The organism is Micromonospora sp. NPDC047670 (genome assembly GCF_043204915.1).
GTDB lineage: Bacteria > Actinomycetota > Actinomycetes > Mycobacteriales > Micromonosporaceae > Micromonospora.
In genome coordinates this window covers 55,283-168,992 of the sequence record NZ_JBIDDA010000004.1, presented here as the reverse complement: position 1 = coordinate 168,992, position 113,710 = coordinate 55,283, and the positions used below count along the sequence as shown (strand labels likewise).

The 113,710-nt window shown below is 74.1% G+C and carries 105 protein-coding genes and 1 riboswitch (1 of these 106 only partly in view); of the genes, 71 read left to right on the top strand and 34 right to left on the bottom strand.

Annotated elements, in window-relative coordinates; genetic code table 11:
• From rpsM to truA, 6 genes are all read left to right on the top strand, one after another.
• Positions 1-169, top strand: partial view of a 30S ribosomal protein S13 gene (gene rpsM, locus ACGF7U_RS11855; protein ID WP_007073012.1) — the end only. Its footprint begins 212 nt before the window's first position; the window shows 169 of its 381 coding nt (coding positions 213-381); its start codon lies beyond the left edge, outside the window; the stop codon is at positions 167-169.
• Positions 170-187: 18 nt separating this feature from the next.
• Positions 188-595 (top strand): 30S ribosomal protein S11, encoded by a 408-nt coding sequence (rpsK, locus tag ACGF7U_RS11850; protein ID WP_007073011.1) that lies wholly within the window; start codon positions 188-190, stop codon positions 593-595.
• Positions 596-609: 14 nt separating this feature from the next.
• On the top strand, positions 610-1,236 hold the full coding sequence (gene rpsD, locus ACGF7U_RS11845) for a 30S ribosomal protein S4 (RefSeq protein WP_393105593.1): 627 nt from the start codon (positions 610-612) through the stop codon (positions 1,234-1,236).
• Positions 1,237-1,335: 99 nt separating this feature from the next.
• Positions 1,336-2,358 carry a DNA-directed RNA polymerase subunit alpha gene (locus tag ACGF7U_RS11840; protein WP_013735931.1) on the top strand — a complete coding sequence of 341 codons (1,023 nt, stop codon included), beginning with the start codon at positions 1,336-1,338 and terminating at the stop codon, positions 2,356-2,358.
• 34 nt (positions 2,359-2,392) lie between these two features.
• A complete protein-coding gene (gene rplQ / locus ACGF7U_RS11835; RefSeq protein WP_091102603.1) occupies positions 2,393-2,953 on the top strand; it encodes a 50S ribosomal protein L17 in 561 nt (186 codons plus the stop codon).
• Positions 2,954-3,021: 68 nt separating this feature from the next.
• Entirely contained in the window at positions 3,022-3,852 is an 831-nt protein-coding gene (gene truA, locus ACGF7U_RS11830) for a tRNA pseudouridine(38-40) synthase TruA (RefSeq protein WP_393105591.1), read from the top strand.
• Between the two features lie 129 nt (positions 3,853-3,981).
• Here the strand turns inward: truA and ACGF7U_RS11825 are convergent, their stop codons facing one another.
• Positions 3,982-5,109 (bottom strand): hypothetical protein, encoded by a 1,128-nt coding sequence (locus ACGF7U_RS11825; protein ID WP_393105589.1) that lies wholly within the window; start codon positions 5,107-5,109, stop codon positions 3,982-3,984.
• Between the two features lie 135 nt (positions 5,110-5,244).
• Between ACGF7U_RS11825 and ACGF7U_RS11820 the strand changes: the two genes are divergently transcribed.
• From ACGF7U_RS11820 to thiC, 10 genes are all read left to right on the top strand, one after another.
• Positions 5,245-5,850 carry a class I SAM-dependent methyltransferase gene (locus tag ACGF7U_RS11820; protein ID WP_393105587.1) on the top strand — a complete coding sequence of 202 codons (606 nt, stop codon included), beginning with the start codon at positions 5,245-5,247 and terminating at the stop codon, positions 5,848-5,850.
• 41 nt (positions 5,851-5,891) lie between these two features.
• Positions 5,892-7,571: an ABC-F family ATP-binding cassette domain-containing protein gene (locus tag ACGF7U_RS11815; protein WP_393105585.1), complete on the top strand. Its 1,680-nt coding sequence runs from the start codon at positions 5,892-5,894 to the stop codon at positions 7,569-7,571.
• Positions 7,572-7,852: 281 nt separating this feature from the next.
• Positions 7,853-8,797 carry an aldo/keto reductase gene (locus ACGF7U_RS11810; protein WP_393106247.1) on the top strand — a complete coding sequence of 315 codons (945 nt, stop codon included), beginning with the start codon at positions 7,853-7,855 and terminating at the stop codon, positions 8,795-8,797.
• A gap of 242 nt (positions 8,798-9,039) precedes the next feature.
• Positions 9,040-9,148: riboswitch (TPP riboswitch) on the top strand.
• Complete coding sequence (gene thiE / locus ACGF7U_RS11805) at positions 9,143-9,769, top strand: thiamine phosphate synthase (protein ID WP_393105583.1); 627 nt, start codon at positions 9,143-9,145, stop codon at positions 9,767-9,769. It overlaps the preceding riboswitch by 6 nt.
• Positions 9,763-10,923, top strand: a complete 1,161-nt coding sequence (gene thiO, locus ACGF7U_RS11800) for a glycine oxidase ThiO (RefSeq protein WP_393105581.1) — start codon at positions 9,763-9,765, stop codon at positions 10,921-10,923. Before thiE ends, thiO begins: the two co-directional genes overlap by 7 nt.
• A complete protein-coding gene (gene thiS / locus ACGF7U_RS11795; protein WP_393105579.1) occupies positions 10,914-11,114 on the top strand; it encodes a sulfur carrier protein ThiS in 201 nt (66 codons plus the stop codon). The genes thiO and thiS overlap by 10 nt, the downstream gene beginning before the upstream one ends.
• Before the next feature lie 4 nt (positions 11,115-11,118).
• Positions 11,119-11,889, top strand: coding sequence for a thiazole synthase (locus tag ACGF7U_RS11790; RefSeq protein ID WP_393105577.1), 771 nt, complete (start codon positions 11,119-11,121; stop codon positions 11,887-11,889).
• Positions 11,890-11,978: 89 nt separating this feature from the next.
• Positions 11,979-12,677: a thiamine phosphate synthase gene (locus tag ACGF7U_RS11785; RefSeq protein ID WP_393105575.1), complete on the top strand. Its 699-nt coding sequence runs from the start codon at positions 11,979-11,981 to the stop codon at positions 12,675-12,677.
• Positions 12,674-13,462 (top strand): bifunctional hydroxymethylpyrimidine kinase/phosphomethylpyrimidine kinase, encoded by a 789-nt coding sequence (thiD, locus tag ACGF7U_RS11780; protein WP_393105573.1) that lies wholly within the window; start codon positions 12,674-12,676, stop codon positions 13,460-13,462. Before ACGF7U_RS11785 ends, thiD begins: the two co-directional genes overlap by 4 nt.
• 17 nt (positions 13,463-13,479) lie before the next feature.
• Positions 13,480-15,072, top strand: coding sequence for a phosphomethylpyrimidine synthase ThiC (gene thiC, locus ACGF7U_RS11775; protein ID WP_393105571.1), 1,593 nt, complete (start codon positions 13,480-13,482; stop codon positions 15,070-15,072).
• A 72-nt stretch (positions 15,073-15,144) separates the two neighbouring features.
• Here thiC and ACGF7U_RS11770 read toward each other — a convergent pair whose 3' ends face one another.
• From ACGF7U_RS11770 to ACGF7U_RS11755, 4 genes are all read right to left on the bottom strand, one after another.
• A complete protein-coding gene (locus ACGF7U_RS11770; RefSeq protein WP_393105569.1) occupies positions 15,145-17,823 on the bottom strand; it encodes a hypothetical protein in 2,679 nt (892 codons plus the stop codon).
• Positions 17,824-17,899: 76 nt separating this feature from the next.
• The gene (locus ACGF7U_RS11765; RefSeq protein ID WP_393105567.1) at positions 17,900-18,202 is read right to left on the bottom strand and encodes a cupin; all 303 of its coding nucleotides are present in this window, start codon (positions 18,200-18,202) and stop codon (positions 17,900-17,902) included.
• Positions 18,199-19,149 (bottom strand): LLM class F420-dependent oxidoreductase, encoded by a 951-nt coding sequence (locus ACGF7U_RS11760; RefSeq protein ID WP_393106245.1) that lies wholly within the window; start codon positions 19,147-19,149, stop codon positions 18,199-18,201. Before ACGF7U_RS11760 ends, ACGF7U_RS11765 begins: the two co-directional genes overlap by 4 nt.
• 2 nt (positions 19,150-19,151) lie before the next feature.
• Complete coding sequence (locus tag ACGF7U_RS11755) at positions 19,152-19,937, bottom strand: ABC transporter ATP-binding protein (RefSeq protein ID WP_393105565.1); 786 nt, start codon at positions 19,935-19,937, stop codon at positions 19,152-19,154.
• Between the two features lie 311 nt (positions 19,938-20,248).
• Here ACGF7U_RS11755 and ACGF7U_RS11750 point away from each other — a divergent pair, with 311 nt between their 5' ends.
• Together ACGF7U_RS11750 and ACGF7U_RS11745 are read left to right on the top strand one after the other, a co-directional pair.
• Positions 20,249-21,280: an ABC transporter substrate-binding protein gene (locus ACGF7U_RS11750; RefSeq protein WP_393105563.1), complete on the top strand. Its 1,032-nt coding sequence runs from the start codon at positions 20,249-20,251 to the stop codon at positions 21,278-21,280.
• A 163-nt stretch (positions 21,281-21,443) separates the two neighbouring features.
• Complete coding sequence (locus ACGF7U_RS11745; protein WP_393106243.1) at positions 21,444-22,259, top strand: ABC transporter permease; 816 nt, start codon at positions 21,444-21,446, stop codon at positions 22,257-22,259.
• Positions 22,260-22,393: 134 nt separating this feature from the next.
• Here the strand turns inward: ACGF7U_RS11745 and ACGF7U_RS11740 are convergent, their stop codons facing one another.
• On the bottom strand, positions 22,394-23,575 hold the full coding sequence (locus tag ACGF7U_RS11740) for an ABC transporter substrate-binding protein (protein WP_393105561.1): 1,182 nt from the start codon (positions 23,573-23,575) through the stop codon (positions 22,394-22,396).
• A gap of 446 nt (positions 23,576-24,021) precedes the next feature.
• On the opposite strand from ACGF7U_RS11740, the gene ACGF7U_RS11735 reads away from it, so the two are divergent.
• The 4 genes from ACGF7U_RS11735 to ACGF7U_RS11720 all read left to right on the top strand — a co-directional run bounded on the left by ACGF7U_RS11735 (position 24,022) and on the right by ACGF7U_RS11720 (position 28,620).
• The gene (locus tag ACGF7U_RS11735; RefSeq protein WP_393105559.1) at positions 24,022-27,162 is read left to right on the top strand and encodes a nitrate- and nitrite sensing domain-containing protein; all 3,141 of its coding nucleotides are present in this window, start codon (positions 24,022-24,024) and stop codon (positions 27,160-27,162) included.
• Positions 27,159-27,566, top strand: a complete 408-nt coding sequence (locus tag ACGF7U_RS11730) for a roadblock/LC7 domain-containing protein (protein ID WP_067359650.1) — start codon at positions 27,159-27,161, stop codon at positions 27,564-27,566. The genes ACGF7U_RS11735 and ACGF7U_RS11730 overlap by 4 nt, the downstream gene beginning before the upstream one ends.
• Before the next feature lie 84 nt (positions 27,567-27,650).
• Positions 27,651-28,016, top strand: a complete 366-nt coding sequence (locus ACGF7U_RS11725; RefSeq protein ID WP_393105557.1) for a DUF742 domain-containing protein — start codon at positions 27,651-27,653, stop codon at positions 28,014-28,016.
• The gene (locus ACGF7U_RS11720; protein ID WP_393105555.1) at positions 27,997-28,620 is read left to right on the top strand and encodes an ATP/GTP-binding protein; all 624 of its coding nucleotides are present in this window, start codon (positions 27,997-27,999) and stop codon (positions 28,618-28,620) included. Before ACGF7U_RS11725 ends, ACGF7U_RS11720 begins: the two co-directional genes overlap by 20 nt.
• A gap of 62 nt (positions 28,621-28,682) precedes the next feature.
• Here ACGF7U_RS11720 and ACGF7U_RS11715 read toward each other — a convergent pair whose 3' ends face one another.
• From ACGF7U_RS11715 to ACGF7U_RS11695, 5 genes are all read right to left on the bottom strand, one after another.
• Positions 28,683-29,771 (bottom strand): uroporphyrinogen-III synthase, encoded by a 1,089-nt coding sequence (locus ACGF7U_RS11715; RefSeq protein WP_393105553.1) that lies wholly within the window; start codon positions 29,769-29,771, stop codon positions 28,683-28,685.
• Positions 29,772-30,134 (bottom strand): nitrite reductase small subunit NirD, encoded by a 363-nt coding sequence (nirD, locus tag ACGF7U_RS11710; RefSeq protein ID WP_393105552.1) that lies wholly within the window; start codon positions 30,132-30,134, stop codon positions 29,772-29,774.
• 34 nt (positions 30,135-30,168) lie between these two features.
• Entirely contained in the window at positions 30,169-32,688 is a 2,520-nt protein-coding gene (nirB, locus tag ACGF7U_RS11705; protein ID WP_393105550.1) for a nitrite reductase large subunit NirB, read from the bottom strand.
• Between the two features lie 67 nt (positions 32,689-32,755).
• Positions 32,756-34,195, bottom strand: coding sequence for an FAD-dependent oxidoreductase (locus tag ACGF7U_RS11700; protein ID WP_393105548.1), 1,440 nt, complete (start codon positions 34,193-34,195; stop codon positions 32,756-32,758).
• Positions 34,192-36,246, bottom strand: coding sequence for a molybdopterin oxidoreductase family protein (locus ACGF7U_RS11695; protein WP_393106241.1), 2,055 nt, complete (start codon positions 36,244-36,246; stop codon positions 34,192-34,194). The genes ACGF7U_RS11700 and ACGF7U_RS11695 overlap by 4 nt, the downstream gene beginning before the upstream one ends.
• 237 nt (positions 36,247-36,483) lie before the next feature.
• Between ACGF7U_RS11695 and ACGF7U_RS11690 the strand changes: the two genes are divergently transcribed.
• The 7 genes from ACGF7U_RS11690 to glmM all read left to right on the top strand — a co-directional run bounded on the left by ACGF7U_RS11690 (position 36,484) and on the right by glmM (position 41,863).
• On the top strand, positions 36,484-37,179 hold the full coding sequence (locus ACGF7U_RS11690; protein ID WP_393105546.1) for a class I SAM-dependent methyltransferase: 696 nt from the start codon (positions 36,484-36,486) through the stop codon (positions 37,177-37,179).
• Positions 37,180-37,230: 51 nt separating this feature from the next.
• Positions 37,231-37,488, top strand: a complete 258-nt coding sequence (locus ACGF7U_RS11685; protein WP_208417965.1) for a DUF6364 family protein — start codon at positions 37,231-37,233, stop codon at positions 37,486-37,488.
• Positions 37,478-37,771, top strand: a complete 294-nt coding sequence (locus ACGF7U_RS11680) for a hypothetical protein (RefSeq protein ID WP_393105544.1) — start codon at positions 37,478-37,480, stop codon at positions 37,769-37,771. The genes ACGF7U_RS11685 and ACGF7U_RS11680 overlap by 11 nt, the downstream gene beginning before the upstream one ends.
• Positions 37,772-37,895: 124 nt before the next feature.
• Positions 37,896-39,281, top strand: a complete 1,386-nt coding sequence (locus ACGF7U_RS11675; protein ID WP_393105542.1) for an MFS transporter — start codon at positions 37,896-37,898, stop codon at positions 39,279-39,281.
• Positions 39,282-39,471: 190 nt separating this feature from the next.
• On the top strand, positions 39,472-39,915 hold the full coding sequence (gene rplM / locus ACGF7U_RS11670; RefSeq protein ID WP_393105540.1) for a 50S ribosomal protein L13: 444 nt from the start codon (positions 39,472-39,474) through the stop codon (positions 39,913-39,915).
• A gap of 20 nt (positions 39,916-39,935) precedes the next feature.
• Entirely contained in the window at positions 39,936-40,400 is a 465-nt protein-coding gene (rpsI, locus tag ACGF7U_RS11665) for a 30S ribosomal protein S9 (RefSeq protein WP_018784602.1), read from the top strand.
• Positions 40,401-40,510: 110 nt separating this feature from the next.
• A complete protein-coding gene (gene glmM / locus ACGF7U_RS11660) occupies positions 40,511-41,863 on the top strand; it encodes a phosphoglucosamine mutase (protein WP_393105538.1) in 1,353 nt (450 codons plus the stop codon).
• 408 nt (positions 41,864-42,271) lie between these two features.
• On the opposite strand, the gene ACGF7U_RS11655 is transcribed toward glmM, so the two are convergent.
• Positions 42,272-43,465, bottom strand: coding sequence for a pyridoxal phosphate-dependent aminotransferase (locus ACGF7U_RS11655; protein ID WP_393105536.1), 1,194 nt, complete (start codon positions 43,463-43,465; stop codon positions 42,272-42,274).
• A 199-nt stretch (positions 43,466-43,664) separates the two neighbouring features.
• Between ACGF7U_RS11655 and glmS the strand changes: the two genes are divergently transcribed.
• Positions 43,665-45,578, top strand: a complete 1,914-nt coding sequence (glmS, locus tag ACGF7U_RS11650; protein ID WP_393105534.1) for a glutamine--fructose-6-phosphate transaminase (isomerizing) — start codon at positions 43,665-43,667, stop codon at positions 45,576-45,578.
• Between the two features lie 104 nt (positions 45,579-45,682).
• Here the strand turns inward: glmS and ACGF7U_RS11645 are convergent, their stop codons facing one another.
• Together ACGF7U_RS11645 and ACGF7U_RS11640 are read right to left on the bottom strand one after the other, a co-directional pair.
• The gene (locus ACGF7U_RS11645; RefSeq protein ID WP_393105532.1) at positions 45,683-47,251 is read right to left on the bottom strand and encodes an alpha/beta hydrolase; all 1,569 of its coding nucleotides are present in this window, start codon (positions 47,249-47,251) and stop codon (positions 45,683-45,685) included.
• A gap of 218 nt (positions 47,252-47,469) precedes the next feature.
• Positions 47,470-47,766, bottom strand: a complete 297-nt coding sequence (locus ACGF7U_RS11640; protein ID WP_393105530.1) for a type VII secretion target — start codon at positions 47,764-47,766, stop codon at positions 47,470-47,472.
• Between the two features lie 175 nt (positions 47,767-47,941).
• Between ACGF7U_RS11640 and ACGF7U_RS11635 the strand changes: the two genes are divergently transcribed.
• The 14 genes from ACGF7U_RS11635 (at position 47,942) to ACGF7U_RS11570 (ending at position 62,142) form a co-directional block, all read left to right on the top strand.
• Positions 47,942-48,310, top strand: coding sequence for a holo-ACP synthase (locus ACGF7U_RS11635; RefSeq protein ID WP_350704088.1), 369 nt, complete (start codon positions 47,942-47,944; stop codon positions 48,308-48,310).
• Positions 48,311-48,359: 49 nt separating this feature from the next.
• Positions 48,360-49,829 (top strand): NAD(P)H-hydrate dehydratase, encoded by a 1,470-nt coding sequence (locus tag ACGF7U_RS11630; protein WP_393105528.1) that lies wholly within the window; start codon positions 48,360-48,362, stop codon positions 49,827-49,829.
• 79 nt (positions 49,830-49,908) lie between these two features.
• Complete coding sequence (gene alr / locus ACGF7U_RS11625; protein ID WP_393105526.1) at positions 49,909-51,027, top strand: alanine racemase; 1,119 nt, start codon at positions 49,909-49,911, stop codon at positions 51,025-51,027.
• Entirely contained in the window at positions 51,024-52,115 is a 1,092-nt protein-coding gene (locus ACGF7U_RS11620) for an alpha/beta fold hydrolase (RefSeq protein WP_393105524.1), read from the top strand. Before alr ends, ACGF7U_RS11620 begins: the two co-directional genes overlap by 4 nt.
• Positions 52,112-52,594: a tRNA (adenosine(37)-N6)-threonylcarbamoyltransferase complex ATPase subunit type 1 TsaE gene (tsaE, locus tag ACGF7U_RS11615; RefSeq protein WP_393105522.1), complete on the top strand. Its 483-nt coding sequence runs from the start codon at positions 52,112-52,114 to the stop codon at positions 52,592-52,594. The genes ACGF7U_RS11620 and tsaE overlap by 4 nt, the downstream gene beginning before the upstream one ends.
• A gap of 60 nt (positions 52,595-52,654) precedes the next feature.
• Positions 52,655-53,356, top strand: a complete 702-nt coding sequence (ung, locus tag ACGF7U_RS11610; RefSeq protein ID WP_393105520.1) for a uracil-DNA glycosylase — start codon at positions 52,655-52,657, stop codon at positions 53,354-53,356.
• A gap of 87 nt (positions 53,357-53,443) precedes the next feature.
• Positions 53,444-54,295 carry a maleylpyruvate isomerase family mycothiol-dependent enzyme gene (locus tag ACGF7U_RS11605; RefSeq protein ID WP_393105518.1) on the top strand — a complete coding sequence of 284 codons (852 nt, stop codon included), beginning with the start codon at positions 53,444-53,446 and terminating at the stop codon, positions 54,293-54,295.
• Positions 54,296-54,341: 46 nt separating this feature from the next.
• Positions 54,342-55,019 carry a tRNA (adenosine(37)-N6)-threonylcarbamoyltransferase complex dimerization subunit type 1 TsaB gene (gene tsaB / locus ACGF7U_RS11600; RefSeq protein ID WP_393105516.1) on the top strand — a complete coding sequence of 226 codons (678 nt, stop codon included), beginning with the start codon at positions 54,342-54,344 and terminating at the stop codon, positions 55,017-55,019.
• The gene (gene rimI, locus ACGF7U_RS11595) at positions 55,016-55,477 is read left to right on the top strand and encodes a ribosomal protein S18-alanine N-acetyltransferase (protein WP_393105514.1); all 462 of its coding nucleotides are present in this window, start codon (positions 55,016-55,018) and stop codon (positions 55,475-55,477) included. The genes tsaB and rimI overlap by 4 nt, the downstream gene beginning before the upstream one ends.
• Positions 55,474-56,520, top strand: coding sequence for a tRNA (adenosine(37)-N6)-threonylcarbamoyltransferase complex transferase subunit TsaD (gene tsaD, locus ACGF7U_RS11590; RefSeq protein ID WP_393105512.1), 1,047 nt, complete (start codon positions 55,474-55,476; stop codon positions 56,518-56,520). Before rimI ends, tsaD begins: the two co-directional genes overlap by 4 nt.
• Before the next feature lie 17 nt (positions 56,521-56,537).
• Entirely contained in the window at positions 56,538-56,792 is a 255-nt protein-coding gene (locus tag ACGF7U_RS11585; RefSeq protein ID WP_393105510.1) for a hypothetical protein, read from the top strand.
• A 100-nt stretch (positions 56,793-56,892) separates the two neighbouring features.
• On the top strand, positions 56,893-58,593 hold the full coding sequence (locus ACGF7U_RS11580; protein ID WP_393105508.1) for an ABC transporter transmembrane domain-containing protein: 1,701 nt from the start codon (positions 56,893-56,895) through the stop codon (positions 58,591-58,593).
• Positions 58,593-60,347 carry an ABC transporter ATP-binding protein gene (locus tag ACGF7U_RS11575; RefSeq protein ID WP_393105506.1) on the top strand — a complete coding sequence of 585 codons (1,755 nt, stop codon included), beginning with the start codon at positions 58,593-58,595 and terminating at the stop codon, positions 60,345-60,347. The genes ACGF7U_RS11580 and ACGF7U_RS11575 overlap by 1 nt, the downstream gene beginning before the upstream one ends.
• Before the next feature lie 217 nt (positions 60,348-60,564).
• Positions 60,565-62,142 (top strand): Na+/H+ antiporter, encoded by a 1,578-nt coding sequence (locus ACGF7U_RS11570; RefSeq protein WP_393105504.1) that lies wholly within the window; start codon positions 60,565-60,567, stop codon positions 62,140-62,142.
• A gap of 126 nt (positions 62,143-62,268) precedes the next feature.
• Here ACGF7U_RS11570 and ACGF7U_RS11565 read toward each other — a convergent pair whose 3' ends face one another.
• The 5 genes from ACGF7U_RS11565 to ACGF7U_RS11545 form a co-directional block, all read right to left on the bottom strand.
• Positions 62,269-63,000, bottom strand: a complete 732-nt coding sequence (locus ACGF7U_RS11565; protein WP_393105502.1) for a DUF4142 domain-containing protein — start codon at positions 62,998-63,000, stop codon at positions 62,269-62,271.
• A gap of 152 nt (positions 63,001-63,152) precedes the next feature.
• Complete coding sequence (locus ACGF7U_RS11560) at positions 63,153-64,334, bottom strand: ROK family protein (RefSeq protein WP_393105500.1); 1,182 nt, start codon at positions 64,332-64,334, stop codon at positions 63,153-63,155.
• A gap of 27 nt (positions 64,335-64,361) precedes the next feature.
• The gene (locus ACGF7U_RS11555) at positions 64,362-65,621 is read right to left on the bottom strand and encodes a sugar ABC transporter permease (protein ID WP_393105498.1); all 1,260 of its coding nucleotides are present in this window, start codon (positions 65,619-65,621) and stop codon (positions 64,362-64,364) included.
• Complete coding sequence (locus ACGF7U_RS11550) at positions 65,618-66,427, bottom strand: ATP-binding cassette domain-containing protein (protein WP_393105496.1); 810 nt, start codon at positions 66,425-66,427, stop codon at positions 65,618-65,620. The genes ACGF7U_RS11555 and ACGF7U_RS11550 overlap by 4 nt, the downstream gene beginning before the upstream one ends.
• A 111-nt stretch (positions 66,428-66,538) precedes the next feature.
• Positions 66,539-67,633, bottom strand: coding sequence for a sugar ABC transporter substrate-binding protein (locus tag ACGF7U_RS11545; RefSeq protein WP_393105494.1), 1,095 nt, complete (start codon positions 67,631-67,633; stop codon positions 66,539-66,541).
• Positions 67,634-68,031: 398 nt separating this feature from the next.
• Here ACGF7U_RS11545 and ACGF7U_RS11540 point away from each other — a divergent pair, with 398 nt between their 5' ends.
• The 6 genes from ACGF7U_RS11540 (at position 68,032) to ACGF7U_RS11515 (ending at position 70,790) form a co-directional block, all read left to right on the top strand.
• Positions 68,032-68,589, top strand: coding sequence for a MauE/DoxX family redox-associated membrane protein (locus tag ACGF7U_RS11540; protein WP_393105492.1), 558 nt, complete (start codon positions 68,032-68,034; stop codon positions 68,587-68,589).
• Entirely contained in the window at positions 68,586-69,137 is a 552-nt protein-coding gene (locus ACGF7U_RS11535; RefSeq protein ID WP_393105490.1) for a hypothetical protein, read from the top strand. The genes ACGF7U_RS11540 and ACGF7U_RS11535 overlap by 4 nt, the downstream gene beginning before the upstream one ends.
• Positions 69,130-69,444: a hypothetical protein gene (locus ACGF7U_RS11530; protein WP_393105488.1), complete on the top strand. Its 315-nt coding sequence runs from the start codon at positions 69,130-69,132 to the stop codon at positions 69,442-69,444. The genes ACGF7U_RS11535 and ACGF7U_RS11530 overlap by 8 nt, the downstream gene beginning before the upstream one ends.
• A gap of 170 nt (positions 69,445-69,614) precedes the next feature.
• A complete protein-coding gene (locus ACGF7U_RS11525; protein WP_393105486.1) occupies positions 69,615-70,097 on the top strand; it encodes a hypothetical protein in 483 nt (160 codons plus the stop codon).
• Positions 70,094-70,480 carry a hypothetical protein gene (locus tag ACGF7U_RS11520; RefSeq protein WP_393105484.1) on the top strand — a complete coding sequence of 129 codons (387 nt, stop codon included), beginning with the start codon at positions 70,094-70,096 and terminating at the stop codon, positions 70,478-70,480. Before ACGF7U_RS11525 ends, ACGF7U_RS11520 begins: the two co-directional genes overlap by 4 nt.
• Before the next feature lie 52 nt (positions 70,481-70,532).
• Entirely contained in the window at positions 70,533-70,790 is a 258-nt protein-coding gene (locus ACGF7U_RS11515) for a hypothetical protein (protein ID WP_393105482.1), read from the top strand.
• A 93-nt stretch (positions 70,791-70,883) separates the two neighbouring features.
• Here ACGF7U_RS11515 and ybaK read toward each other — a convergent pair whose 3' ends face one another.
• Complete coding sequence (gene ybaK, locus ACGF7U_RS11510) at positions 70,884-71,363, bottom strand: Cys-tRNA(Pro) deacylase (RefSeq protein ID WP_393105480.1); 480 nt, start codon at positions 71,361-71,363, stop codon at positions 70,884-70,886.
• A 136-nt stretch (positions 71,364-71,499) separates the two neighbouring features.
• Positions 71,500-72,684 (bottom strand): methyltransferase domain-containing protein, encoded by a 1,185-nt coding sequence (locus ACGF7U_RS11505; protein ID WP_393105478.1) that lies wholly within the window; start codon positions 72,682-72,684, stop codon positions 71,500-71,502.
• Positions 72,685-72,932: 248 nt separating this feature from the next.
• On the opposite strand from ACGF7U_RS11505, the gene groES reads away from it, so the two are divergent.
• Entirely contained in the window at positions 72,933-73,247 is a 315-nt protein-coding gene (gene groES / locus ACGF7U_RS11500) for a co-chaperone GroES (RefSeq protein WP_088998427.1), read from the top strand.
• A 70-nt stretch (positions 73,248-73,317) separates the two neighbouring features.
• Entirely contained in the window at positions 73,318-74,958 is a 1,641-nt protein-coding gene (gene groL / locus ACGF7U_RS11495; protein WP_393105476.1) for a chaperonin GroEL, read from the top strand.
• A 312-nt stretch (positions 74,959-75,270) separates the two neighbouring features.
• Here groL and ACGF7U_RS11490 read toward each other — a convergent pair whose 3' ends face one another.
• Positions 75,271-75,654 carry a WhiB family transcriptional regulator gene (locus ACGF7U_RS11490; RefSeq protein WP_393105474.1) on the bottom strand — a complete coding sequence of 128 codons (384 nt, stop codon included), beginning with the start codon at positions 75,652-75,654 and terminating at the stop codon, positions 75,271-75,273.
• A 253-nt stretch (positions 75,655-75,907) separates the two neighbouring features.
• Between ACGF7U_RS11490 and ACGF7U_RS11485 the strand changes: the two genes are divergently transcribed.
• Entirely contained in the window at positions 75,908-76,735 is an 828-nt protein-coding gene (locus ACGF7U_RS11485) for a LuxR C-terminal-related transcriptional regulator (RefSeq protein WP_393105472.1), read from the top strand.
• 20 nt (positions 76,736-76,755) lie between these two features.
• On the opposite strand, the gene ACGF7U_RS11480 is transcribed toward ACGF7U_RS11485, so the two are convergent.
• Positions 76,756-77,166: a DUF5319 domain-containing protein gene (locus ACGF7U_RS11480; protein ID WP_393105470.1), complete on the bottom strand. Its 411-nt coding sequence runs from the start codon at positions 77,164-77,166 to the stop codon at positions 76,756-76,758.
• Positions 77,167-77,350: 184 nt separating this feature from the next.
• On the opposite strand from ACGF7U_RS11480, the gene guaB reads away from it, so the two are divergent.
• The 4 genes from guaB to ACGF7U_RS11460 all read left to right on the top strand — a co-directional run bounded on the left by guaB (position 77,351) and on the right by ACGF7U_RS11460 (position 83,085).
• Positions 77,351-78,913: an IMP dehydrogenase gene (guaB, locus tag ACGF7U_RS11475; RefSeq protein ID WP_393105468.1), complete on the top strand. Its 1,563-nt coding sequence runs from the start codon at positions 77,351-77,353 to the stop codon at positions 78,911-78,913.
• Positions 78,914-78,944: 31 nt separating this feature from the next.
• Positions 78,945-80,063 (top strand): GuaB3 family IMP dehydrogenase-related protein, encoded by a 1,119-nt coding sequence (locus ACGF7U_RS11470; protein WP_393105466.1) that lies wholly within the window; start codon positions 78,945-78,947, stop codon positions 80,061-80,063.
• Positions 80,064-80,112: 49 nt separating this feature from the next.
• The gene (locus ACGF7U_RS11465) at positions 80,113-81,522 is read left to right on the top strand and encodes a M1 family metallopeptidase (protein ID WP_393105464.1); all 1,410 of its coding nucleotides are present in this window, start codon (positions 80,113-80,115) and stop codon (positions 81,520-81,522) included.
• 105 nt (positions 81,523-81,627) lie between these two features.
• Positions 81,628-83,085 (top strand): M1 family metallopeptidase, encoded by a 1,458-nt coding sequence (locus ACGF7U_RS11460; protein WP_393105462.1) that lies wholly within the window; start codon positions 81,628-81,630, stop codon positions 83,083-83,085.
• Positions 83,086-83,091: 6 nt separating this feature from the next.
• Here ACGF7U_RS11460 and ACGF7U_RS11455 read toward each other — a convergent pair whose 3' ends face one another.
• Positions 83,092-84,219, bottom strand: coding sequence for an LCP family protein (locus ACGF7U_RS11455; RefSeq protein ID WP_393105460.1), 1,128 nt, complete (start codon positions 84,217-84,219; stop codon positions 83,092-83,094).
• A 135-nt stretch (positions 84,220-84,354) separates the two neighbouring features.
• Between ACGF7U_RS11455 and ACGF7U_RS11450 the strand changes: the two genes are divergently transcribed.
• On the top strand, positions 84,355-86,052 hold the full coding sequence (locus ACGF7U_RS11450; RefSeq protein ID WP_393105458.1) for an FAD-dependent oxidoreductase: 1,698 nt from the start codon (positions 84,355-84,357) through the stop codon (positions 86,050-86,052).
• Positions 86,053-86,068: 16 nt separating this feature from the next.
• Here the strand turns inward: ACGF7U_RS11450 and ACGF7U_RS11445 are convergent, their stop codons facing one another.
• Both ACGF7U_RS11445 and ACGF7U_RS11440 read right to left on the bottom strand, forming a co-directional pair.
• The gene (locus ACGF7U_RS11445) at positions 86,069-87,094 is read right to left on the bottom strand and encodes a Brp/Blh family beta-carotene 15,15'-dioxygenase (RefSeq protein ID WP_393105456.1); all 1,026 of its coding nucleotides are present in this window, start codon (positions 87,092-87,094) and stop codon (positions 86,069-86,071) included.
• Positions 87,095-87,125: 31 nt separating this feature from the next.
• Entirely contained in the window at positions 87,126-87,824 is a 699-nt protein-coding gene (locus tag ACGF7U_RS11440; RefSeq protein WP_393105454.1) for a bacteriorhodopsin, read from the bottom strand.
• Between the two features lie 403 nt (positions 87,825-88,227).
• Here ACGF7U_RS11440 and guaA point away from each other — a divergent pair, with 403 nt between their 5' ends.
• Positions 88,228-89,781, top strand: coding sequence for a glutamine-hydrolyzing GMP synthase (guaA, locus tag ACGF7U_RS11435; protein ID WP_393105452.1), 1,554 nt, complete (start codon positions 88,228-88,230; stop codon positions 89,779-89,781).
• 7 nt (positions 89,782-89,788) lie between these two features.
• Here the strand turns inward: guaA and ACGF7U_RS11430 are convergent, their stop codons facing one another.
• Positions 89,789-90,121, bottom strand: a complete 333-nt coding sequence (locus tag ACGF7U_RS11430; RefSeq protein WP_393105450.1) for a PspC domain-containing protein — start codon at positions 90,119-90,121, stop codon at positions 89,789-89,791.
• Positions 90,122-90,265: 144 nt separating this feature from the next.
• Here ACGF7U_RS11430 and ACGF7U_RS11425 point away from each other — a divergent pair, with 144 nt between their 5' ends.
• The 3 genes from ACGF7U_RS11425 (at position 90,266) to ACGF7U_RS11415 (ending at position 93,590) form a co-directional block, all read left to right on the top strand.
• Positions 90,266-91,213, top strand: coding sequence for an NUDIX domain-containing protein (locus ACGF7U_RS11425; protein ID WP_393105448.1), 948 nt, complete (start codon positions 90,266-90,268; stop codon positions 91,211-91,213).
• 135 nt (positions 91,214-91,348) lie between these two features.
• On the top strand, positions 91,349-92,263 hold the full coding sequence (locus ACGF7U_RS11420; protein WP_393106239.1) for an NUDIX hydrolase: 915 nt from the start codon (positions 91,349-91,351) through the stop codon (positions 92,261-92,263).
• A gap of 409 nt (positions 92,264-92,672) precedes the next feature.
• On the top strand, positions 92,673-93,590 hold the full coding sequence (locus tag ACGF7U_RS11415; protein ID WP_393105446.1) for a CDP-alcohol phosphatidyltransferase family protein: 918 nt from the start codon (positions 92,673-92,675) through the stop codon (positions 93,588-93,590).
• Between the two features lie 59 nt (positions 93,591-93,649).
• Here ACGF7U_RS11415 and ACGF7U_RS11410 read toward each other — a convergent pair whose 3' ends face one another.
• The 3 genes from ACGF7U_RS11410 to ACGF7U_RS11400 all read right to left on the bottom strand — a co-directional run bounded on the left by ACGF7U_RS11410 (position 93,650) and on the right by ACGF7U_RS11400 (position 97,320).
• Positions 93,650-94,903, bottom strand: a complete 1,254-nt coding sequence (locus ACGF7U_RS11410; RefSeq protein WP_393105444.1) for a phosphatidylserine decarboxylase — start codon at positions 94,901-94,903, stop codon at positions 93,650-93,652.
• A 162-nt stretch (positions 94,904-95,065) separates the two neighbouring features.
• Positions 95,066-95,644, bottom strand: coding sequence for a hypothetical protein (locus ACGF7U_RS11405; protein WP_393105442.1), 579 nt, complete (start codon positions 95,642-95,644; stop codon positions 95,066-95,068).
• Entirely contained in the window at positions 95,641-97,320 is a 1,680-nt protein-coding gene (locus ACGF7U_RS11400) for a PspC domain-containing protein (protein ID WP_393105440.1), read from the bottom strand. The genes ACGF7U_RS11405 and ACGF7U_RS11400 overlap by 4 nt, the downstream gene beginning before the upstream one ends.
• A gap of 171 nt (positions 97,321-97,491) precedes the next feature.
• On the opposite strand from ACGF7U_RS11400, the gene ACGF7U_RS11395 reads away from it, so the two are divergent.
• From ACGF7U_RS11395 to ACGF7U_RS11385, 3 genes are all read left to right on the top strand, one after another.
• Entirely contained in the window at positions 97,492-98,757 is a 1,266-nt protein-coding gene (locus ACGF7U_RS11395) for a PspC domain-containing protein (protein WP_393105438.1), read from the top strand.
• The gene (locus ACGF7U_RS11390; RefSeq protein ID WP_393105436.1) at positions 98,757-99,443 is read left to right on the top strand and encodes a response regulator; all 687 of its coding nucleotides are present in this window, start codon (positions 98,757-98,759) and stop codon (positions 99,441-99,443) included. The genes ACGF7U_RS11395 and ACGF7U_RS11390 overlap by 1 nt, the downstream gene beginning before the upstream one ends.
• Before the next feature lie 194 nt (positions 99,444-99,637).
• On the top strand, positions 99,638-100,798 hold the full coding sequence (locus ACGF7U_RS11385; protein WP_393105434.1) for a Cys-Gln thioester bond-forming surface protein: 1,161 nt from the start codon (positions 99,638-99,640) through the stop codon (positions 100,796-100,798).
• Between the two features lie 244 nt (positions 100,799-101,042).
• Here the strand turns inward: ACGF7U_RS11385 and ACGF7U_RS11380 are convergent, their stop codons facing one another.
• Positions 101,043-101,777: a PIG-L deacetylase family protein gene (locus ACGF7U_RS11380; protein ID WP_393105432.1), complete on the bottom strand. Its 735-nt coding sequence runs from the start codon at positions 101,775-101,777 to the stop codon at positions 101,043-101,045.
• A 430-nt stretch (positions 101,778-102,207) separates the two neighbouring features.
• Here ACGF7U_RS11380 and ACGF7U_RS11375 point away from each other — a divergent pair, with 430 nt between their 5' ends.
• From ACGF7U_RS11375 to ACGF7U_RS11355, 5 genes are all read left to right on the top strand, one after another.
• Positions 102,208-103,851: an ABC transporter substrate-binding protein gene (locus ACGF7U_RS11375; protein WP_393105430.1), complete on the top strand. Its 1,644-nt coding sequence runs from the start codon at positions 102,208-102,210 to the stop codon at positions 103,849-103,851.
• A 344-nt stretch (positions 103,852-104,195) separates the two neighbouring features.
• Positions 104,196-105,122 carry an ABC transporter permease gene (locus ACGF7U_RS11370; RefSeq protein WP_393105428.1) on the top strand — a complete coding sequence of 309 codons (927 nt, stop codon included), beginning with the start codon at positions 104,196-104,198 and terminating at the stop codon, positions 105,120-105,122.
• Entirely contained in the window at positions 105,115-106,092 is a 978-nt protein-coding gene (locus ACGF7U_RS11365; protein WP_393105426.1) for an ABC transporter permease, read from the top strand. Before ACGF7U_RS11370 ends, ACGF7U_RS11365 begins: the two co-directional genes overlap by 8 nt.
• A gap of 26 nt (positions 106,093-106,118) precedes the next feature.
• A complete protein-coding gene (locus tag ACGF7U_RS11360; RefSeq protein ID WP_393106237.1) occupies positions 106,119-107,141 on the top strand; it encodes an ABC transporter ATP-binding protein in 1,023 nt (340 codons plus the stop codon).
• Complete coding sequence (locus tag ACGF7U_RS11355; RefSeq protein ID WP_393105424.1) at positions 107,134-108,147, top strand: ABC transporter ATP-binding protein; 1,014 nt, start codon at positions 107,134-107,136, stop codon at positions 108,145-108,147. Before ACGF7U_RS11360 ends, ACGF7U_RS11355 begins: the two co-directional genes overlap by 8 nt.
• Before the next feature lie 104 nt (positions 108,148-108,251).
• On the opposite strand, the gene ACGF7U_RS11350 is transcribed toward ACGF7U_RS11355, so the two are convergent.
• Positions 108,252-108,641 (bottom strand): chorismate mutase, encoded by a 390-nt coding sequence (locus tag ACGF7U_RS11350; protein WP_393105422.1) that lies wholly within the window; start codon positions 108,639-108,641, stop codon positions 108,252-108,254.
• Between the two features lie 570 nt (positions 108,642-109,211).
• On the opposite strand from ACGF7U_RS11350, the gene pcrA reads away from it, so the two are divergent.
• On the top strand, positions 109,212-111,617 hold the full coding sequence (gene pcrA, locus ACGF7U_RS11345; protein ID WP_393105420.1) for a DNA helicase PcrA: 2,406 nt from the start codon (positions 109,212-109,214) through the stop codon (positions 111,615-111,617).
• A 57-nt stretch (positions 111,618-111,674) separates the two neighbouring features.
• On the opposite strand, the gene ACGF7U_RS11340 is transcribed toward pcrA, so the two are convergent.
• A complete protein-coding gene (locus tag ACGF7U_RS11340) occupies positions 111,675-112,436 on the bottom strand; it encodes a M23 family metallopeptidase (protein ID WP_393105418.1) in 762 nt (253 codons plus the stop codon).
• Positions 112,437-112,708: 272 nt separating this feature from the next.
• Positions 112,709-113,428: a M23 family metallopeptidase gene (locus ACGF7U_RS11335; RefSeq protein WP_393105416.1), complete on the bottom strand. Its 720-nt coding sequence runs from the start codon at positions 113,426-113,428 to the stop codon at positions 112,709-112,711.
• Positions 113,429-113,710: the final 282 nt, after the last annotated feature.

The following is a 113,710-nucleotide window of genomic DNA, read 5'->3' as shown; positions in this document are numbered from 1 at the left end:
CCGCGAGGTCGCCGCTGACATCCGCCGCAAGGTCGAGATCGGCTGCTACGCCGGTATCCGGCACCGCCGGGGCCTCCCCGTGCGTGGCCAGCGGACGCGGACCAACGCCCGCACCCGCAAGGGCCCGAAGCGGACCGTCGCCGGCAAGAAGAAGCCCGGCAAGAAGTAACTAGGAGCGCACAGACTTATGCCACCGAAGGCTCGTGCCGGAGCCGCCGTCAAGAAGGTCCGGCGCAAGGAACGCAAGAACGTCGCCCACGGGCAGGCGCACATCAAGAGCACCTTCAACAACACCATCGTGTCCATCACGGACCCGACCGGTGCGGTCATCTCCTGGGCCTCCGCGGGCCAGGTGGGCTTCAAGGGCTCCCGCAAGTCGACCCCGTTCGCCGCGCAGCTCGCCGCCGAGGCCGCCGCGCGCCGGGCGATGGAGCACGGCATGCGCAAGGTCGACGTGTTCGTCAAGGGCCCCGGCTCCGGCCGGGAGACCGCCATCCGTTCGCTGCAGGCCGTGGGCCTGGAGGTCGGTCAGATCTCCGACGTGACGCCGCAGCCGCACAACGGGTGCCGTCCGCCGAAGCGTCGCCGGGTCTGAGAGGTTAGAGAGAGATGGCTCGTTACACCGGTGCTGACTGCCGCCGTTGCCGGCGGGAGAAGATGAAGCTGTTCCTCAAGGGCAGCAAGTGCGATGGTCCGAAGTGCCCGTTCGAGTCCCGGCCGTTCCCGCCCGGGCAGCACGGCCGCGGCCGCACGAAGGAGACGGAGTACCTGCTCCAGCTCCGTGAGAAGCAGAAGGCCCGCCGCGTCTACGGCGTGCTGGAGAAGCAGTTCCGCGGTTACTACGAGGAGGCCGTGGCCAAGCAGGCCAAGACCGGTGAGGTCCTCCTGCAGATCCTCGAGTCGCGGCTGGACAACGTGGTCTACCGGGCCGGCTACGCCAGCTCGCGTGACCAGGCCCGGCAGCTTGTCAAGCACGGTCACTTCACCGTGAACGGCAAGAAGGTCGACATCCCGTCGTACCGGGTCAAGGAGCACGACATCATCGAGGTGCGGGCCAAGAGCAAGGAGCTCACCCCGTTCCTGGTGGCGCAGGCCCAGGCCGGTTCGCGGTCGGTGCCGGCGTGGCTGGAGGCGATCCCCAGCCAGATGAAGATCCTCGTGCACTCGCTCCCGGCCCGCCAGGTCATCGACACGCAGGTCCAGGAGCAGCTGATCGTCGAGCTCTACTCCAAGTAGTCGGAGCTCGTTGCGGTGGCCCGCCCTCACGGGGGCGGGCCACCGGAACAGTTTGTCGTGGGCGTCATATGGCGGGCGCCCCGGAAGAGAAGAGAAGACATGCTCATCAGCCAGCGACCGACCCTCTCCGAGGAGTCGATCAACGAGACCCGGTCCCGGTTCACCATCGAGCCCCTGGAGCCGGGCTTCGGCTACACCCTGGGCAACTCGCTGCGGCGTACGCTGCTGTCGTCGATCCCGGGTGCGGCGGTCACCTCGATCAAGATCGACGGCGTGCTGCACGAGTTCACCACGATCCCCGGTGTCAAGGAGGACGTGGTCGAGCTCGTCATGAACATCAAGGAGCTCTGCGTCAGCTCCGAGCACGACGAGCCGGTCAGCATGTACCTGCGCAAGCAGGGCCCGGGCGACGTGACCGCGGGCGACATCCAGCCGCCGGCCGGCGTCTCGGTGCACAACCCGGACCTCAAGCTCGCCACCCTCAACGGCAAGGGCCGGCTCGACATGGAGCTGACCGTCGAGCGGGGCCGCGGCTACGTCACGGCGGCGCAGAACAAGCAGGCGGGCGCCGAGATCGGCCGCATCCCGGTCGACTCGATCTACTCGCCGGTGCTCAAGGTGACCTACCGCGTCGAGGCGACCCGTGTCGAGCAGCGGACCGACTTCGACCGGCTGATCATCGACGTCGAGACCAAGCCGTCGATGGGTCCGCGTACGGCGCTGGCCTCGGCCGGTTCGACGCTGGTGGAGCTGTTCGGTCTGGCCCGGGAGCTGGACGAGACCGCCGAGGGCATCGACATCGGGCCGTCCCCGCAGGACGCCCAGCTCGCGGCGGACCTGGCGCTGCCGATCGAGGAGCTGGACCTGACCGTCCGCTCCTACAACTGCCTCAAGCGCGAGGGCATCAACTCCGTTGGTGAGCTCATCGGGCGTACCGAGGCCGACCTCCTCGACATCCGCAACTTCGGCCAGAAGTCGATCGACGAGGTCAAGATGAAGCTCGCCGGGATGGGTCTCGGGCTGAAGGACTCGGCTCCGAACTTCGACCCGGCGCACGTCGTGGACGCCTTCGGCGAGGCCGACTACGACACCGACGACTACCGCGAGACCGAGCAGCTCTAGTCCGCGCTGCCGCCACACCTGAGGAGCACCAAGCATGCCCACGCCCACCAAGGGCCCCCGCCTCGGCGGCAGCCCCGCGCACGAACGGCTCATGCTGGCCAACCTGGCCACCGCGCTGTTCCAGCACGGCAAGATCCAGACCACCGAGACGAAGGCCCGGCGGCTGCGTCCGCTGGCCGAGCAGCTCATCACCAAGGCCAAGCGCGGCGACCTGGCGTCCCGCCGGCGGGTGCTGGGCGTCGTCAAGGACAAGGACGTGGTCTACGCCCTGTTCGACCAGATCGCGCCCCGGTACGCCAACCGCAACGGTGGCTACACCCGGATCGTGAAGACCGGTCCGCGCAAGGGTGACGCCGCGCCGATGGCGATCATCGAGCTGGTCGAGGAGCTTCAGGTCGCCGAGCCGAAGGCGAACAAGAAGACCGCGGCCCGCAAGGCCGCGCAGCAGGACAAGGTCGAGGCGCTCGCCCCGGCGGAGGAGACCCCGAAGTCGAACTCGGGCGACCAGGACGCCGAGCCGCCCGTGTCGGCGTCCGGCGACACGGCCGCCGCCCGCGAGGACAGCGACGAGGCCGGCGAGAACGACAAGGCCTGATCCAGGCCACCGTCGGGCCCGGTACCCCTCACGGGGTGCCGGGCCCGACCCATGAGGCGGAGGTACGAGTGGACGAGCGCACCCGGCTCCGACTGGACGTCGCGTACGACGGGTCCGGCTTCTCCGGCTGGGCCGCCCAGCCGACCCGGCGCACGGTCGCCGGGGTGCTCGTGGAGACCCTCGACCTGGTGCTCGGCGCGGGTACGGCGACCGGGTTGACCGTGGCGGGTCGCACCGACGCCGGGGTGCACGCCACCGGGCAGGTGTGCCACGTCGACCTGCCCACCGCCGTGTGGCGGGAGCACGACGGGCGGCTGCTGCGCCGGCTGGCCCGGCTGCTCCCCACCGACGTGCGGGTGCGGGCGATGGCCGAGGTGCCCGCCGACTTCGACGCCCGGTTCTCGGCCACCTTCCGCCGCTACGAGTACCGGGTGACCGACGCGCCGTACGGCGCCGAGCCGTTGCGCCGGCACGAGGTGCTGGCCTGGCCGAAGCCGCTCGACCTGGACGCGCTGAACGCCGCCGCGGCGGGACTGGTGGGGGAGCACGACTTCGCCGCGTACTGCCGGCGCAAGGAGAACGCCACCACGCTGCGGGAGGTGACCCGGCTGGACTGGCGGCGGGACCCGGACGGCATCCTCGTCGCGACCGTGCAGGCCGACGCGTTCTGCCAGGCGATGGTGCGCAGCCTGGTCGGCGCGATGCTGGTCGCCGGGGACGGGCGCCGGCCCGTCGAGTGGCCGGGCAGCCTGCTCACCCGCCGGGAACGGGCCAGCGAGGTGACCGTGGCGCCGGCGCACGGGCTGACCCTGGTCGCCGTGGGCTACCCGGACGACCCGGCCGAGTACGCCCGCCGCGCCGAGGCGACCCGCCGGCTGCGCGTACCCCTGGAGGGCTGACCGCCGGGACGGCGCACGACCTGCTGCGGGCACGCCGGGTCGACCCGGGCGGGTGCCGTCGTCGGTGGGGCCGCGCGGAACGGGTGCGCGGCCCCGTGGCCCGCGCACCCGTCCACACCGGAGGTGCCGTCACTCGCCCGGCAGTTCGCCGCCGTCCTGTGTGCCGGTGCGGTCCGCGCCCTCGTCGGTCGGCTGGCCGGCCGTCCCGCCGTCGGCGCGGCGCTCCAGCACACCCCGGTTCAGGTGCAGCTCGATCATGTCGAAGAGCACCTCGCGGGCCTTCGTGTCGCCGGACCGGATGGTCTCGCCGTCGCTGCGGGCGACCACCGCGTACGCGAGGTAGTGGCCGCGCACCTGCCAGCCGACCCGGGCCGGCGCGGTGGCGATCGCCTCGGTGCCGTTGTCGGCGGCCATGCCCCGGAACCGGCCCTCCCGCTCGTCGAGCAGCTGCCGGATCCGGTCCCGGGCGCGTTCGGCGTTGGCCCGGTCGGTGAGGTTGAACAGGCCGGTGGTGACCAGGAGGTCGCCGTCGGGCGCCCGCAGCGTGGCGCGGACCACCTGGCTGCAGCCGAGGCGGTTCAGCAGGTCGGCGACCTCCCCGGTGGCCGCCACCGCGCAGCTGGCGCTGGAGTGGGTCTTGAGCACCTGGTAGGCGGGCTGCCCGTCGGCGACGACGAGCTGCTTGCCCGGGAAGAGTTCCTTGGCCGTCAGCGGCGCCTGGTCGGTGTCCCGGGAGTCCAGGTCGTGCGCCTCGGCCTCGGCCGACTCGGCGACCTCCGGCTGCCCGGTGGGCGTGGCCTGCGGCGTCTTGTTGCGCTCGTCGAGCAGGGCGGCGGCGCCGAGGCCGCAGAGCGCGAGCAGCACGAGCACGGCCGCGCCGCCGACCAGTACCTGCCACAGCCGGCCGCCGCCGCGCTGGGGCACGGGCCGTCCGGCCGGCGCGGGTGTCTCGGCCACCAGGGGCGGCTCGGCCGGTGGCGGCGGCAGCTGCGCGGCCGGTGCCGGCGGCACCTGTTCGTACGGCGTGGGGGACGCCTGCGCGTGCGGCGGGGACGGCACCGGGGCGGCGGCGCGGACCGGTTCCGGCCCGGCTGAAGGCAGCGCGACCTGGTTGGCCCGGGGCAGCGACGGCGTCGGGAAGCGGGACGGGGAGGGGCCGGCCGGGGGCGGCGGACCGGCACCGAGCACCGAGCGGTCGGACCCGGGCTCCGGGTACTCCATGTATGCGTCCTCATCGGACTCGTACCGATACACCATGACGCCCAGAGTAGGAGCCATTGCCCCTTTAGGGGGTAATAATGGAAAATTGTGGGCTTAGCTGTTCCGTGTCGTGCTGGGCCGTCCCCCGGACCCCGACCGGACGGCGGCGACGGCGGTGCGAGAATTGCCGGCGTGACCGGCGACCACTACTTCACCGCTGAGCCCGCGACGGCCGCCCACCCGCGCGAGGTCGAGTTCTCCGTCGCCGGCCGCGACTACACCCTCTCCTCGTCCGGCGGCGTCTTCTCCGCCGCGCGCCTCGACCCCGGCACGGCGGTCCTGCTGCGCAAGGCGGAGCTGCCGCCCGCCGGCACCACCGGCGCCCTGCTCGACCTCGGCTGCGGCTTCGGGCCGATCACCTGCGTGCTGGCCACCTCGGCGCCCACGGCGACCGTCTGGGCCGTCGACGTCAACGAGCGGGCCCGCGAGCTGACCGCGGCCAACGCGGCACGGGTCGGCGCGGCCGACCGGGTGCGGGTCGCCGCACCGGACGACGTGCCCGCCGACGTGACGTTCGCCCAGCTCTGGTCCAACCCGCCGATCCGGGTCGGCAAGGACGAGCTGCACCGGATGCTGCTGCGCTGGCTCCCCCGGCTCGCCCCGGACGGGGTCGCCTGGCTCGTCGTCGCCCGCCACCTGGGCGGCGACTCGCTGCACCGCTGGCTGGTCGAGCAGGGTTGGCAGGTCGGGCGGCACGCCAGCCAGAAGGGCTACCGGGTGCTGCGCGTGACCCGGTAAATGGTTGGGCCACCGGGCAGGTGCTCGGGCAGGATGCCCGCGTGGGATACGTGGACGTGGCAGGGGTCGGGCACATCCTCCCCGACGGCCGGGAACTCTTCACCGACGTGTCGTTCCGGGTCGGGGAGGGCGCCAAGGTGGCCCTGGTCGGGCCCAACGGCGCCGGCAAGACGACACTGCTGCGGATGGTCGCCGGCGACCTGCCGGTGAAGACCGGCGCGATCGCCCGGGCCGGAGGGCTGGGCGTGATGCGCCAGTTCATCGGCATGATCGGCGACGAGTCCACGCTGGCGGACCTGGCGCTGTCGCTGGCCCCGCCGGCGCTGCGCGACGCCGGGCGCCGGCTCGCCGAGACCGAGGCGGCCATGCGGGCGGCCGAGGTGCGCGGCAAGTACAGCACCGCCGCCGGCAAGGCCCAGCTGGCGTACGCGGACGCGCTCGCGGCCTGGGGCGAGACCGGCGGGTACGACGCGGAGGTGCTCTTCGACACCGTCGCCACCATCGTGCTCGACCTGCCCTGGGACGCCGCCCGGGAACGCCCCGTCCGGACCCTCTCCGGCGGTCAGCAGAAACGCTTCGCCCTCGAACTGCTGCTGCGCGGCCCCGACGAGGTGCTGCTCCTCGACGAGCCGGACAACTTCCTCGACGTGCCCGGCAAGCGCTGGCTGGAGGGCCGGCTGCGCGAGTCCGGCAAGTCGGTGCTCTACGTCTCGCACGACCGGGAGCTGCTGGCGCACACCGCCGACCGGGTGGTCGCCGTGGAGGGCGGCAGCGCCTGGGTGCATCCCGGCGGCTTCGCGAGCTGGCACGAGGCGCGGGTGGCCCGGCACGCCCGCCTCGACGAGCTGCGCCGGCGCTGGGACGAGGAGCACCAGAAGCTGCGCGAGCTGATGCTGATGTACAAGCAGAAGGCGGCGTACAACGACGGGATGGCGTCGCGCTACCAGGCCGCGCAGACCCGGCTGCGCAAGTTCGAGGAGGCCGGGCCGCCGCCCGTACCTCCGAAGGACCAGGACATCCGGATGCGGCTGACCGGCGGGCGGACCGGCAAGCGCGCGGTCGTCTGCGAGCAACTGGAGCTCGACGGCCTGACCTACCCGTTCGACCTGGAGATCTGGTACGGCGACCGGGTGGCGGTGCTCGGCGCCAACGGGACGGGCAAGTCGCACTTCCTCCGGCTGCTGGCCCGGGGCGGCACCGACCCGGACCCGGCCAACGGCCCGGTCGACGGCGCGGCGGCGCTCGCGCCGGTCGCGCACGGCGGGGTGGCCCGGCTCGGCGCGCGGGTGCGGCCGGGACACTTCTCGCAGACCCACGACCGGCCGGAGCTGATGGCGAAGACGCTCGTCGAGATCCTCTGGCGGGGCGACGAACACCGGGCCGGCATGGACCGGCACGCGGCGATGGCGGCGCTGAGCCGCTACGAGCTGGCCGGGCAGGGCGACCAGCGCTTCGGCACGCTCTCCGGCGGGCAGCAGGCGCGCTTCCTGGTGCTGCTGCTGGAGCTGTCCGGCGCGACGCTGCTGCTGCTCGACGAGCCCACCGACAACCTCGACCTCGCCTCGGCCGAGGCGTTGGAGGCCGGGCTGACCGCGTTCGAGGGCACCGTGGTGGCGGTGACCCACGACCGCTGGTTCACCCGCTCCTTCGACCGGTTCGTGCTCTTCCGCGGCGACAACGAGGTGGTGGAGACCCCGGAGCCGGTCTGGGACGTGGCGTGATCCCCGCCGACCTGGCCGACCGCCTCTGCGCGGTCGGCGGGGGTCGTCGCGGTGGCTGGTCGACGAGGAGGGCATTATCGCTTCCGCCGGGCGGCTGCCGGGCGCCCCGCCCGACTTCGCCCGGCGGTCACACGCGCTGCTCGGCGCTGTCGGGCACACCCCGGACGAACCCGCCGCCACGCTCTCCGCCGCCCGTCGACTCGTCGCCGACGTGCTCGACTGAACCCGAGGTACGCGGCGCGGGCCGGGCCGGCCGGCATAGGGTTGATCTCGTGACTGAGATGACCTATCGCCGGCTGGGCGACTCCGGGCTCGTGGTGTCCGTGGTCGGCATCGGCTGCAACAACTTCGGCCGCAAGCTCGACCTCGACGGCACCCGGGCGGTGGTCGACGCCGCGCTCGACGCCGGGATCAACTTCTTCGACACCGCCGACATCTACGGCGAGCCGCAGGGCGGCTCCGAGGAACTGCTGGGCCAGGCGCTCAAGGGCCGGCGCGACGACGTGGTCGTGGCCACCAAGTTCGGCATGGACATGCACGGGCTCAACGGCCCGGACTTCGGCGCCCGGGGCGCGCGGCGCTACATCGCCCGGGCCGTGGAGGCGTCGCTGCGCCGGCTCGGCACCGACCACATCGACCTGTACCAGATGCACGAGCCCGATCCCGGCACCCCGATCGACGAGACGCTCGCCGCGCTCGACGATCTGGTCCGCGCCGGCAAGGTGCGCTACCTGGGCAACTCCAACTTCGCCGGCTGGCAGATCGCCGACGCGGACTGGGTGGCGTCGTCCAACGGCCGGTCCCGGTTCATCAGCGCGCAGAACCACTACAGCCTGCTGGAACGCTCGGTGGAGACCGAGGTCATCCCCGCCTGCGAGCGGTTCGGCCTCGGCATGCTGCCGTTCTTCCCGCTGGCCAACGGGCTGCTCACCGGCAAGTACAGGCGCGACCAGGCCCCGCCGGCCGGCAGCCGGCTCGCCGGTGGCGGCCGCTACGCCCAGCGCCTCGCCGCCGCCGACTGGGACACCATCGAGGCGATCGAGGCGTACGCGGCCGAGCGAGCGCTGTCGATGCTCCAGGTGGCGATCGGCGGGCTGGCCGCCCAGCCGGCGGTGACGTCGGTGATCGCTGGCGCCACCACGCCCGAGCAGGTGCGGGCCAACGCGGAGGCGGGCGCCTGGCAGCCCACCGACGAGGACCTCGACGCCCTGCGCGCCATCCTCTGAGCCACGCCGGCAGGGCCTCGACACCGCGGCCCGGTGTCGAGGCCCTTCCGCCGCCCGCACGTCGCCGCCGCGGAAGGGGCGGAACGCCGGACGGCGCGGAACCCGTGCGGCGGAGGGTATCCCGACAGCATGGCGTAACCGAACCCTCACCCGCCGCCCCGATCGTCGGGATCGGACGCTCGATGTGAAATCCGCGTTCCGCCCTTGGCGGATCCGGCGATCCGTCGTACGGTGACACGCGCAAGTGACCCACGGGAGCCCGGTGCACCGGGCTGAGAGGGGGGCTGAGAGCCCCCGACCGTCGAACCTGATCCGGGTAATGCCGGCGCAGGGAGGAGTGTTGCCGTGCCGTCCCTGGGGCGACTGCATCTCATCACCGACACCCGACCCGGGCGGGATCCGCTGACCGTGCTGCGGGCCGCCCTGCCGGTGGCCCGCGCCGAGCTGGTCGTACAGGTCCGCGTCACCGACGACGCGACCGACCGGGAGGCGTACGACCTGGCCCGCCGGGCGCTCGCGCTCTGCGCCCGGTACGACGCCACCTGCCTGGTCAACGACCGGCTGCACGTGGCGCTGGCGGTGGGCGCCGCCGGCGGGCACGTCGGCGCGGACGACCTGCCGGTCGGGGCCGCCCGCCGGGTGCTCGGCCCCGCCGCCGTGCTCGGGGCCACCGCCCGCGAACCGGGGGCGGCCGCCGAGGCGGTCGCCGCCGGGGCCAGCTACCTGGGCGTGGGCCCCTGCCACGCCACCGACACCAAGACCGGCCTGCCGGCGCCGATCGGCCCGGCCGGGGTACGCGCCGTCGCCGAGGCGGTGGCCGTGCCGGTCATCGCGATCGGTGGGGTGACCGCCGCGAACGCACCCGCGCTGCTGGCCGCCGGGGCGTACGGGGTGGCGGTGGTGGGGGCGCTGTCCGGGGCGGCCGATCCGGCCCGGGCAACAGCGGAGCTGCTGGGAGCGCTGGGGTGCTGAGCCGACCGGACGTCGCCGTGGTGGGGGCGGGACCGGTCGGGTTGGGCATCGCCTGGCGCTGCGCGGCGCGCGGGCTCCGCGTCGTCGTACACGACCCCGCCCCGGGTTCCGGCGCGTCCCACGTCGCCGCAGGGATGCTCGCCCCGGTCGCCGAGGCGTACTTCGGTGAGCACGAGCTGACCGGACTGCTGACCGCTTCCGCCGCCCGCTGGCCGGCCTTCGCCGCCGAGCTGACCGCCGCCACCGGCGCGGACATCGGCTACCGGAGCGAGGGCACCCTGATGGTCGGGCTCACCGCCGACGACCTGGCCGAGGCGCGGCGGCTGTGGGCGTACCAGCAGGGGCTCGGACTGCCGGTGACGCCGCTGCGCCCCTCGGCGCTGCGGGACCGCGAGCCGGCGCTGGCGCCCCGGGTGCGCGGCGGCGCGTTCGCCGCCACCGACCACCAGGTCGACCCGCGTCGGCTGGTGCCGGCGCTGCGGGTGGCCGCCGAGCGGGCCGGCGCCGCGCTGGTGCCGACGGCCGTGCGCCGACTGTCCGACGTGGACGCCCGCGTCACGGTGGTCGCGGCCGGCTGCGGCGCGGCGGCCCTGACCGGGTTGCCGGTGCGGCCGGTGAAGGGCCAGGTGCTGCGGCTCCGCGCGCCCGGCGGCGTCGCGCCGGGCTTCCGGCACGTCATCCGGGGGTACGCCGACGGCGAGCACGTCTACCTCGTCCCTCGCCACGACGGGGAGGTGGTGGTGGGCGCGACCGTGGAGGAGCGCGCCGACACCGACGTCTCCGCCGGGGCGGTGCTGCGCCTGCTCCGCGCCGCCGTCGACCTGCTGCCGGAGTTGGCGGAGTACGACCTCATCGAGGCGATCGCCGGCCTGCGCCCGGGCACCCCGGACAACGCCCCGATCCTCGGCCCGCTGCCGGACCGGCCGGGCGTGCTCGCCGCGACCGGGCACCACCGGCACGGCATCGTGCTCACTCCCGTCACCGCCGACCTGATCGCCGACCTGGTCGTCACGGGGGCGGCGGACCCGCTGCTCGCCCCCTTCACCCCGGACCGGTTCGCGCCGGCAGCCACCGTCGCGACGGCGGCCCCGGCCGTCGACGGTCGGACCGGGCCCGGAGCGTCCGCACCCGAGGAGGAGCACACGTGGAACTGACGGTGAACGGCGTCGGGCGCAGCCTGCCCGGCGGCTCGACGGTGGCGGACCTGGTCCGCGCGGTCACCGACCAGCAGCGCGGCCTCGCCGTCGCGGTCAACGGGGAGGTCGTGCCGCGTACGGGCTGGCCGGCGACGGTGCTGCGCGACGGCGACCGGGTCGAGGTGCTCAGCGCCGCCCAGGGCGGGTGACGCGGTGAGCTTCGACCTGGGCGGCGTGAGCTTCACGTCCCGACTGATCCTCGGCACCGGCGGCGCGGCGAACCTGCGCGTGCTGGAGGACGCGATCCGCGCCTCCGGCACCGAGCTGGTCACCCTGGCCCTGCGCCGGGTCGACACCGCCCCCGGCACGGCGGGCGGCCTGCTGGACCTGCTCGACCGCTGCGGGGTGCGGCTGCTGCCGAACACCGCCGGCTGCTACACGGCGGGCGAGGCCGTCAAGGTCGCCCACCTGGCGCGGGAGGCGTTCGACACCGACTGGGTGAAGCTGGAGGTGATCGGCGACGAGCGCACGCTGCTGCCCGACGGGGTGGAGCTGCTGCGCGCCGCCGAGGAACTCGTCGCGGACGGGTTCGTGGTGCTGCCGTACACGTCGGACGACCCGATCCTGGCGCGGCGGCTCGCCGACGTGGGCTGCGCCGCGGTGATGCCGGCGGGCGCGCCCATCGGCTCCGGCCTGGGCGTGTCGAACCCGCACCACATCCGGCTGATCCGGCAGAGCGTCGACGTGCCGGTGATCCTGGACGCCGGTATCGGCACCGCCTCGGACGCGGCGCTGGCCATGGAGCTGGGCTGCGACGCGGTGCTGCTGGCCAGCGCGGTCACCCGCGCCGCCGATCCGGTGGCGATGGCCACCGCGATGCGGCACGCGGTCGAGGCGGGGCGGCTCGCGTACGGGGCGGGCCGGATCGCCCGCCGCTTCCACGCCCTCGCCTCCACCCCGGACGAGGGGCGGCCCGACCTGTGAACCGCCCCGCCCCCACCAGCCCCCCGCCCCCGGTTGCCGCCGCCTCGGCCCCTGCGGATCTTGGCAGGAAACGGCCCCTGGAGGGGCCCGTGGCCACCAAGATCTCGGGCGGTGTGCCGCCGGTCGCCGACGACGCGCCGCGTCCGTCCGGTGTCGTGCTGCTGACCGACCGGTGGCAGGCGCGGCGGCCGTTGGTCGAGGTGGTGGCCGGGGCGGTGGCCGGCGGTGTGCGCTGGGTGGTGCTGCGGGAGAAGGACCTGCCCCGTGCCGAGCGCGTCGCCCTCGCCGCCGACCTGTGCCCGATCCTGGCCGAGGCGGGCGGCACCCTGATCGTCGCCGGTCCCGACCCCCTCGGCGGGGACGCGGTGCACCTGCCGTCGGCAGGGCCGTACCCGCCGCCGCGCCTGCGCCTGGTCGGCCGCTCCTGCCATGACCGGGGAGACCTGGCGAGGCTCACCACGGAGGACTACGCCACCCTCTCACCCGTCTATCCGACCAGCACCAAACCCGGCTACGGCCCGCCGCTGGGCCCGGACGGGCTCGGCGAGCTGATCCTGCACAGCCCCGTGCCGGTCCTGGCGCTCGGCGGAGTGCAGAGCCCGGAGCAGCTGGTCTCCTGCGTCGAGGCGGGAGCCGTGGGCGTGGCGGTGCTCGGCGCGATCATGCGCGCGGACGACCCCGAGGCGGCGGCAGCCACCCTCACGGCAGCCGCCGACGCGGCACTCGCCGCCACGACCGCGCAGGCCAGGCCCGAGCTCCCGTCCGCCACCACGGGAGAGGAACGATGACCCCGACGACCGTCCTCACCATCGCCGGGTCGGACTCCGGCGCGGGCGCCGGCATCCAGGCCGACCTCAAGGTCTTCGCGGCCCTCGGCGCGTACGGCACCAGCGTCATCACCGCGATCACCGCGCAGAACACGAGGGGCGTCGACGCCGTCCTGCCGCTGCCGCCCCGGACGGTCACCGAGCAGCTCGACAGCGTGCTCGCCGACTTCAGCGTCCGGGCCGTCAAGACGGGCATGCTCGGCACCCCGGCGGTCGCCGACGCGGTCGCCGACGCGGCGCGGGACGGCCGGCTGCCGCACCTCGTCGTCGACCCGGTGCTCGTCGCCACCAGCGGGCACCGGCTCGGCGTGGTGGCGGCGGTCGAGCGGCTGCTGCCGTACGCCCGCGTGGCGACGCCGAACCGCGCGGAGGCCGCGGCCATCACCGGACGCCCGGTGACCACGGTCGAGGAGATGGTGGCCGCGGCGGAGGCGCTGGCCGCCGGCGGGCCGGAGCACGTGGTGGTGACCGGCGGCGACGTGGACTCCGACGGCGAGGCGGTCGACGTGCTGCACGGCGACGGGGTCACCACGCTGCTCCGCGCGCCCCGGGTCGCCACCCGGCACAACCACGGCACGGGGTGCTCGTTCTCGGCGGCGATCGCCGTCCGGCTGGCGCTGGGCGACCCGGTGCCGACGGCGGTCGCCGCCGCCAAGGAGTACGTCTTCCGCGCGCTGACCGGCGCGCGGGACTGGGAGCTGGGCGCGGGACGCGGCCCGCTGGACCACTTCGGCTGGTCCGCTTGATCACCAGGGAGGCTGTCATGCAGGCACGTCGAAAGGTCTACGTGGAGGGGGCCCGGCCGGACGTCCGGGTGCCCTTCGCCGAGGTGGAGCTGACCGGGGACAACCCGCCGCTCCGGCTCTACGACACCTCCGGACCCGGCTCCGATCCCGAGGTCGGGCTGCCGCCGCTGCGGGGACCGTGGATCGCCGAGCGCGGCGACGTGGCCCCGGTGCGCGGCGCGGGCACCCCGCTCGCCGGCGCCGACGGGCGGCGGCCCACCCAGCTCGCGTACGCGCGGGCGGGCGTCGTCACGCCGGAGATGGAGTTCGTGGCGATCCGGGAGGGGATGGCACCGGAGTTCGTCCGGGACGAGATCGCCGCCGGGCGCGCGGTGCTGCCGCTCAACGTCAACCACCCCGAGTGCGAGCCGGCGATCATCGGTAAGGCGTTCCTCGTGAAGGTGAACGCCAACATCGGCACCTCCGCGGTCACCTCGTCGGTCGCCGAGGAGGTGGAGAAGCTGACCTGGGCGACCCGGTGGGGCGCGGACACGGTGATGGACCTGTCGACGGGCAAGCGGATCCACGAGACCCGCGAGGCGATCGTGCGGAACTCGCCCGTGCCGATCGGCACCGTGCCGATCTACCAGGCGCTGGAGAAGGTCGGCGGCGACCCGGTGAAGCTGAGCTGGGAGGTGTTCCGGGAGACCGTCATCGAGCAGGCCGAGCAGGGCGTCGACTACATGACGGTGCACGCCGGGGTGCTGCTGCCGTACGTGCCGCTGGCGGTGGACCGGGTGACCGGGATCGTGTCGCGGGGCGGCTCCATCATGGCTGCCTGGTGCCTGGCGCACCACGAGGAGAACTTCCTCTACACCAACTTCCGCGAGTTGTGCGAGATCCTGGCCCGCTACGACGTGACGTTCTCGCTCGGCGACGGGCTGCGCCCCGGCTCGATCGCGGACGCCAACGACGAGGCGCAGTTCGCCGAGCTGCGCACCCTGGGCGAGCTGACGAAGGTCGCCTGGGAGTACGACGTGCAGGTGATGATCGAGGGCCCGGGCCACGTGCCGATGCACAAGATCAAGGAGAACGTGGACCTCCAGCAGGAGTGGTGCCACGAGGCGCCCTTCTACACGCTCGGCCCGCTGACCACGGACATCGCCCCGGCGTACGACCACATCACCTCGGCGATCGGCGCCGCGATGATCGGGATGTTCGGCACCGCGATGCTCTGCTACGTGACCCCGAAGGAACACCTGGGGTTGCCGGACCGGGACGACGTGAAGGCCGGCGTGATCGCGTACAAGATCGCGGCGCACGCCGCCGACCTGGCCAAGGGGCACCCCGGCGCACAGGCGTGGGACGACGCGCTGTCCAAGGCGCGGTTCGAGTTCCGCTGGGAGGACCAGTTCAACCTCTCGCTGGACCCGGAGACCGCGCGGTCGTACCACGACGCGACGCTGCCGGCGGAGCCGGCGAAGACGGCCCACTTCTGCTCGATGTGCGGACCGAAGTTCTGCTCCATGAAGATCACCCAGGAGCTCAAGGAGTACGCGGCACGCGGCATGCAGGACAAGTCGGAGGAGTTCGTCTCCTCCGGTGGCCGGGTCTACCTGCCGCTGGCGTGATCCCGCACGGCGGTCCGCCCCGCCGGGGCCGGGGTGGGCCGCCCCGTCGGCCGGTGACGGGGGTCGCCGGGGTCAGTCGCGGTGGTGGCGGCCGGTGGAACGCAACGACCGCCGGCCGCTCTCCTGTTCGGGCTCGTTGTCGGGGATCGGCCTGCTGAGGCCGGTGACCCAGTCCACGTACTCCTCGTCCTGCGCCGGCAGCGGCTCCGGCTCCCGGTCGCCGGTGGCGTCCTCGGCCCGGGACCGGTTGCGCCGGAACAGCCCCAGCCGTCCCCGGACCCGTCCGCCGGGCTGCTCCGTCGGGGAGGCGTCGTCAGCCTCCGGCGCCTCGGTGACCGGCGTGCCGTTCCCGGAGGCGGCCTCGACCGGTGCGGGGCTGCCGCGCCGGGCGGTGGCGAGGGCGTCCCAGTTCGCCGCCCGGGTCTGGTCGGGCATCGGGGCCAGGTGCCGGGGCCGGGGCGCCGGCTCGGGTGTGGGCTCCCCGGCGGCCGGGCGCGGCGCATCGGCGGCATCCTCGGGCCCGACCCGGGGCGGTGCCGGCCACGCGGGAGCGGGTCGCCAGGCCGGCCGGAGCGCGGATGCCGGCTCGCCGGCCCGGCCGGGTCCCGCCCCGTCAGCCGGGAAGAGCGGCGCCCGGCGCGGACCCGCGCCGTCCCGCTCCGGCACCCCGGCGCCGTCCCCGAAGGTCGTGCCGGTGCCGTCCCCGGTCGTCGTGCCGGCACCCTCGATCGTCGTGCTGGCGCCGCCCCCGGTCGTCGTGCCGGTGCCGTTCCCGGGACTCGTGCCGGGGCCGCCCGGCACCACCGGTGCGGGGGCCGGGTCGCGGGACGGGCGTGGGGTGGGCGCCCCTGCGGTGGGCGACGGCGGGCCGGGTACGGCCGGGACGACCGGTGCGCCTACCTGCGGCGGCACCGGCACATCGGCGGTCGGGCCGCCGGCCGGGAGATCGGGCGGAGCGCCGGCCGGTGCCGCGGCCGGGGTCGCCGGCGTGGCCGGAGCGCCGGACGGATCCGGAGCGTCCGGCGAGGCCGCCCCGGCGGCCGCCGGGGGAGCAGTCGCCGGCACGGCGGGGGAGTCGTTCGCCGCCGGAGAGTCGGTGGTGGACGGCGCCGGGCCGGCGCCCTCCGCCGCCGCGGTCGCCGGCTGTCGCGTCGCACGGGGCTTGCGGGTGCGGCGGGGCTTGGCAGCGGCCGGGGCGGCGGGGGTGGCTGGGGCGGCAGGCTGCTCGGCGGGCACGGCAACCCCGGCGGCCGGGGGCTGCGCGGCGGTCGGGACCACCGCCGTGGCCGGTTGCCGCTCGCCGTCGTCCGGCGCGGCCCGGAACCGCTCGCCGGCGTCCGGCCGGGTCGCGGCGCCTTCGCCAGCGTCCGGCCGGGTCGCGGCGCCTTCACCGGCGTCCGGCCGGGTCACGGCGCCCTCGCCGGCGTCCGGCCGGGTCACGGTGCCCTCGCCGGCGTCCGGCCGGGTCGCGGTGCCCTCGTCGGCGTCGTTCCGCGCGGCTGCGGCCTCGGCCGGTGATCCCGCCGGGCGCGCCGCGTCCGTGGTCGCCAGCGAACCGGCCGGCTGTGGCGCGCCCTCGTCCGGCAGGGGTGGCGATCCGGCGGTCCGGTCCGGCTCGGCGGCCGTCGGGGCCGCAGCGGCGGGCGTCGTCGAGGCGGTGGCGCCGCCGACCCGCCAGTCCCAGTGTGCCGGGGCGGTCCGGGGCGACGGGGCGTCGGCGGTCCTGCCGGAGGTCGTACCCCCGGGTCGGGCGGCGGCCCGGAGCCCGGCGTCGGCCAGGTCGACCGTCGCCGGCTCGTCGGCGTCGGCGGCGGGCGTCGGGGCGTGCGGCAGCGCGGGGCCGGCCGGCAGCGGGCGCAGGATGTCGGTCGGCTCGATGGCGCTGGTGGGGGCGGTGCGCGCGACGAGCGGCCAGCGCAGCAGTGCGGCGGCGGCCGAGCCGAGCGCGCCGGCGGCCACCGCGAGCAACGCCGCGTAGTACGGCGTGAGCTGGTAGCGGTCGGCCGCGTCGCCGGGGCCGGCGGTCAGGTAGGCGAACGCCACCAGCACCGGACCCGCCACCCCCGTCGCGCCGCTGACCAGCGGCGGTTGGCCGCGCCACCGGGCCAGCCCGCCGGTCGCCGCGCCCGAGAGCAGCGCCACCAGGGGCAGGATCACCAGGGCCAGCCGCTGGGCCGCGCCGGCGTCGAGCCAGGCCGGCTCCAGCACCCCCAGCCGTACGGTGGGCAGCTGGCCGGTCGAGGCGAGCGACGGCGCCGCCGACAGCAGCGCCAGCAGCCAGACCACGCCCGCGACAACCGCCATGTTCCACCCCACCGGCGGCTGGAGCAGGACGGCGAGCGCGGCGCCCGCGCCGGCCAGCGCGCCGAGGACCGCGCAGATGCCGACGGCCCAGACCGGGTCCACCGAGACGAGTTCGGCGGCCCGGGCGGGCTGCATGCAGAGCGGCGCCACGACGGTGGCGCCCAGCGCGGCCGCGCCGGCGACGGCGAGATGGCGCCCGGTGCCGGTCGCCAACCCGTCCCGGCGGGCCAGGCGCTCGGTGAGCACCGCGCCGACCACGGCGGCGTTCGCCGCGAACCAACCCGCCCAGACGAGCTGGGCCGGCCACTGGTTGACGGTGGCGCCGGTGAAGGTGCCGGTGAGCCGGACGATGCCGAGGCCGAACGCGACGCCGAGCTGACCGGCCCCGGCCAGCAGGCTCACCGCGAGCGCCGTGAGCAGCAGTCTGCCCCAGGTCCGAAAGGCCATGTCCGGCACGTTACGCACCTGCTGGGCAGGTCGCCACCGGCGCGCCGCGAGCGGGTCCGGCCCGCCCGGCCAGCGATTACTTCAACTCGACCAGACGCGCCAGGTACGTCGTGTCGCCGACGTTGGTGAGCATGTGCACGGCACCCGGGTCCCGGTAGACCACCCCACCGGTCGGTTCGTCGGCGTCGATCCTGGTTCCGTCGATCGTCTGCACGACGTTCTTCGCGCCCTGGACCGCCACCACCAGGTACGGGTGGTCGTGCCGGTGCAGCGGCTGCTGCTCGCCCGGCTCGAGCCGGATGTGCCACACCCGGACCCGGTCGTTCTCGTACACGATCTCCTGGCCCACCGGGCCGAGTTCGAGCTGCGCGTCGGTCATCGGGTTCCGTCCAGTCGGGGGAGCACCTCGGCGGCGATGAGCTCCAGGTGGTCGAGGTCTGCGAGGTCGATCAGCCGCAGGTGCACCCGGGTGGCGCCGATCGCGGCGAACTCGCCGATCCGGTCGACGAGCTGCGCGGGCGAGCCGACCACCGGGTCCTCCGGGGGCAGCGCGCTCTTCACGTGCAGCGGGGCAGCCCGGCGCTGCGCCTCGGCGTCGGTGCGGCCGATCGCGACCACGATCCCGGCGGAGAGCGTCAGCGGGGCGCGCCCCGACTCCACCCGGCCGGTCCGGTCGCAGGCCTCCCGCACCCGCTCGTACGCCTCGGCGGTCTCCTCGACGGTCTTGAACGGCATGTTGAACTCGTCGGCGTACCGGGCGGCGAGCTCGGGGGTGCGCTTCGGGCCGCGTCCACCCACGATGATCGGTGGGCCGGGCACCTGCACCGGCTTCGGCAGGGCGGGGGCGTCCACCAGCCGGTAGTGGTCACCGGTGAAGCTGTACGTCTCGCCCGGTGGGGTCCGCCACAGCCCGGTGACGACCTCCAGCTGCTCGGCCAGCCGGTCGAAGCGCTCGCCGACGCCCGGGAACGGGATGCCGTAGGAGGTGTGCTCCCGTTCGTACCAGCCGGCGCCGATGCCCAGCTCGACCCGGCCACCGCTCATCTGGTCGACCTGGGCCACCATCACCGCCAGCGGGCCGGGCAGCCGGAAGGTGGCCGAGGTGACCAGGGTGCCGAGCCGGATCCGGGTGGTCTCCCGGGCCAGCGCGGCCAGCGTCAGCCACGCGTCGGTCGGGCCGGGCAGCCCCGGCTCGTCGCCCATCGCCTGGTAGTGGTCGGCGCGGAGGAAACCCTCGAAACCGCCGGCCTCGACCAGCCGGGCGAAGCGGAGCTGGTCGTCGTAGCTGGCGCCCCGGTGCGGCTCCGTGAAGACGGAAACCCGCATGCTCATCGTCCCTCCGCGCCGGCCGTCGCCGGCAGGTCCCGCTCCATGAGGAGTTCGTGCAGGTCGGCGCTGACCCGGGCGACGTCCGCCAGGTGCGCGTTGCGGCCGAGGGTGCGCGGCCGGGGGATGTCGACGTCGACCACCTTGCGGATCCGGCCGGGCCGGGGGCTGAGCACGACCACCCGGTCGGCCAGCAGCACCGCCTCGTCGATCGAGTGGGTGACGAAGACGACGGTGGCCCGGGACTCCATGTGCACCCGCTGGAGCTCGCCGGAGAGCTCCTCGCGGGTGAGCGCGTCGAGCGCGGAGAACGGCTCGTCCATCAGCATCACCCGGGGCTCGCCGATCAGCGACCGGCACAGCGAGACCCGCTGCTGCATGCCGCCGGAGAGCTCGTGCGGCAGCCGCTTCTCGAAGCCGCTCAGCCCCGCGAGGTCCAGCAGCTGCCGGGCGCGCTCGCGGTGCTTCGCCCGCTTCCAGCCGAAGATCTCCACCGGGAGCAGGACGTTGTCCAGCACGGTGCGCCAGGGGAGCAGGGCCGGCCGCTGGAAGAGCATGGCGATGTCGCGGCGGGGCTTGGTGATCGGCGTACCGGCCACGGTGATCTCGCCGTCGGACACCGGCAGGAGACCGGCGATCAGGCGCAGCAGGGTGGACTTGCCGCACCCGGAGCGGCCGAGCACCGCCACGAACTCGCCGTCGGCGACGTGCAGGTCGATGCCGCGCAGCGCCTCCACCCGGCCGCTGCGGCCGTCGAAGGTGCGGGACACCCCGGACAGGCGGATCATCTCCGGCGGCCTCCCTGAGTCGGCGATCAGTAGTCGCGGCACAGGGTAGCCCTCGTCGGTCGCCGTCTGGCCGTCCGGGGTGGACCGAGGCCCGTCCCGAGTGGATTTGGGCGCATCAGGCCAGGCCGGCGCGAGTTTGTTTCCGTACCGCAACCCGATACGTCTCGCAACACGAAGGGTCTTTTCTCGTACGCTGTGCCCGCGATGAGTCCCCTCACGACGGTGGCGCCGGCCTCACCCCTCGGCCGGCCCGCCAGACAACCCCTCCGGCGGCGGTGCGCCGCTCCGGTCGGAAAGGACATGGTGCACTGATGAGAAGGCTGACCCGTACGGTCGCCGCAGCCGCGCTGGCCACCGCCCTCGCCCTGGTCTCCGCGTGCAGCGGCGGCTCGGACTCCGGCGACGACGCCAAGGGCGGCAAGGGCGGGGCGCTGGAGAAGGTGACCTACCTCACCTCGTTCGGCAACTTCGGCCGTGACTCGTACGCCTGGGTCGCGAAGGAGAAGGGCTTCTTCAAGGAGGCCGGGTTCGACGTCGAGATCAAGCCGGGCCAGGGCACCGGCATGGTGATCCAGACGATCGTCGGCGGGAAGGCCGACTTCGGCCCGATCGACCTCACGGGTGGGCTGCTCCAGCTCGGCAACGGCCAGGCCAAGGACTTCATCGCGGTCGCCGCCATCCAGCAGCGCACCATGGCCGCCATCGCCACCGTCGAGGGCAAGGGCATCGCGTCGCCGAAGGACCTGGAGGGCAAGAAGCTGGCCGACACCCCCACCTCCGTCGTCCGCAACCTCTTCCCGACGTACGCCCGGTTGGCCGGCGTGGACGCCACCAAGGTGACCTGGGTCAACGGCGAGGCGCAGGCCCTGATGGGCACGCTCGCCGCCGGCACGGTGGACGGCATCGGCCAGTTCGTCGTCGGCCAGCCGACCATCGAGACGGTGACCAAGAAGAAGGCCGTCCTGCTGCCGTACAGCAACGTGATGCAGGACCTTTACGGCAACGTGCTGATCACCTCCTCGAAGATCGCCAAGGAGAAGCCCGAGATGGTCAAGCGGTTCACGCAGGCCCTGATGAAGGGCCTCGAGTACTCGCTGACCAACCCGCAGGAGGCGGGCGAGATCCTGAAGAAGAACGTGCCCGCCGCTGACGTGGCCTCGGCCGCCGCCGAGCTCCAGCTGATGGCCGCCTACGTGCGGTCCAGCAACTCCGGCACCCAGCTGGGCGCCCTGGACAGCGGCCGGGTGGCCAAGAGCATCGCGATCCTGCAGGGCGCCGGCCAGCTCAAGCAGAACCTCACCCCCGACCAGATCATCGACTTCAGCCTCGCGCCGAAGGCCTGATCGACGCCGACCAGCCGCGGGGGTGCGGCCGACCGGGACGACCGGTGGGCCGCACCCCCGCCGCGTGCCGGCCCCGGCCGGCAGGAGAGGAGAACTTGTGACGGAGACGACCGGTACCCGCACCGGCGGCACCGGGGCGGAGCGCGAGACCGTCGCCCCAGCGGTGGCGACGCCCACCACGGCGCCGGCTGCCGCGACCATCCGCCGGGCCGCCGGCTCCCCGATGGCCGTCGGCCTGCCGCTGTTCGGTGCGGTGATCACGCTGGCCGTCTGGTGGCTGGTCACGTCCGTGCTGGAGCTGGTGCACCCGGCGTCCCTGCCGCCGCCGCAGGCGGTGTGGACTTCGCTGACCGCCTCGGCCGACGTGCTGCTGCCGGCGCTGGGGATGACCACCGTGCTGACGTTGGTCGGCTTCCTGCTGTCGGCGGTCACCGGAGTGCTCATCGGGATGGCCCTGGCCGCGTCCCGCCACGTCGAGCGGATGTTCTCGCCGCTGCTGGTGGCGGTGAACGCGGTGCCGAAGATCGCCCTCGGCCCGCTGCTGGTGGTCTCGGTCGGCTGGGGGGAGAAGCCCATCCTGACCATGGTGTTCCTGCTCTGTTTCTTCCCGATCGTGCTCTCCACCGCGACCGGTCTCACCACCACCCCGGCGGACCTGGCCGAGCTGGCCAGGTCGCTGAACGCGTCGTGGTGGCAGTCGTTCCGCAAGGTGCGCTTCCCGGCCGCGCTGCCGCAGGTCTTCGTGGGCCTGAAGGTGGCGATGCCGCTGGCCGCGATCGGTGCGGTGATCGGGGAGTTCTACTCCGACAAGCCGGGGCTGGGCTATCAGATCCTGCAGTACAACGGCGTCGGGGACACCGCGACCGCCTGGGCGGCGATCGTGCTGATCGCGGTGATGAGCATCGCGCTCTACAGCGCCCTGTCCCTGGTCGAGCGGCTCGCACTGCCCTGGGTCCGGGCCACCACGTCGGCTCGGTGACCGCCGGTCGACCGGTCACCCGGCGTCGACCGGGGGACCGCCGGACCGGCCCGAGGTGTGGCCGCCGTACCCGGCGCGGGGATCAAGCCTGACCGCCCGCAGCCGGGTACGGCGGCCCACACCGCCGACCACCGTCAGCCCGCGAGGCGCCACCGGCCGTTGCGGGCGACCAGGGTGGTGAGGGCCTGGGGCATCAGGCCGGAGTGGTTGTCGGGCGTCATCCGGATCGGCCCGGACAGCCCGTCCATCTGGGACGTCTCCAGCACGTCGCGGATGCCGTCGCGGTCGACCCGGCCGGGCTCGCCGCCGGCGCGCAGTTCGGCGTCGGCGATGAGCTGCACCGCGTCGGCGGCGAACGAGGAGGAGCCGTTGTAGCCGCCGAACCGGGCCGTGTAGTCCTGGAACCACTGCCGGCGGGCGGCCTTGGCCGGGGTGGTCGCGATGACGTCGTCGATCACCATGGTCTGGGTGAAGACCAGCGTCGCGCGCTCGGTCGCCCGGGCGGCGGCGCCGAGGAAGAGGTCGCCGGCGGCCGCCGCGTCGAAGAAGAGCGAGCCCTTGAACTTGGCCTGCTGCGCCGCGGTGGCGGCGAGCGCGGCCTGCTCCGGCGGGGTCCACACCACCAGCGCGTCCGGCTTGTCCTCGGTCAGCGCCTTGACCTGCTCGCCGACCTCGGTGTCGGTGGTCTTGACCGACTCCTCGCGCGGCGGCTTGATGCCCCTCTTGGCGAACTCGGCGCGCAGCGCGGCCAGCCCCTCGCGGCCGTAGTCGTCGTCGCTGTACAACACGGCGGCCTTGGTGACACCCTTCCGCCGCATCTCGATGGCGAGGGCGGCGGCGCTGTCGGCCGCGTTCGGGGCGAGCTTGAACACGTAGCGCCGTTCGGCGACCGGACTGGACACCGCGCTGGACGAGGCGAGCGCAATGGTGGGAATTCGCTTCTCGTTGATGGTCCGCGCGGCGCCGACCGCGCATTCGTTGCAGCCGCCCATGATGATCGCGCTGACTCGGGAATCGTCGGAGAAGTCACCGATGTTCCGCAGCGACTCGGCCGCGTCGGACCGGTTGTCCTTCACCTTGAGTTCGATCCTCCGGCCGTTCAGGGCGCCCGAGGAGTTAAGTTGTTCGATCTTCAGTTCCAGAGCCCGCTGGTACGCCTTCCCGACGGGCGCCGCCGCGCCGGAGAGTTCGAGGTCCGCCGCGATGACGATGGGACTGGTGTCCTGCTCGTCGGCGCCGAACTGGCAGCCGGTGAGCGTGGTGGCCAGTACGGCCGATGCGAGCGCCGCGGCGGTCGCGGAGCGGATGGGGCTCAACTCAGTCCTCCAGATGCGGCCCGGGCGCTGCCCGGTCACCGCCGGGTTGTCCGTCCTCAGTGGAGGAACGGGATCGGTCTGCCGTACGGTGTGCGCGAAGCCTGCAAAACCTTGCCAACGCCGGGCTCTGCGGTCAAGCGCGGGGGTCGGAGGCGTTTCGGGACGCGCATCCCACATGGTGGGGTCACGAGAACTTTGCAAGCGCTTACTAATCCGACATGGACGACCACTCTGGAGTTACATGCCCTGTTCACGGGCATGGGGAAATGAAGGTATTAGTTGACCGGATCACGGGATGCGTGCCGTCCGACCGTTTCCTACCCCACTGCGGCTTCCCAAACAGGATCGCTTCTGATGAAATCGCGGCCGTGCCGCGTGTGGCGCAGTCCGCTGCACCGGGCGCGAGTCGGCGGGGCAGGCGTGGAAGAAACGACGGAGGCGATGTCGTGAGCACCGGACCGACGACCCTGCCCGACAGCGGCGAAACCGGGGGGCCGAAGCGTCGCCGCCTGTTCCGGCTGCGCGACGCGCGGATCCGGTCGAAGCTGGCGCTGATCCTGGTGGTGCCGGTCGCCGCGGTGCTCGCGCTGGCCGCCGTCCGGCTCGTCTCCATCGGCGAGGGCGCCCTCGACGCCACCAGGGCCCGGGCGCTCACCGCGCTCTCCATCGACATCTCCGCGCTGACCCAGGACCTGCACGCCGAGCGGATGGCGGCGTCCGCCTTCCTGGCCACGCCGCAGAAGGCCGACACGTACAACCTGCGGGTGCGCAGCACCGACGCGCGGATCGACGCCTACCGGGCCGAGCGCGGGCGGATCGGCGAGGTCCCGGCGGCCGTCCGGGACCGGCTGGCGGCCATCGACGAGCACCTGGAGACGCTCGACGGCACCCGGCAGAAGGTGCTGGACCGCCAGCAGATGGCGGTCGCCGAGGCGGCGCTGCGCTACGGGGTCATCATCACCGACCTGGTCGCGTACGGCGACGGGCTCGCCCAACTGCCCGGCGAGGAGCGGCTGGCCGACGCCCGGCGCGCGGTCGCCGCGTTCGCCCGCGCCAAGGCGGCCGTCGCCGAGGAGCAGTCGGTCGCCTTCACCGCGCTGACCGCCGGCCAGCTCGACGAGGAGCAGTTCTCCTCGTTCGTCGCCACCCTGACCGGCCAGCAGGAGGCGCTGCTCGCCTTCTCCCTGGCCGCCGACCCGGCCCAGCGCGCCCTGGTCGACAGCACCGTCTCCGGCGACGCGGTCACCCTCGCCGACCGGGTCGCCGCCGACATCACCCGCTCGGTCGGGCAGCGCCCGCTGGTGACCGCCCAGGACGCCTCCGCCGCCGTCGGCGCGGTCAACGACCTCATGCGGTGGGCCGAGATCCGGCTCCAGGACCAGCTGCTCGCCCAGGCCGACCAGGCCCGCTCGGACGTCATCCAGCAGGCCGTCATCGAGTCGGTGCTGGTGCTGCTCACGCTCGTCATCGCGGTGACCCTCGCCGTGGTGCTGGCCCGCTCGCTCAACCACTCGCTGCGCCGGCTGCGGGAGGGCGCCCTCTCGGTGGCCAACCACGACCTGCCGGACGCCGTGCAGCGGCTGCAGAACGTCGGCAACGTCGGCGACGGCGGCGTCGACGAGATCGTCCGCCAGGTGCGCGACCCGATCCAGCTCAACACCCGCGACGAGGTCGGCCAGGTGGCGCTCGCCTTTAACGTCGTACACCGCGAGGCGGTCCGCGTGGCGGCCGAGCAGGCCGCGCTGCGCACCAGCGTCTCGGCGATGTTCCTCAACCTGGCCCGGCGCAGTCAGACTCTGGTCGACCGGATGATCGGCGAGCTGGACGCGATCGAGCGCGGCGAGGAGGACCCGAAGCGGCTGGCGCAGCTCTTCGAGCTGGACCACCTGGCCACCCGGATGCGCCGCAACGACGAGAACCTGCTCGTCCTGGCCGGCGCCGACTCCGCCGTGCCGCGCCGCGACGACGCCCTCCTGGTGGACGTGCTGCGCGCCGCGCAGTCCGAGGTGGAACTCTACAACCGCATCGAGTTCGGCACCGTCGACACAGACATCTCGGTGGCCGCGCACGCAGTCAACGACGTCGTGCGGCTCGTCGCCGAGCTGCTGGACAACGCCACCCGCTTCTCGCCGCCGACCACGACCGTGGTCGCCGACGGCCGGCGGATCCGGGACTACGTGCTCATCCAGGTGGAGGACCGGGGCCTGGGCCTCACCGACGAGCAGCTGGACTCGCTCAACCGGCGGCTGGCCGCCCCGCCGAGCGTCGACGTCGCGGCGTTCCGGCTGATGGGTCTGGCCGTGGTCAGCCGGCTCGCCTCCCGCTACGGCATCCGGGTGGAGCTGCGCCGCAACGTGGAGGGCGGCACCGTCGCCCAGGTGACGCTCCCCGCCGCGACGGTGGTGCTGCCCCCGGTCCACAGCCGGGACCAGCAGATCACCCGGCCCCGGCAGCCGCTCGCGGTCGAGCAGACGCCGCTCACCCCCGTCGGCCTCGGCGAGCCGCTCGCCGGGGCGGGACGGGCCGCCTCGGCCACCCTGACGGACCAGTGGCGGTCCGCCCCGGCGCCGTGGCAGGCGCCGGAGCAGGCACGGGACACCACGTCCCCGGTGCAGGCCGGCGGCCTGACCGGAACGCCGTCGACCGCCCCGGCGGCGCCGGCCAAGCCGGCCTTCGCCGCCGGCGGCGGTGGCAGCTCGGTCGGCACGCCGACCGTCGCCTACCCCACGGTCGAGCCGCTGCCCAAGCGCGTCCCCGGCGAGAAGGCCGGCGCGCCGGCCGCGCCGGTCCTGCCGGTCGGCCCGGTCGCCGGATCCTCGGCCAGCACCCCGATGCCGGCCGCCGGCACGCCCGCCACGGCCGGCGGATTCGGCGCCGACCCGGGCGTGGGCCGGGGACTCGGCGCCAACCTGGCCGCCACCGCCCCGCTCGCCCCGGCCGCGCCGATCACCCCGCGTGCCGAGCTGCCGGCCGAGGCGCCGATCTTCCGGGAGATGGAGGCGGTGTGGTTCCGGTCGCACGGCAACGACGCCACCGCGATCTTCACCCGTCCGGACTTCAGCCAGTCGCCACAGGCCCAGCAGTCCGCCGGGGCGCCGGCCACGGCACAGCCGCCGACCGCCGAGGCGCGCCCGCCGCGGCTGCCCACGCGTACGCCGGGCAGCACGGCCACCCCGCCGCCCGCGCAGCCGCCACCGCCGTCGTACACCCCGCCGGCCCCGGCGCGGCCCGCGGCGGCGGACGCCGCCCCCGCGACGCCGGCCCCGGCGCCGGTCGCGGAGCCGGCGCCGGCGGCCGCCGCCACCGACGCGAACGCCTGGCGGACGGCGGCCGACGAGGGCTGGTCCCGGGCCAGCCGGGCCGCGGAGCCGCCCGCCGCCGGCACCACCCGCTCCGGGCTGCCCAAGCGGGTGCCGCAGGCGCAGCTCGTACCCGGCGGTATCGAGCCCCGGGGCGGCCGCGACCGCAGCCGGCGCACCCCGGACGAAGTACGGGGCCTGTTGTCGGCCTACCACCGCGGCGTGCAGCGCGGCCGGGCGGCCGGAACGGACCAGAACAGCACCTCGACCAAGGAGACGAGTCGATGAACAGGCCAGCGGCCATGCAGGACATGAGTTGGCTGCTCACCAACTTCGCCGACAGCGTGGCGGGCATCGCCCACGTGGTGGCGGTGTCGGCCGACGGGCTGCTGCTCGCCTCCTCGCGGGACCTGCCCGCGGACCGGGCGGACCAGCTCGCGGCGATCACCTCGGGCGTGGTCAGCCTGACCGAGGGCGCCGCCCGGATGTTCAGCGCCGGCGGCGTGCTGCAGACCGTCATCGAGATGGACAGCGGCTACCTCTTCCTGATGTCGATCAGCGACGGCTCGTCGATGGCCGTGCTGGCGGCCCGCAGCTGCGACGTCGGGCAGGTGGGTTACGAGATGGCGCTCCTGGTGGAGCGCGTCGGCGCGGCCCTGGTGCCGTTGCCCCGGGACGCCGTGCGGTCGTAGCCGGGGCGCGACGCGGGCTGCGCGTCGGCCAGGGACGAGAAGACCGGTGCCCGCGGGCCCGGCCGGGAGAGGAGGTGATCGCGGATGGACCAACGGCGCGTGGACCCGCGCGGCGCGCTCGTGCGGCCGTACGCGGTCACCCGCGGTCGGACCGAGGCCCAGATGGACATCGCCCTGGAGGCGGTCCTGTCGGCCAGCCCGACCCAGGTCGCGGAGTCCCGCTTCGCGGGGCACGACAAGCACCGCATCGCCACCGTCTGTGAGGGGCGGGCACAGTCGCTGGCCGAGATCGCCGCGTACACCCGGATGCCGCTGGGCGTCACCCGGGTGCTGGTCGCCGACATGGTGGCCGAGAGCCTGCTGACGCTACACACTGCCGCTCCCGCCGAGGGGTTCGAGGAGCGGATGGAAATCCTTGGAAGGGTGCTAAGTGGACTTCGCAGGCTATGACCCCGCCGGGGCCCGCCAGAACCGGGGAATCATCTCCGCGAAGATCGTGGTCGCGGGCGGCTTCGGCGTGGGCAAGACGACCCTGGTCGGCGCGATCTCGGAGATCACCCCGCTGAGAACCGAGGCGGTGATGACCGCGGCCGGCGTCGGCATCGACGACCCGTCCAAGGTGCCCGGCAAGGAGACCACCACGGTCGCCATGGACTTCGGCCGGATCACCATGGCCCAGGACCTGATCCTCTACCTCTTCGGCACGCCGGGCCAGACCCGGTTCTGGTTCATGTGGGACGAGATCATCCGGGGCGCCGTGGGCGCGGCCGTCCTCGTCGACACCCGCCGGATCACCGACGCCTTCGCGCCGCTGGACTACTTCGAGAACCGCAAGCTGCCGTACGTGGTGGCGTTGAACCGGTTCGACGGCGCGCCGCAGTACGAGCTGGAGGAGGTCCGCGAGGCGCTGGCCATCTCGCCGGACGTGCCGCTGGTGATGACCGACGCACGGCACCGGGAGTCGGTCAAGCAGGTGCTGGTGACCGTCGTGGAGCACGCCATGATCCGCCTCCAGGCCGAGCACGGCCGGGGATACCCGGCGCCGGTCGGCTGAGCGGACGGCGGGGGCCGCCCTCGGCGTGAGCCCGGGCCGGGGCGCGCCCGGCGGCCCCCGCGTCAGTCCACCCGGAGCCGGTAGCCGCGCTTGACGACGGTCTGCACCACGCGGGGTGCGCGCAGTCCGGCGCGCAGCCGGGCCACCGCCATCTCCACGGCGTGCTCGTCGGCGCCGCGCGGCAGCGTCCGCAGCAGCGCGGTGCGGGACAGCACCCGGCCCGGGGAGAGGGCCAGCGCCCGGAGCACCGCCATCGGCGCCGGGGCGAGCGGACGCAGCTCGCCGTCGACCACGGCGGCGTGCCCGCGCAGGGTGAGCAGGTGGCCGGCCGCCTTCAGGGTGACCGTGCGGCGCGGCAGCTCGTCGACGATGGTCCGGACCAGGGCGCCCAGCCGGGCCCGGGTCGGCGCGCTGACCGGCACGCCGCGCCGCAGCAGCGGTTCCGCGGTGACCGCCCCCACGCAGCTGGCGAGCACGTCGTGCCGGAACGCGTCCAGCACCGCGTCGGCGCGGTCACCGGCGGCGCGCAGCAGCGCCTCCGCCGCCGGGGCCGAGGTGAACGTGACGGCGTCGACCAGCCGGCCGGCGACCAGGTCGATCAGGCGGTGCAGCGGAGCCGGGTCGGTCGGTGGCGCCCACCGGTAGACCGGCACCTCGATCACGGTGGCCCCGGCTGCCTCCAGCGCCATCGTGCACTCCGGCTGCCGCTCGCCGTGCAGCTGCATGGCGATCACCTGCCCGGCCACGCCGCGCCGGCAGAGGTGGTCGACCACCTCGTCGCAGCTCTCCGAGTCCGGTGACCACTGGTCGTGCAGGCCGGCGGCCCGGATCGCCCCGCGCGCCTTGGGGCCGCGGGCCACCACGTACGCGTCGGCGAGGACGCTGCGCAGCGGCTCGGCCAGCCCCCAGCCCTCGGCGGCCTCCAGCCAACCGCGCATCCCGATGCCGGTGTTGGCCATCAGGATGTCCGGCGGCCGGTCCAGGCAGGCGCGGGTGGCCTCGCGCAGGTCGGTGTCGTCGGCCAGCGGCACGATCCGCAGGGCCGGGGCGATCACCACCCGGGCACCACGCCGCTGGAGCAGCGCGGCGAGTTCGTCCCGCCGACGGTCGGCGGTCACCCCGATGGTGAAGCCGGCCAGTTCGTCGCGCATTCACCCCTCCTGTCGCAGCCGCACCTCGACCAGTCCGTCCCGGCAGCGCACCTCGTGCCGGGGCACGGCGACCCCGGGCAGGTCCAGACAGATCCCGGTGCGCAGGTCGTACACCTGCTTGTGCAGCGGCGAGGCGACCGTGGGCACCCCGCCCCGGCTGCCGACGATCCCCCTCGACAGCACGTACGCCCCGCCGACCGGGTCGAGGTTGTCGAGGGCGAACAGCCCGTCGGCGGTGCGGAAGAGGGCCACCTGCACGCCGTCGATGAGCGCCGCGACGCCCCGGTCGGGCTCCAGCCGGTCGAGCGGGCAGACGGGCGTCCAGGAGCGCGTGGCGGCGGGCGTCGTCACCGTGATGGTCATCGCCGTACCTCCGGCAGTGCGGGTGTCGTGATGGTCATCGCCGTACCTCCGGCATCCCGAGCGCGACCGGCTGCCGGCCCTCGGCGGCGGGCGCGCGGACCACCGGGACCGGCTGGCCCCGTTCGAGCGCGAAGGCGATCGACGGGTCGGGCACCTCGGGGGCGTTGACGAAGGAGGCGAACCGGCGCAGCCGGACCGGGTCCTCCAGCACGTCCCGCCACTCGTCCGAGTACGAGTCGACGTGCCGGGCCATGGCGGCGTCGAGTTCGGCGCAGAGGCCGAGCGAGTCGTCCACGACGACCGCGCGGAGGTGGTCCAGCCCGCCGTCCATCGCCTCGATCCAGGCGGCGGTGCGTTGCAGCCGGTCGGCGGTGCGGATGTAGTACATCAGGAACCTGTCGATCAGCCGGATCAGCTCCTCGGTGGACAGGTCGGTGGCGAAGAGGTCGGCGTGGCGGGGCCGGAAGCCGCCGTTGCCGCCGACGTAGAGGTTCCAGCCGGTCTCGGTGGCGATGACGCCGAAGTCCTTGCTGCGGGCCTCGGCGCACTCGCGGGCGCAGCCCGACACCGCCGACTTGATCTTGTGTGGCGCGCGCAGCCCCCGGTAGCGCAGCTCCAGGGCGATGGCCAGCCCGACCGAGTCCTGCACCCCGTACCGGCACCAGGTCTCGCCGACGCAGGACTTCACCGTGCGCAGCGCCTTGCCATACGCGTGGCCGGACTCGAAGCCGGCGTCGACCAGCCGGCGCCAGATCTGCGGCAACTGCTCGACCCGGGCCCCGAACAGGTCGATCCGCTGCCCACCGGTGATCTTCGTGTAGAGCCGGAAGTCCCGGGCCACCTCGCCGATCACGATCAGCTTCTCCGGGGTGATCTCGCCGCCGGGGATCCGGGGCACCACCGAGTAGCTGCCGTCGCGTTGCAGGTTGGCCAGGAAGTGGTCGTTGGTGTCCTGCAGCGACGCCTGCTCCCCGTCGAGCACGTGCCCGGTGCCGAGCGAGGCGAGGATCGAGGCCACCACCGGCTTGCAGATGTCGCAGCCGCGCCCCCGGCCGTGCTCGGCGACGAGCTGCGAGAAGGTGCGGATGCCGCGCACCCGGACGATGTCGAACAGCTCCTGCCGGCTGGCGTCGAAGTGCTCGCACAGCGCGGTGGACTGCCTCACCCCGGCCGCGTCGAGGAGCTGCTTGAGCATCGGCACGCAGGAGCCGCAGCTGGTGCCCGCCCGGGTGCACGCCTTCAGCCCCGGCACGTCCGCGCAGCCGCCGGCGATCGCCTCGTCGATGTCGGCGCGGGTCACCGCGTTGCACGAGCAGACCTGGGCGGTGGCGGGCAGGGCGCCGGCCCCCGCGCCCGCCGCGCCGGAGGGGGCCAGCAGCGCCAGCGGGGGACCCGGCAGCGGCCCGCCGACGCTGGCCCGCAGCGTCGGGTAGGCGCTCGCGTCGCCGACCAGCACCCCACCGAGCAGGGTCTTCGCGTCGTCGGAGAGGACCAGCTTGGCGTACACCCGGGTGGCCGGGTCGGTGAACGTGACGTCCAGGCAGCCTGGGGTGGTGCCGTGCGCGTCGCCGAACGAGGCCACGTCCACGCCGAGCAGCTTGAGCTTGGTGGCGGTGTCCGCGCCGGGGAAGGTGGCCGCCCCGCCGACCAGCCGGTCGGCGACCACCTCGGCCATCGCGTAGCCGGGGGCGACCAGGCCGTGGCAGGTGCCGTCGACCGCCGCGCACTCGCCGACCGCCCAGATCCGCTCGTCGGCCGTCCGGCAGGCGCCGTCGACCAGCACCCCGCCGCGCGGGCCGAGCGCCAGTCCGGCCGCCCGGGCCAGCTCGTCGCGGGGCCGGATGCCGGCCGCCACCACCACCAGGTCGGCGTCGACCACCGTGCCGTCGGCCAGCTCCAGGCCGGCGACGGCGCCGTCCGGGCCGGGCCGCACGGCGGTGGTGGCCACGCCCAGGTGGGTGGTCACGCCCAGCTCGTCGACGTACCGGCGGAGCATCGCGCCGCCGGCCGTGTCCACCTGCACCGGCATCAGCCGGGGCGCGAACTCCACCACGCTGGTGTCCAGCCCGAGCAGCCGCAGCGCGTTCGCCGCCTCCAGCCCGAGCAGCCCGCCGCCGATCACCGCGCCGGTGCGCCGGCCGCGCGCGTGCTCCCGGATCGCCACCAGGTCGTCGAGCGTGCGGTAGACGAAGACCCCCGGCAGGGTCGCCCCGGCCACCGGCGGCACGAAGGCGTACGAGCCGGTGGCCAGCACCAGCGCGTCGTACGGGTGCTCGCCGCCCGCCGTGCGCACCACCCGCCGCTCCCGGTCGATCTCTGTCGCCGGCTCGCCCAGACGCAGCTCCACCCCGTCGTCGGGGGTGTGCAGGTTCAGCTCGTCGGCGCCCACCCCGTCGAAGAACGCCGAGAGCCGCACCCGGTCGTACGCCGGGCGGGTCTCCTCGGCGAGCACGGTGACCCGCCACCGCCCCTCGGGGTCGCGGGCGCGCAGCGCGTCGACGAAGCGCTGCCCGACCATGCCGTTGCCGACGACGACCAGCCTGCCGGCGCTCATGACGGCCCTCCGCTCCGCTGCGTGCCGTCATGCGGCACCGTCGCGCCGAGCCTGCTGATTCGCTCGCTCATCGCGTCACCTCCACTGAATCCACCTCGGAGAGCCAGCCGACGATGCCGGCGACCGCGTCCCGGCAGCCGCCGCAGCCGGTGCCGGCCCGGGTGGCCGCCACCACGGCGTCGACCGTCCGGGCCCCGGAACGCCAGCAGCTCACCAGCGCGCCCTTGCTGACGCTGTTGCACTGGCAGACGGTCGCCGCGTCCGGCATCAGCGCCGGGGACGCGGCGGGCGCCGCCGGGGCCGCGCCGAAGGCCCGGCCGAGCAGCAGGGACCGCCGGTCGGCCGGCACCGGCTGACCCCGGTCGAAGAGCTGGATGACCGTGCCGACCGCCGGGTTGTCGCCGAGCAGGATGGCGGCGGTCAACCGCTCGTCGTGGATGCGCAGCCGGGCGTACGTGCCACGGGCCGGGTCGGCGAAGGTCAGCTCCTCGCCCGCCTCGCCGTCCGCCGGGTCGCCCATCGCGGCGAGGTCGATGCCGGCCGCCTTGAGCCGGGTCACCACCGGACGGGGCCGGTAGCGGGCCAGCGGGTCCTCGCCGGTGAGCACCTGCGCCACCACCCGCGCCTGCGCCCAGGCCGGGGCGACCAGCCCGGTGAGGGCGCCGTCGTGCTGCGCGCAGTCGCCGATCGCCGAGATCCGCGGGTCGCTGGTGCGCAGCCGGTCGTCGACCAGCACGCCGCGCTCCACGGCCAGCCCGGCCGCGGCGGCGAGGGCGGTGTCGGGGCGTACCCCGCAGGAGATGACCAGCAGGTCCGCGGCGAGCGACCGGCCGTCGGCCAGGTCGAGACGGACCCCGTCGGCGTCCGTGACCACCCGGGTGGCCGACACGGCCAGGTGGGTGGTCACCCCGAGGCCCGCGAGCGTGCCGGCCAGCACGGCCGCGCCGGCCGGGTCGAGCTGCCGTTCCATCAGGTACGGCACCGGGTGCACCACCCCGACGTCCAGGCCCCGGGCGGCGAGCCCGCGGGCCGCCTCCAGCCCGAGCAGCCCACCGCCGAGCACCAGGGCGCTGCGCGCGCCGTCGGCGACGGCGAGGATCCGCCGGCAGTCGTCGAGGGTGCGGAACGGGACCACCCGCTCCGGCAGCCCGGGCCCCTCCAGCCCGGGCAGCGGGGGCACCACGGCCCGGCTGCCGGTGGCGAGCACCAGGTGGTCGTACGCGATGCGGTCGCCGTCGTCGGTGCGGACCGCGCCGGCGGCCGGGTCGATCGCGGTGACGGTCACCCCGGTGCGCAGGTCGACTCCCTGCCCGGCGGCCTCGGCCAGCTCCACGTCCGCCTCGCCGATCTTGCCGGCGAGCAGCGTGGAGAGCATGATCCGGTTGTACGCCCGGTGCGGCTCCGCCCCGAGCACGGTGACCTTCCGGTCCCCGCCCCGGGCGTGCAGCTCGGTGGCCAGCCGGGCGCCGGCCATCCCGTTGCCCACGATCACCACGCGTTGGGTCACGGTGTGTCCACCCTCTCCAGCCGGACGGCGCAGATCTTGAACTCCGGCATCCCGGAGACCGGGTCGACGGCGTCGTTGGTCACCGAGTTGGCCCGCGCGGCGCCGCCCCAGTGGAACGGCGCGAAGACGGTGTCCGGCCGGATGCTGGTGCTGAGCCGGGCCGGCGCCCGCAACTCCCCCCGGCGGGAGACCACCCGCACCGGTTCGCCGTCGCCGATGCCGAGCCGGTCGGCCAGGTCGGGATGCAGTTCGACGAAGGCGTCCGGGGCGGCCCGGCGCAGCGCGGCGACCCGGCGGGTCTGGGTGCCGGACTGGTACTGCGCGAGCACCCGGCCGGTGGTGAAGTGCAGCGGATAGTCGGCGCAGACCTCCTCGGCCGCCGGCCGGTGCTCCACCGGGTGGAACCGGGCGCGCCCGTCGGGGGTGGCGAAGCGGTCGGTGAAGAGCCGGGGGGTGTCCGGCCCGTCCTCGGTCGGGCACGGCCAGAAGACGCCGTCGTGCGCGTCGATCCGCTCCCAGCTCACCCCGGCGTAGTCGGCGGTCCCGCCGGCCGAGGCCCGCCGCAGCTCGGTGAAGACGCCCCGCGGGTCGGTGGGGAACCGGCCCGCCGGGGCGGCGGCGCCGGGCCCGTCGACGGCGGCCAGCCGCTCCGCCAGGTCGGCGAGGATCTCCAGGTCGGTACGGACGCCGGGAGGCGGTGGGCGCAGGGCGCGGCGGCGCAGCACCCGACCCTCCAGGTTGGTCATCGTGCCGTCCTCCTCGGCCCACTGCGCGGTGGGCAGCACCACGTCGGCCAGCGCGGCCGTCTCGGAGAGCAGGAAGTCGGCGACCACGAGCAGGTCGAGGTCGCGTAACCGGCCCTCGGCCCGGCCGGCCCGCGGTGCGGAGACCACCGGGTTGGATCCGAACACCAGCAGCGCCTTCGGCCCGGCCGGCGTGCCCAGCGAGTCCAGCAGCTGGTAGGCGGGCACGCCGGGGCCGGGCAGCTCGTCTGCCGCGACCCCCCAGACCCCGGCGACGTGCTCCCGGGCGGCCGGGTCGTCGATCCTCCGGTAGCCGGGGAGCTGGTCGGCCTTCTGCCCGTGCTCCCGCCCGCCCTGCCCGTTGCCCTGGCCGGTGAGGCAGCCGTAGCCGGAGCCGGGGCGGCCGGGCAGGCCGAGGGCGAGCGCCAGGTTGACGAAGCCGGTGACCGTGTCGACGCCCTTGGCGTGCTGTTCGGCGCCCCGCGCGGTCAGGATGATCGCGCGCTCGGCGGTGCCGAGGGCCCGGGCGGTCGCCTCCAGGTCGGCCACCGGCACCCCGGAGAGCGCCTCGGCGCGGGCCGGCCACCAGCCCGCCACGCCGCGGCGGACCGCCTCGAAGCCGGTGGTGCGGTCGGCCACGTAGTCCTTGTCGATCCAGCCCTCGGTGAGCGCGATGTGCAGCAGCGCGTTCGCCACCGCCAGGTCGGTGCCGGGCAGGGGTTGCAGGTGCAGGTCGGCCTGCCGGGCGGTGGCGGTGGCCCGGGGGTCGACCACGATCAGCCGGCCGCCGCGCTCGCGTTGCTCGGTCAGCCAGCGCACCAGCGGGGGCATGGTCTCCGCCGGGTTCGCGCCGACCAGCAGCAGCGTGTCCGCCCGCCCCAGGTCGGCCAGCGGGAACGGCAGGCCCCGGTCGACGCCGAAGGCGCGCATCCCGGCCGCCGCCGCCGAGGACATGCAGAACCGGCCGTTGTAGTCGATGTGCTTCGTGCGCAGCGCCACCCGGGCGAACTTGCCCAGCGCGTACGCCTTCTCGTTGGTGAGCCCGCCGCCGCCGAAGACGGCGACCGCGTCCCGGCCGTGTCCGTCCTGGACGGCGCGGAGGCCGGCGACGATCCGGTCGAGGGCGGCGTCCCAGCTCGCCGGGCGCAGCTCGCCGGAGTGCGGGTCGCGGAGCAGCGGGGTGGTCAACCGCTCGGGATGGTCGAGCAGTTCGGCGGCGGTCCAGCCCTTCTGGCACAGGCCGCCCCGGTTGGTGGGGAACTGCCGGGGGAGCACCGCCACCCGGCCGGCCTCCTCGCGCAGGGTCATGCCGCACTGGAGGGCGCAGTACGGGCAGTGCGTCGCCACCTCCCGGGGCGTCCGCCCCGGCCGAGTCGTCGCCCGTGCACCGTCTGTCATGTCGGCAAAGCGTGCCGGCGGGCGGTTTCCGCTCCGGGTCTCGTTTGTTTCGGTCCTGTCAAGAGCCCCTCACACCGCACGACGGCAGCCGGTCGGCTCGCGTCGTTTACAATATGGGACAACATTCCCGGATTTTGGGAGGACGGCATGGGCGTGGCCGAGGCGTTCGACGCGGTGGCCGGCAGCTACGACGAGGCCCGCCGCCGGCTGGTGCCCTGCTTCGACGCGTTCTACGGCACCGCCGTCGAGGTGGCCGCGCCGCCGCTGCGGGCCGCGCTCGCCGCGGGGCGCACCCCGGAGGTGTTGGACCTGGGCGCGGGCACCGGGCTGTTGTCGCTGCTGTTCGCGGCGGCGGTGCCGGGGATCCGGCTGACCCTGGTCGACGCCGCGCCGGCCATGCTGGCCGTCGCCGCCGACCACCTGCGGGCCCGCGGGGTGGCGCACCGCACGGTCCGGGCCGACCTGGCCGCCCCGCTGCCCGCCGGCCGTTACGACGCGGTGGTCAGCGCGCTGGCCATCCACCACCTCGACGACGCCGGCAAGCGCGACCTCTACCGGCGGGTGGCGGCGACGCTGGCCCCCGGCGGCGTCTTCGTCAACGCGGAGCAGGTCGCCGGCCCCACGCCCGCCCTGGACCGGCGCTACCACGAGGTGTGGCTGGCGCAGGTCGCGGCGCTCGGTTCCGACGCCGACGAGATCGCCGCCGCCGAGGGGCGGATGGCGTACGACCGGCCGGCGCCCGTGGCCGAGCAGTGCCGCTGGCTGGCCGAGGCGGGCCTGGTCGACGTCGACTGCTTCTTCAAGCAGTGGCGGTTTGCCGTGTTCGGCGGCCGGCGCGAATAGCGGGTGCAGACGGGATGACTGGCGGTCATACCGCTGGGTAGTCTGCACGGCATGACTGCCAAGGTGACCCTGTCGTTCTCGGACGAGACGATCGAGGAGGCCCGGCGGTTCGCCAAGCGCGAGGGGCTCTCCCTGTCGGCGTGGATGGACCAGGCGGCCCGGGAGAAGGCGCTGCGCGAGGTCTTCACCGCGCACGCCGCCGCCGTCGGCCGGGCCGGGCTCGACCTCGAGTCCGCCGCCCTCGCCGACGCCCGCGAGGTGGGCATGGTCGACGACGTGCTCTTCGGCGGTCGTCCGCGTGCTGCGTAGGGGCGAGGTCTGGCGCATCGACGGCGCCCGGGAACGGCTCGGGCTGGTGATCAGCTCCGACGTCTACAACTCCACCGACGTGCCGATCGTCATCGTGGCCGAGGTGGTCGAGGAGGCGCTGCTGCGCGACTCGCCCCTGGCCGTGCCGATGGGCGCGTACGTGGTGATGCCCGACCGGCTCTCCGCGCCGATGAAGAAGTGGTTCACCGAGTGCGTGGACGTCGCCGACACCGGGACCATGCGCAGGGTCGAGCGGGCGCTGCGCATCCTGCAACAGCTCTGACATCTCACCGGCGCCGCCCGGCCGAGGTGCGATCTCCGTTTCCGGCCCGACCCGCGACGGGCACCGTGGGGTAATCCCGGATTCCTAGCGTTCCTCCAGGTCGCACCGACGAGGAGGAGTCGCCGTGAGCACACTGGCCCCCACCACACCCCTGGCCGAGGCCGCCCCGGCCGCCGCCGGGCGCCGGCGCCGCATCGACGACTGGCGCCCCGAGGACCCGGATTTCTGGCGTACGACCGGGGCGCCGATCGCCCGGCGTAACCTCTGGGTCTCGATCTTCGCCGAGCACGTGGGCTTCTCCGTGTGGAGCCTCTGGTCGGTGACGGTGCTCTTCCTCGGCCCGGAGTACGGCATCGACCCGGCGGGGAAGTTCCTGCTCACGGCCGTGCCCGCCGCGCTGGGGGCGGTGCTGCGGCTGCCCTACACGTTGGCCGTGGCCCGCTTCGGCGGGCGGAACTGGACGATCGTCAGCGCACTGCTGCTGCTCGTCCCGGCCGTGCCGATGACCGTCCTGCTGGAGCCGGGCGTCTCCTACACCACGCTGATGGTGCTGGCCTGCCTGACCGGCGTGGGCGGCGGCAACTTCGCCTCCTCCATGGCGAACATCAACCTGTTCTTCCCCCAACGGCTCAAGGGGCGGGCGCTCGGGCTGAACGCCGGGGGCGGCAACCTCGGCGTGCCGGCGGTGCAACTGGTCGGGCTGGCGGTGCTGGCGACGGCGGGCGCCGCGTACCCCCGGCTGGTGCCGGCGGTCTACCTGCCGCTGATCGTGTTGGCCGCGCTGGCGGCGGCGCGCGGGCTGGACAACATCCCGGCGGCGCGCAACGAGCCCGGCGCGCTGCGCGAGGCCGCGCGCGACCCGCACACCTGGGTGATGTCGCTGCTCTACATCGGCACCTTCGGCTCCTTCATCGGCTTCGGCTTCGCCTTCGGCCAGGTGCTCCAGCTCCAGTTCGCCGAGCGCTTCCCGACCCCGGTCGACGCCGCCTGGCTGACCTTCCTCGGCCCGCTGATCGGCTCGCTGATCCGGCCCGTCGGCGGCCACCTCGCCGACCGGCTCGGCGGGGCCCGGGTGACCTTCTGGAACTTCGTCGCCATGGCGGCCGGCGCCTCGCTGGTGCTCTTCGCCGCCCGCGAGCGGTCGTTCGGGCTCTACCTGCTGGGCTTCCTGTCGCTCTTCGTCTTCTCCGGGATCGGCAACGGGTCGACGTACAAGATGATCCCGGCGGTCTTCCGGGCCCGGGCGACGGCCGCGGTCGACGCCGGCCGGCGGGACGCGGCGACCGCCGAGCGCTGGGCCGTGCGGATGACCGGGGCGCTGATCGGCATCGCCGGCGCGGTCGGTGCCTCCGGCGGGGTGCTGGTGAACGTCGCGTTCCGGCAGTCGTTCCTCACCCAGGGCAGCGCGGACGCGGCGTATGTCGCGTTCGTCGTGGCCTACGCTGTGTGTTTCGGGGTGACGTGGTTGGTCTACCTGCGGCCGGGCCCGCGCAGGCTGGCCGGGGTGTGACCCGGGCCATGACTCCGCCGCAGGTCAGGCGTGCGGCACCCCGTTTTGACCTGCCGACGGGGCGGCGGGTATCGTTGCCTGCTGTTGTACGACATCCAGAGGCGTGCCGCCTGAGGTACGCTTGGTCGTTCGTGCGCGCCCGGTCACCTCGGCGCGCGACCCCAGACCGACGACGAGACAAGGTAGACCTGTGCGTACGTACAGCCCGAAGCCGGGTGAGATCGAGCGTCAGTGGCACGTCATCGACGCCTCTGATGTCGTGCTGGGCCGCCTGGCCACCCACGCCGCCACGCTGCTGCGCGGCAAGCACAAGCCGACTTTCGCGCCGCACGTCGACACGGGCGACTTCGTCGTCATCGTGAACGCGGGCAAGGTGGCGCTGACCGGCAACAAGCGGCAGCAGAAGATCGCCTACCGCCACTCCGGTTACCCGGGTGGTCTGAAGCAGGTCGGCTACGAAGAGCTGCTGACCAAGCGTCCCGAGCGGGCCATCGAGCTCGCCGTCAAGGGGATGCTCCCGCACAACAAGCTCGGCCGTAAGCTCATCAAGAAGCTGAAGGTCTACGCCGGTGCCGAGCACCCGCACGGCGCGCAGCAGCCGGTGCCGTTCGAGATCAAGCAGATCGCGCAGTGAGCGCGGGCGAAGGAATCAGCATGACCGACATCACCGCCACCGAGGTTGCCCCCGAGGCCACCGAGGCGCCGGCGCCCGTCGCCCGCGCGCCTCGTGGTGACCGGCCGATCCAGACCGTGGGTCGCCGCAAGGAGGCCATCGTCCGGGTCCGCATCGTGCCGGGCACCGGCAAGATCACCTGCAACGGCCGCGACCTCGAGGCCTACTTCCCGAGCAAGGTGCACCAGCAGCTGATCAAGGACCCGCTGGTCACCGCCGAGAAGCCGGAGGCGTTCGACGTCATCGCCAACCTGCGCGGCGGCGGCACCACCGGTCAGGCCGGCGCGCTCCGGCTGGCCATCGCCCGGGCCCTGATCGTCAGCGAGCCGGACGACCGGCCGGCGCTGAAGAAGGCCGGCTTCCTCACCCGGGACGCCCGGGTCAAGGAAAGCAAGAAGTACGGCCTCAAGAAGGCCCGTAAGGCTCCCCAGTACTCGAAGCGCTGATCTTCAGCGGCACGTTGTACTACTGACGGACGGCCGGGTCCGCCTCCCCTCGACGGGAGGTGGGCCCGGCCGTTCGCCTTTCCTGGACCGTTTCTTCGGAGGTTGGCGGTATGGGCCGGTTGTTCGGCACGGACGGCGTACGCGGGCGGGCGAACGCGGATCTCACGCCCGAGTTGGCGCTGGCGGTGGCGGTCGCCGCCGCGCACACGCTCGCCGAGTCGGACAGGAGCCATCCCCCGCTCGCCGTGGTCGGGCGGGACACCCGGGCCAGCGGCGAGATGCTGGAGGCCGCGGTCGTGGCCGGGCTCACCAGCGCCGGCGCCAACGTGGTCCGGGTGGGTGTGCTGCCGACCCCGGCCGTGGCGTTCCTCACCGCCGAGGCCAAGGCCGACCTGGGCGTGATGCTCTCCGCCTCGCACAACCCGATGCCCGACAACGGGATCAAGCTCTTCGCCGCCGGCGGACACAAGCTGCCGGACGAGATCGAGATGAAGATCGAGGCGGCCGTCGAGGCGAACGCCACCACCGCGTGGGAGCGGCCGGTCGGTGCCGGCGTCGGCCGGGTGCACGACCTGCTCGACGGCGCCGACCACTACGTGCAGCACCTGGTCGGCACCGTGCCGCACCGCCTCGACGGGATCAAGGTGGTGGTCGACTGCGCCAACGGCGCGGCCGCCGAGGTGGCCCCCGTGGCGTACCGGGAGGCGGGGGCCGAGGTCGTCGCCATCCACGCCGAGCCGGACGGCCTCAACATCAACGACGAGTGCGGCTCCAACCACATCGAGGCCCTGCGGGCCGCGGTGGTCGAGCACGGCGCGCACCTGGGCATCGCCCACGACGGCGACGCCGACCGGTGCGTCGCGGTGACCGCCGACGGCGACGAGGTCGACGGCGACCAGGTGATGGCGATCCTCGCCCTCGCCATGCGGGAGGCCGGCACGCTGACGCAGGACACGCTGGTCGCGACCGTGATGAGCAACCTGGGCCTGCGTCTCGCGATGTCCCGCGAGGGCATCCGGCTGGTCGAGACCAAGGTCGGCGACCGGTACGTGCTGGAGGAGCTGCGGGCGTCCGGGCTGGCGCTGGGCGGCGAGCAGAGCGGGCACATCGTGATGCCCGCGTACGCCACCACCGGCGACGGCGTGCTGACCGGGCTGCACCTGATGTCGCGGATGGCGGCGACCGGGAAGTCCCTGGCCGAGCTGGCCGGCGTGCTCACCCGGCTGCCGCAGGTGCTGGTCAACGTCCCCGTCGGCGACCGTACGGTCGGCGCGGCCGCACCCGCCGTGCGCGCCGAGGTCGAGCGGGCCGAGGCCGAGCTGGGGGAGACCGGGCGCGTGCTGCTCCGCCCGTCCGGCACCGAGCCCCTGGTCCGGGTCATGGTCGAGGCCGCCACGGAGCACGTCGCCCGCGAGACGGCCGAACGCATCGCCGACGCGGTCCGCGTGGCCAGCCCCGCGTGACCCGGCTGGCCGGCGTGGCCGGCGCCGCGTGACCCGGCCGGCCGGCGTGGCCGGCGCCGCGTGACCCGGCCGGCCGGCGTGGCCGGCCCCGCCTGGCCCGGCCGCGCCGGTCCGACCCCGAACGTCCGGGTTCGTCGATGCCGTCGGCGCCCTGTCGAGCTGAGTCGTCTGCGACATCAGGACGGGGTGGTGACCGACCCCACCGGTGAATCGTCTGCGACATCAGCTCGACAGCGGGCGGGCGACTCCACTGGCGCGCCAGCGCTCCGGGCCGCCCGCTCGATCGCCGCTGCGCAGCGGCCCGGCGACCACCGGAGAGACCGCTGTCGCCGGCCTCGTCGATCCTGCGGGCGGGCCGCCGGAGCTTAGGGGCAGCGATCGACCGCGCCTTCGGCTGATGGCGCGGGATCAGCTCCCCGGCAGCCGGCGCAGCCGGGTGACCGCCTCGGTCAGCACCTCGGGGCGCTTGCAGAAGGCGAAGCGGATCAGGTGCCGGCCCGCGTCGGGGTCGTCGTAGAAGACCTGGGTCGGAACCGCGACCACCCCGCACCGCTCGGGCAGCGAGCGGCAGAACTCCACCCCGTCCCGCCCGCCCAGCGCGGTGACGTCGGCGGTGACGAAGTACGTCCCCTCCGGCGCGAACACCTCGAACCCGGCGTCGGTCAGCCCGCCGACGAGCTGGTCGCGGCGGGCCTGCATGCTGTCGCGGAAGCCGGTGAAGTAGTGGTCCGGCAGGGCCAGGGCCACCGCGACGGCCGGCTGCAACGGCGCGGCGTTGACGAAGGTGAGGAACTGCTTCACCCGCAGCACCGCCGAGACCAGCGCCGCCGGGCCGCTCGCCCAGCCGACCTTCCAGCCCGTGCAGGAGAACGTCTTGCCGGCCGAGGAGATCCGCAGCGTCCGCTCGCGCATCCCGGGCAGGGCGGCCAGCGGCACGTGGTCGGCGGCGGCGTCGGTGAAGACCAGGTGCTCGTACACCTCGTCGGTCACCGCGTACGCGCCGTGCTCCTGGCACAGCTCGGCGACCAGGGCCAGCTCGTCGGGGGTGAACACCTTGCCCGTCGGGTTGTGCGGCGAGTTCAGCAGCACCAGCCGGGTGCGCGGGCCGAACGCGGCGCGCAGGGCGGCCGGGTCGAAGGCGTACCGGCCGTCGGCGTCGGGGCGCAGCGTGACGGGCCGCCGCACCGCGCCGGCCAGCGCGATCGAGGCGGCGTACGAGTCGTAGTACGGCTCGAAGCAGACCACCTCGTCACCCGGCTCGCAGAGCCCGAGGACCGCCGCGGCGATCGCCTCGGTGGCGCCCGCCGTCACGACGATCTCGCTTTCAAGGTCGTACTCCAGGCCCCAGAAGCGGCGCTGGTGCGCGGCCACCGCCGCGCGCAACGCCGGGATGCCGGGGCCCGGCGGGTACTGGTTCTGGCCGCCGCGCAGCGCCTCGGCCGCGGCGGCGAGCATCTCGGGCGGCCCGTCGCTGTCCGGGAAGCCCTGACCCAGGTTGACCGCGCCGGTGCGTACGGCGAGGGCGGACATCTCGGCGAAGACGGTCGTCCCGAACGGGCGCATCCGGGTCACCAGCGGGTCGACATCGGCGGTCGTCGTCACGCCCGCCAGCTTACGGGCCGCCCCGCCGGGACCGCGGGGCCACCGCGCGCGGCTGGCGAAGCGTCGGGAGGCGAGGTTGCCGTCAACCCGTCCGAAGCCACTGACGGTGTCCGGGTCCGCCCCGACCGCTCAAATTCAGTGATCGATTACCCGGCTTTCGCGCACGCGCGATGAGCGAAACTGGGTTAGGCTGCGGGACATGTGTGGAATCGTGGGTTACGCCGGGGCGCGCCCGGCGCTCGGCATCGTGCTGGACGGACTGCGGCGGCTGGAGTACCGCGGCTACGACTCGGCCGGCGTCGCCATCGTCTGCGACGGCGAGCTGCTGACCGAGAAGAAGGCCGGCAAGCTGGCCAACCTGGAGAAGGTGCTCTCCGAGCGGGCCGCCGAGGACCCGACGTCCTGCGCGGCCAGCCCCATCGGCATCGGGGACGGCACCACCGGCATCGGGCACACCCGGTGGGCCACCCACGGCGGCCCCACCGACCGCAACGCCCACCCGCACCTCGCCCCCGACGGCCGGGTCGCGGTGATCCACAACGGCATCATCGAGAACTTCGCGAAGCTCCGCGCCGAGCTGGAGGCCGACGGCGTCCAGTTCGCCAGCGACACCGACACCGAGTGCGCCGCGCACCTGCTCTCCGCCGCGCTGGCCGACCTGCGCGCCGCCGGCCACCCCGAGGGCCCGCAACTGCTCGCCGCCGGCATGCGCGTGGTGTGCCAGCGGCTGGAGGGCGCGTTCACCCTGCTCGCCGTCGACGCGGCGGTGCCCGGCGCCGTCGTCGGCGCGCGGCGCAACTCGCCGCTGGTCGTGGGCCGGGGCGACGGGGAGAACTACCTCGCCAGCGACGTGGCCGCGTTCATCGAGCACACCCGCGACGCGGTGGAGCTGGGCCAGGACCAGATCGTCCTCATCACCGGCGACACCATCGAGATCACCGACTTCTCCGGCCAGCCCGCCAGCGGCAAGGACTTCCACATCGACTGGGACTCCTCGGCCGCCGAGAAGGGCGGCTACGACTGGTTCATGCTCAAGGAGATCGAGGAGCAGCCGCAGGCCGTCGCGGACACGCTGCTCGGCCGGCTCACCGACTCCGGCGAGATCATGCTCGACGAGGTCCGCCTCAGCGACCAGGACCTGCGTGACGTCGACAAGATCTTCATCGTCGCCTGCGGCACCGCGTACCACTCCGGGCTGGTCGCCAAGTACGCCATCGAGCACTGGACCCGGATCCCCTGCGAGGTGGAGCTGGCCAGCGAGTTCCGCTACCGCGACCCGGTCCTCGACCGGTCCACGCTGATCGTGGTGATCTCGCAGTCCGGCGAGACGATGGACACCCTGATGGCGCTGCGGCACGCCAAGGAGCAGAAGGCCCGCGTCCTGGCCATCTGCAACACCAACGGCTCCACCATCCCCCGCGAGTCCGACGCGGTCCTCTACACCCACGGCGGCCCCGAGATCGCCGTCGCCTCGACCAAGGCGTTCCTCACCCAGCTCGTCGCCTGCTACCTGATCGGCCTGCACCTGGCCCAGGTGCGCGGCATCAAGTTCGCCGACGAGGTGGCCGCCGTGGTGGAGCAGCTCCACCAGATGCCGGGCAAGCTGCGCGAGCTGCTGGCGCGGATCGAGCCCGTCCGCGAGCTGGCCCGCGAGCTGCGGTCCGAGCCGACCGTGCTCTTCATCGGCCGGCACGTGGGCTACCCGGTGGCCCTGGAGGGCGCGCTCAAGCTCAAGGAGCTGGCGTACATGCACGCCGAGGGCTTCGCCGCCGGCGAGCTGAAGCACGGCCCGATCGCCCTGATCGACAAGGGCACCCCGGTGATCTGCATCGTTCCGTCGCCGGTGGGCCGGGGCATGCTGCACGACAAGGTGGTCTCCAACATCCAGGAGGTGCGGGCGCGCGGCGCCCGGACGATCGTGATCGCGGAGGAGGGCGACGAGGCGGTCGTCCGCTACGCCGACCACCTGATCTACGTGCCGCGTACGCCGACCCTGCTCGCGCCGCTGGTCACCACCGTGCCGTTGCAGGTCCTCGCCGCCGAGATCGCCGCCGCCCGGGGGCACGACGTGGACCAGCCCCGCAACCTGGCCAAATCGGTCACCGTCGAGTAGTCCGTACCGCCGTCGCGCCGGGCCCGGCCACCGCACGGTGGCCGGGCCCGACACGTGCGTTGCGGTCGGTGGCGGGTGCCTCGGGCCCCGGTCGACGGTCGCGGTCAGCGGCCCAGCACGATCCGGGCCATGCCGTCCAGCGCCGGGTTGTCGGGCGCCCAGTAGCCGGTGTGGCCGTGCCGGCCGCTGGGGAAGGTGCGCCCGCCGAAGGCCGGGTGGCTGGGGTCGTGGCCGAACCACAACTCCCGCCCCGGCCCGGCGACCGTCAGTGGCGACGCGGCGTGCAGGGCCTGCCGGGCCATCTCGTCCGGCGGCCGGGCCAGCCGGATCACGTCGTCCGACGCGGTGCTCGCCCAGACCTGCCCCGGAGGCAGCCGCAGCTCGGCGGCGTGCGCGACACCCACCCCGGGCGAGCCGACGAAGACCAGGGCGTCGGCGGCGAGCCCGTGGTCGCGCGCCGCCGTGCCGACCACCAGCGAGCCGTAGCTGTGGCCCAGCACGGTCTGCCGGCCCGGCGGCCCCTCGTGGGTCGCCCGCAGCCCCTCCTGGAACCGGTGCAGCGCCGGCGCGGCGTCCCGGGCCTGCCCCGGCCAGGCCGCCTCGTGCAGGAAGTCGGGGGCGTCGTAGTCCAACCAGAGCACCGCCGCGGTCTCCCCCTCGGGGGCCAGGGCGGCGCAGCGGGACAGCACCCGGGCCGCCCGGCCCAGCTCGCCGGTCGCGTCGCCCAGGCCGGCGGTCATCCCGGGCACGTACGTCAGCACCCGCGCCGACCGGTCCGGGTTGCCCAGCGCCACGACCGCGCGCCCCTCGCCGGCCGTGCCCAGCCCCAGCAGGTACGCCCGGGGCGCCTCACCGGCGGCCAGGCGACCGGCCAACGCGTCCAGCCCCGCCAGCGCCTTGTCGACCCGGAGCAGCCCGGCCAGCTCGGCGGGCCCGCGGGGCACCCGCTCCAGCAGCCGCCGCCGCGCCGCGAGCAGCTCCTCCCGCCGGACCCCGAGCGACAGCCGGTTGGCCTGGTCGCGGTCGGCCACCGGCACCCCGTCGAGGCGGCCGACCAGCCCCGGCTCGTGCGCCACCAGCCACCGGCGCTGCGCGGGGGTGAGCCCGGCCCACCACGCCCGCACGGCGGTGGGGCCCGCGCCGGGCGGGGGTCGGCCGGGCGGCGGCGGGGCGACCCACGTCGACCGGGCGGCCGCGGCCAGGGCGTCCAGCCGGTCGGCCGCCTCCCGGTCGGCGGCCCCGGCCAGCTCCAGCGCCTCCCGGATCGCCGCGCCCACCCCGGCCGCGACCTGCCCCGAGCGTGGGGTGGTCGGCGCGCGGGCGGGATCGGCGGCGACCCGTCCCTGCCGGTCGACCAGCAGACCGGCGCCGTCCGCGCGCGTCACCGCGGCGGCGAGCCGGGCCTTGGCCGCTCCCAGCCGGTCGGCGAACTCGGCCAGCACCTGGTCGACCTCGATGAGGGCGGGGGAGACCGTGGTCAGCTCGGCGCGCAGCGCCGCGAGCCGGGCGTCGGCGGCCCCGGCCGCCCCGCCGGACCAGTCGGCGCGCAGCGCCGCCGCGTCGGCGGACAGCTCGCCGGCCCGGCGCCCGACCGGATCGGTCAGCCCGCGCCAGGCCGCCCCGGCGGCCCGCCACGCGCCCGGGTCGGCCGCCCAGAGCTGCCGGTAGCCCACGGCCGCCCGGTCGGCAGGGTGGGCCGGCCGCGTGGCGGGCCCGGTCCGACCCGCCGCCGACGTCGGAGCAGGCGGGCCGGCAGCGGCTCGACCCGCCTGCCCGGGCACCGGCCGGGGGCCGCCGGTCGTCGTTGTCGGCCCGGTTCGGCCCGTCGTTGGTGTCGGCCCGGTCCGGTCCGCCGTCGGTGCCGGCCCGCGTCCGCCGGCCGCCAGCGCGGTCACCGGGGCAGGGCGGTGAGCCGGCCGGCCGCCCGGTCGTCCACCGCCTCGTACGCCTCCGCCGCCGCCCGCACCGCCCCGGCCGTCTCGGCCACCCGGGCACCGAGGGCACCGAACCAGGCGTGCACCGCCGACTCCAGACCGGTCAGCGCCGCCCCGGCCGCCCACTCCGGGGCCGGCACCACCAGCCCGGTCACCCCGGCCAGCCCGTGCGCGAGCCGGTACGCGTCGTCGCCGAGCGCGCTCGCGGCCCGGCGCAGCGCGTCGGGTCGTACGGTGATCGGCTCCTCGGTCATCCTCGCCCCCGTCGCCTCGCGGAACATCGACGACCGGGACGCTAGGCGTCGTCCACACCCGGGCGGGCGCCCTGTGGACGGCGGCCCTGGCGGGCGTACACCCGTCGTCCACAGGCGTTGCCCCGCCCGGCGCCTGCGGCTAATGTGCGGCCGCCCACGCCGGTAGGGTGAGCCCGTGATCGTCGCTGTCGGCATCGACGTCGTCCTGGTCGAGCGGTTCGCCAGGGCCCTGGCACGGACGCCGCTGCTCGCCGACCGGCTCTTCACGGAGGCCGAGCGCTACACCAGCTCCGGCAACCCGCGCTCGCCCGAGTCCTTGGCCGCGCGCTTCGCGGCCAAGGAGGCCGTCGCGAAGGCGCTCGGCGCACCGGCCGGGCTGAGCTGGCACGACTGCGAGATCGTGCCGGACCCGGACGGCCGTCCCTGGCTGACCGTCTCCGGCACGGTCGCGGCGGCGGCCACCGAGCGCGGGGTCAACCGCTGGCATCTCTCGTTGTCCCACGACGGCGGGATCGCCTCGGCCATGGTGGTGGCGGAACGGTGATCGGGGCGCGCCGACGCGGTGCGCCAGGACGTCGGACGGGGGCGGTGGCGTGAGACCGGTGTGGCGGGTCGCGGACGTACGCGCGGCGGAGGCGGGACTGATGGCCACCCTCCCGCCCGGGACGCTGATGAAGCGGGCCGCCGCCGGGCTGGCCCGCCGCTGCGCGCTGCTCCTCGCCGACCGGGGCGGGGTCTACGCCGCCCGGGTGCTGCTGCTGGTCGGCTCCGGCGACAACGGCGGCGACACGCTCCTGGCCGGCGCGCATCTGGCCCGCCGGGGCGCGGCCGTCTCGGCGCTGCTGCTCACCCCCGGCCGGGCGCACGCCGAAGGGCTGGCCGCGCTGCGGGCCGCCGGCGGGCGGATCGTGGACCGGCCGCCGGCGACGGTCGACATGGTGCTGGACGGCATCGTCGGCATCGGCGGTCGTGGCGGGCTGCGGGATACCGCCGACCAGCTCGCCGCCAGCCTGGTGCGGCACTGTGGGCGCGACGGCGCCCCGGCGACCGTGGTCGCGGTGGACGTGCCCAGCGGCGTCGCGGTCGACACCGGGCACGTGCCGCTGACCGCCCCCGGGCGGCCCAGCGCCGTCCGCGCCGACGTGACGGTCGCCTTCGGCGCGCTGAAGCCCGCCCTGGTGGTGGGCCCGGCCGCCGCGCTCGCCGGCCAGGTGGAGCTGGTCGACATCGGGCTGGAGCCGTGGCTGCGCGGCAGCCCGGCGCTGCGCGTGACCGAGTGGTCGGACGTCGCCGGGTGGTGGCCCCGGCTCGGCCCGGCCTCGGAGAAGTACACCCGGGGGGTGGTGGGTGTCGCGACCGGCTCGGCGACCTATCCCGGCGCGGCGGTGCTCTCCGTGGCCGGGGCGCTGGCCGGCCCGACCGGCATGGTCCGCTACGCCGGCTCCGCCCGGGCCGACGTGCTGCACCGGCACCCGTCGGTGATCGCGACGGGCCGGGTCGCCGACGCGGGGCGGGTGCAGGCGTGGGTGTGCGGCTCCGGGCTGGGCACCGGCGAGGACGCGGCCGGGGAGCTGCGCGCCGTGCTCGCCGCCCCGGTGCCCGTGGTGCTCGACGCCGACGCGCTGAACCTGCTGGTCGACGGCTCGCTCGCGGACCGGCTGCGCAGGCGGGACGCTCCGATCGTGGTCACCCCGCACGACCGCGAGTTCACCCGGCTCTGCGGGGAGAGCCCGGGGGCCGACCGGGTGGGGGCCACGCTCCGGCTGGCCGCGTGGATGAACGCCGTGGTGCTGCTCAAGGGGGACCGCACGGTGATCGGCACGCCGGACGGTCGGGCGTACGTCAACCCGACCGGCAGCCCGGCGCTGGCCACCGGAGGCACCGGCGACGTGCTGGCCGGGCTGCTCGGCTCGCTGCTGGCAGCCGGGCTGGCACCCGAGCGCGCGGCGGCGGCGGCCGCGTACCTGCACGGGCTGGCCGGCCGGGAGGCGGCCCGGGGTGGGCCGGTGACCGCGCCCGACGTGGCCGACGCCCTCCGGCCGGTCCTCGCCCGCCTCGGCTGACCGCGCCCCGGCTGCCCGGGCGGCGCCGTCTCCGCCCGCCCCGGCCGCGGAGATCAGCGCGGAAAGTAGGCTGGGGGGCATGTGGCAGGCCGAGGTGCGGGTGGATCTGGACGCGATCCGCGAGAACGTGAGCCGGCTCCGGGCCGGCACCGCCGCCGAGCTGATGGCGGTGGTCAAGGGCGACGGCTACGGCCACGGCATGGTCCCGGCGGCCCGCGCCGCGCTCGACGCCGGGGCGGACTGGCTGGGCGTCTGCACGCTGGACGAGGCGCTGACGCTGCGCCGGGCCGGGATCACCGCGCCGGTGCTGGCCTGGCTCCTCGCGCCGGGGCTGCCGCTGCACGAGGGCGTCTCCGCCGGTGTCGACCTGGGCGTCGCCAGCCTGCCCCAGCTCGACGAGATGGTGGCGGCGGGTCGCGCCGCCGGGCGGCCGGCCCGGCTGCACCTCAAGATCGATACCGGGCTGTCCCGTGGTGGCGCGACCGTCGCCGACTGGCCGGCCCTGCTCGACGCCGCCGCCAAGGCGCAGGCCGACGGCCTGGTCGAGGTGGTCGGGGTGTGGAGCCACTTCGTCTACGCGGACTCGCCCGGCCACCCGACCATCGACCGGCAGCTCGCCGTCTTCCACGAGGGCCTGGGCATGGCCGAGCAGGCCGGCCTGCGCCCGCGCTACCGGCACCTGGCCAACTCGGCCGCCACGCTGACCCGGCCGGACACCCACTTCGACCTCGTCCGGCCCGGGCTGGCGGTCTACGGCCTCTCCCCGGTGACCGGTGAGAGCTACGGGCTGCGCCCGGCGATGACCGCGCGGGCGCGGGTGATGCTCGCCAAGCGCGTCCCCGCCGGCTCCGGCGTCTCGTACGGGCACACCTACACCACCGAGCGGGAGGCGAACCTGGCCGTGGTGCCGCTCGGCTACGCCGACGGGGTGCCCCGGCACGCCTCCAACAGCGGGCCGGTGCAGCTCGGCGGCCGGCGGCGGCGGATCTCGGGCCGGGTCTGCATGGACCAGTTCGTGCTCGACTGCGGGGACGACCCGGTGGCCGCCGGCGACGTCGTCACCCTCTTCGGCAGCGGCGTCGACGGCGAGCCCACCGCCGACGACTGGGCCGAGGCGGTCGGCACCATCAACTACGAGATCGTCACCCGCTTCGGCAGCACCCGGGTGCCCCGCGTCTACGACGGCGAGCGCCCGTGACGTACCGCCCCCGGATCCCGCTGCCCCGCTCCGGGCAGGCCAGGGCCGCCGTCGGCGCGCTGGCCGCCGTGGGGGTCGCCGCCGCCGGGCTCGCGGCCGGCGTCGCCACCGAACGCGCCCTGGTCCGCAAGCTCAAGTCCGACCCCACCGACCGGTACGCCGCCGAGGTCTTCGACGACCAGCGGTACGACGAGTCGTTCCGGCTGGAGATGCCCGACGGCACCGACATCCACGTCGAGGTGGTCGAGCCGACCCGGCCGAAGCCCGGCAACCCGACCGTGGTGCTGGTGCACGGTTTCTGCCTGGACATGGGCACCTTCCACTTCCAGCGCAAGGCGCTCGCCGAGCGGGGCGAGCACCGCATCGTCGCGTACGACCAGCCCGGGCACGGCCGGTCCGGGCGGCTGGAGACCGGCGAGTACGACCTCACCGCGCTCGGCCGGACGCTGCGCGAGGTGATCGACCGCACCGCCCCGCAGGGGCCGCTCGTGCTGATCGGCCACTCGATGGGCGGGATGACCATCATGGCCTTCGCCGAGCTGTTCCCGGAGCTGTTCGGCGACCGGGTGGTGGGCACCGTGCTGATGGCCACCTCCGGCGGCCTGCTCGCCGAGACCAAGCTGGTCGCGCCCGCCCTGCTCGGCCGGGTCGGCGCGCCGGTGCTGCACCTGGTCGGCAACGTCACCCGCTACGGCGGCACGGTGATCGACCGGGCCCGCAAGTCCACCACCAACGTGGCCTGGCTGCTCACCCGCAGGTACGGCTTCGGCACCCGCCACCCCAGCCCCGCCCTGGTGTCGTACGTGGAGACGATGAACTCGCGCACGTCCGCCGACACGGTGACCCGCTACCTGCGCACGCTGGCGACCCACTCCCGGTACCCGGCGCTCGCCGCGCTGGCGGGCACCCCCGTGCTGGTGATCGTCGGCGACAAGGACATGATCACCCCCGTGACGCACTCCGAGGAGATCGTCCGGCGGCTGCCGCACGCCGAGTTCGTCAAGATCTCCGACAGCGGACACGTGGTGATGCTGGAGCACGCCGACGAGGTCAACGAGGCGCTCACGCGCTTCCTGGAGGCGCTGTGACCCACGTCGTCGAGTTGCCGACGGTCGACGACACCCACGCGTTCGGGCGGCGGCTGGCCGGGCTGCTGCGCGCCGGCGACCTGCTGCTACTGACCGGGCCGCTCGGCGCCGGCAAGACCGCGCTCACCCAGGGCATCGGGGCCGGGCTCGGGGTGCTCGGCGACATCACCTCGCCCACCTTCGTGATCGCCCGGGTGCACCGGCCCGACCCGGCCCGCGGCGGCACGGTGGCGCTGGTGCACGCCGACGCGTACCGGCTGGGCGACGCGGCCGACCCGCGCGCCGAGATCGACGACCTCGACCTGGACGCCTCGGTGGACGAGTCGGTGACCGTGGTCGAGTGGGGCGAGGGCCTGGTCGAGCAACTGGTCGAGGCCCACCTGCGGGTGCGCGTCGACCGGCGCGACGACGACACCCGGGTGGTCGAGTTGGAGCCGGTCGGCGGCGACTGGGCGCAGCGCCTGGCGGCCCTCGCGTGAGCGCTGTCGTACCGGCTGCCTAGAGTGCGCGGGACGGACCCGACAGGCGAAAGGTTGCCGATGCCCGACGACGCCCCCACCCTGGACCTGCTGGCGCTGCTGCCGGAGGACTGGCGTGCCGTGCTCACCCCGCACCTCGACCCGGCCCGCACGGCCGCGCTGGCCGAGTTCGTCGCCGGGGAATACGCGACCCGCACCGTCTTCCCGCCGGTCGACGACCTCTTCTCGGCCTACCGGCTCTGCGCGCCGGCCGACTGTCGGGTGCTGATCCTCGGGCAGGATCCCTACCACAAGGCGGGGCAGGCGCACGGGCTCAGCTTCAGCGTGCGGGAGGGCGTCAGCGTGCCGCCGTCGCTGCGCAACGTCTTCAAGGAGCTCGGCGAGGACCTCGGCGTGCCGAAGCCCCGCAGCGGCAACCTGAGCGGCTGGGCGGCGCAGGGCGTCCTGCTGCTCAACTCGGTGCTCACCGTCCGCGAGGCCACCCCCGGCTCGCACGCCAACCGCGGTTGGGAGGAGTTCACCGACGCCACCATCCGCGCGCTCGACGCGCTGGACTCCCGGGTGGTCTTCCTGCTCTGGGGCGGCTACGCGCGCAAGAAGGCCGCCCTGGTCACCAACCCGCAGCACGTGGTGCTGGAGGCCGGGCACCCCAGCCCGATGAACCCGCGCGGCTTCCTGGGCAGCCGCCCGTTCAGCGCGGCCAACAAGGCCCTCGCCGACGCCGGCCTGCCCACGATCGACTGGGAGCGCTCGGCCGGCTGACGAAGTCCGCAAGCTGCGGGTCATCGCGCGGTCACCGTCCGCTGTAGCCTGTTGCCTCCAGCGGGTCGGCGAGCCGGGAGGCGGCGGATGACGGCGGCGGTCAGCGACGAACGGTGGCAGGTGGCGCGGACGGCCCTGGCGGACCAGACCGACCGCTTCGTCGATCTGGTCCGCGCCGCCCCGCCGGAGGCCATGGCCACGGCCGACTGGTCGGTGGCGGACACGCTCACCCACGTCGGCAGCATCGCCTGGTTGTACGTCTGCCTGGTGGACCCGGAGCGACCGCCCCCGCCGGTGCCGGGTTTCGACGGGCTGCTTCCCGAGACCACCGTCGACACGGTGGCGGACTTCAACGACGTGCTGCTCGGCCACCTCACCGAGCGCGACCCGCAGCTCCTGCTCGACCGGTTGCAGACCGACGTGAAGCAGTTCCTGGTCGCCTGCGAGGGACGGCGCCCCGACGAGACCGTGCCGTGGCTCGGCGGGGCGCGGGTTCCCCTCGCCGGGCTCTGCGCCCACCTGGTCAACGAGGTGCTCATCCACGGTCACGACATCTCCCGCGCCACCGGGCTGCCGTGGGAGATCCCGAACCGGCACGCCGTGCTCTTCCTGGAGCTGTTCCTGGCCGGCGTGGTCCGGCACGGCTACGGACGGCTGATCGACGGCGGCCCGCCGCCGAACGAGCGGCGGGTCGTCGTCGAGTTCCGCTCGGCGTACGCGGCCCCGGTCCGGCTGCTCCTGCACCGGGGCCGGGTGTCCTTCGCCGAGCCGGACGCCCGGCCCGACGTCCGGATCGACCACGACCCCGCCACGCTCAACCTGATGATGTTCGGCCGGATCAGCCAGGCCCGGGCGGTGCTCACCGGCAAGGTGCGCATCAGCGGGCGGCGTCCCTGGCTCCTGCCGGCCTTCCGGCGCAAGTTCCGCACCCCGAGCTGACCCGCGTCGCCGGGGCCGACGACCGGGGCGACTACGCTGGCTTACCGTGCTCGTACTGGTGGTGGACAGCTCGACGCCCGCGGTGACGGCGGCGCTGGTGGAGGTCACGGCGGCCGGCGTCACGACCCGGACGCACCGCTGCACGGTCGACGCCCGCGCCCACGGCGAACTGCTCGCCCCGCAGGTCGACGCGGTGCTCGCCGACGTCGACGCCCGCCCGGCCGACCTGGGGGCGATCGTCGCCGGGCTCGGCCCCGGCCCGTTCACCGGGCTGCGGGTGGGGCTGGTCACCGCCGCCACCATGGGCCAGGTGCTGGGCGTCCCGACGTACGGCGTCTGCTCGCTGGACGCCATCGGCCACCCGGCGGCCGCCGGCGAGCCGGTGCTGGCGGCGAGCGACGCGCGCCGCCGGGAGATCTACTGGGCGGTCTACGACGGCGCGGGCCAGCGGATCGTCGGGCCGGAGGTCTCCGCCCCGGCGGTCGCCGCCGAGCGCGCCCGCGGCCTGGCCGTCACGGTGGCGGTCGGCGACGGCGCGCACCGGTACGCGGACGCCCTCGGCCTGCCCGTGCGGGCCGAGCCGCGCTACCCGGACGCCGGCGTGCTGGCGGCCCTGGCCGCCGAGCGGATCCGGGCCGGCGCCCCCGGCGAGGCGCTCACCCCGCTCTACCTGCGCCGCCCGGACGCCGTTGCGGCCACGGCGCGCAAGCCGGTCCTGCCGTGACGCCCGTCCGGCTGGGGCGCTTCCGGTGGTGGCACATCGACGAGGTGCTGCCGATCGAGGCGGACCTCTTCGGCGCCGAGCAGTGGTCGGCGGCGATGTTCTGGAACGAGCTGGCCAACGGGCACTTCTACCTGGTCGCCACCGACGACGACGGCACGGTGCTGGGCTACGCCGGGCTCACCGCGGCCCCGCCCGACGAGGCGTGGGTGCAGAACATCGCGGTGCGCCGGGACGCCCAGCGGCGCGGCGTCGGCCGGGCGCTGCTGGAGGCGCTGCTCGCCGAGGCGGCCCGGCTCGGCGCCCGCAGCACCCTGCTGGAGGTCGCGGCCGACAACGCCCCCGCCCAGAAGCTCTACGCGTCGTACGGCTTCGAGCCGATCGGCGTGCGGCGCGGGTACTACCAACCGAGCAACACCGACGCGCTGGTCATGCGGCGCACCGCAGGATGTGAGCGATGAACGACGAACCCCTGATCCTCGGCATCGAGACCTCCTGCGACGAAACCGGGGTCGGCATCGTGCGGGGGCACACCCTGTTGGCCGACGCGCTCGCCTCCAGCGTCGAGCAGCACGCCCGGTTCGGTGGCGTGGTGCCCGAGGTCGCCAGCCGGGCCCACCTGGAGGCCATCGTGCCGACCATGGACCGGGCGCTGAAGGAGGCGGGGGTGACCCTCGCCGACATCGACGCGATCGCGGTCACCTCCGGCCCGGGGCTGGCCGGCGCGCTGCTGGTCGGGGTGGCCGCCGCGAAGGGCTACGCGCTCGCCGCCGAGAAGCCGGTCTACGGCGTCAACCACCTGGCCGCGCACGTCGCCGTGGACACCCTGGAGCACGGCCCGCTGCCCGAGCCGGCGATCGCCCTGCTGGTCTCCGGCGGGCACTCCTCCCTGCTCCTCGTCGACGACCTGGCCCGCGGCGTCACCCCGCTCGGCGCCACCATCGACGACGCGGCCGGTGAGGCGTTCGACAAGGTGGCCCGGCTGCTCGGCCTGCCGTTCCCCGGTGGGCCGTACATCGACCGGGAGGCCCGGGCCGGCGACCCCGCCGCCATCGGCTTCCCGCGCGGGCTGACCGCCGCCAAGGACCTCGCCGCCCACCGCTACGACTTCTCGTTCTCCGGCCTGAAGACGGCGGTGGCCCGCTGGGTCGAGGCGCGGCAGCGGGCCGGCGAGCCGGTGCCCGTCGCCGACGTCGCCGCGTCCTTCCAGGAGGCGGTCTGTGACGTGCTGGTGCGCAAGGCGCTGGACGCCTGCCGGGCCAACGGCGTGCAGACGCTGGTCATCGGCGGGGGCGTGGCGGCCAACTCCCGGCTGCGGGCGATGGCCGAGCACCGCGCCGCCAAGGACGGCATCCGGGTCCGGGTGCCCCGGCCCAAGCTCTGCACGGACAACGGCGCGATGGTCGCCGCGCTCGGCTCGCACCTGGTCGCCTCAGGGGTCGCGCCGAGCCGGCTGGACCTGCCCGCCGACTCCGCCATGCCGCTGACGACGGTCAGCGTCTGAACCCGAGGACGGCTGACGTGATCGTGCGGATGTGGGAGGCGCGGGCGGAGCCGTACGGCGTCGCCGACCTGATCACCTGGGTCTGCGACACCGCGCTGCCGGAGTTCGAGCACGACCCGATGCACCTCTCCAGTGAGGTGTTCTCCTCCACCGACCACCGGGTGGTGGTCATCTCCAAGTGGCGCAGCAACCCGCGCCCGCTGCCGGCGCCGCCCGCGATGCTGCTCGCGCGCCCGCCCCACTCGTGGGACTTCACCCAGGTCGACCGCTGAGCACCGGCCGCGCGAGGACCGGCGGGGACGTGCGGTGCGGCACGTCGCAGCGGTAATTGGTTGGCGGGCCGACCGGACCGCCACCTAGCGTCGACAGGCCATGTCCTACTCACCGGCCGGCGACCCCGGCGTACCCGACACCCGCTCGGCGACCCGCTACCTCCTGTGGCTGGCCGGGCGGCACAAGGTGCTGCTCACCGTCGGCATCGCGCTCGGCGTCATCTGGATGGTCGCCCAGGCGCTGGTGCCGGCGGCCGTCGGCCGGGCCGTCGACGGGCTCACCCGCCGCGACGAGGACGCGCTGGTCACCTGGGGGCTGGTGCTGCTCGGGCTGGGCGTGCTCCAGGCGGCCGCCGGGATCCTGCGGCACCGCTGCGCGGTGCACAACTTCCTCGCCGCCGCGTACCGCACGGTGCAGCTCACCGTGGGCGCGGCGAACCGGCTCGGCGCCGCGCTGCCCCGCCGGGTGGCCGCCGGCGAGGTGGTGAGCATCGGCACCGCCGACATCAGCCAGATCGGCTCGGCGATCGACATCACCGCCCGGGGCACCGGCGCGATCGTCGCGATCGTGACCGTGGGCGTGATCCTGCTCGGCGCGTCCGTGCCGCTCGGGCTGGTCGTCGTGCTCGGCGTGCCGCTGCTGATGGCGGTGGTCGGGCTGCTCATCCGGCCGCTGCACCGGCAGCAGCAGGCGTACCGGGACTCCGAGGGGGCGCTGACCACCCGCGCCGGCGACATCGTCTCCGGTCTGCGGGTGCTGCGCGGCGTCGGCGGCGAGCCGATGCTCTCCGCCCGCTACCGGGCGCGGTCCCAGGCGCTGCGCGCCGACGGCCTGCGGGTGGCCCGGGTCGAGTCGCTGCTGGAGGCGGCGCAGGTGCTGCTCCCCGGCGCGTTCCTGGTGCTGGTCACCTGGCTCGGCGCCCGGTTCGCGCTGCGCGGCGAGATCACCGCCGGTCAGCTCGTGGCGTTCTACGGCTACACCGCGTTCCTGGTCAGCCCGCTGCGCCAGCTCACCGAGGCGGTGGACAAGCTGACCCGGGGGCACGTCGCCGCCCGCCGCGTGGTGCGGCTGCTGCGGCTCACCCCGGAGCTGGTCGACCCGCCCCGCCCGGCGGCCCTGCCGGCCGGCCCGGGCGAGCTGGTGGACGTGGAGTCCGGCGTGACGGTGCGGCCCGGCCGGTTCACCGCGCTCGCCGCGACCGCGCCCGAGGACGCGGCGGCGATCGTGGACCGCCTCGGCCGGTACGTCGACTCGGACGCGACGCTGCACGGCGTACCGCTGCGCGCGCTGCCGCTGGCGACGGTGCGGGAGCGGATCCTGGTCGGCGACAACAACGCACACCTGTTCACCGGCCGGCTCCGCGCGGAGCTGGACCCGCACGACCGGGCCGACGACGCGGCGGTCGCGGCGGCGCTGGCGGCGGCGAGCGCGACGGACATCGTCGAGGCCCTGCCCGACGGGCTGGACAGCGTCGTGGCCGAGCGCGGGCGGGAGTTCTCCGGCGGCCAGCAGCAGCGGCTGCGGCTGGCGCGGGCGCTGGTCGCCGACCCGGAGACCCTGCTGCTGGTCGAGCCGACCAGCGCCGTGGACGCGCACACCGAGGCGCACATCGCCGAGCGGCTCGCCTCGGCCAGGGCCGGCCGGACCACGCTGGTCTGCACCACCAGCCCGCTCGTGCTGAGCCGCGCCGACCACGTGATCTTCGTGGAGGACGGCAAGGCGTCGGCCGAGGGGACACACGCCGCGCTGCTCGACGGCGAACCGCGCTACCGGGCGACGGTCAGCCGGGGGGAGGACTGATGGGCACCGCACTGCCGGTCGCCGACGCGGACCAGGTGCGGCGCTACGCCCGCACGCTGGCCCGCCGGCACCCGAGGGCGCTCGCCGTCGCGCTCGGCCTGCACGCCCTGGCCGCCGCGGCCGGCCTGGTCGCGCCACGGCTGCTCGGCGACCTGGTCGAGGGGATCTCCCGGGGCACGACCGGCGTCACCGTCGACCGGATCGCGCTGCTGATCGCCGGCTTCGTGCTGGCGCAGTCGGTGCTGGTCCGGTTCGCCCACCTGGCGTCGGCGCGGCTCGGCGAGCGGGTGCTGGCCGAGCTGCGCGAGGAGTTCGTCGACCGGATCCTGGCGCTGCCGCTCGCCACCGTGGAGCGGGCCGGCACGGGCGACCTGCTCACCCGGACGTCCCGGGACGTCTCCGCGCTGTCCCGGACGGTCCGGTTCGCGGTGCCGGAGACGCTGATCGCGGTCGTCACCGGCTGCTTCATCGTCGGCGCGCTGCTCCTGGTCAACCCGCTGCTCGCGCTGCCCTGCCTGGTCGCGGTGCCGCTGCTGTGGGCCGGCACCCGGTGGTACCTGCGCCGCGCCCCGGACGGCTACCTGCGGGAGAACGCCGCCTACTCCGACATCACCGACGGGATCAGCGAGACCGTCGAGGGCTCGCGCACCACCGAGGCGCTGCGGCAGCAGGCGCGCCGCCGGGCCCGCACCGACGCCGACATCCGCCGGTCGTACGCGGCCGAGCGCTACACCCTGCGGCTGCGCACGATGTTCTTTCCGGTCACCGAGATCGGCTACGTGTTGCCGGTGGTGGCCACGCTGATCATCGGCGGCTGGTTCTACCTGGAGGGGTGGGTGAGCCTCGGCGAGGTCACCGCCGCCACGCTGTACGTGCAGCAACTGATCGACCCGGTCGACCGGCTGCTCTCCTGGCTGGACGAGTTGCAGGTCGGCGGCGCCTCGCTGGCCCGGCTGCTCGGCGTGGCCGACGCCGCCGCCCCGGCGCGCTCGACGACGGACGCGGCCGGGCCGACGGCCGACCGGCAGCTCGCCGCCCGGGACGTCCGGTACGCGTACCGGGAGGGGCGGGACGTGCTGCACGGGGTGACCCTGGTGCCGGAGCCGGGGGAGAAGCTGGCCATGGTCGGCCCCTCGGGCGCCGGCAAGTCCACGCTCGGCCGGCTGCTCGCCGGCGTGCACGCGCCCCGCTCCGGCTCGGTCACCGTGGCCGGGCGGCGGCTCGACGAGCTGCCCCTGGCCGAACTGCGGACGCACGTCGCGCTGGTCACCCAGGAGCACCACGTCTTCATCGGCACCCTGCGGGACAACGTGGCGATGGTCCGGCCGGGCGCGGACGAGGCGGCCGTCCGCTCGGCGCTGGCCGCCGTCGACGCGCTGGACTGGGCCGACGCGCTGCCGGAGGGCCTCGACACGGTGGTCGGCGCGGGCGGGCAAGCGCTGTCGCCCGCGCAGGCGCAGCAGTTGGCGCTGGCCCGGTTGGTGCTGGCCGACCCGCACACCCTGGTGCTGGACGAGGCCACCTCGCTGATCGACCCCCGGGCCGCCCGGCACCTGGAGCGTTCCCTGGCCGCCGTGCTCCGGGGCCGGACGGTGATCGCCATCGCGCACCGGCTCTTCTCGGCGCACGACGCCGACCGGGTCGCGGTGGTCGAGGACGGCCGGATCACCGAGATCGGCCCGCACGACGAACTGGTCGCCGCCGGGGGTTCCTACGCGGCTCTCTGGCGCTCCTGGCACGGCACCCGCTCCTGACGCCGCGCGGCCCGTCACCCCGGCGGGGGCGCCCGCTCCTGACCCGGCACAGGTTCCGTCACCTCCGGCGGGGCTCCGGGCCCGACACCGCGCGGTCCGTCACCCGTTCGGTGGTTCGGCGGTGCCGCGTCCACGTGCCGTACCACGATGTTGCCAGCGGCAGGCGGGCGGCGCACCCGCCACCGCGGCGCCGGCCGGCGGGTGACGGGGGTGCGACGTGGGCGGTCTCGAACTGATCGTGGTGCTGGGCGTCACGGTGTTGGTCGGCACCACCCTCGGCGGGCGGTACAGCGTGGCGCCCCCGGTCCTGCTCATCACGATGGGCGCGCTGCTGGCGCTGCTGCCGCCGCTGTCCCACGTGGTGCTGGAGCCGGAGGTGGTGCTGCTGCTGTTCCTGCCGGCGATCCTCTACCGGGAGAGCATCACCACCAGCCTGCGCGAGATCCGCACCAACCTCCTGGTGATCGCGTTGCTCGCGGTGGGGCTGGTGGTGGCGACGACGGTCGCGGTGTCGATGGTGGCGCAGCGCCTCGGCGTCGACCCGGCCGCCGCCTGGGTGCTCGGGGCGGTGCTCGCGCCGACCGACGCCGCGGCGGTTGCCGGCCTGGCCAAACGGATGCCGCGCCGCATCCTGACCACTCTGCACGCGGAGAGCCTGATCAACGACGGCACCGCCCTGGTGCTCTTCGCCGTCGCGGTCGGGCTGGTCGTCGGCGGCGCCGAGCCGGAACCGCTCGGGCTGGCCGAGCGGTTCGTCGGGGCGTCGGTCGGTGGCGTCCTCGCCGGCCTGCTGGTCGGCGGCGCGGTCATCCTGATCCGGCGACGCCTCGACGACCCGCTGCGCGAGGGCGGGCTGAGCGTCCTCACGCCGTTCGTCGCCTTCCTCCTCGCCGAGCTCGTCCACGCCAGCGGGGTGCTGGCGGTGGTGGTGGCCGGCCTCATGCTCTCCTACGCCGCCCCCCGGGTCGTCCGGGCCCGGTCCCGCGTGCTGGCGTACGCCTTCTGGGACCTCGCCACGTTCCTGATCAACGGGGGCCTGTTCGTGCTCCTCGGGATGCAGATCCCGCGGGCCCTGCGCGGTCTGACCAGCCTGTCGATGGCGCGGGCGCTGACGATCGGGCTGGTGGTGGCGGGCGTGGTCGTGGTGACCCGGATGCTCTGGGTCCATCTGGCGGCGTTCGCCTTCCGGGTCGCCAACCGCCGCCCGTCGCTGCAGGGCGAGCAGGTCGACTGGCGGGCCCGTACGGCGGCCGGGTGGGCGGGGTTCCGGGGGGCGGTCTCCCTCGCGGCCGCCCTGGCGGTGCCAATGACGACCTCCACCGGCGCGCCCGTGCACGAGCGTGACCTGATCATCTTCGCGACCGCCGTGGTCATCCTGACCACGATGCTGGTCCAGGGCACGACGCTGCCGGCCGTCGTCGGGTGGGCGGGCCTGGTCGGTGACACCCGGCGGATCGACGAACTGCGCCTGGCCCGGATCCGCGCCACCGAGGCCGCGCTCGCGGCGCTGCCCGAGGTCGCCGACCGCGTCGGCGCCACGCCCGACGCGGTCGACCGGATCAGGGCGGACTACGAGCAGCACCTCGACGACGCCCGCTTCGCCGACGAGGGCCGGTCGACGGAGCGGGCCCGGGACGTCGACCGGCGGCTGCGCCTGGCCGTCCTCGAACACAAGCGCCGCGAGGTCACCAGGCTGCGGGACACGAACGAGATCGACGACATCGTGCTGCGAGACCTGCAGGCGGTCCTCGACATCGAGGAGATCCGGCTGCTGGGACCGGAGCCGAACGAGTAGCCCGCGCCCGTCGTCGTGCCCGGCCCGGCGTCGCCGGCCGCCCGTCCGGCGTGACACGGCCGGCGCCGGCCGCGCGCCACCCCGCTGGCGCCGGCCGCGTCGGTCGTGCCGGCCCCGGCGGTGCGGTCAGGTGCGGCGGAGGATGCGGTAGGTGGCGATGCCGCCGGTGACCAGGGCGGCGAGGAAGACCAGCCAGACCACCGTGCTGCTGACCCCGATCGGCGGGCCGGAGTTGGCGGCGGCGGCGGCGAGCAGGCCGTCGTTGCCGGGCGCGGGCAGGGCGGCCGGCGGCAGTTCCGGCCAACGGACCAGCCCGGTGCTCTCCAGCATCTGCATGTGGTGCAGGACGAACCTGTTGGCGTCCTCGGCCAGCTTGCGGATGACCGGGTCCCGGGTGCTGGCCCGCACCGCCCCGATCACCGGGAAGATCTTGCCGTGCGCGACCCGGAGCCGGGTGACGAAGATCTGGTCGAAGCGGGCGCCGGAGGCGTTCTGCATCTCGGTCAGCCAGCCCCGCTGCTCGGCGGTCGGATCGGTCGGGATGGTCGCCCCGAGCCTGTTCGCCGCCTCGACGGTGAGCCGGTCCAGCTCCTCGTGCTCGGTGGCGATGCCGGCGCCGATCTCGCGTACCTTGGCGCTCTGGCCCTTCTCGGCGGCCATCTGCCCGGCCGGCATCTCCCAGAGCCCGGCCAGCCGCACCCCGTTGAGCAGGGCGGCGTCCGCGGCGTTGAGCTGCTGGCCCACCGGCGCGGCGGCGGCCAGGCCGGGCAGCACCCCGAGCCCGGCGGCGATCGCGACGAGCAGCACCGCCAGGCGACGGGTCCGGTGCCGGCGACGGGCGGATCTGAGCGGTGCCATGTCTGTGGTGCCTCCTCGGTCCGGCCGACACGTCCGGGCCGGGCGCAGTACCCGTCGTCCGCCCGTCCCCGCACTGGTACGGATTGATCGGCCGATCAGTTCACCGGGCCCGCCCACCGGGCTGGTCAGGAGTGGGCGTGGGCGCGTGCCGGTCAGCCGGCGTCGAGCGGGTCGGCGAGCAGCCGTTCGAAGGCCAGCTCGGCGGCGCCGATCAGCGCCGCGTCGTCGCCCAGCTTCGGGGTGCGCAACCGGACGTGCTCCAGGCAGGCCGGCAGGGCGATCGAGTTGAGCCGGCTGCGCACCTGGGCCGCCGCGGCGAGGTAGAGGTCCCGCATGGTGCCACCGAAGATGACCATCTCCGGGTTGAAGATGTTGACCAGGTTGGCGACCCCGAAGCCGAGCCAGTCGCCGGCCTGGCGGACCGCGGTCTGCGCCCGGGCGTCGCCCCGGTCGGCGGCGTCGAAGAGCGCCAGCAGGGCGTCCCGGCCCCGCGCGTCGGAGCGGCCGGCGGCGCGCAGCAGCGCGTGCTCGCCGATCTGGGTCTCCCAGCAGCCCTGGGAGCCGCACTCGCAGGGCGCGCCGTCGCGGACGACCACCATGTGCCCGACCTCGCCGCTGTAGCCGCCGTGCCCGGTCAGCCGCCGCCCGCCGGCGATGATGCCGGCGCCGACCCCGACGTCCCCGTACAGGTAGATCACGTTGTCGCAGCCGGCCGCCGCGCCGCGCGCGTGCTCGGCGAACGCCGCCACGTCGGCCACGTTGCCGACCGTGACCGGCACCTCGCAGCCGAGTTCGGCGCCGAGCGCCGCGCCGATCGGCTCGTCCACCCAGCCGGTGGTCGGGCCGAGCCGGACCAGCCCGTCGTCGCGGCGGACCATGCCGCAGACCGCGACGCCCGCGCCGACGCAGACCGCGTCCGCCGGCACGGCCTGCCGCATCTCCTTGACCGCCCCGGCGAGCAGCGGGGCGGCCTCCGCGGCGGTCAGACCCCGGGGCCGGGCCAACTCCCGGCGGTCGAGCACCGCGCCCCCGAGACCGATCCGCGCGGCCCGCAGCCGGTCCACCTCGATGCTGTACGCGTACGCATGCACCCGCTCCGACTCGGGCCGGACGACCAGCGACGGTCGTCCGGCCCGGCCGGTCTCCTTCGGCGTCCCCTCGGTGACCAGCCCCGCGCCGGCCAGGTCGGCGGTCAGCGCGCCGATCGTGCTGCGGTTGAGCCCCAGCGTGGTGGTCAGTTCCGCGCGGGTGGTGGCGCCGTGCACGTGCACGTACCGCAGCAACGCGCCCAGGTTCTGCCGGCGGATCTCGTCCTGGCTGGGTCCTGCGCGCATCGTGTCGTCACTCCGGTCGTGCGGTCGTCAGCGGGTGCCGGTCGCGGCGGACCGTCGGCGCGAGAGGGCGTCCACACCGGCGGCGAGGAGCAGCACCAGTCCGGTGAAGACGTACTTCAGCCCCGAGCTGAGGTTGAGCAGGTTCATCCCGTTGATGATGACCGCCACCACCGCGCCGCCGAGCACCGCGTCGATCATCCGGCCCTTGCCGCCGAAGAGGCTGGTCCCGCCGATCACCGCCGCGCCGACCGCGTACAGCAGGACGTTACTGCCCCCGGTGTTCGGGTCGACCGACCTGTCCCGGCTGGCCGCGATGATGCCGCCGATCGCCGCCATGGTGGAGCAGATGACGAAGGCCGAGATCCGGATCCGGTCGACGTTGATGCCGGCGCGGCGCGCGGCCTCCCGGTTGCCGCCGACGGCGTAGAGGTGCCGCCCGTACGCGGTGCGGTTCAGCACGAACGTCCAGGTGACCAGGAGCAGGGCGATCAGGGGCACGACGATCGGCATGCCGCGGTTCGACGTGATCAGCGGGTTGATGCTGCGTTCCTGGTTGAGCACGTACACGGCCAGGCCGAGGACGACGGCCAGTCCCGCGATCCGCGCCAGCACCACCGCCGCGGGATCGGTCTGCAGCCCGCGGCCGGCGCGCTTGCGTTGCCGCAGCAACTGGGCGGCGGCGTAACCCGCGACCGCGACGCCGGCGAGCAGCCAGCCGACGGCCGGCGGCACCCAGTCGTTCTCGATGGAGATGATCACCTCGTCGGCGATGGAGATGTTGGTGCCCTCCTCCATCAGCAGCAGCACGACGCCCTGGAAGGCCAGGAAGCCGGCCAGGGTGACCACGAAGGACGGGATGCCCAGCTTGGCGACCAGGACGCCGAGCGTCAGCCCGATCAGCATTCCGGTGCCGAGCGCGGCGAGCACCGCCACGTACCAGGGGTAGCCGAGCACGGTCACGACGTTGGCCAGGATGGCGGCGCAGACGCCGCTGGCGAAACCGGCCGAGAGGTCGATCTCGCCCAGCAGCAGGACGAAGATCAACCCCATCGCGATCACGGTGACGGCCGCGCCCTGGGTGAAGAGGTTGGCGAAGTTGCCCGCGGAGAAGAAGACCGGCCGCACGATCGCGAACACGGTGCAGAGGACGACCAGGCCGATGACGGCCGGCAACGAGCCGAGATCGCCGCCGCGCACCCGGGCGAGGTAGTTGCGGACATGGGTACCGACGGTGGGGGGCGGGGTGACGGCCGCCGGGAAGCCCTGCTTCACCGCTGTGTCGGTCATCGGACGGCTCCTGACGTGGGGTCGGCGGCGTCGCGGCCCGCGGCCGGCTCGGTGGTCAGCCCGAGGGTGCCGGAGCGGCCGACGGTGATCAGTTCGACCACCTGGGAGTGGGTGATGTCGGTGGTCTTCACCTGGGCGGCCAGCTGGCCGAGGTAGAGCGCGGCGATCCGGTCGGAGACCGCGAAGACGTCGTTCATGTTGTGCGAGATGAGGACGACGGCCAGGCCGTTGTCGGCGAGTCGGCGTACGAGTTCGAGCACCTGGGCGGTCTGCGCGACGCCGAGCGCCGCGGTGGGTTCGTCCAGGATGACCAGCCGGCTGTTCCACAGCACCGCCTTGGCGATCGCCACGGTCTGGCGCTGGCCCCCGGAGAGGCTGGAGACATGCTGGCGCAGTGACTTGACGGTGCGGACGGAGAGCCCGGCGAGGGTCTCGGCGGCCATCTGCTCCATGGTCGGCTCATCGAGCACGAGGCCGTTGCGCTTCTCCCGGCCGAGGAACATGTTCTGCACGATGTCGAGGTTGTCGCAGAGCGCGAGGTCCTGGTACACGACCTCGATGCCCAGCGCGGCGGCGTCCCGCGGGGTGTTGACGCTGACCGGTCGCCCCTCGAAGAGGAAGGTGCCGGAATCGGCCGGATGAATGCCGCTGATGCACTTGACCAGCGTCGACTTGCCGGCGCCGTTGTCGCCGACCAGTGCGGTCACCTCGCCGGAGTGGACGGTGAGGTCGACGTCACGCAGGACCTGGACGGGGCCGAAGCTCTTGTCGATCCCACGGAGTTCCAACAGGGGGGTCGCTGACACGGGGTCTCCTTCGCCAGATGTGGAGGATCGCTGAGCTCCGCCCGTGGTCAGCGCCGCCCGGCACGGGTTTCCGTGCCGGGCGGCGCGTGAGCGGCGGAGCGCGCGGTCAGGTCAGCTGATGCCGGCGTCGGCGCAGAGCTTGGCGTACGCACCGGTGCAGAGCTGCTCCTTGGTGACGTAGCCGTCGGCCACGACGTCCTTGACGTTGTCCTTGTAGATCGCCTTCGGGGCGAGCAGCACGGAGGGCACGTCCCGCCCGCTCTGCGGGTCCTTGACGGTCTCTCCGGTGCTCTCCCGCTTCCCGTTGGCCAGGGCGATGGCCAGCTCGGCGGCCGCCTTCGCCTGCTCGCGGACCGCCTTGTAGACCGTCATGCACTGGTCCCCGGCGAGGATGTTCTGCAACGCCTGCGGGGTGGCGTCCTGGCCCGTGACCGGCACCTTGCCGTTGAGCTTGTTCTTCTTGAGCACGGAGATGGCGGCGTTGCCGAGACCGTCGTTGGCGGCGACCACACCGTGGATCTTGCCGCTGGTCTGGGTCAGCATCTGCTCGAAGATGCCGCCCGCCTGGGCGTTGTCCCACTCGGGAACGGCCTGGTCCGGGCCCTTGACGTACTCGCCGGCGTCGAACTTCGGCTTGAGCACCGAGTCGTAGCCGGTCTTCAGCAGCGTGGCGTTGTTGTCGGTCGGCGCGCCGTTGAGGTACGCGACCACCGGCTTCTGCGCGTTCTTGTCGGTGAGGCACTTGCTGACGCCCTCGCCCATGAGCCGGCCGACGGCCTCGTTGTCGAAGCTGACGTAGTACTCGGCCGAGCCGCCCAGCGTGAGCCGGTCGTAGTCGATCGTCGCGACACCCTGGGACTTGGCCTTCTCCAGCACGGCCTTGCCGGTGCCGGAGTCCAGGTTGACGATCATCAGCGCGGTGACGCCGTCGGTGAGCATGCCGTCGGCGATGGTGGAGAAGCTGGACTTGTCGCCCTGCGCGTTCTGGATGTTGTACTCGACGCCGGCGGCCTTGAACGCCTCCTCCAGGAACCTGCGGTCCGCGCTCTCCCAGCGCGCGGAGGACTTGCTGTCCGGGAGGATCACGCCGATCTTCGCCTTCTTCGTGCCGCCGGCCCGGTCACTGCCGGAGTCGTCACCACAGGCGGCCGTACCGCCGGTGACCAGCAGGCCCACGGCGGCGAGGGTGAGGAAGCCCTTGCGCATGTGCAGGGTCCTTTCGGGGGTGGGGGAGTGATGGTGGTCGGTTTGTTGTGCCCGGCAACGTATTCCGCGTCACACATCACGCGCAAGGGGGTCGGCGGAGGAGTTTGTTGGCGGCGGTAACAATTCCGCAACGCCGCCGACACGCCCCTCGCCGCTTCCCCGCGGGGGCGCCCCGCTGACCGCCGTCGCCGCGGGCGGGTCGTCCCACGGTTCGGCGACGTAGCCGCAGGCGGGAAACACATTCCGTGATGATCTCTTGACGGAGGGCAGAAGTTCCACGAAGATCGGTCGCTATACATCGACATGCGTTCACGTTTCCCTTCGCATGGGAGCGCTGTCGACGCAGCTCACGGGGGTGTCTTCATGCGTGTTGAACGCTGCTCCGACCGGTCGCGCCGATGAGCGCCACCCAGCTCCTCGCCACCGCGTCGACCTGCCTGGTCTCGGCGGTCCTCGTCTGCTCCGGCCTCGGCAAGCTGGCCACGCCCAAGCACGCCCGCCAGCTCTTCATGGAACTCCTGCGCGTGCGCCGCAGCACGGCCCTCACGCTGGTGCGGGGGGTCGCGGTCGTCGAGACCGCCGTCGGTGCGGCCCTGCTCGTGCCGGCCGGCCGCCCGGCCGCCGCGGCGGCGACCGCCGCCCTGGGGGCCGGCTTCGCGGCGGCCGGTTTCGTGGGTTGGCAGCGCAGGACCACGTTGCCCTGCGGATGCTTCGGTCGCCCCGAAAGCCGCCCGCTCGGTGCGCGGAACGTCCTCGTCGGGCTCGCGCTCGTGGGCTTCGGCGTCGCGCTCCTCCTGGAATCACCGGCGGCCCTCCCGGCCGACCGGATGGCCGTCGTGGCCGCGAGTCTCGTCGCGGGCATGGCCCTGCTGCTGTGGCGCGGCATGGTCGTCGACCTGGTCCGGCCCCGGACGCGCCCGGCCGGCGCGGAGCTGACTAAGGAGATCGCTGGATGAGTTACCTCTTCGGGTTCGGATTGCTGGTGGTCGCGGGTGCCGTGGTGGTGCTCTTCGCGATGCTGGGCGAGCTGTACGCGCGCTCCGGCGGCATGGACGGCGCGGGTGCGCCCGGCGGCGGCAGCGGCACCGTCCGGCTGCTCGACGGGGCCCGGATCGGATCGCGGCCGGAACACTGGCCCGCCGGCCTGGCGGAGGTCGCCGACGCGGACCTGCGGGTGGTGCTGGTGTTCAGCACCTCCTGCAACAGCTGCGAGAAGGCGGCCGGTGAAATCGGTGACCTGGCCGACACGCGTGACTTCGCGGTCCTGATCTCGACGATCACCGAGGAACGCGGCGAGGACTTCATGAACCGGCACGAGCTGTCGGCAATGCCGCACCACATCGACGTGGGCGGTGAGTGGGTGGCTGGAGAACTGGGCGTCATGACCAGCCCGTCGGCGCTGGTATTCCGGCACGGGCGCCTGGTTTCGGCATTGTTGTTCACCGATATGGCGGCGCTCAGCGCCGCCGTCTTCCCGGTCAAGGAGGCTGTGGGTAATGAGTGAGGAGAAAATGACGGCGACAGGCCGTCGCGGGGGTAGCCGGCGAGGCTTCCTCGCCAAGATCGGCGCCGCCGGTCTGGTGGCGTCGGGGGCGGTCTTCGCCCGCTCGACGCCGGCGATGGCCGGCAACTACCAGTGCTGCAACCTCGTCTACGTCCCACCGAACATCTCGTACTCGACGTGCAGCTCGGCCACCTACAAGTACATCTGGTACTGCTCGGTCAACGCCTACCTGCACTGCAACTGCTGCGAGAAGAAGACCAGCTCGGGCAGCATCACCGGATCCGCCGCCCACTGCCAGTACAACTGAGCCCACCGATGGTCGTCTGGCTCGTCGCCGGCATCGCGGGAGCGGTGCTGCAGATTCTCAGTCCTTGAGGCCTCTCCATGGCTGGGGTCGCCAGCCCTATGTTGAGGCGGAACGTCCCTGAAGGACTTCGATTCCTGGCGGGCCTCGCGGTCGGCGGACTCGTCGCCGGAATGGTCCTCGCCGTTCCGGTGTACCTGGTCGGATCGGCGGTCGGGGAACTGGTCCCCGAAAAATGGCGGGTCGTGGCCCTCGTCGCGCTCGCGGTGCTGTTCGGCGTCCTGGACCTGCTCGACCGGACGCCGCACATCTGGCGACAGGTGCCGCAGCGACTGGTCCGGACCCTGCCGGCCGGCACGCTCGGGGTGGTGTGGGGAATCGACCTCGGTCTGCTCTTCACCACGCAGAAGACCACGTCGCTGATCTGGTTGGCCACGGCGGGCGTCGTGCTCGTCGCACCCGGGTCCGCGCCGCTGGTGCTGGTCGTCACGGCCCTCACCGTGACCCTCCTGGTCACGCTCTGGAGTCTGACCAGGAAGGCCGCCGAGATCGAGCAAAGGAGTGACCGGGCATGGGTGAGTCGGGTTCGACGGGTCTCCGGAGCGGCGATGCTGCTGCTGGCGGTGGCCCTCGTGGTGACCGTCGTTTCTCCGTGACCCCCACTCTGGAACCCGACACGACCCAGGGGCAGGTGGTGATCACCAGGTTCCACTGTGGTGACCTGGTGCGCCTGCTGATGGTCCTGCTGTTGCACATCCGGGTAAAGCGGGACGTCCGCCGCCATGCCAGGGGTTTCCTCGGCATCAAGCTGCTGGTGCGGTGGCGGGAGCGGACGGTGTGGAGCATCTCGCTCTGGCGTGATCTCGACAGCGTCTACTCGATGGGCGAGGTGTCCAGGCACGTCGCCGCGTCGAGGGTGCCCGCGAAGCTCGGCGTCTCCACCAGTTGCGACATCTTCTGCCACGTCGGCGAGTGGACCCGGGTCATGTTCGGCGGCGGCAGGCGTCCGTCCCGGCCCGGCACTCGCACCGGGGAGTGATGTCCGAACACATGTGAACAAAAAGGTTCTGCTGATCGGGAGGAGTCCCAAAATGCCTTTGCCAACCGACCGCGGCGTCGTCGTCATCGACGTCGAGGACGACGGCACGAGCACCGTGCGCATCTGCGCGGAGGTCGTCGACGGCGCACCCGTCGACGTCTTCGCGGAGCACCACGGCGCCGTCCACGTCCGCGTGCACAACGACGTCCCGATGTTCACCCAGGGCCGGCGTAGCGTCTCCAAGCGGATCGCCGAGGTCTACGACGACAACGGCACGATCAACGTCGGCCGGGTTCGCGGCGCGGCCTGATCCGTTCGCGGGGCGCGGGGGAGGGATCCGTCGTGCCGGCGGGCCGTCCCCCGCGCGTCCCCGCACCCGCCCCGCGCTTCCGGCCGCCGCCCGTCAGCAGGTGGACAGCGGGGCGACCCGCGCGTCCGTCAGGGCCACCAGGTCGGCCGGGGCCAGTTCGACCTGGAGGCCGCGGCGGCCCGCCGAGACGTACACGGTGGGGTGGTCGAGCGCCGAGGAGTCGAGCACCGTGGGGAGACGCTTGCGCTGCCCGAGCGGGCTGATGCCGCCGCGCACGTAGCCGGTCGCCCGTTCGGCGACCGCGCGGTCGGCCAGGGCGGCCCGCTTGCCGCCGACCGCCGCCGCGAGCGCCTTGAGGTCCAGTTCGCCGCTCACCGGCACGACCGCCACGGTGAGCGCGCCGTCGACCTCGGCGACCAGCGACTTGAACAGCCGCTCGGGCGGCACCCCCAGCGCCGCCGCGACCAGCGCGCCGTAGTTCGGCGCGTCCGGGGAGACGTCGTACGGATGGGTGCGGTGCGTCACCTTCCGCTTCGCCAGCAGTGCGGTCGCCGGCGTGCCCTGTCCCGCCATGGCCGCCACGCTAACCCGGCGCCGCGCGGGTCGGCAAAGCGGAGGACGGCAAAGCGGAGGACGGCCGCAGGCCCCGGGGCGGGGACGGGGCCGGACGCCCCGGCCGCGACGCGCCGGACGCGGGCCGGGCCGGCGCCTAACCGACCGGCTGGCAGACCAACACCGTCGGCGCGCCGGCCACCCGGGTCAGCACCAGGCTGGCCGCCTCGTCGCCGGCCAGCCGCAGGTCCCGCCGCAGCTTCTCCGGCTCCAGCGCGGACCCGCGCTTGAGGATCTCCACGCGCCCGACCCGGCGGTCCCGCAGCAGGGCCCGCAGCCGCTTGAGCGAGAACGGCAGCACGTCGGTGACCTCCAGGCAGCGGGCGAAGGGGGTCGCCGCCGGCACGTCCGCGTAGAGGTAGGCGATGCTCGGGTCGGCCAGCGTCGCGTCGAGGGCGTCGGCCAGCTCCGCGACCAGGTGCGCGCGGACCACCGCCGGGTCCGGGTCGTACACGAAGCGGCGCGCCGGCCCGACGGGCGCCTCGGCGTCGCCGGAGCCGGTCAGCTCGTGCGCGACGTCGCCGCGCAGCAGGGTGGCCCGGCGGGGGACCCGGGCGAGCCGGCCGCACCACAGCGCGGCCTCGACCAGGTCGCCGTCCGCGCTCACCCACTCCGCCTCGGCGCCCGCCGGGATCAGCGCGTGGTCGATGCCGGGCGCCACCTTCACCACCGTGTACGGCACCCGCTCGGCCAGCCCGACGACGAAGTCCCAGGGCGGGGAGTAGGCGTTCGGGTCGAAGATCCGCCGCCCGGTGCCCGCCCTGCGCCGCGCCGGGTCGCAGAACACCCCGTCGACCCGGCCCACGTCGAAGGCCGTGGCGTCGCCGCACTCCACCGTGAACAGCTCGGCCAGCCCGGCCGCCTCGGCGTTGGCGGCGGCCATCGCGGCGGTCACCGGGTCGGCCTCCACCCCGTACACCCGGATGCCGGCCCGGGCGGCGGCGATCGCGTCCGCGCCGAGGCCGCAGCCGAGGTCGGCCAGGACCCGCACGCCGGCCGCGCGCAACCGGGCGGCCCGCCGGTCGGCCACCGGCCGGCGGGTGGCCTGCTCCAGCCCCGCCCGGGTCAGGAACATCCCCGCCGCCGGCGGCCCGAACTTGCCGACCGCCCGGCGGCGCAGCTCGGCCTGGGTGAGCGCGGCCGCCGCCAGCGCGGGCGGCATCCCGGCCGAGCGGAGCGCGACCGCCGCGGCCAGCGGATCGCCGCCGGCCACCCGCGCCGCCGCGGCGAGCGCGGCCGACCCCTCGGGCGTACGCAGGGCGGCGAGCTGGTCGAGGTCCACCCGGTCATTCTCGCCGCCCGGCCCGACGCGCCGACCGGCGGGCTGGCACTCTCCTTGACGGAGTGCTAGCCGAGGAATAACCTGCGATTAGCACTCTCACCCTGAGGGTGCCAGCTTCCGGGCCGTCAGGTCCGGGCGCTGAACGCCAGGCGGACCGGCACCCGCGACGACGGCCCCGCCCGGTGGCATGTGGCAGATTGACGCCGGCGGCATGCCGTCCGGTAACGAAACCAGTACCCCAGGAGGGTATGCCCGTGACTACCGCGACCAAGGTTGCGATCAAGCCGCTCGAGGACCGGATCGTGGTCCAGGCGAACGAGGCTGAGACCACCACGGCGTCGGGCATCGTGATCCCCGACACCGCCAAGGAGAAGCCGCAGGAGGGCACCGTCCTCGCTGTCGGCCCGGGCCGGATCGACGACAAGGGTAACCGCGTGCCGGTCGACGTCAAGGTCGGCGACACCGTCCTCTACTCGAAGTACGGCGGCACCGAGGTCAAGTACGCCGGCGAGGAGTACCTGGTGCTCTCCGCCCGCGACGTCCTCGCGGTCATCGAGAAGTAAGCAACCGATCAGTGTCGCTGCCCCGGTCCGGCTCGCCGGGCCGGGGCAGCGTCGCTTCGAAGGGACATTCATGGCGAAGATCCTGAGCTTCTCGGACGACGCCCGGCACCTGCTCGAGCACGGTGTCAACGCCCTCGCGGACGCGGTCAAGGTGACCCTCGGCCCGCGCGGGCGCAACGTCGTCCTGGACAAGAAATTCGGTGCGCCCACGATCACCAACGACGGCGTGACCATCGCCAAGGAGATCGAGCTCACCAACCCCTACGAGAACCTCGGCGCGCAGCTGGTCAAGGAGGTGGCGACCAAGACCAACGACGTCGCCGGCGACGGGACCACCACCGCCACCGTGCTGGCCCAGGCGATGGTCCGCGAGGGCCTGCGCAACGTGGCCGCCGGCGCCAACCCGACCGGCCTCAAGCGGGGCATCGACGCGGCGGCCGCGAAGGTCTCCGAGGCGCTGCTCGGCCGCGCGGTCGAGGTGGCCGACAAGGAGTCGATCGCGCACGTCGCGACGATCTCCGCGCAGGACGCCACGATCGGTGAGCTGATCGCCGAGGCGATGGAGAGGGTCGGCCGCGACGGTGTCATCACCGTCGAGGAGGGCTCCGCCCTGCACACCGAGCTGGACGTGACCGAGGGTCTCCAGTTCGACAAGGGCTTCATCTCGCCGAACTTCGTCACCGACGTGGAGGGTCAGGAGTCGGTCCTGGAGGACCCGTACATCCTGATCACCACCCAGAAGATCTCGGCGATCGAGGAGCTGCTGCCGCTGCTGGAGAAGGTCCTCCAGAACAGCAAGCCGCTGCTGATCATCGCCGAGGACGTCGAGGGCCAGGCACTCTCCACCCTGGTGGTCAACTCGATCCGCAAGACCCTCAAGGTCTGCGCGGTCAAGGCCCCCGGCTTCGGCGACCGCCGCAAGGCGATGCTCCAGGACATGGCGATCCTCACCGGCGCCGAGCTGGTCGCCCCGGAGCTGGGCTACAAGCTCGACCAGGTGGGCCTGGAGGTGCTCGGCAGCGCCCGCCGCGTGGTGGTCGACAAGGAGAACACCACCATCGTCGACGGCGGCGGCCAGGCCGGCGAGGTCGCGGACCGGGTTGCCCAGATCCGCAAGGAGATCGAGGCCTCGGACTCCGACTGGGACCGGGAGAAGCTCGCCGAGCGGCTGGCCAAGCTGTCCGGCGGCATCGCGGTCATCAAGGTCGGCGCCGCGACCGAGGTCGAGATGAAGGAGCGCAAGCACCGCATCGAGGACGCGATCGCCGCGACCAAGGCCGCGGTCGAGGAGGGCACGGTCCCCGGCGGCGGCGCCGCCCTGGCCCAGATCCTGCCGGCGCTCGACGACGACCTCGGCTTCACCGGCGACGAGAAGGTCGGCGTCTCGATCGTGCGCAAGGCGCTCGTCGAGCCGCTGCGCTGGATCGCCCAGAACGCCGGGCACGACGGCTACGTCGTGGTGCAGAAGGTCGTCGGCAAGGAGTGGGGCCACGGCCTCGACGCCGCCACCGGCGAGTACGTCGACCTGGCGAAGTCCGGCATCGTCGACCCGGTGAAGGTGACCCGCAACGCGGTCAGCAACGCCGCGTCGATCGCCGGCCTGCTGCTCACCACGGAGAGCCTCGTGGTGGAGAAGCCGGAGAAGGCCGAGCCGGCCGCGGCCGGCGGTCACGGTCACGGTCACGGCCACCAGCACGGCCCGGGCTTCTGACCCTCGCCGTACGTGGGACACAGGGCGCGCCGTCCTCGCCGACGGCGCGCCCTGTGCGTTGCGCGGCCGGTGGCGGTCGGGCGGCCCTCTGCCGTCGCGGTGGGGCCTCGGGTGGAGGTATGCCCAGCCCCACCCCGAACCGCCGCCCAGGTCCAGTGCGTGCCGCGCCCCGCTGGCGGTGGGATGGACGCATGCCTTCGATCCGTCGGGGCGCCAACCACGTCCTGGCCGCGTTGCTGGTCTTCGTGGTGCGCGCGGACGCCGCGCCCCCGGGGTGGGGGCGCGGCGTCGGTGTGGTCCTCGGGCGCCGGCTCAGGCGATCTTGCGCTGGGCGGGGACGGTCGACTTGTGCGGCCGGCCCAGGCGGGCCTCCAGCCGGGCGACGTCGACCCGCGTCTGCCGGCGGTCGGCCAGGTCCTCCCAGCCGACGGCGAGCAGCCGCAGCCGCTCCGACTCGCTGAAGCCGCCCCACACGCCGTACGGCTCCCGGACGGAGAGGGCGTGCGCGGCGCACTCGGCCCGGACAGGGCAGGCGCGGCAGACGGCCTTGGCGCCGGACTCTCGGCGCAGCCGTGACGAGCCGCGCTCGCCGTCGGGGTGGAAGAACTGCGCGCTGTCCCGGCCCCGGCAGGCACCGAGCCGCTGCCAGTCCCAGAGGTCGACGATGGGTCCGGGCAGTCTACGTACGTTCGACATCAGCACCCCTCCTCCCGCGCGGCACCGCGCAGATCCACGTGAATCGGCGTCCGGGCGGCGATCCGCGCAGGCGCGCCGTTTCCGGCCTGGAGGCTCCCTACCCGAGCTTTCCCCGGCTCACACTTCTGTGATCGAAAACCTCGGACAACTCGCGGCTTATGCCCTACTTGTCGGAAAAGTTCGGAGGATTGCCGGGAACCTCCTCGCGACCCGACTCGGCCGTGGTCTGCTCGTGGGCGGAGAGGAGACCACTGTGCGTACGGTTCTCGTGTGCGTTCGGACACCGCTTGCGGCGCAGCATCTGACGTCCGCGGCGGCGCGGCTGGGGCTGTCCGCCGTGGTGCGGACCGCCGTCTCCGATCCCGAGGTGATGTTGCGCCTGGCCGAGCGTCCGGCCGACGTGGTGCTCGCCGACACGGCCCTCACCCGGCCGGACAGCGCCGGATTCGTCCGCCGGGTGCTGGCCCGTGCCCCGCAGGCCTCCGTGCTGCTGCTCGGCACGGAGGAGTCGGAGGCCGCCGCCGCGACCATCAGCGCCGGCGCCCGGGGCCTGATCCAGGGCGCCGACCACGACCTGACCAGCGCGGTGGCCAAGGCCCTGCTGCTGCTCGCCGCGCCCGGCCGGGCCACCCGGCCCCGGATCACCGATCCGGCCCGGGACACCGCGGCGGTCGGCGGCACCGTCCGCGCCACCCAGGCCGGCCGGTCACCGGCCGATCCGGGCCCCGCCTGGTCGACGCCGCCGGCCGACGGCCCGGGCGGGGCCCCGACCGTGGTGCCGGCGCAACGCGGCGACGACCCGGCCGAGCCCGCCGGCGAACCGACCGACGCCGTACCCGGGGGACAGCAGCGGGGCGCGTCCGGCGCGCGCGCCGGACGGTCCCAGATCGGGCTGACCGAGCGTGAGCTCCAGGTGCTGCTCGGCATGGCGGAGGGCAAGAGCAACGCCGAGATCGGCCGGGAGTTGTTCGTCTCGGAGGACACGGTGAAGACCCATGCCCGGCGGCTGTTCCGCAAGCTCGGCGCGCGGGACCGCGCGCACGCCGTGGCGGCCGGCTTCCGCGCCGGCCTGGTGGCCTGAGCCCACCGCGCCGGCGAGGGTCAGCGGTCGGTGCCGGGCTCCTCGTCGGAGCCCTCGGTCAGGGTGTCGTGCACGCCGTCCGCGTATCCCCGCGCGTAGTCCCAGGTGACGTAGTGGTCCGGGTCGGGGTCGTAGGCCGGCTCGTGCACCCGGGGGCGCCCGGAGCTGAGCAGGTGCCGCAGGTTGCCCCGGAGCAGGTCCCAGTCGAAGTAGTGCGGCTCCCGGCAGTCCTCACACTCGATGACCAGCCCGCGCACCCCGATCGGCGCCAGCAGCGCCTGGTAGATCTCCAGGTCGGCGAGGTCCTCCAGCACGTCCTGCCGCTCGACGTCGGTCAGCGGGTCGAGCGGGGCGTCGTCGCCCGGATCGTGCAGGCCGGCGGCCGGGTCGGCCGGGTCGCCGTTGAAGGGGTCGATGGGCTCGTCGTGCACCCCCTCACCGTAGACCCAACGCCGGGGCCGCGTCCGCCCCCGGGCACCGGTGACCTGGGCCGCCACCGGCGGGGGCGGCCCAGGTCGGTGGGTACGATGGGACGACGCGCCGTCACCCGGCGTGCGCCGGTGCCCGCGCGCGCCGCCTCGCTGAAGCCCGTCCGAGCAGCTCAGGGGAGCAATCGTGGAATTTTCGCCCAGCACCGATCTGCCGACCGGCGCCGACAACGGCGAGTTGGGCGGCCACCTGCCGGAGCTGCCCGCCGGCTCGGCCCGGGTGGTGCCGCTCGGCCTGACCTTCGACGACGTGCTGCTCCAGCCGGGCGAGTCGGACGTGGTGCCCAGCCGGGTCAACACGGTGACGAAGCTGACCCGCAACATCGACCTGAGCATCCCGCTGCTGTCCAGCGCGATGGACACGGTGACCGAGGCGCGGATGGCGATCGCGATGGCCCGCCAGGGCGGCATCGGCGTGCTGCACCGCAACCTCTCGCTGGAGGACCAGGCCCTCCAGGTCGACCTGGTGAAGCGCTCCGAGTCCGGCATGATCACGAACCCGGTGACCGCCAGTCCCGACGACACCCTGCGGGACGTCGACGCGCTCTGCGGGCGCTACCGCATCTCCGGCGTGCCGGTGGTGGACGGCGAGGGCCAGCTGGTCGGCATCGTCACCAACCGCGACATGCGCTTCGTCTCCGACCCGGCCACCCCGGTCCGCGAGATCATGACGCGCACCCCCCTGGTCACCGCCCCGGTCGGGGTCAGCAAGGACGACGCCCTGGGGCTGCTGCGCCAGCACAAGGTGGAGAAGCTGCCGATCGTCGACGAGTCCGGCAAGCTGCGCGGGCTGATCACCGTCAAGGACTTCACCAAGAGCGAGCAGTACCCGATGGCGACCAAGGACGAGGCCGGCCGGCTGCGCGTCGCCGCCGCGATCGGCGTCGGCGAGGACTCGTACAAGCGGGCCCGGGCGCTCGTCGACGCGGGCGTGGACGTGCTGATCGTGGACACGGCGCACGGCCACCAGCGGGCCGTGCTGGACATGGTCCGCCGGCTCAAGAAGGACGTGGGCATCGACATCGTCGGCGGCAACGTCGCCACGTACGCCGGGGCGAAGGCGCTGGTCGACGCGGGCGCCGACGGCGTCAAGGTCGGCGTCGGCCCGGGCGCGATCTGCACCACCCGGATCGTGGCGGGGGTGGGCGTGCCGCAGATCACCGCGATCATGGAGGCGGCCCGGGCCGCCCGCCCGGCCGGCGTGCCCGTGATCGGCGACGGCGGCATCCAGTACTCGGGCGACATCGCCAAGGCGCTCGTCGCCGGCGCCGACACGGTGATGCTCGGCAGCCTGCTGGCCGGCTGCGAGGAGAGCCCCGGCGAGCTGATCTTCGTCAACGGCAAGCAGTTCAAGGCCTACCGGGGGATGGGCTCGCTGGGCGCCATGCAGTCCCGGGGCCAGGCGAAGTCCTACTCGAAGGACCGCTACTTCCAGCAGGACGTGACCAGCGACGAGAAGCTGGTCCCCGAGGGCGTCGAGGGTCAGGTGCCCTACCGGGGGCCGCTGGCCCGGGTGGCCCACCAGCTGGTCGGCGGCCTGCGGCTCGCCATGGGGTACGCGGGCGCGGAGAGCATTCCCGAGCTGCACCGCCGCGGCCAGCTCATCCGGATCACCGCGGCCGGGCTCAAGGAGAGCCACCCGCACGACATCCAGATGACCGTCGAGGCGCCCAACTACCACACCCGCTGACCCACCACCCCCAAACCACCTGGAGTCCCCCATGCGTGACGTGGTCGAGATCGGGCTGGGCAAGACCGCGCAGCGCGGCTACCACCTGGACGACATCGCCATCGTGCCGAGCCGCCGGACCAGGGACGTCGACGACGTCTCCACCGCCTGGCAGCTCGACGCGTACCAGTTCGGCATCCCCTGCGTCGGGCACCCCTCGGACGCGACGATGAGCCCGGCGTCCGCCGTCCGGCTCGGCCAGCTCGGCGGTCTCGGCGTGCTCAACGTCGAGGGACTGTGGACCCGCTACGAGAACCCGGCCAAGGTGCTGGAGGAACTGTCCGCGCTCGACGAGGACGCCCGCACCACCAAGCGGCTCCAGGAGGTCTACGCGGAGCCGATCCGCCCCGACCTGATCGCCGAGCGGGTCCGCGAGCTGCGCGCCGGCGGCGGGACGGTGGCGGTGCGGGTCAGTCCGCAGCACACCCTGGCGCTGGCCCCGGTGATCCTCGACGCCGGCGTGGACATCCTGGTCATCCAGGGCACCCTCGTCTCGGCCGAGCACGTCTCGACCACCGAGGAGCCGCTCAACCTCAAGGAGTTCATCGCCGACCTCGACCTCCCGGTCGTCGTCGGCGGCTGCACCGACTACAAGACGGCGCTGCACCTGATGCGCACCGGCGCGGCCGGCGTGATCGTCGGCATCGGCGGCGACGAGTGGTCCACCACCGACTCGGTGCTCGGCATCCGGGTGCCGATGGCGACCGCGATCGCCGACGCGGCGGCGGCGCGCCGCGACTACCTCGACGAGACCGGCGGCCGGTACGTGCACCTGATCGCCGACGGCGACATCCAGACCTCGGGCGACATCGCGAAGGCGCTCGGCTGCGGCGCGGACGCGGTGATGCTCGGCGAGCCGCTGTCGCTCTGCGCGGAGGCGCCGGCCGGCGGCGCCTGGTGGCACTCCGCGGCCAGCCACCCGTCCCTGCCCCGGGGCGCGTTCGAGGCGGCCGGCGAGCCGCTCGGGTCGATGGAGCAGCTGCTCTTCGGCCCGGCCGACGAGCCGGACGGCCAGCTCAACCTCTTCGGCGGGCTGCGCCGCGCGATGGCCAAGTGCGGCTACCGCGACCTCAAGGAGTTCCAGAAGGTCGGCCTGGTTCTCGACCGCTGACCTGCGCAAGCAGCACCAACCGCACCGGCCGCGCCGATAGGCTCGGCCGGTGCGTCGTACTCACGGCCGGCTCCGTCCGGCGCTCGCCGTCGCCGTCGCCGCCGCCCTGGTCTTCACCTCCTGCACCGAGGGCGACGAGCGGGGCGGCTTCCGGCCGGGGGCGGCCGACCTCGCCGACCCGTACGTGCCGGGGGCCGGCAACGGCGGCTACGACGTGGACAACTACCGGCTCGCCGTCCGCTACGACCCGCCCACCGACCGGCTCACCGGGCGGGCCGTCGTCACCGCCACCGCCACCGCGCCGCTGTCGCGGTTCAGCCTGGACCTCGCCGGGCTGGACGTGTCGCGGGTGACCGTCGACGGTGGGCCGGCCGGGTCCGCCCGCGACGGCGACGAGCTGGTGGTCATCCCGCCCGACGGCCTGCCGCGGGGGACCCGGTTCACCGTCGAGGTGGACTACGCGGGCGTGCCGGCCGTGAGGGCCGACGGTCAACTCGGCAGCGGGGGCTTCCTGCACACCGACGACGGCGCGATCGCGCTCGGGCAGCCCTGGTCGGCGGCCGCCTGGTTCCCGGTCAACGACCATCCGGCGGACAAGGCCACGTACGACATCGAGGTGACCGTCCCGGACGGGTTGGCCGCGCTGAGCAACGGGGTGCCGGGGGAGCGGACGCGCGCCGACGGCTGGACGACCTGGCGGTGGGCCGAGCGGGCGCCGATGGCCAGCTACCTGACCACCCTCGTGATCGGCGACTACCGGGTGCAGACCGGCACACACGCCGGCCGGCCGATGGTCACGGCGGTGCCGGCGAGCCTGCCGGCGGCCGGCCCGGAGGCCGCCTCGTTGGCCCGCACCGGCGAGATCGCGGACTTCCTGGCCAGCCGGTTCGGCCCGTACCCGTTCGACTCCTACGGCGGGGTCGTGGTCACCGACGGCCGGGTCGGCTACGCGCTGGAGACCCAGTCCCGGCCGGTCTACGGGCCGGGTTTCTTCCGGGGCGGGCGGCCCAACCCGGGCGTGGTCGCGCACGAGCTGGCCCACCAGTGGTTCGGCAACAGCGTGGCGCTGAGCCGGTGGCGCGACATCTGGCTCAACGAGGGCTTCGCCAGCTACGCGGAGTGGCTGTGGGAGGAGCACGACGGCGGCCGCACCGCGCAGCGCACCTTCGAGCTGGAGTACGCCGCCACCGACTGGTCCCGCCCGGTCGTCGACCCTGGACGGTCGGGGTTGTTCGGCACGGCCGTCTACAAGCGCGGGGCGTTGACCGTGCACGCGCTGCGCCGCACGGTCGGCGACGACACGTTCTTCCGCATCCTGCGCACCTGGACCGCCGAGCGGCGGGGCGGCAACGCCACCACGGAGGACCTGATCGCGCTGGCCGAGCGGGTGTCCGGGAAGTCCCTGCGGCCGTTCTTCGACGCCTGGCTCGTCGGCGGCACCGCCCCCGCCCTGCCCTGACGCGGCTTCCCGGCGCGCTCGGTAGGCTGCCGCGGACCGGCGGGGCGCGGCTCCGGCACGGGTCGCCGGTGGGGCAGCCGGCGGCGCAGGGGAGGGGACGAGGCGATGACGCTGTCGCGGCGGGTTCTGCGCGCGGGCACCGGCCTGCTGCTGGGCGGGACGCTCGGGTTGACCGGGTGCGGGTCGGGCGACGAACCGGCCCCGGCCCCGGCCGCCGCGTCGCCCAGCGCGGCCCGCCAGTTCAAGCCCGGGGCGGCGGGCGTCGGCGACGGATACTTCCCGACCTACGGAAACGGCGGCTACGACGTCAGCCGCTACACGGTCAAGGTCCGCTACGACCCGGAGAAGGACCGGCTCACCGGCACCACCACCCTCCAGGCGGCGGCGACCGGCGACCTGTCCTCGTTCAACCTGGACCTGGCCGGGCTGACCGTGCGGTCGGTGACGGTGGACGGCGCTCCGGCGAAGCACAGCCGCAAGGACGACGAGTTGGTCATCACGCCGGCCAGCGGCCTCATCGCGGGCAACGGCTTCGTCGCCGAGGTCGCGTACGAGGGCGAGCCGGAGCCGCTGCGCAACGAGGCCCTGGGCGTCGGGGGCTTCCTGCACACCGAGGACGGCGCCATCGCGCTCGGCCAGCCCGAGTCGGCGAGCACCTGGTTCCCGGTCAACGACCACCCCTCGGACAAGGCCACCTACGACTTCGAGATCACCGTCCCCAAGGGGCTGACGGCGGTCGGCAACGGGGTGCCGGCGGGGCGGAGCACGGTCGGCGGCTGGACCACCTGGAAGTGGGCCGAGCGCAGCCCGATGGCGAGCTACCTGAGCACGGTGGTGATCGGCGAGTTCCGGATCACCGAGAGCGAGCACAAGGGACGGCCGGTGTTCCACGCGGTCACCACCGACCTGCCGGAGGGCGCGGCGGACCGGTCGATCGCCGACACGGTCGAGGTGGCCGACTACCTGGAGACCGTCTTCGGGCCGTACCCCTTCGGGTCGTACGGCGGCGTGGTGATCTCCGACGCCCGGATCAGGTACGCCCTGGAGACGCAGAGCCGCCCGGTCTACTCGGCGGGCTTCTTCCGCGCCGGCGAGAACACCGGGGTGGTCGCGCACGAACTGGCCCACCAGTGGTTCGGCAACAGCGTGTCGCTGACGAGGTGGCAGGACATCTGGCTCAACGAGGGGCTGGCCACCTACGCCGAGTGGCTCTGGGCCGAGTACGACGGCGGGCGCACCGCCCAGCAGGCGTTCGACGCCCGGTACGCCGGCTCGTCCGGTGAGGTCTGGCGGACGCCGCCGGGTGATCCGGGGGTGGAGAACCTGTTCAGCGAGTCGGTCTACCAGCGGGGCGGGATGACCGTGCACGCGTTGCGGGTGGCGGTCGGCGACAAGGCGTTCTTCGAGATCCTGAAGACGTGGACGGCGCAGAAGCGCGACGCCAACGCCACCACGGCCGAGTTCGTCGCGCTGGCCGAGCGGATCTCGGGCGAGCAGCTCGACGAGCTCTTCGACGCCTGGCTGCGCGGCAGCGAACGCCCCGCCCGGCCCGAGCGCCTGTGACGGCGGTCAGTCCTTGACGCGCAGCTCCGGGTGGGCGGCCAGGTACGCGTCCGCCCGGCCGGCGCGCAGCTCGGTGAGGAACTTCCGGCCGGTCGGCTTGAGCTGCTCGCCCCGGTAGGCGCTGCCCCGGCCCACGCCCTCGCCGGGCAGCCCGACCAGCACGAACCGGTCCGGCGGCAGCCCGCCGAGGGCGTACGCGACGTCCACGACGCGCGGCCCGCCGGCGTAGACCAGCGTCTCGCCGAGGGCGTCGACCACCTGCTGGACGCGCTCCGGCTGCCGGGCCAGGTTCTCGTCGAGGATCTTGGTGGCCAGCGCCTTGACGAGCTGCTGCTGGTGGCGCTGCCGGGCGTAGTCGCCGCCGGTGAGGTAGCGCTGGCGGGCGTAGTCCAGCGCCTGCCAGCCGGTGAGGTGCCGTTCGCCCTTCTCGTACACCATCTGCGGCCCGACGTAGCCTCCGCCGCCCGGCGCGGGCTCCCGGTGCCGGCCGTCGGGGCGGCGGTGCAGCGACACCACCCGCTGGTCGACGTAGAGGTCCACCCCGCCGAGCTGGTCCACGAGCTTGTCGAAGCTGTTGAAGGTGAGCACCGCGCCGGCGTCGATGCGCAGCCCGGTGTAGCCGCTGACCGTGCTGCGCAGCAGCTCGTACCCCTGGGCGGTGCTCGGCTGTCTGGGCTTGCCGGGCACCCGGCTGCCGTAGCTCATCGCGTGGGTGAGCTTGGTCTTCCCGCCGCGGTAGCCGGCCTTGGGAAAGGCCGGGATGTCGACCAGCAGGTCGCGGGGGAGGGAGAAGAGGTACGCCCGGTCGAGGCCCTTCGGCACGTGGACCACCAGCACGGCGTCGCCGTGCGGCTCCCAGCCGGGCACGCTGACCCGGGTGTCCACGCCGACCAGGAGGAGGTTGAGCGGGCCCGTGATGCCGGCGCCCGGCGGCGCGGTCGGGCTCGCCGTGGCGCCCGGGGTGGCCGGGCCCGGCGTCCCGGTGGCGACGGTCGGCCCGCTCGGGCGCCGCGGCTCCTCGTCGCCGACCAGCCGGGTGGTCACGAGGGCGCCGACGCCCAGCAGGGCCAACGCCGCGAGGACGGCCAGCCCCAGCAACCACCTCGGGCGCTTCCTCCCGGTCCCCTGAGCCATGCGACACCCCCGTGTGAGACAACGTGCGGACTCCGGGCCCGGGTTCGGGTGGGCGTCCCCGGATCGACGGACGGGAGCATGATCGCGCGGAAACCGGTGCTGGCGCGATGGCTACTCAGCGGTAATGATGCGTTCATGCGGTACGACGTGGTCGTCATCGGGTCGGGCTTCGGCGGCAGCGTCACCGCGCTCCGGCTGGCCGAGAAGGGCTACTCGGTCGGCGTGCTGGAGGCCGGGCGGCGCTTCGCCGACGACGAGTTCCCGCAGACCTCCTGGCGACTGCGCCGGTTCCTCTGGGCGCCCCGGCTCGGCTGCTACGGCCTGCAGCGGCTCACGCTGCTCCGGCCGGCCGACCGGCGGGCCGGCGGCGGCGTGCTGGTGCTCTCCGGGGCCGGGGTGGGCGGCGGCTCGCTGGTGTACGCGAACACGCTCTACGAGCCGCTGGACGCCTTCTACGCCGACCCGCAGTGGCGGGACATCACCGACTGGCGCGACGAGCTGGCCCGCCACTACGACCAGGCCAAGCGGATGCTCGGCGTCACCACGTACCCGCTCGTCACCCGCACGGACCGGGCGATGCGGGCGGTGGCCGAGCGGATGGGGGTCGGGCACACCTTCCACGCCACCCCGGTCGGCGTGCACCTCGGCCGGCCGGGCCAGCGGGTCGCCGACCCGTACTTCGGCGGGGCCGGGCCGGCGCGCACCGGCTGCACGCACTGCGGCGGCTGCATGACGGGCTGCCGGCACGGCGCGAAGAACACCCTGGTCAAGAACTACCTCTGGCTGGCCGAGCGGCTCGGCGCGCGGGTGCACCCGCTGACCACGGTGACCGCCGTCCGCCCCGCCGACGGCGGCGGGTACGCGGTGCACACCGTGCGCACCGGGGCCTGGCTGCGGGCGCGGCGGGAGGTGATCCACGCCGACCAGGTGGTCTTCGCGGCCGGCGCGCTCGGCACCCAGCGGCTGCTGCACGAGATGAAGGCGCAGGGCGCGCTGCCCGCGCTCTCGCCCCGCCTCGGCGAGCTGACCCGGACCAACTCGGAGGCGATCCTGGGCGCCTCGGTGCCCCGGCGGCGCGCCCGCGCCGAGGGGCTCGACTTCACCGAGGGGGTGGCGATCACCAGCTCGTTCCACCCCGACCCGCAGACCCACATCGAGCCGGTCCGCTACGGGCGGGGCTCCAACGCGATGGGGCTGCTCCAGTCGCTGCTGGTCGACGGCGGCCCGCGCCGGGTGCGCCGCTGGCTGGGCACGCTCCTGCGCCAGCCCGGCACGGCCGCCCGGCTGCTGTCGGTGCGCGGCTGGTCGGAGCGGACGGTGATCGCCCTGGTCATGCAGTCGGCGGACAACTCGCTGACCACCCGGTTCCGGCGTGGCCCGCTGGGGCGGCGCCTGGTCTCCGGGCCGGGGCACGGCGCGCCCAACCCGACCTGGATCCCCGCCGGCAACCAGGCGGTGCGGCTGCTCGCCGAGGAGATCGGCGGTACGCCCGGCGGCGCGCTGACCGAGCCGTTCGACATCCCGATGACCGCGCACATCCTCGGCGGTGCGGTCATCGGCGCCACCCCCGCCGACGGCGTCGTCGACCCCTGGCACCGGGTCTACGGCCACCCCGGGCTGCACGTGGTGGACGGCGCCGCCGTCTCGGCGAACCTGGGGGTCAACCCGTCGCTCACCATCACCGCCCAGGCGGAACGCGCGATGTCGTTCTGGCCGAACCGGGGCGACGAGGACCCGCGGCCGCCGCTCGGTGAGCCGTACCGTCGGCTGGAGCCGGTGCCGCCCCGGCACCCGGCGGTCCCGGCCGACGCCCCCGGCGCGCTGCGGAGGTGACCGGGCCCGGCACCCGTCAACGCGTCGGGCGTCGGAGCACGGGTACGCGCCGATCCGTCCAGGCGACCAGCGCCGCGTGCGGGAGGGTCAGCGCGGCCAGCACGGCGACCGTCGCGGGCAGCGGGTCCGCCCGGTGGCCGGGCCAGCTGACCAGGGCGAGCAGGGCGGTGACGGCCACCACCGTGGGAGCCGCCGCCTGCCGCGCGAAGCGACGCAGCGGCGGTCCGAACCGCCCGGCCCCCAGGTCGGCCGCGTTCCGCGGATCGTGGCGCAGCAGCCGGGCGACGTGGCGGCAGGAGTGCCAGGCCGCGAAGTACGCCCCGACGGCCAGGGACGGCGGCACGGCGCTGAACAGCGCGGCGAGGAGGACCGGCTGGACGGCGTCGCGGGCGCGTCCGGCACGCGCGTCCCGGAGCGCGGTGGCCGCGACCGCGCACAGCACGGTGGCCAGTGCCAGCGCCCGCACCTCGACGGTGAGCAGCGCCGGCGCCCCCGGGGCCACCGCCGCCAGCAGCGGGTCGACCTGGTCCCGCCACAGCACCAGCGGGATGACCACCGGCGGTCCCCCGTACGCGAGCACGACGGCCACCCTCGGCCGGATCGGCCGGCGGTCCCGCTCGGCGTGGAACGCCTCGTCGGCGGTGCCGAAGTGGACGACCGACACGACGAGGAAGCCGACCAGCGCCAGGTCCGGCGCGGCCCGGAAGGCCGCCAGCCCGGCGCCGGCCACGGCCGTGTAGGCCGCCAGCAGCGCCACGCGTGCCGACCGCGGACGGGCGCGCGCCGACAGCCACGCGGGCACCAGGTGGTCGACCGCGCCGTGCGGGAGCCCGAGGAGCAGTCCCGCGAGCAGGAAGGCCGGTGAGCTGCCCAGCCCGGCGGCGTCGATCAGCGGCGACGACGCCAGCAGCCCGCCGAGGGCGAGTTGCGACGCCGTCCCGGCGCGTCGCAGCAGCCGGTCCGGCCCCCGTGGGCCCTTCGCCGCGTCGGTCGCGTCCGGCGGCGGCCGTCGGGTCGGGGCGGGTGCCCGGCCGTCCCCCACCGGCGTTCCGGGGGCGGCCCCGCCGGCCGGGTCAGACGACGGTGAGGTGACCACGGTCGGACAGGGCGCGCAGCCGGCCGAGATCGAGGATGCTCCAGCCCACCTTCGTCAGGATGGACAGCAGGACGTAGAGCAGGCTGGTGGTGGCGGAGCCGACCAGGCCGACGCCGGCTGGGCCGATCATCCAGAACAGGGGGTAGCCCACCCAGAGCACGCTGAGCAGCAGGGCGGCCTCCGTGTACACCGCCGCGATCCCCGCCGGCTGACGCTGCGCGTGGGTGCGCAGCGGCCCCCAGATCAGGCCGTAGAGCCCGAGGAAGGCCAGGACGCCCATCGTGAACAGGGTGTAGCGGATCGTGGCGTCCGCCGCGAGTTCGGCGGTCAGCCCGCAGACGAAGACCACCAGGTTCGTCCCGGTGAGGGCGCCCGCCAGTCCCCAGCGGCGCCCGGGCAGCGAGTGCGTGGCGGTCAGCATCAGCGCCACCAGCAACAGGGGGGAGGTGACCGCCCAGTCGACGTACCGCGCCCAGTAGAGCGTGTGACCGGCCACCTCCGCCCGGCCGCCGCCCAGCGCCAGGACCAGGTACCAGGAGCCGGACCAGAGCGGGACCGCGATCGCCACCCGGTACTCGCTGGGCGGGACTCCCCGCGGGTCCGCCCGCCACCGGCTGAACAGCACCACCCCACTCGCCATGGCGGCGACGTACATCCACAGCCACCACTCGGTCATGCCCGCTCCTCGGCCGACTCTCCGGCGCGCCGTGCCCGCCCGGCTGCCGCCTTCCGGCGACCCGGGCGCACGCCGGGGTGCCGTCGCCCGCACCCGTCGGAGGCCTCGTGCGTGAGCCGGTGCCGGACGGTAGGGACACCGTATACAGGCCAAAAGCCGCATACGTACCTAATGGCTCCCCTCGGTCGGGCGGTGGCGCGACAGATCACCCGCACGGTGGCCGAGGTCACCTCCGGGGCGGTGCGCGGCGTCCGGCTCCGCGTCGTCGCGCTCGGCCCGGCGCCGCCGAGGGGTGCACGCGCCCGCCGACGACGGTCGCGCCCGGCCACCTGGGGGCCGACCGCGGTGGCGTGGTGGCGGACCGGCGGGGGGCGCGGCGGCGTCGTCGGTAGGATTTGCTGCCATGAGCACGCCTCGCCCCGTCCTCGTGGTGGACTTCGGAGCCCAGTACGCCCAGCTCATCGCGCGCCGGGTGCGCGAGGCCAACGTCTACTCGGAGATCGTGCCGCACTCGATGCCGGTCGCCGAGATGCTGGCGAAGGACCCGGCCGCGATCATCCTCTCCGGCGGCCCGTCCAGCGTCTACGCGCCGGACGCCCCGCAGATCGACGCCGGCATGTTCGACTCCGGGGTGCCGGTCTTCGGCATCTGCTACGGCTTTCAGGCGATGGCCCAGGCGCTCGGCGGCACCGTGGCGCGCACCGGCAACCGCGAGTACGGCGGCACCCCGCTGCGCGCCCGCCCCGAGGCCGGCGTGCTGCTCCATGAGCTGCCGGACGACCTGCCGGTCTGGATGAGCCACGGCGACTGCGTGACCGAGGCCCCGGCGGGCTTCACGGTGACCGCCGAGTCGGCGGGCGCGCCGGTCGCCGCGTTCGAGGACCTGGCCGGCCGGCGGGCCGGCGTGCAGTTCCACCCGGAGGTCGGGCACACCGCGCACGGCCAGGAGATGCTGCGCCGCTTCCTCTACGACATCGCCGGCATCGAGCCGACCTGGACGCCCGAGAACATCATCGACGAGCAGGTCGCCCGGATCCGCGAGCAGGTCGGCGACAAGGAGGTCATCTGCGGCCTGAGCGGCGGGGTCGACTCGGCCGTCGCCGCCGCGCTGGTGCACAAGGCGGTCGGCGACCAGCTCACCTGCGTCTTCGTCGACCACGGCCTGCTGCGCGCCGGCGAGGCCGAGCAGGTGGAGAAGGACTACGTCGCCGCCACGGGCATCAGGCTCAAGGTGGTCGACGCGCAGGAGCGCTTCCTCGGGGCCCTGGCCGGGGTGACCGACCCCGAGCAGAAGCGCAAGATCATCGGCCGGGAGTTCATCCGGGTCTTCGAGGCCGCCGCGCGGGAGATCGCCGCCCACGGCGACGTCGAGTTCCTGGTGCAGGGCACCCTCTACCCGGACGTGGTCGAGTCCGGCGGCGGCACCGGCACGGCCAACATCAAGAGCCACCACAACGTCGGCGGCCTGCCGGAGGACCTGAGGTTCGCCCTGGTCGAGCCGCTGCGCACGCTGTTCAAGGACGAGGTCCGCGCGCTCGGCCTCCAGCTCGGCCTGCCCGAGGCGATGGTCTGGCGGCACCCGTTCCCGGGCCCCGGCCTGGCCATCCGGATCATCGGCGCGGTCGACCGGGAGCGGCTCGACCTGCTCCGCCAGGCCGACCTCATCGCCCGCGAGGAGCTGACCGCGGCCGGCCTGGACCGGGGCGTCTGGCAGTTCCCGGTGGTGCTCCTCGCCGACGTGCGCAGCGTCGGCGTGCAGGGTGACGGCCGCAGCTACGGGCACCCCGTGGTGCTGCGGCCGGTCTCCAGCGAGGACGCGATGACCGCCGACTGGTCCCGGCTGCCCTACGAGCTGATCGCCCGGATCTCCACCCGGATCACCAACGAGGTCGCCGAGGTCAACCGGGTGGTGCTGGACGTGACGAGCAAGCCGCCGGGCACCATCGAGTGGGAGTGACCCGGCCTCACGCCGCCGGCGGGTAGGCCGGCGGCGTGGGCTGCGCCACCGTGGGCTGCGCCACCGTGGGCGGCGCCACCGTGGGCGGCGCGGGCCGCGCCGGGTGCGGCCAGGCGGGGGCGTCCGCCGGCTCCTCGGGCATCAGGAACCACATGATCGGGTACGCGAGCAGCGCGAGCCCGCCGGTGAGCAGGCCGGTGACCGCGAAGACCACCCGGACGAGCGTGGGGTCGACGGCGAAGTAGCGGCCGAGGCCGCTGGCCACCCCGGCGACCATCCGGTCGGTCACGGGGCGGCGGAGCTGCTTGTACGGGGGCTGGGAAGGGGCGGTGGAAGTCATGCCTCCACCATCCGCGCCGGCGACCCGGGCGACCTCGGTGACCGCCCGGAGCCGTACCCTGACCTGCCCCTGAGGCGCGAGTCTTGAGTCAGGAATCTGACTCTTTTCGATGGAGGTAACCCGGGCCGGGGAGAATTTGGCCCCGTGACCACCATGCTGGAGCCGCTCCGCAGGATCGCGGCATACGCAGTTTGTGCTGATTCAGTCGGCCGAGTGTTGCTGGTCCGCGCATCGGAGCGCTCCGGCACACCCGGCACGTGGTCGCTGCCCGGCGGGGCGGTCGATCACGGCGAGGACCCGCACCACACCGTCGTCCGCGAGACCGCCGCCGAGACCGGCCTTTCCGTCACCGTCGACAGCCTGCACGACGTGCTGGCCGACATGCGGGCCCTGCCGGACCGGGGCATCACCATCCACACCGACCGCCTGATCTACCACGTCTCGGTCCGGGGCGGGACGCTCGCCGACCGGGTCGACCGGCCGACCGACCTGGCCCGCTGGTTCACCCCGGAGGAGGCCCGCGAGCTGCCGCTGCGGTCGTTCACCGCGCGCGCCCTCGGCCTGCCCGCCTCGTCCGCCGACATCGTCCCGGACGAGCCGCCGGAGTTCCCCTCGTTCTACGCCGTGCCCGGCCCGGACGGGCTGCACCGCGCCCAGCGCTTCGCGGCGTACGCGGTGGTGACCGACCCGGACGGGCGGGTGCTGCTCACCCGGGTCTCCGACGGCTACCCGGGCGCGGGCTGCTGGCACCTGCCCGGCGGCGGCACCGACTACGGCGAGCAGCCGGGCGCCGCCCTGATCCGCGAGCTGGTCGAGGAGACCGGGCAGACCGGCCGCCTCGTCGAGCTGCTGGGCGTCGCCAGCCACCGGGACGCCGCGTCCCTGGGGCCGGAGGGCTACCCGATCGACTGGCACGGCGTGCGCGCCTTCTACCGGGTCGTGGTCGACCAGCCGGCCCCGCCCACCGTCGCCGACGTCGGGGGCTCCACCTGCGAGGCGCGCTGGTTCGCCCGCGAGGAGCTCGGCGCCCTGCCCACCGACCGCCTGACCGAGGTCACGGCGGAAGCCGTCCAGGCCGCCCGCCTGGCCTGACGCCGCGTCCCGCCGCCGTGGGCCCCGCCCCGGCCTGCGTTGATCATGAGGTCGTCCGGGCGGCACGCCGGGCCCGCTGCCGCTAGCCTCATGATCGACGTGAGCGGGTCGGTGCGGCGGGGGGAGTGCGGGCGGGTGGAGGAACGGCGGCGGGTCGGGGCGTACGGGGTCTGTCGGGGCTCGGACGGGCGGGTGCTGTTGACCCGCGGTGCGGCCTCGTGCCCGTTCCCCGGGGTCTGGCAGTTGCCCGGTGGCGGGTTGGCGCACGCGGAGGATCCCGCGCACGCCGTGGTCCGCGAGTTCGCCGAGGAGACCGGCCTCGCCGTCGAGGTGACCGGCGTGCGGGCCGTGCTCGCCGACGTGACGACCTTCCGTGACCTCGGCGTCGCGGTGCACACCGACCGCCTCGTCTTCGACGTTGCGGCCCGCGACGGCGAACCGCGCCCAAAGCCGGCCGGCGGCAGCGACGCGGTGGCCTGGTTCACCCCCGACGAGGCGACGGCGGTGCCACTGATGCCGTTCACCGCCGAGTTGCTCGGACTCCCCGTCGCGCCCCTGCCGGCCGACCTGCCCCGGTCACTGCCACGCGAGGGCCGGCCGCCGGCCGACCGGCGGCAGCGCTTCGGGGCGTACGGGCTGGTGACGGACTCGGCCGGGCGGGTGCTGCTCACCATGATCGCGGACGGCTACCCGGGCGCCGGCCGGTGGCACCTGCCCGGCGGGGGCACCGACCACGGCGAGCAGCCGGTCGCCGCGTTGCTGCGCGAGCTGGTCGAGGAGTCCGGCCAGCTCGGCCGGGTGGTCGAGCTGATCGGCGTGAACAACCTGCACAACCCGGCCGCCCTGGGGCCGGAGGGGCGTCCGCTGGACTGGCACGGCATCCGGGTGATCTACCGGGTGGCGGTCGACGCGCCCACCGAGCCCCGGGTGACCGAGCTGGCCGGTGGATCCACCGCCCGGGCCGGCTGGTTCGCCCCCGAGCAACTCGCCGACCTGCCGCTCACGGAGATCGCCGCCGTGGCGCTGGGCCGCCGGTCGCCCCGCCCGTAGGGGCGTCGACGGTAGGGACGTCGTTCCTCGTCGGCGACGGCCCGTAACCGGACACCGGGGCAGGCGGCACGCGCTCGCCGAGCCGCCGGCGAGGGCGTCCGGTACATTCGATGTGGGGTTGGTGGAGGAAACGGGCGATGGAGCCCGAGATGGGAATAGAAGAGCGGTTCGCGCGGTTCAGGGAGATATAAGTACCGCCGGCAGCTATCGCCAATCCCCGTTCGCCTATGCGATGGTGTACTCCGCAAAATGGCTGCCGGGCCAGAAAGGTCCGGCACGAGACAGCCGGACACCCGCCTCCGTGGCGGTCAGCCGATCCGGTGATGGAGGAAACGTGCCGAGAGCCCCATGGCGCCGGCGTCGTACGACTGACAGTCCGCGTCCCGCAGGACGTCGCTGGGCTGGCCCCTTGCGCCGCAGCAGCACCTTCGCCCGGCAGGTGCTGCTGGTCCGGGTCGGCCGCCGCGACGGCGACCTGCGCGACGCCACCGACCTGTCGCTGCCCGAGCACCGCTACACCGACCGGCCGCGCCGCCGCTACGGACCGAGCCGGTTCCAGCGCGCCGAGGTCGAGTCGATCGTGCCGGTCAGCCCTGCCCTCGCGCCCGCGACCCCGGCCGACGAGCCGGCGATGTCGATCCCGCTGCTCCCCGGCGAGCGGACGGTGGCCCGCCGGATGAAGTTCGCGGTGGTCAACGCCTGCACCCTGAGCAGCCTGATGCTCGGCATGCTGGCGATCTTCCTGGCCATGCAGGGCGAGGTGCGCATCGCCGCGCTGTGCCTGATCGCCTGCGTCGTCTTCGACGGCCTCGACGGCGCGCTCGCCCGCAAGTTCGGCGTGGCCAGCCCGTTCGGCGCGCAGATGGACTCGCTGGCCGACATGTGCTCGTTCGGCCTGGCCGCCCCCGTGGTGGTCTACGCCTCGCTGGCCGGCTCGGTCTCCACCCCGGCGGCCGCGGTGGCGTGTGCCCTCGTCGCGGCCTGCGCGGCCATCCGGCTCGCCCGGTTCAACGTCTCGCCGAAGGACGGCCGGTTCTTCTGCGGCGTGCCCACCACGATGGCGGCCGCCGTCCTCGCCCTGACCGTGGCCATCGGGCTGCCGGTGCCGGGCACGGTCCAGGTCGCCGGCGTGGCGCTGCTCGCCTTCGCCATGGTCTCCAGCTTCCCGTACGCCAAGCTGGCCCGCCTGGTCAAGCTGCCGCCGTGGCTCTGGCTGGCCCCGGTGATCGGCGCGCTGATCGACATCCGGCTCACGTTCGCCCTGATCGTGGTCGGTTATCTGGTCAGTGGCCCGGTGCTCTGGCTCCGCCAGCGCCGCACCGCCTGACCCCACGTACGCCGAAGGGGCGCCGCGATCCCGCGGCGCCCCTTCGCGTGTCTCCCCGCTCAGCGCCAGCGGGCGATGACGGTCGAGCCGCCGACCACCTTGTCGCCGGGCCCGACGAGCGGCTCGGCGGCGTCGGCCGGCAGGTAGACGTCGGTGCGCGAGCCGAACCGGATCAGGCCGAACCGCTCACCCCTGGCCAGCAGCGAACCGATCGGCGCCCGCTGCACGATCCGCCGGGCGATCAGGCCGGTGCGCTGCGCCACGACCACCGTGCCGTGCGCCGTCTCCAGCACCGTGAACGCGGCCACGTTGTGCTCCGCGGCCGGCTTCATCGCGTTGGCGAAGCCGCCGTCGGCGACGAAGTAGTCGACCACCTTGCCGGCCACCGGGGCGCGGTTGACGTGCACGTCCAGCACCGACAGGAAGACGGCGATCCGCAGCCACTCGCCCTCGCCGAAGCGCTCGTCGTGCAGCCGCTGCACCGACAGGACCTGGCCGTCCGCCGCGGCGACCACCGCCGACGGGTCCTCCGGCACGTCGCGCTCCGGGTCCCGGAAGAAGGCGGCGACCGGGCCGGCGGCCACGGCGGGGAGCAGCCAGAGCTTCGACTTCGGCCGGGCCAGCCGGGCCAGCGCGGCCAGGCCGAGCGTGATGCCGGCGGCGGCGACCCCGTTCGAGTCGATGTGCATGCCGCGGGTCAGCGGCACGCTCGACGGGCGGTGCGCCGGGGCCAGCCGGGCCGCGGAGGCGGCGTCTGCCGGGGTGAAGCGGAGCCGGTACACCCGCAGCGGCGGAGTGTTGCGCAGCACCAGGTCCGTGCCGACGCCGTACAGCGCGCCCTGCCGGTCCAGTTCCCCGGCCGCGCCCGCCGTACGCCCCGGCGTGGCGGTCGTCGCCACGCTCAGCACGGCGCCGTCGGTGAGGTACTTCGCCAGGCCCTCGACGGCGCCCCGGGTCTCGTCGGCCGTGCCGGTGAAGGGTTCCCCGGCGATGACCACCGCGGCGGGCTCGGCCTCGGCGAGCGTGTCGACCACGCGGACCCGGTCGGCGACCCAGCGGCCCTGGGCGGTGACGTGCTCCCGCAGCGCCTGCGGGTTGGTCGATCCGGCGGGCACCAGCGTGAGGGTGTCGCCCGGCAGCAGCGCGTCGATCGCGGCGGCCAGCACCGTGGACTCCGGCGCCGCGCCGACCAGCAGGGCGGCCTTCGGGTCGTTCATCCGGGCGAGCTCGGTGACGAGCGTACGGGCGGCTCGCTCGCCGATGCGGACCGGACCGGACCGGCCCGTGGTGCGCACGGCGGGGGACTGCGTCATGTCGACGGGCTCCTGACGGGGTAGAGACGGGAAGCGCGGCGGGACCGCCACGGCGGCGCGGTCCGGCCGGCTCGGCGGCCAGGTCGGCACGGGCCGGCCGGCGGAGGCGGGATCTCCACCGGCCAGCATAGGCGGCTGCGGGCGCGGGCCGCACCGCTGTGGTCAGCCGCGACGGCGCTCCTCACCGGCCGGCGGGCCGCTGGTCGGGCGTGGTCGGTCGTCCTCCTCGGCGGCCCGGTCCTCGACCGCGTCGGCTCGGACGTCGGTGACCGCCTCGGTCGGCCATTCGTCGGCCTCGTCCCCGAGCCGCGAGCCGGCCGTGGGCCCGCCCGACATCGGCGCGGACACCTCCCACTCGGACCGCCCGCCCCGGTCGGACGGCTGGCCCCAGTCGGGCTGCCCAGCGCCCCACGTCGCCGGATCGTCGGGCGGGGCCGCCCGGTCCGGGTCCCACGCGGTCGGGTCGGCCCCGGCGGCGTACCGGTCCGCCTCGTCGCCGGCCGGGGCCGCGGCAGCGGGCTCGTCGCCGGCCGGGGTGGCGTTCTTCCCGGCGGCGGAGCGCCCGGAGCGCAGTGCGCCCACCAGGCCCAGGATGCCGATGACGATCAGCGCGCCGGCCAGGAACCAGCCGACGGGTGGCAGGGCGAGCCCGAGCAACTGGGCGAGCAGCCACCACGCGGCGAGCCCGACGAAGATCAGCCCGAAGGCGAACGACACGATGTCGGTGCGGTGGGCCTTCACCGGGTCACCTCCAGGTTGCCGGCGTTCACGTGGATGTAGAGGCGCAGCGTGCCGCCGCCGGCGCCGTCGGCGCCCAGGTCGGTCGTCTCCCGCAGCGGGCCGTCCAGCCCGCCGGAGCGCTTGCCGAAGACGACCGCGTCACCGGCGTTGACGTCGGCCACCGTGGTCACGTCGACGCCCGGCGGCACCACCACCGTGCACTCGCCGAAGTTGATGGCGACGGTGATCTCGGTGGTCTTCTTGTCGAAGTCGACCGCCCGCAGGTCGAGGATGGCGTCGCCGAAGCTGTTCTCGTACCGGACGGCGAGGTCGCGGTGGTCGGTGGGCGCCCAGGTCACGTTGCCGTCGACGCCCCGGATCCGGTCGTAGGACTCGGTCACGGTGGCCACCCCGAGCGCGGCGGCGGCCACCAGGCCGAGCGCGATCAGCCACCGGGCCCGCCCGAACCAGGTGCCGACCAGCAGGCCGAACCCGATGGTGGCCAGCGTGGCCGCGAAGTACGCCGACGCGCGGACGTCGAACACGTCCAGCAGGTCGAGGACGGTGACCACGCCGAGGGCGAGGAAGATCAGCGAGAAGGTCACCGCGCCGAGCGGGGACCGCTCACGTGGCCGCTTCGGTGGCTTGACGGGCGGCAGCGGTGGCAGCGGCGGAACGGGGGTCTGCCCGGCGTACGGGCCGTGCGGGGCGAACGGGGGCCGGTAGCCCGGCGGCAGCGGCGCGGGACGGCCCGCGACCGGTGCGCCGCCCGAGGTCGCGGCGGGCCAGCCGGAGGTGGGCGGGGCGGGCGGCCAGCCGGCGGCCGGGGTGCCCGCCGGGAAGGGTGCGGGCGCGGCGGGCGCCCAGGCGGGCGGCTCGGCCGTCGGCGCGGCCGGCTGGCCCGAGACCGGGAGGCCGGCCTCCTGCGCGGCTGGCTGGCCCGAGCCCGGGAGGCCGGCCCCCTGCGTGGGTGGGACCGGGGTTCCGCCGGGGGCCACGGCGACGCTCGGCGGGGCCGGGTACGCGGCCGGCGCGGGGTAGCTGACCGGCGGCACCGGGCCGGGCGGGGCGGGCGGCGCGGGCGGGACGGCACCGGCCGGCGCGGCCGGGGCGCCCCGGTTGTCGCGGTTGAGCATGAGCGCCCCGCCGATCAGGATCGTGGCGCCGAGCAGCACCGCCCGGAACGCGTCGGTGACGATGTAGCCGAAGCTGATCGCGACCAGGATGCTGAGCACGATCACGGTGACCGGGGACATGCTGGACCGGCCCCGGCCGAGCATCGACTCGACGGGCGAGGCGCTGTCCCCCTCACCGGGGATGATCAGCCAGGCGGTGACGTAGACCAGGATGCCGATGCCGCCGAAGAAGCCGAGCACCGCCAGCAGCACGCGCCAGAGCACCGGGTCGGTGTTGGTGGCCCGGCCGATCGCCGCACAGACGCCGGCCAGGTAGCGGCCGTCGCGGGGGCGGACCAGCCCGTACCGCGAGGTGAAGCCGACGCCCCCGAACGGCGGCTGCGGCCCGGGGCCCGGGTCGGCGCCGGGCGGCGGCGTCCCCCCGGCCGCGTCCGGCGCGGCCACCGGCGGCGACGTCCCGAACTCGGCGGACGCGCTCCCGTCGGCGGGCGTCGCGGCGGGCGGCGGTCCGCCCGGCTGTGCCGCCCCGGGGCGCGGGGACTGGGCAGCTTCCTCGGTCATGCCCTCGATCCTGCTGCCCGGAACGCCGGACGACCTCAGGACCCGACCCTGACGCCACCCTGAGATACGGGCGGACGGAATGTCGGGGGCGTCCCCGTGGTCGCGCGGCGGCGCACCGTGTGACGATCGAACCGGCGCCGGCAACGGACGGCCGCCCGCCCCGTGCCAGTCGTGACCAGGGAGCCTCCGATCGACGCCGTGACCCACCCTCCTCGCCTCTACCGAGCCCCCGAGCACCGGATGGCCGCCGGGGTGGCCGCCGGCATCGCCGACCACCTCGGCATCTCGGTGCTCCGGGTGCGGGTCGCCTTCATGGTGCTGCTGGGGCTGAGCGGCTTCGGCCTGCTGCTCTACGCGGCCTTCTGGGCGGTCGTGCCGCTGCGGCCTGGCGACACCGCCGTACCGCCCCGTCGCGACGTCGGGCAGCTGCTGCCGTTCGTGGCGATCGGCCTCGGCGTGCTGATGGTGCAGGTGATGGTCTTCGACTCGGTCGGCGCGGCCGGCACCGCCGGCTGGCTCGTCGCGATCATCGCGGTCGGCGCCGGGGTGATCTGGCACCAGTCGGCCCCGGAGCGGCGGCGGCAGTGGGGCGACACCATGCCGGTGCCCTGGCTGGGCGCGGTCGTGGAGGAGAGCGACCGGCGCGCCTTCGTGCTCCGGTTCATCGGTGGCGGGGTGCTGGTCGCGGTCGGCATCATCGGCGTCGCCGCGGTCTACTCGCCGGCGCAGAACTTCGACGCGGTGCTCAACGGCGTGATCTTCGCCCTGGTCGGGCTGGCCGGGGTCGGCGTGGTGGCCGCGCCGGTGCTGTGGCGCACGTACAACCAGCTCCGCTCCGAGCGCGAGGGGCGCATCCGCGAGCAGGAGCGGGCCGAGCTGGCCGCCATGGTGCACGACCAGGTGCTGCACACGCTGGCCCTGATCCAGCGCAACGCGGCCGACGTCAAGACCGTCCAGCGGCTCGCCCGGGGGCAGGAACGTTCGCTGCGCAACTGGCTCTACAAGCCCACCGGATCGCCGACCGAGCGCTTCGCCGCCGCCCTCGAGCAGGCCGCCGCCGAGGTCGAGGACACCTTCGCGATCACCGTCGAGGCCGTGGTGGTCGGCGACCGGGAGACCGACGAGCGGGTCGGGGCGCTGGTCGCCGCCGCGCGCGAGGCGCTGGTGAACGCCGCCCGGCACGCCGGGGTGCAGACGGTCTCGCTGTACGCCGAGGTCGAGCCGGATCAGGTCAGCGTCTTCGTCCGCGACCGGGGGAAGGGCTTCGACCCGGATACGGTGGAGGATCACCGGCACGGCGTCCGGGGCTCGATCATCGGGCGGATGAAGCGGCACGGCGGCCGGGCGGAGATCCGCTCCGGGCCGGGGGAGGGGACCGAGGTCCGGTTGATCCTGCCGATCTCCCGGGACTCGTCCACAGCGGAAAGGGACAAGTGATGACCGAGCAGTCGATGGAACCGGTCGAGGGAGCGGGTGCCGGCGCGGAGCGGCTGCGGGTCTTCCTCGTCGACGACCACGCCATGTTCCGCGCGGGGGTCCGCGCCGAGCTGGGCGCCCACGTCGAGGTGGCGGGGGAGGCGAGCACGGTCGCCGAGGCGGTCACCCGGATCGCCGCCACGCTGCCGGACGTGGTGCTGCTCGACGTGCACATGCCCGACGGCGGCGGCCGGGCGGTGCTGGAGGCGATGCGGCGCACCCACCCGCAGGTCAAGTTCCTGGCGCTGAGCGTCTCGGACGCGGCCGAGGACGTGATCGGGCTGATCCGGGCCGGTGCGCGGGGTTACGTCACCAAGACCATCTCCCCGGACGAGCTGGCCGCCGCGATCCGCCGGGTGGCCGACGGCGACGCCGTGTTCAGCCCCCGGCTGGCCGGGTTCGTGCTGGACGCGTTCGCGGCCCGCCCCGACGCGCCGGTTGCCGACCCCGAGCTGGACCAACTCACCAACCGCGAGCGCGAGGTGCTGCGGCTGCTCGCCCGGGGCTACGCGTACAAGGAGATCGCCAAGGAGCTCTACATCTCGATCAAGACGGTCGAGACGCACGTGTCGAACGTCCTGCGCAAGCTCCAGATGTCCAACAGGTACGAATTGTCCCGGTGGGCGGCGGACCGACGACTCGTCTGATCAAATTCTCTTCCCCATCATTTCGGGCGGAAGCGACGAATGTGACCCACAGGGGCTGACAAACGATCAATTCCCGTCCCATAATGCCCCGTCGCGTTCTCGCGTGCGGGTGGTGCGAAATCCCGCGGGAACGGCGGCTCCACTCCGACCCGCCGTGGGCGCGGGTCACCCCTGGGGAGAGGTACACGAATCTGATGTTCGGACAACGAGGACGGCGCTGGGCGCGGATCGCCCTGGTGACCGTCGCCGGTGGCGCGCTGGCGCTCGGTTTCGCCGCGCCGGCCGCCGCAGCCGACACGACCGGTGTGGCCAAGTCGGTCAAGGGCAGCAGCGTCAAGCTGATGCTCAACGGGGCGCCGAAGAGCGCCAGCGCGTTGGCGCTGGAGATCGACGGCAAGCTCGTCCCGACCTTCTGCATCGACTACCGCACCAACGTCGCCATCGACGGGAAGTACAAGGAGGGCACCTGGGACGAGTCCCAGGTGAAGAACCTCGGCAAGGTGCAGTGGGTGCTCACCCACGGCTACCCGAACGCCGAATCGGCGAAGCTCCTGGCCGCCGCCGGCGCCACCATGCCGGCGAAGGCCGACGCCAAGAAGCTGCTCTACTTCGGCACCCAGACCGCCATCTGGCACTTCAGCGACGACGTCACCCTGGGTGACTGGGTCGCCGACAAGGGCCTGCTCGGCAAGCAGCAGTACGACGTGGTCAAGCGGGTCCACGACTACCTCGTCGCCAACGCCACCGACCAGCCGGAGCCGAAGGCCGAGCTGAACGTCGACCCGGCGAGCGCCAAGGCCACGGTCGGCGAGAAGGCCGGCCCGTTCACGGTCAAGGGCCCGGCCGGCGAGATCGCCCTCAAGGTCAGCGGCGGCACGGCGGTCGACGCCGAGGGCAAGCCGGTCACCACGACCACCAACGGCGGGCAGTTCTGGCTCGTCGCTGACGGCGCCGGCGAGGTGAAGGCCACCCTCTCCGCCGAGGGCTCGGTCTCCTTCGGCCGCGTCTTCCTCTTCACCGGTGACCGTCCCGCGCAGAAGCTGATCCTCGGGGGCAGCACCGGCGAGACCGTGACCACCAGGGCCGAGGCCACCTTCACCGCCGCCCCGACCGAGTCGCCGTCGCCGAGCGCCCCGGCGGAGTCCCCGTCGCCCAGCGTCCCGGCGGAGTCCCCGTCGCCGAGCGCCCCGGCGGAGAGCCCGGCCCCGTCGACCTCGCCCGCGAGCAACGGTGGCGACCTGCCGCTGACCGGCTCCCCGATCGCCGCCGCCATCGCGGCCGGCGTGGCGCTGCTGGCCGCCGGCGCGGTCGCCGTGCTGGTGGTGCGCCGCCGCCGGCTGCGCTTCACGGCCTGACCGACATCCGCTCCGCGGCTCCGGCCCCGGCACCCGTTTGACGGGGTGCCGGGGCCGGACCCGTTCCGCGGGGTGCCGGGGCGCGACCCGTTCCGCGGGGTGCCGGGGCGCGACCTGTTCCGCGGGGTGCCGGGGCGGGACCTGTTCCGTGGGGCCGGATCCGTCCGCGCCGGTCGGCGCCCGATCCTGCCGGCGTCATCTGGGGCGGCCCGGCCCGGTCCGCCGCCGTCGGACGGCGGCGGCGTCATCCGGTGCGCAGCACGGTGAACGCCTCGGCCATCCGGCCGGCCGGCAGCCCGGCCTCGTCCGCCGCGGTGGTGAGCCGGTCCCGCACCCAGGTCTCCACGTCCATCCGCGCGGTCTGCGAGCGGTGCGCCCGCATGGCGGCGACCTTGCGCGCGTACTGCCCGGTGACGTCGACGGCGTGGTCCGGCGCGGGGCCACCGGCGTACCAGACCTCGCGGACCACCCACGGCCGGAGCCCTTCGGCCAGCAGGTCGGGGTGGGCGAACGGGTTGCGCGCGTCCGGGTAGACCGCGCAGGTGGTCGCCTCGCCCACGGCGAGGTGGTCGGGGTGGCCCGGCCCGGCGAGCTGTTCCCACCGGCGCAGCGGCGAACTGGTCAGCACCCGGTCCGGCCGGTGCCGGCGGATCGCCGCGGTCACGTCCCGGCGCAGGCCGGGCGTCGGGGCGAGGGTGCCGTCGACGTACCCGTCGAGGAACTCCACCTGCCGGACGCCGACCGCGGCGGCCGCCGCCCGCTGCTCCTCCTCCCGCAGCCGGGTCACCGACTCGCGCGGGACGCCGTCGCAGCCGCCGGCCTCGCCCCGGGTGACGACCAGGTACGCGACGTCGATACCCTCCCCCACCCAGGTGGCTATTGTGCCCGCACAGCCGAAGTCGATATCGTCCGGATGGGCAAAAACGGCCAACGCCCGGACGACGTCGGAAAGCGCGGGAGCGGACGCGGGGAAGCTCACAATCGCCGAGCCTACGCCGGCCGCCACCCGCGTCTGACCGCGTTTTGCCTGCTCAGGGCGGCGCGGCCGACGCATTTCATGATCTTTCCTCAAGTATCGGCAACGTGGCGACCAACTAACGGCTTGATAACGGCACCTTCACGGAACGGGCCGGTGAGTGTCACAGTGGCAGCACCTCACCCCTCGTGTGAGGCACTCCGCACGACCCGACGACCACGGCCCCCGTCTGTGAACGGTGCTCCGTGGTGGTCTCGCGTGCGCGGTGTCGAGCCCGGCGGGGCGGGGTGGCCCGGCGAATCGGTGCAGCCCCTTGTCCCGATCTCACTGCGGTGGAACCGGTGTCCCGCGCTGCGGGCCGCCGGACGTGTCACCCCCCATGCGTGCGTGAAACCCACGACGGAACCAGGTTAGAAAGAGGAGGCCCCTCGGAATGAGAGTCTCGAAGCGGGCAAGCAGCGCGGTCGCGCTGGGCGCGGCGTTCGCGCTCGTCGCGACCGGTTGCTCGAGCAGCGACGGCGACGGCGGCGACGCCGGCGCGAGCGCCGACGGCGCGATCACGATCGAGGGCACCCAGCCGGAGGTCGGCCTGGTCCCGTCGAACACCACCGAGACCGGTGGCGGCAAGATCATCGACTGGGTGTGGACCGGTCTGGTCGAGTACCCGAACGACGGCAGCGCCCCGCGCAACGCGGTCGCCGAGTCGATCGAGACGACCGACTCCAAGGTCTACACCATCAAGATCAAGAAGGACACGAAGTTCCACGACGGCACCGTCGTGAAGGCCAAGAACTTCGTGGACGCCTGGAACTGGGGCGCCTACTCGCCGAACGGCGCGCAGAACGGCAGCTTCTTCGCCGACATCCAGGGCTTCGCCGACGTCCACACCGAGGACCCGGACGGCGCCGAGGGCCCGCAGAAGGCCCCGGAGCCGAAGGCCAAGGAGATGTCCGGCCTGAAGGTCATCGACGACTGGACCTTCGAGGTCACGCTGGCCGCGCCGACCGCCGTGTTCCCGACCAAGCTCGGCTACAGCACCTTCATGCCGCTGCCGGACGCGTTCTTCACCCAGGGCGCGGAGGCCTTCGGCAAGAAGCCGATCGGCAACGGCCCGGTCAAGTTCGTGTCGTGGGAAGACGACGTCCAGATCAAGCTGACGCGCTTCGACGACTACACGCTGCGCGACAAGATGAAGATCAAGGACGTCACCGTCAAGATCTTCCAGGACGACACGGCGGCGTACAACGACCTGCTCGCCGGCAACCTGGACTTCATGCAGCAGGTGCCGGTCTCCTCGCTCGCGGGTGACAAGTGGAAGCAGGACCTGGGCGACCGGGCGATCTCCTCGACCACCCCGTCGACCGGCATCATCGCCTTCCCGATCTACGACCAGCGCTTCAAGAACCCGAAGCTGCGCAAGGCGATCTCGCTGTCGATCAACCGCCAGGAGATCAGCGACAAGATCTTCTTCGGTAACCGCAAGCCGGCCGACAGCTGGGCCAACCCGCTGACCCCGGGTGCCAAGCCGGGCAACTGCACCGCCTGCCAGTTCAACGTCGACGAGGCCAAGAAGCTCCTGGCCGAGGCCGGCGGCTTCAACGGCGAGCTGGTCATGTACTACAACGCCGACGCCAGCCACAAGGAGTGGATGGAGGCCGTCGCGCAGCAGGTCAAGACCAACCTGGGCATCAACGCCCGCGCCGAGGGCATGCCGACCTTCGCGGTGTTCCGCCAGAACATCAACGCCCACAAGATGAAGGGCATGTACCGCGCCGGCTGGCAGCAGGACTACCCCGACGTGGAGAACTGGGTCAACCCGCTCTACGTGACCGGTGGTTCCTCGAACGACGGTCTGTACAGCAACAAGCAGGTCGACGCCCTGGCCAAGGAGGCCAGCTCGGCGCCGAGCCTGGAGGCCGCGCACGCCAAGTTCGCCGAGGCTGTCGCCCTCATCGACCAGGACGTCCCCACGGTTCCGATCTACTTCGGCGGCCAGCAGTCCGGCCACTCGGAGAAGATCAAGAAGCTGGAGCTGTCCAACGTCGGCGAACTCGACCTCACCTCGGTCGAGCTCTGATCCGAACGGTCTGACCCCGGGTCGGGGGGGGGGGGGGGGGGGGGGGGGGGGCCCGCGCCCGCGCCGCGCGGGGGGGGGGGCCCCCCCCCCCCCCCCCCCCCCCCCCCCCCCCCCCCCCCCCCCGCCCCCCGTGATAAGAAAATCACGGGGGCGGTGCAAACGGCGGGCAACCGCCCCCCCCCGGCGGCCGCGCTGGCCCCCGCCGGGCCCCCCCGGGGGGGGGCCCCCCCCCGGGCCCCCCCCGACCCGGGCCGTTCCGTGAGGGAGTGTTACAACAGTCCCTCGCCACGTCCGTCATCCCCGTGTCGGCCGTCCGACGCGCCCCCTGTCTGGAGGACCACCCCATGGGCCGTTATCTGTTGAGACGGCTGCTCCAACTCATCCCGGTCTTCATCGGAACGACGTTCCTGATCTACTGGTTGGTCTGGTCGGTGCCCGGCGACCCGTTCGCCGGCAAGTGCGGCGAACGTGCCTGCCCGGACAGCTACGTCAACATGATGACCGAGAAGTTCAAGCTGGATCAGTCGATCTGGGTGCAGTACGGCAACTACATGCAGAATCTGTTCCAGGGCGACTTCGGGACGAACTTTGCCGGCCGGGAGATCAGCGACATCATCGCCACGGCCTACCCGAACACCCTGAAGCTGGCCCTGGTGGCCCTCGTCATCGAGGCGGTCATCGGCCTCACCGCGGGTGTGCTGACCGGCCTGCGCCGTAACGGCTTCCTGGACAACCTGGTCCTGGTCTCCAGCCTCTTCCTGATCGCGCTGCCGATCTTCGTCATCGGCTTCGTGCTCCAGTGGGTGCTCGGTGTGCAGTGGGGAATCATCAAGCCCACCGTCTCCAACGAGATGCGCATCTCGGAGCTGATCATCCCGGGCTTCGTGCTCGGTAGCGCCTCGATGGCGTACATCGCCCGGGTGGCCCGCACGAGCATCGCGGAGAACCGACGTGCCGACTACGTCCGCACCGCGATCGCCAAGGGCCTGCCGATGCGCCGGGTGGTCGGGGTGCACCTGCTGCGCAACTCGCTCATCCCGGTGGTGACGCTGCTCGGCACCGACCTCGGCGCCCTGATGGGTGGCGCGATCGTCACCGAGGGCATCTTCCAGATCAACGGGATCGGCCGCCAGGTCTTCCGCGCGATCACCACCAAAGAGAGCGCTACCGTTGTCTCCATCGTGGTGGTCCTGGTGCTCGTCTACCTGCTGATGAACCTGCTGGTCGACCTGCTCTACGCCGCCCTGGACCCGAGGATCCGCTATGAGTGACCCGAGTGCCGCGTCGATCGTCACCACGCCGCCCGCCCAGCAGCCGAACGAGCTCGGCGCTCCCACCAACGCGGGTCTGCCCGAGAACGCCCGCAAGGAGAAGCCGCGCGGCCTGCTCGGCGACGCCTGGCGTGACCTGCGCCGTAAGCCGCTGTTCTGGATCTCCGCGACGTTCATCGTCATCTTCCTGGTGATGACCGCCTTCCCGTCGCTGTTCACCTCCGGCGACCCGGCGAACGGCAACCTGCAGAACAGCCTCGTCGGCCCGTCGTCGGAGGCCTGGTTCGGCTACGACTTCCAGGGGCGCGACGTCTACGCCCGGGTGATCTACGGTGCCCGCGCGTCGATCGTGGTCTCCGTCCTCTCCGTGCTCGGCGTGCTGTTCATCGGCGGCGCGATGGGCATCATCGCGGGCTACCGCGGTGGCTGGGTGGACGCCGTGCTCTCCCGGATCGCCGACGTCTTCTTCGGTCTGCCGTTCGTGCTGGGCGCCATCGTCATCCTGACCACCTTCAACGGGTCGGGCACGAGCAACAGCAAGCTCGAGATCATGGCCCTGGTGAGCATGTCGCTGATCGTGCTGGGCTGGCCGGTCGTGATGCGGCTGATGCGCTCCTCGGTGCTGGCCACCAAGGAGGCGGACTACATCGTCGCCGCCCGCGCGCTGGGCGCCGGCACCGGTCGGATCATCCTCAAGCACCTGCTGCCGAACTGCCTCGCGCCGCTGCTGGTCTACGGGACGATCCTGGTCGGCTCCTTCATCGGCGCCGAGGCGACGCTGTCCTTCCTGGGCGTCGGTCTGAAGAGCCCGGTGGTCTCCTGGGGCATCATGATCAACGAGGCGCAGGCTCTCATCCGCGTCGCGCCGTACCTGCTCTTCTTCCCGGCCGCCTTCCTCGTCACCGCCGTGCTGAGCTTCGTGATGCTCGGTGAGACGGTCCGCGAGGCCCTCGATCCGAAACTCCGCTAGGGGCGATTCAGTTGTCCGACATTCTCGTGTCCGAGCAGTCCGCGGCGGGTACCTCCGGGCGCCCCTCCGGCCGCCTGCTCGAGGTCGACGACCTCCGAGTGGAGTTCCGCACCCGGGACGGCGTCGCGAAGGTCATCAACGGGGTCACGTACCACGTCGACGCGGGGGAGACCCTCGCCGTGCTCGGCGAGTCCGGCTCCGGTAAGAGCGTCACCGCGCAGACGATCATGGGCATCCTCGACACGCCGCCCGGCTTCGTCACCGGCGGTGCGGTCCGCTTCCACGGCAAGGACATGCTCAAGATGTCCTTCGAGGAGCGGCGCCGGATCCGCGGCGAGGGCATCGCCATGATCTTCCAGGACGCGCTCTCGGCGCTCAACCCCGTTTTCACCGTCGGGTTCCAGATCGCCGAGCAGTTCCGGGTGCGGCGCGGGATGAGCCGTTCCGACGCCAAGAAGCGCGCGATCGAGATGCTCGACCAGGTCAAGATCCCGAACGCCAAGGGCCGGTTCAACAGCTACCCGCACCAGTTCTCCGGCGGCATGCGGCAGCGCGCCATGATCGCGATGTCGCTGGCCCTGGATCCGGAGGTGCTGATCGCCGACGAGCCGACCACCGCGCTGGACGTGACGGTGCAGGCCCAGATCATGGACCTGCTCGCCGAGCTCCAGCGGGAGCGGCAGATGGGCATGATCCTGATCACCCACGACCTCGGCGTGGTCGCCGACGTCGCGGACCGGATCGCGGTGATGTACGCGGGTCGCATCGTCGAGGAAGCCAACGTGTACGACCTGTACGCCAAGCCGGCGCACCCGTACACCATCGGCCTGATCAACTCGATTCCCCGGCTGGACGAGAAGGGGCAGCAGCTCCGGACCATCAAGGGTCTCCCGCCGAACCTGATGAACATCCCGCCGGGCTGCCCGTTCAACCCGCGCTGCCCCATGGCGCAGCCGGTCTGCCGGGAGAAGGTCCCGCCGCTGCTGCAGGTAAGTGCCGGCCGGGCCAGCGCCTGCCACTTCGCCGAGGAGCTGGTGAACCGTGACTGAGAACATCCTCGAGGTCCGTGACCTGGTCAAGCACTACCCGGTGACCCGGGGCGTGGTGTTCAAGAAGACCATCGGCCACGTCAAGGCGGTGGACGGGGTCTCCTTCGAGCTCAAGGCCGGCGAGACCCTGGGTGTGGTCGGCGAGTCCGGCTGCGGCAAGTCCACCCTGGCCCGGGTCCTGATGAACCTGGAGCGGCCGACCTCCGGCAGCGTCCTCTACAAGGGCCAGGACATCTCCAAGCTCTCCGGCGGGGCGCTGCGGCGGCTGCGGCGGCAGATCCAGCTGGTGATGCAGGACCCGTACACCTCGCTGAATCCCCGGATGACGGTGGGCGACCTGATCGGCGAGCCGTTCGAGATCCACCCGGAGGTGGCGCCGAAGGGCAGCCGCCGGGGCAAGGTCAAGGAACTCCTGGACCTCGTCGGTCTCAACCCGGAGCACATCAACCGGTACCCGCACCAGTTCTCCGGCGGTCAGCGGCAGCGCATCGGCATCGCCCGGGCGCTCGCCCTGCGGCCCGAGATCATCGTCTGCGACGAGCCGGTGTCGGCGCTGGACGTGTCGATCCAGGCGCAGGTGATGAACCTGCTGGAGAAGCTCCAGGGCGAGTTCGGCCTGTCGTACGTGTTCATCGCCCACGACCTGTCGGTGGTCCGGCACCTGTCGGACCGGGTCGCGGTGATGTACCTGGGCAAGATCGCGGAGATCGGCACCGAGGACGAGATCTACGAGCGGCCGACCCACCCCTACACCCAGGCGCTGCTGTCGGCGGTGCCGGTGCCGGACCCGACCGTCCGGGAGCACAAGGCGATCATCCGCCTCACCGGTGACGTGCCGTCGCCGGTCAGCCCGCCCTCGGGCTGCCGGTTCCGGACCCGCTGCTGGAAGGCGCAGGACGTCTGCGCCGAGCAGGTCCCGCTGCTGGAGATCCGGCCGGGCTCGGACCACCCGAGCGCCTGCCACTTCGCCGAGAAGCGGGAGATCGTGCACTCGCACGAGGCGTGACACCCACGGGACCGCCTGCCGACGTCATCGCGACGACGGCAGGCGGTTCCGCCGTTTCCGGGCGGGCGCGCCGCGCCCATCCGCCGCGGTCCCCGGCGTACGCCTCACAGGGGGCCGCGGCCGGCGCGCAGCAGCAGCAGCGCGAGTTGCGTGCCGTCGGCGCCGAGGGCGACCCGGAAACGCTCCAGGATCTCCCGTTCCCGCGAGAGCACCAGCCGGGTGCCGCCGGAGGCCATCCGGGTCGCGCCGACCTCCTGGGAGAGGCGGGCCCGCTCCTGCCACAGCTCGATCAGCGCCCGGTCGATCTCGTCGATCCGCTCCCGGATCTCCACGATCCGGGCGGCCGCGGTCGGCTCGGCGGTGCCGGTGCGCGCCTCCGGCTTCGTGTCGTCGGCGCCGGTCGGCGCGTCGACCGGCCCGGACACCTCCGGGCCGGGCCGGCCCGCCTCGGGCCGCGTCAGGCTGCCGCTGGACTCCACCACGTCTGTCATCATCGGGTACCCCTCGTCGTCAGGTGCCCGGTGCCCGGATGCCGGGACGAAAAAGCCCCGGGCTCCAGGAGCCCGGGGCTTTCGTAGGTCTGATGTGCTCAGGCGCGACCCACGGCTGCCGGACTCCCGGTGCCGTAGTAAAAGTAGAAGCGCTGACCGAACACGTCGTCGAGTATGCCGACCTCGGACCGGCCGGCGCAAGGATTCGGCCGGACACGTGCCCCAACGCACGCCCCCGGCACCGACGCCGGGACCGCGCCGGGCCGCCGAGGCGGGTGGCGCGATCGACCGGTCCGGGGGCGCCGGCCCGCCGGCCACCGTGCCGCCCGGCCCGTCCCGTGCCGCCCGCCCGTCCCGTGCCGCCCGACGGGGCCGCGCGTCCGCGGCGGTCGGTCCGCCGACCACGGTGACCGGCTCGCCAGCCACCGTGCCGGGCGGGCGCCGCCCCCGCTCCGTCCGCGGTCGTCCGACCGGGCCGCACGCCCGCGGCGGTCGGTCCGCCGATGACGGCTCGGTCGCACCGGGGCCACACGGCGGGGAAGTGTCCGCCCGGCGGCATAGACTCGCCGTGCGATGCATCCTCTCTTCGACCTCCCCGTGTCCCCGCCCGCGCCAGCGCCTGCCCCGACCCCGCCGCGCCGGCCGGGGTCCGCTGCCGTCCGCCTCGACCCGCAGGCCCTGGTCGAGGGCCTGAACGGGCCGCAGCGCGACGCCGTGACCCACGCCGGCTCGCCGCTGCTGATCGTGGCCGGCGCCGGCTCGGGCAAGACCCGCGTGCTCACCCACCGGATCGCCTACCTGCTGGCCGCCCGGGACGTGCACCCCGGCGAGATCATCGCCATCACCTTCACCAACAAGGCCGCCGGGGAGATGAAGGAGCGCGTCGCCCACCTGGTGGGCCCGCGTGCCCGGCTGATGTGGGTGTCGACGTTCCACTCCGCGTGCGTGCGCATCCTGCGCGCCGAGCACGAGCACGCCGGGCTGAAGTCGACCTTCTCGATCTACGACGCGGACGACTCCCGCCGGCTGATGCAGATGGTCGCCCGCGAGCTCGACCTCGACCCGAAGCGCTACCCGGCGCGCGGGCTCGCCGCCCAGGTCTCCAACCTGAAGAACGAGCTGGTCGACCCGGAGGCGTTCGCCGCCCGGGCCAAGGGCCCCAACGAGCGGGCGCTGGCGGAGGCATACACGCTCTACCAGCGGCGGCTGCGCGAGGCGCACGCGCTCGACTTCGATGACCTGATCATGACGACGGTGCACCTGCTCCAGTCGCACCCGCACGTCGCGGAGAGCTACCGCCGGCGGTTCCGGCACGTGCTGGTCGACGAATACCAGGACACCAACCATGCCCAGTACGTGCTGATCAAGGAGCTGGTCTCGGGCACCGAGGGGATCGAGCCGGCCGAGCTGTGCGTGGTCGGCGACGCGGACCAGTCGATCTACGCGTTCCGCGGCGCCACGATCCGCAACATCCTGGAGTTCGAGCGCGACTTCGCCGACGCCCGGACGATCCTGCTGGAGCAGAACTACCGCTCCACCCAGACCATCCTCAACGCGGCCAACGCGGTGATCGACCGGAACACCTCGCGCAAGCCGAAGCGGTTGTGGAGCGAGGCGGGCGCGGGCGAGCCGATCGTCGGCTACGTGGCCGACACCGAGCACGCCGAGGCCGACTGGGTGGCCCGCGAGATCGACCGGGTGGTCGACTCCGGCGACGCCCGCCCCGGCGACGTGGCCGTCTTCTACCGCACCAACGCGATGTCCCGCGTCTTCGAGGAGATGTTCATCCGGGTCGGCCTGCCCTACAAGGTGGTGGGCGGGGTGCGCTTCTACGAGCGCAAGGAGGTCCGCGACGCGTTGGCCTACCTGCGCGCGGTGGTCAACGACGACGACACGGTCAGCCTGCGCCGGATCCTCAACACCCCCCGCCGGGGCATCGGCGACCGCGCCGAGGCGTGCGTGGAGGCCCTCTCCAGCCGGGACCGGGTCTCCTTCGGCGCGGCGCTGCGGCGGGCGAAGGACGCCCCGGGCATCTCCACCCGGGCGGCCAACGGCATCGCCGACTTCGTCGCCCTGCTCGACGGCGCCCGCGAGCTGGCCGAGACCGGCACCCCGGAGGAGGTGCTGGAGGCGCTGCTGACCCGCTCGGGCTACCTGACGGAGCTGGAGGAGAGCCTCGACCCGCAGGACGCCGGGCGGGTCGACAACCTCCAGGAGCTGGTCAGCGTCGCCCGGGAGTACACGGAGCGGATCGAGGCGACCGGCGAGGAGGGGGAGCGGGCCACCGTGGCCGGCTTCCTGGAGCAGGTCGCGCTGGTCGCCGACGCCGACCAGGTGCCGACCGACGACCCGGACCACCAGGGCGTGGTCACCCTGATGACGCTGCACACCGCCAAGGGGCTGGAGTTCCCGGTGGTCTTCCTGACCGGCCTGGAGGACGGCGTCTTCCCGCACCTGCGCTCGCTCGGCGACACCCGCGAGTTGGAGGAGGAGCGTCGGCTGGCGTACGTGGGCATTACCCGGGCCCGGCAGCGCCTCTACCTCTCCCGGGCGGTGACCCGCTCGGCGTGGGGGCAGCCGTCATACAACCCGCCGTCGCGCTTCCTGGAGGAGTTGCCGCCGGAGCTGGTCCGCTGGGAGCGCACCGAGGGGTCGTACACCTCGTGGGCCGGCGGGGGCGGCGGCGTCGGCGGCCGTGCGGACCGCGTGCCCGGCGGGCGCGGCACCTTCAACGGCGGCACCCCCAAGGCCACGCAGTTGGCGAAGCGGCTCGGTGTCGACGCCAGCCGGCTGACCACGGCGAGCGAGCTGCCGCAGGGGCCGAAGGTGTCCGCCGGGGACCGGGTCAACCACCAGCGCTACGGCCTGGGCCGGGTGCTCGCGGTGGAGGGGCACGGCCCGAGCGCCCGGGCGCAGATCGACTTCGGCGACCAGACGATGTGGCTGGTGCTCCGGCACGCCCCGATCGACAAGCTCTGAGAGCGGGCACGGCCCGGCCCGGCGAGCGCCGGACCGGGCCGTTTCCGGTGGTACGGGTCAGCAGGCCACGTCGATGCCGCGGGCGCGCAGGAACGGCGCCGGGTCGATCTGGTTCCACATCTGGCCCTGGTGGACCTCGAAGTGCAGGTGCGGGCCGGTGGAGTCGCCGGTGGAGCCCTCCAGGCCGATGGTCTCCCCGGCGACCACCCTGTCGCCCACGCCCGCCTTGGCGGTGCTCAGGTGGGCGTAGTGGGTCAGGTAGCCGTTGCCGTGGTCGATGACGACGGAGATGCCGTACCCGTCGCCCACGTCGCCGGCCTTGGTGACCGTGCCGCCGAAGGCGGCGCGGACCGGGGTGCCTGCGGGCAGCGCGAAGTCGATGCCGGCGTGCAGGGTGCCCCAGCGCGGGCCGTAGCAGGAGGTGATCGCCGCGCCCTTCATCGGGATGACCCAGCTCGGCTTCGGCTTGCTGGTCCTCTTCGGCGTCGGCTTGGCGGTGGTCGCCTTCGGGCTGGGCTTCGCCGACGGGCTGGCCATCGTGGGGCTCGGCGTCGGGCTGGCCGAGGGGGTGGCCGGGGCGGTCGACTCGCGGGCGGACCGGTCGGCGCGGTCGGCGGCCTCGGCGCGAGCCTGCGCGTCGAGGGAGACGGCGGCCGGGGTGCCGGGGTCGTCGTTCCCGGTGGCCGCGAAGGCGGCTCCGCCGAGGCCGAGCCCGACCAGGGCCGTCGCGGCGATGATCACGCGGGTGCGGCCGCCGGCCCGCTTCCGGTGCCGGACCGGGGCGTCGGGGGTGTTCTCGTTCTGAATGTCTTCCTGCACGGCGGACCTTCACTGATCGAGGGGCACTTGACCTCGAAATACTGGTGTCGCCGCGGCCCGGCGCGGGTACGGGGACCGGGTCGGGCCGGGGGGCCGCGCCCCGCGCCGTCCGTTACGTCCCGTTACGGGGCATTGGATGCGATAAGTGATCATGGTCGACGGTGGCGGCGGTCACATTCTCGGCTGTGACCCAGCAGACTTTGCCGCACGCCCGGGCAACGAAAAACCGCCCGGATCGGCAGATCCGGGCGGTCAACGGTCGATGCGCAGCGTCAGGACGCGGCTACCTCGTTGTAGATTGCCTCGACTTGTAGCTTGATGTCCACTCCGCGCTCCTGGAGCCACGGCACCGGGTCGAGCGGCTCGCCCTTGACATGGACCTCGAGGTGGAGGTGGGAGCCGTAGGAGTGGCCGGTGTTGCCGACGAGGCCCAGTTGGTCGCCCGCCTTGACCTGCTGCCCCTCCCGCACGCTCAGCGCGGAGGAGTGGCCGTAGATGGCCTCGCTGCCGTCGGCGTGCTGGACGATCACCGTGTAGCCGTACCCGCCGAACCAGCCGGCCTTGGTGACCGTGCCGGCGTGGATGGCGACGTAGGGCGTGCCCTCCGGGGCGACCAGGTCGACGCCGGTGTGCAGCTTGCCCCAGCGCATGCCGTAGGGCGAGTTGAACTCGTAGCCCTGCAGGGGGAGCAGCCAGACCTCGCGCTCGGTGGCGGCCTCGGCGCCGGCGGCGCGGGTGCTGTCGCGGGAGGCGCGGTCGGCGGCGTCGGCGCGGGCCGCGGCGTCCTGGCTCAGGGTCGAGGCCGCCTTCAGCTCGTCGAGGACCGACGGGCTGACGCTCTTGGCGTCCGGCAGGGCGCCCGCGCCGATCGCGACGATGCCGGCGCCGACGAACGCGGTGGTGACGACCGCGGCGTAGCGGCTACGCGGGGGGGTGGGCACGCGGCGACGGCCGCGATATCGATCGGGCTCAGACGACAGGCGCTGGCGCACGCACACCCTCCGTTGTCGGGGATCCGATGCGGCTTTCCGACGCCCGTGAAACTCGGGTGAACGTCGGTTGGCCGCGTCGTCACCCGTCCGTGGACCTGATGACAACCGTGGACACGTTAGCCAACCACCAGGGCCGTCACAAGCCGAAGCGCCGAATTGCTACTGCGTTCTGTCCCTTTGCGTCCGTGATTGTCATGCCTCGTACCCCTCGAACGGTGCCCCCGTAACTGCCCGTTCGTCGCGCAGGGTGACCGAACGGCGGAGTCGTCCGGCTTGACGTCG

Coding starts and splice junctions, on each gene's coding strand:
- ACGF7U_RS11410 (WP_393105444.1), bottom strand. CDS start 94,903: ATGACGCAGTCCCCCGCCGTGCGCACCACGGGCCGGTCCGGTCCGGTC.
- ybaK (WP_393105480.1), bottom strand. CDS start 71,363: ATGGCGGGACAGGGCACGCCGGCGACCGCACTGCTGGCGAAGCGGAAG.
- ACGF7U_RS11810 (WP_393106247.1), top strand. CDS start 7,853: ATGACCTATCGCCGGCTGGGCGACTCCGGGCTCGTGGTGTCCGTGGTC.
- ACGF7U_RS11460 (WP_393105462.1), top strand. CDS start 81,628: ATGACGCTGTCGCGGCGGGTTCTGCGCGCGGGCACCGGCCTGCTGCTG.
- rpsD (WP_393105593.1), top strand. CDS start 610: ATGGCTCGTTACACCGGTGCTGACTGCCGCCGTTGCCGGCGGGAGAAG.
- ACGF7U_RS11575 (WP_393105506.1), top strand. CDS start 58,593: ATGGGCACCGCACTGCCGGTCGCCGACGCGGACCAGGTGCGGCGCTAC.
- ACGF7U_RS11535 (WP_393105490.1), top strand. CDS start 68,586: ATGAGTTACCTCTTCGGGTTCGGATTGCTGGTGGTCGCGGGTGCCGTG.
- glmM (WP_393105538.1), top strand. CDS start 40,511: ATGGGCCGGTTGTTCGGCACGGACGGCGTACGCGGGCGGGCGAACGCG.
- ACGF7U_RS11565 (WP_393105502.1), bottom strand. CDS start 63,000: ATGGCACCGCTCAGATCCGCCCGTCGCCGGCACCGGACCCGTCGCCTG.
- ACGF7U_RS11375 (WP_393105430.1), top strand. CDS start 102,208: ATGAGAGTCTCGAAGCGGGCAAGCAGCGCGGTCGCGCTGGGCGCGGCG.
- ACGF7U_RS11755 (WP_393105565.1), bottom strand. CDS start 19,937: ATGATCCGCCTGTCCGGGGTGTCCCGCACCTTCGACGGCCGCAGCGGC.
- guaA (WP_393105452.1), top strand. CDS start 88,228: ATGAGCACGCCTCGCCCCGTCCTCGTGGTGGACTTCGGAGCCCAGTAC.
- rpsI (WP_018784602.1), top strand. CDS start 39,936: ATGACCGACATCACCGCCACCGAGGTTGCCCCCGAGGCCACCGAGGCG.
- ACGF7U_RS11560 (WP_393105500.1), bottom strand. CDS start 64,334: ATGCGCGCAGGACCCAGCCAGGACGAGATCCGCCGGCAGAACCTGGGC.
- ACGF7U_RS11825 (WP_393105589.1), bottom strand. CDS start 5,109: ATGGTGTATCGGTACGAGTCCGATGAGGACGCATACATGGAGTACCCG.
- ACGF7U_RS11770 (WP_393105569.1), bottom strand. CDS start 17,823: ATGGCCTTTCGGACCTGGGGCAGACTGCTGCTCACGGCGCTCGCGGTG.
- ACGF7U_RS11685 (WP_208417965.1), top strand. CDS start 37,231: ATGACTGCCAAGGTGACCCTGTCGTTCTCGGACGAGACGATCGAGGAG.
- ACGF7U_RS11760 (WP_393106245.1), bottom strand. CDS start 19,149: ATGCGGGTTTCCGTCTTCACGGAGCCGCACCGGGGCGCCAGCTACGAC.
- ACGF7U_RS11470 (WP_393105466.1), top strand. CDS start 78,945: ATGCGTGACGTGGTCGAGATCGGGCTGGGCAAGACCGCGCAGCGCGGC.
- ACGF7U_RS11390 (WP_393105436.1), top strand. CDS start 98,757: ATGACCGAGCAGTCGATGGAACCGGTCGAGGGAGCGGGTGCCGGCGCG.
- nirD (WP_393105552.1), bottom strand. CDS start 30,134: ATGACCATCACGGTGACGACGCCCGCCGCCACGCGCTCCTGGACGCCC.
- ACGF7U_RS11750 (WP_393105563.1), top strand. CDS start 20,249: ATGAGAAGGCTGACCCGTACGGTCGCCGCAGCCGCGCTGGCCACCGCC.
- ACGF7U_RS11525 (WP_393105486.1), top strand. CDS start 69,615: ATGGTCCTCGCCGTTCCGGTGTACCTGGTCGGATCGGCGGTCGGGGAA.
- ACGF7U_RS11430 (WP_393105450.1), bottom strand. CDS start 90,121: ATGACTTCCACCGCCCCTTCCCAGCCCCCGTACAAGCAGCTCCGCCGC.
- nirB (WP_393105550.1), bottom strand. CDS start 32,688: ATGAGCGCCGGCAGGCTGGTCGTCGTCGGCAACGGCATGGTCGGGCAG.
- ACGF7U_RS11540 (WP_393105492.1), top strand. CDS start 68,032: ATGAGCGCCACCCAGCTCCTCGCCACCGCGTCGACCTGCCTGGTCTCG.
- ACGF7U_RS11695 (WP_393106241.1), bottom strand. CDS start 36,246: ATGACCCTGCGCGAGGAGGCCGGCCGGGTGGCGGTGCTCCCCCGGCAG.
- ACGF7U_RS11490 (WP_393105474.1), bottom strand. CDS start 75,654: ATGTCGAACGTACGTAGACTGCCCGGACCCATCGTCGACCTCTGGGAC.
- rplQ (WP_091102603.1), top strand. CDS start 2,393: ATGCCCACGCCCACCAAGGGCCCCCGCCTCGGCGGCAGCCCCGCGCAC.
- ACGF7U_RS11440 (WP_393105454.1), bottom strand. CDS start 87,824: ATGACCGAGTGGTGGCTGTGGATGTACGTCGCCGCCATGGCGAGTGGG.
- ACGF7U_RS11555 (WP_393105498.1), bottom strand. CDS start 65,621: ATGACCGACACAGCGGTGAAGCAGGGCTTCCCGGCGGCCGTCACCCCG.
- ACGF7U_RS11765 (WP_393105567.1), bottom strand. CDS start 18,202: ATGACCGACGCGCAGCTCGAACTCGGCCCGGTGGGCCAGGAGATCGTG.
- ACGF7U_RS11725 (WP_393105557.1), top strand. CDS start 27,651: ATGGACCAACGGCGCGTGGACCCGCGCGGCGCGCTCGTGCGGCCGTAC.
- ACGF7U_RS11365 (WP_393105426.1), top strand. CDS start 105,115: ATGAGTGACCCGAGTGCCGCGTCGATCGTCACCACGCCGCCCGCCCAG.
- tsaD (WP_393105512.1), top strand. CDS start 55,474: ATGAACGACGAACCCCTGATCCTCGGCATCGAGACCTCCTGCGACGAA.
- pcrA (WP_393105420.1), top strand. CDS start 109,212: ATGCATCCTCTCTTCGACCTCCCCGTGTCCCCGCCCGCGCCAGCGCCT.
- ACGF7U_RS11400 (WP_393105440.1), bottom strand. CDS start 97,320: ATGACCGAGGAAGCTGCCCAGTCCCCGCGCCCCGGGGCGGCACAGCCG.
- ACGF7U_RS11580 (WP_393105508.1), top strand. CDS start 56,893: ATGTCCTACTCACCGGCCGGCGACCCCGGCGTACCCGACACCCGCTCG.
- alr (WP_393105526.1), top strand. CDS start 49,909: ATGTGGCAGGCCGAGGTGCGGGTGGATCTGGACGCGATCCGCGAGAAC.
- ACGF7U_RS11530 (WP_393105488.1), top strand. CDS start 69,130: ATGAGTGAGGAGAAAATGACGGCGACAGGCCGTCGCGGGGGTAGCCGG.
- ACGF7U_RS11515 (WP_393105482.1), top strand. CDS start 70,533: ATGCCTTTGCCAACCGACCGCGGCGTCGTCGTCATCGACGTCGAGGAC.
- ACGF7U_RS11840 (WP_013735931.1), top strand. CDS start 1,336: ATGCTCATCAGCCAGCGACCGACCCTCTCCGAGGAGTCGATCAACGAG.
- ACGF7U_RS11455 (WP_393105460.1), bottom strand. CDS start 84,219: ATGGCTCAGGGGACCGGGAGGAAGCGCCCGAGGTGGTTGCTGGGGCTG.
- ACGF7U_RS11640 (WP_393105530.1), bottom strand. CDS start 47,766: ATGACCGAGGAGCCGATCACCGTACGACCCGACGCGCTGCGCCGGGCC.
- ACGF7U_RS11450 (WP_393105458.1), top strand. CDS start 84,355: ATGCGGTACGACGTGGTCGTCATCGGGTCGGGCTTCGGCGGCAGCGTC.
- ACGF7U_RS11715 (WP_393105553.1), bottom strand. CDS start 29,771: ATGCGCGACGAACTGGCCGGCTTCACCATCGGGGTGACCGCCGACCGT.
- ACGF7U_RS11690 (WP_393105546.1), top strand. CDS start 36,484: ATGGGCGTGGCCGAGGCGTTCGACGCGGTGGCCGGCAGCTACGACGAG.
- glmS (WP_393105534.1), top strand. CDS start 43,665: ATGTGTGGAATCGTGGGTTACGCCGGGGCGCGCCCGGCGCTCGGCATC.
- thiC (WP_393105571.1), top strand. CDS start 13,480: ATGCAGGCACGTCGAAAGGTCTACGTGGAGGGGGCCCGGCCGGACGTC.
- thiD (WP_393105573.1), top strand. CDS start 12,674: ATGACCCCGACGACCGTCCTCACCATCGCCGGGTCGGACTCCGGCGCG.
- rpsK (WP_007073011.1), top strand. CDS start 188: ATGCCACCGAAGGCTCGTGCCGGAGCCGCCGTCAAGAAGGTCCGGCGC.
- groL (WP_393105476.1), top strand. CDS start 73,318: ATGGCGAAGATCCTGAGCTTCTCGGACGACGCCCGGCACCTGCTCGAG.
- groES (WP_088998427.1), top strand. CDS start 72,933: ATGCCCGTGACTACCGCGACCAAGGTTGCGATCAAGCCGCTCGAGGAC.
- ACGF7U_RS11730 (WP_067359650.1), top strand. CDS start 27,159: ATGAACAGGCCAGCGGCCATGCAGGACATGAGTTGGCTGCTCACCAAC.
- ACGF7U_RS11545 (WP_393105494.1), bottom strand. CDS start 67,633: ATGCGCAAGGGCTTCCTCACCCTCGCCGCCGTGGGCCTGCTGGTCACC.
- ACGF7U_RS11370 (WP_393105428.1), top strand. CDS start 104,196: ATGGGCCGTTATCTGTTGAGACGGCTGCTCCAACTCATCCCGGTCTTC.
- ACGF7U_RS11350 (WP_393105422.1), bottom strand. CDS start 108,641: ATGATGACAGACGTGGTGGAGTCCAGCGGCAGCCTGACGCGGCCCGAG.
- ACGF7U_RS11605 (WP_393105518.1), top strand. CDS start 53,444: ATGACGGCGGCGGTCAGCGACGAACGGTGGCAGGTGGCGCGGACGGCC.
- ung (WP_393105520.1), top strand. CDS start 52,655: ATGCCCGACGACGCCCCCACCCTGGACCTGCTGGCGCTGCTGCCGGAG.
- ACGF7U_RS11385 (WP_393105434.1), top strand. CDS start 99,638: ATGTTCGGACAACGAGGACGGCGCTGGGCGCGGATCGCCCTGGTGACC.